Source organism: Cognatundibacterium crateris (assembly GCF_010078235.1).
Taxonomy (GTDB): domain Bacteria; phylum Pseudomonadota; class Gammaproteobacteria; order Burkholderiales; family Burkholderiaceae_D; genus Undibacterium; species Undibacterium crateris.
In genome coordinates this window covers 178797-275189 of sequence record NZ_JAABOS010000007.1, presented here as the reverse complement: position 1 = coordinate 275189, position 96393 = coordinate 178797, and the positions used below count along the sequence as shown (strand labels likewise).

The following is a 96393-nucleotide window of genomic DNA, read 5'->3' as shown; positions in this document are numbered from 1 at the left end:
AGACGCCGGTTCGATCCCGACCCCCGCCTCCAGTACAAAGAAAGCGCTGTTAAGCGCTTTTTTTTCAGAGCAAGCAGTTTCGGCTGCATGTTGTAGTGATGGGCCCGAGTGGTGAAATAGGTAGACACATCGGACTTAAAATCCGCCGCTTTCCTTAATCGGGGCGTGCCGGTTCGATTCCGGCCTCGGGCACCATATCGACATCTCAGTAAGTGCAAAAACCCGCAAATTCTTTGGAGTTTGCGGGTTTTTTGTTTTTTAAATCGGAAAAATTCTGCTTAAAAAATCTCTGTTCGGCTTGCTGCAAAAATGTAACTGGCTACCCGTCTTGTCTTGAGTTGCCTCTTATTACCTCTCCTTTTTTGTCGTTTACTTCTCTTAAAATATCACCAGCGATGTGAGGAAGTATTTTCGATATCTCTAAGAATTTACCTATCCGTACCTGAATTTGGTCTGCCAGTTTTTTAAGGAATTTTTTTTCAAGTTCAGTCAATAGTGGATCCTCTAACAGCATGGGTAGCGCATTGTTCACTTTGCTCGCGACATTTTTTATTGTCCGTGCAACCAGGCTGGGGCTGAGCTTCACCTGAATGACAAAATCGGCCCACTGATAAGCGTGCATAGCCTCTTCCGTGAATTCGTCGCCAATTGCCATTGCAAATTCGTGATTGATTGTCGGGTAGGCCAGCACGCTTAATTGATCGTAGGCTGGCGCCATTTTCAAGCCGTCACGGGACACGTAAAACGACATGTTTTTTCCGTGTGCATCGGAGTTGCCGATCAGATGCTGGAACATCAGCCAGCGCAATTGGCGCAAGCTCATATCGGCCTTATTCGTCGCCAAATCGGTGATTGAAAATAAGTCTTTGACAGAAACACCATCCCGGATATGGCGCACATGTTCACCTGAGCCGAAATTACGTTCGTACTTTTGTTCCGGTGATTTATTGAGTGCCTGGCAGGCGTCAATAATATGCAGCCGCCGTGTGTTGCCATTGAATACTTGGCGATCGAATCGTGTGACCACTAAAATCGGTTCCGGCACTCGCAAAATATCCACCTCGGCCGACTCAATCCCTGCCATTGCCGCCAGCCGCATGCAGAAATATTCATTGGCGACCTGACATTCATTTAAGCCACCCGTCTGAGGCTTTAAAATATGGGTGGAAGCGTTCCTGCCGTCTGTTAGCCACAAGCGTCCATCATGGGTCTTATGCACAGCGAGTTTGCTTTGATATCCGGCGATAGACATGCGCACCTTGCCATCCCATACGGAAAATGGGATGTTGGGCATCGCCCGAATACGCTCAGAAAGCTCTTCATTGCTGATTTCACGCATATCACGATGACTGGTGATTGCTTCGGGGTTCAGGCCTGGGGCAAGCAGCATCAGCGCGCCGGCACTCTCTTGTCCCAGCGCATGGAGGAGTCCGAAAATATTGGATTTCGATAGCCCATTTGCCAGCACAGCTTCATCCAGGCTTTTCCCTTCTGGAAGTAAATTTGAAAAGAAGAAGCGTACTTTTGCAGAGTGAATTTCGGCAGAGTCCTCGCTGCCAGCAAGCGGAAGGCTGGGTGAAATGGGATATCCCTTGGGCGAGCTGGCCCAAGCTGGCTCATATCTCAAGCTGAACTGACCTATGTCATTGACTTCAAGCGTAGCGACCTGAGTTTGCTCTATCCAGATGATCAGTTCATTAGTTTTTTTCAGCATCATCAGCCCCAGCTTCGTCATCCCTGATATCGAGATCCTCACCGCGTGGCTTGACGATTAGATCCAAGCCTAGGCAATTGATGACAGCAAACACTTTGTCTATACCAACCGAGCGATTGCCATTTTCCAGATCTGATAACAATTGCACCGACACATTGCAGAGTGCGGCCGCGTCATCTATTCGAATACCGGCCGCAACGCGGCGTGCACGTATCCACTGGCCTAACTCCCGCGCTGAGGCGATTTTAGGTGTAGGGAAATGGGTAATTTTAGAGAATTTGCCGGCCATGATTACTCAAATAAGAGAAGCGAAAGAATTTACAGGGCAGCTGCATATTTATTTCTCTTTTATGAGAAATAATGAGTGTCTTTAGATGTTTTTACACATCGTTTCTTATATTTAATGAATATAGGGAGTGAGAGCTGGTAATGCAATCATTATTTCTCAAATTTGATTGGCAATGGGTCTGAGTAGGGGATATTGAGATGAGCAGGCTGGCAAATGTGCAGACAGTATGGGGCGGTTCGTTTTGATTTTCCTCTGGATGCACTCTCTTTATCTGCAAGCAGATTTACCATTAGAGTAATTTTTTCTCTCATTGTGGCCTGATCAAGACTTGGGCCATCTGCCAAACCTCACACCTGGACATCGATCAAACGTCATATTGAAAGTCGGTAATGTGTGCTGGTTTGTTCTGAAAAACGATTTACATATCGGTTATTTTTCGTGAAACATAGAGCCAGCTTAGGTTTGTGGGGAGTTGTGTTCTGCAAAAATAGTAGCCTTAAAGTCCGCCGCTTTCCGTAAAAGGGGCATGCCAGTTCGATTCCGGCCTCGAGCACAATTCGACAACCCAGTCAGTGCAAATCCCCGCAAATTCTTTGGAGTTTGCGGGTTTTTTGTTGTCTGTTTCAAATGCTGGGTGCGATCGCTGACAGATTATGGCGCGCTTCGTTTGCCGAAAGATTGCTACCGGACGCCTAATCGAGAAGCTGCTATGCAGTAGGCGTAAGTGGCGGATTCTGAGGCCAACATCAAATCACACGAGATCGATGACTTTAAATTCCTCTCGTATAGGTTTATGGAGATGTGCGTCTACATAGATAGCTATCTGTCTCCTTTCGGCTCTTGGACCGGCGACTTCGCACAAGCGTGCCTAAACATTATGACTGTTTCAAATCTGGCTAGGCTTGGTGCTCTCATCAAACTGCTATTCGAAGATGTAAAGATAGAATCAGAACCAAATGCACTAATGCTGTTAACAATATAGATAGTACATTGAGTGAAATCGTATAGTAGGTTTTATAAATAACCCATTTCAATTAGAATCCAGATAACACCACTTAAAAAACTGCCAATTAAATTTCGAGAGTCAGCATGAGCATAATTCTTGCAAATCGTGTGAAAAATCACGTAGTCAATTCGGTAAAGGAGCACTTATATCTAGATGATGCTAAAGGCGACGAGTCTAAGTGTATGTCACGCGGGCTAGTGGCAATTGCTCTCGCAGGCTTGTCTGGTGAGAAGTATCCCGGGCTCTCGAAATATGTTACTGATGGATCCAAGGACAACGGAATTGATGGTGTCTTTTATGATCCGTCACGGAATAAGCTTTACATTGTTCAGGCCAAGTGGTCTACCAAGGGGACTGGGACGATTGATACGGGTGATCTGAGGAAATTTATTGCAGGGGTATACGACTTATTAAATGAAGAATGGACGAAATTTAATAAGCGCTTTAAAGCTATAGCCTCAGAAATTTCTTCTGGGATCAAACGTGATCCAGAGATTGTGCTTGTTGTTGCCTTTAATAGTGATAATGAAATAAGTGAGGAATGTCAGGAAATAATTGATAAATTTCTCTCTGAAAATAACTCCGATTCACAGGATATTGTTACCTTCTTCAAATTTGATTTGAAAAAAATAATCAGAACGATAAAGACTGCGCAGTCAGGCTCGACATCTGATGTAGAGGTAAATCTATTGCAATGGGGTGAGCAGAGCGATCCATATTATTCTGTTTATGGGAAGGTTTCGTGCGCAGATATTGCAGAGTGGTACTCGCAGCACGGAGACTTGCTTTTTACCGAGAACATTAGAAACACACTCTCGGATAGTGATATCAATTCGCAGATTGAGGCTACTCTTTTGCGATACCCAAAAGATTTTTGGTATTTGAATAATGGAATCACAGCCATTGCCGATGGCATTAAGCGGAAACCTACTGGACTTGGCGATCAAAAGGAGAGTTCGAACTGGAAAGTCTCGAACATAAAAATTGTAAACGGTGCTCAGACGACAGGATCAATTTACGCCGCCAATTTGAAGAGGCCTGACATCACAAAGCAGGGGTATGTACAAGTAAAAATTGTATCGCTTGAAAATTCTCCACTAGATTTATCTAGCAAAATTACGACTGCGACAAATACTCAAAACCGCGTTGAAGCAAAAGACTTTCTTGCACTTGAAGAGCTGCAAAATGGGCTTGCAGAGTCATTCCGTAAGATGAATATTCAGTATTGCTACAGACGCGGTGAAAAAGTTCGAGATGAATCCATTGGCTTAGATGTACAAGAGTTGGCGCTGACATTGGCTCTTTCGGGCGATTCGATTGCCAATGTTGTCCTTGCAAAGAGGAACGCAGGGTCGCTTACAGATCGAAACGGGCATTATCACAAATTGTTTGCGGCGGGTATTGAGGCACAAACTATTTGGCCCATGGTGCAGAAATTGAGAAAAACTACAAAAGCGCTAAACGAGTTCGCGAACTCTCAAACCGCACGCGAGGCCCAGTTGGCTATTCACGGCAACAGGTTTATTGAACACATCGCTCTCACGACATATAGGAAAACACCTACGATTGATATTATTCGTGTAATTCATGAACAACTGCTAAAAATAGTGAATGAACGTTTTCCAGAATCATATTTGGCAGTTTTGTTTAAGAATGCGAAGAAGTGTGGGGAGCTAAAGGAGCAGCTCTCTGCTACTCAAAAAAAGTAGATAGCTCTGCATTGCAACTAGTTAAGGAATGATACTGCTTTCAAAGTACTACGACTGATCTAATCGAAAATTGAATGCTGGTTGAGCGCACCTGCATCAGTAATGGCATTTCGAGCGGTTTAAATTTTAAGTCATTGATTTGTATTGGTAAATTCACTGATCTTCATTCCGGCCTCGGGCACCATATCGACATCTAAGTAAGTGCAAAAACCCGCAAATTCTTTGGAGTTTGCGGGTTTTTTGTTGTCTGTTTCAAATGCCGGATACGAATGCTGTCAGATTGTGGTGTGCATAGTTTGTCGCCATAATGCTGGCGCTGACTGCGCTTGCCTTTGGGCTGGCTTTTTCCCTGTTCAATAAGAATCACTGGTGTCTGTTATGCATACTGAAAACGCGGCAATTTTACAGATCGATGGCTTGCATATCGCGCATGGGCGGCTGGTCTTGCGTGGCTGGTCGGGTGCCATTGGTGCCGGTGTGACGCTGGTGTGTGATGAGGAAGGGGAGTGCAAGACCGATTTTCTGCGTTTGCTGGCGGGCGAGTTGCAAGCTGCTGCAGGCAGCCTGTGTCTGTCGGGTGTGGTGCGGCAGGTGGATATGCAGGCTTATGGGCGGCAGGTATATTGGATTGCGCCAGTGACTGCGGATTATGATGAGCTCACGGTGGAGGCCTTTTTTGCTTTGCAGGCCAGTCGCTATGCGGGCTTTGATCCGGCGGCGCTGGCGCAGCTGATTGCCGGGCTGGCGCTGGAGCCGCATTTGTTCAAGCAGATACGGATGTTATCGGCCGGTACCCGACGCAAGGTGTGGATTGCGGCGGCGTTTGCGAGTGGGGCGGCGCTGACTTTGCTGGATGATCCGCTGGCGGCGCTGGATAAAAGTTCGGCGACGTTTGTGTTGTCCCAGATGGCTGCCTTGGCGCAGGCTGGTCAACGCGCCCTGGTGGTGGGTGATTATCAGGCACCGGCGAATGTGCCGCTGGTGGCGAGGATAGACCTGGCTTCCTGACTGTCATCTTGCCGCAACGGCACGCTGTTGTTGGCTGAACAGCGCGCGGTGGCCTGCATGGAGATGTGTTAGCCTGAGGCTGTTCCCGTTGTTTGCCACGACCTTTCACTGCTAAGCGCTACAGACAGGAGACTGCTATGCCCATCGTTACCATCACCACGCGTCAGCCCAAAACCACCGCCTTCAAAGATGCCGTATTACAGGCGGTACATGCCGCACTGGTGGCCAGTGGGGTGCCGCAAACCGATGTATTTCAGCGTGTGCTGGAATTGGCCGCTGAGGATTTTCGCTTTGATACCCATTATCCCGATCTGACTGAAGCGCGCACAGATGACTTTGTGCTCATTGAAATTGTGTGGTCGGCCGGGCGCAGTGTGAAGGTCAAGAAAGCCTTGCTGGCGACGCTGATGGAGGGCATCCGCGCTGCAGGTATGTCGCCTGAGCAGGTGATGGTCTGCTTCAAAGAAACCACCTGGGAAAACTGGTCATTTGCTGGCGGGCGTATGCTGCACGTCTGAGTTCGTTTTCTTCTTCCCTCCGTGCTTGCTGATTCCCTTGCATCTGGCAATCTGCAATCACTAAGCAGTCAATTTCCAATCACCCAGTATCTATGCGGCCTGCAGCCTGTTTTCGGGCTGCAGGCCGCGTATTTATTGGACTTCCTTTTTTATCCTTTCTTCTCATCCTTCGTTTTCATGCTGATTTGCATTGCTTTTGCCCGTATGGGGGGGCATAGGGCGTCAGCGCCAGTGCTGATTTTCTCTGTTATCTGGGAATAAGCGGGTTTTTCCTCGTTTGTTCCAAGCATGCAATGTGGTTTGACTCGCCAATAATGCTAACTGTAGACGTGTGATGGTGAAGTCGTGTTTGCCATGCGGAAATAACAGGAGTCGGCAATGTCCGAAGAAAGCGATCTCGAAAGAACCGAACCGGCCTCGCCCAAGCGTCTGGAAGACGCGCGCAAAGAGGGTGATGTTCCGCGTTCGCGCGAGTTATCGACTTGTACGGTGTTGCTGGCAGCGGGTGGTGCTTTGTGGGCGATGGGTGGCTCACTGGTGAATCAGCTCAATCACAGCCTGATTACTGGCCTTAGCCTGGAGCGCGAAGTCGCTTTTGATTTCAATTTGCTGGTGCAAAAAATCTCTGTCAGTCTGACCGATGTGTTGCTGGCTTTCGCACCGGTCGCCGTGTTGTTGCTGATCGTGGCACTGGCCTCACCTTTATTGATCGGTGGCTGGCTGTTCAGTGCCAAGGCGTTGGAACCTAATTTTGACCGCATGAATCCGATTTCCGGACTCGGCAATATGGTGTCTTCGCGTGCCGGTGTCGAGTTGCTCAAGGCAGTCTTGAAAACCATCCTGGTCGGCTGCGTATCCTGGGTGGTGGTGATGGGGCAGAAAGAGGCGATGTTCAGTCTCGCCACAGAATCGGTACAGGCAGGTTCTGCGCACGTGGGCCATATGCTGGGCGTGTGTTTTATGGCGATTGTGGCTTCGCTGGTGGTGATCGCGGCGATTGATGCGCCTTACCAGATGTGGGCCTATGCCGAGAAGCTGAAGATGACGCATCAGGAAGTGATCCAGGAATCGAAAGAAGCCAATGGTAATCCGCAGATCAAGGCAAAAATGCGTCAGCAACAGCGTGAGATGGCACGCCGCCGCATGATGTCAGAAATCCCGACTGCTGATGTGGTAGTGACTAACCCGACCCACTTTGCGGTCGCGCTGAGATACACAGAAGGCGGCATGCGTGCGCCGCAGGTGGTGGCCAAAGGTGCGGATGCTGTGGCTGCCAAAATACGTGAAATCGCGGCAGAAAATAAAGTGCCGCTGCTGGAAGCGCCACCGCTGGCCCGTGCGCTGTACAAGCACACTGAGCTGGGCGATGAAATTCCTGAGGCTTTGTACGGTGCGGTGGCAGAAGTGCTGGCCTATGTATTCCAGTTGCGGGTGTATCGCGAACGTGGTGGTAAGTATCCCGATGAGCCACGCAATCTGAATGTACCAAAAGAGCTGGACCCTTTGAATTTGTTAGGAGAGAACCATGAATAGCCTGAGACTGCCGATGTGGATGGCCGGCATGAATGCTAAGGCTTTGGCGGCACCGCTGTTAATCATCCTGATGCTGGCGATGATGATTTTGCCTTTGCCGGCCTTCATACTGGATATGTTTTTCAGCTTCAATATCGCGATTGCGGTGATCGTATTGCTGACCAGTCTGTACACGGTCAAGCCGCTGGATTTCATGGTGTTCCCTACGGTGCTGCTGGTCAGCACAATGTTGCGTTTATCGCTGAACGTGGCATCCACCCGTATCGTGCTGACTGAAGGTCATACTGGTCCGGATGCAGCGGGTAAGGTGATTGAGGCTTTCGGCCATTTTCTGATTGGTGGTAACTACACCGTCGGTATCGTGGTGTTCGTGATTCTGACCATTATTAACTTTACCGTGGTGACCAAAGGTGCGGGCCGAATCGCGGAAGTCGGTGCGCGTTTTGCATTGGATGCGATGCCTGGTAAGCAAATGGCGATTGATGCGGATTTAAATGCGGGTCTGATCCCGGAGCAGGAAGCACGTCGCCGCCGTACCGAAGTCGCACAGGAAGCAGAATTCTATGGCGCGATGGACGGTGCCTCCAAATACGTACGTGGTGATGCAGTGGCCGGTATCGTGGTCACCGTAGTCAATATCGTCGGTGGTTTGATCGTGGGCATGGTGCAGCATGATATGGACTTTGGTGCCGCCCTGAAAAACTATACCTTGCTGGCGATTGGTGACGGTCTGGTGGCACAGATTCCTTCGCTGATTATTTCTATTGCAGCCGGTGTGGTGGTATCGCGCGTCGCCAGTGAAGAAGATATCAGTACCCAGTTAGTCGGTCAGTTATTTGCCAAGCCACAGGTGATGTTCATTACTGCGGGCATCGTCGGCGGCATGGGCGTGATTCCCGGCATGCCACATATGGCGTTTGTGTTCCTGGCCTCGGTGCTGGGTGGTGCCGGTTATCTGATCCAGAAACGCATTGATGAGCAAAGCAGCCCGGCTGCAGCCAATGCCGCGCAAGCCGCTGCCGCAACCGCCGCCGCTGCTGCCGCACCGGAAATGGAAGAAGCCACCTGGCAGGATATTTTGCCGGTCGATACCCTGGGTCTGGAAGTGGGCTATCGCCTGATCCCTTTGGTCGACAAATCTCAGGGTGGTGAATTGCTGCGCCGGATTAAAGGCATACGTAAAAAATTCGCACAGGAAGTTGGCTTCCTGTCGCCAGCTGTGCATATTCGCGACAATCTGGAGCTCAAACCTTCGGCGTACAAAATCGCACTCAAAGGCGTAGAGGTGGGTACTGGCGAAGCCATGAATGGTCAGTATCTGGCGATTAATCCCGGCATGGTCAGCGGTCCTTTGCCTGGTGCAGAAACTACTGACCCGGCCTTTGGTCTGCCCGCTGTCTGGATCGATGGCAGCATGCGTGAGCAGGCGCAGATCATGGGTTACACCGTGGTCGATGCAGGCACTGTGATTGCGACCCATCTGAATCACATCATCACCACGCATGCAGCGGAATTGCTGGGGCGTCAGGAAGTGCAATCCCTGCTTGATCATCTGGCGAAAGAAATGCCTAAGATGGTGGAAGACCTGGTGCCAAAAATGCTGCCTTTATCAGTACTGCAAAAAGTATTGCAGAACCTGTTGCAGGAAGGCGTACATATCCGCGACATGCGCACCATCATCGAAACTTTGTCTGAGCAGGCGATGCATAGCCAGGACGCGAATGAATTGACGGCGCAGGTCAGGATTGCACTGGGTCGTGCGATCGTGCAGCAGATTTTCCCGGGCACGAATGAACTGACCGTGATGGCACTCGACAGCCGCTTAGAACGTTTGCTGATGCAAGCCATGAATACCGGTGGCGGCGATGGCACAGCGCTGGAGCCAGGTCTGGCTGACACGCTGGCGGCACAGGCCGATCAGGCTGTGAAGCAGCAGGAGCAAATGGGGCAAACCCCGGTCTTGCTGGTGCCTGCGCCGCTGCGCCAACTGTTATCGCGCTTCCTGCGCCGCGCACTGCCACAACTCAAAGTGCTGTCGCATGCTGAATTACCTGAAACTAAAACAATTAGAGTTACCAGCCTGATCGGAGGGCAATCATGAACGTGAGAAAATTTACTGCCAATACCTCGCGTGAGGCCTTGCGTATGTTGCGTGATGCACTCGGTGCGGATGCCGTCATCCTGTCCAATAAAACCGTCAACGGCAAAGTCGAGATCATGGCGATGGCGGAAGAGTCGGTGCCGGAATATGCTCCCGTTGAAAAGCCACGCAGCATGGCACCCGAAGTCGCACGCCTGACGCCAGCTTTTCCGGCAGAGTCTGCCCGCAGCTTCAGCCCGCGCAGTTTCGCGCCTGAACCGGAAGCCGAGGCAGTGCGTCCGCTGATTACCCGTCCATCCGTCGCCAGTCCGGTCAGCTCTGCCAATGCAGTGGCATCCAGTGAACTGCACGATGTGATGAGTGAAATCCGTTCTATGCGCAGTATGCTGGAATCGCAGCTGGCTGAATTATCCTGGTCAGCGACGCAGCAAAAGCAACCGCATAAAGCCGAAGTGCTGCGCGAAATGCTGGCCACTGGCCTGAGCGCCAGTCTGTCGCGCTACCTGATCTCGAAATTGCCTGAGGGTGATTCAGTACAAAACGGCGTGGAATGGGTCAAGTCAGTATTGGCGCGTAATCTGATGACCATCGACAATGAAAGCGAAATCCTGGAAAAAGGCGGCGTCTACGCGCTGGTGGGGCCAACCGGTGTCGGCAAAACCACCACCACTGCCAAGCTGGCAGCGCGTTGTGTGATGCGTCACGGTCCTTCCCAGCTGGCGCTGATTACCACCGATGGCTATCGTATCGGCGGCTACGAACAGTTAAGAATTTACGGGAAAATCCTGGGTGTGATGGTACATGCGGTGAAAGATGAGAGTGATTTACGTATTGCCTTGTCGGAACTCAAGAATAAACATACAGTATTGATAGATACTGTCGGTGTCAGCCAGCGCGATAAGATGGTGACGGAGCAGGTCGCCATGCTGTCTGGTTCAGGCTCACAAGTGAAGCGCCTGCTGTGTCTGAATGCGACTTCCACCGGCGAGACCCTGAGCGAAGTGGTGCGCGCTTATCAGGGTGGCGGACTGGCGGGCTGTATCCTGACTAAACTGGATGAAGCGGCAACCATAGGCGGTGCGCTGGATATCGCGATCCGTCAGCGTCTGGCGCTGTATTATGTAGCGAGCGGCCAGCGTGTACCGGAAGATTTACATGTGGCGAATAAGCAGTACCTGATCGACCGTGCATTTAAGCTCAAGCGTGAAACCGCCGCTTTCCGCTATCTGGATGAAGAACTGCCGCTGATCATGGCAGGTGCCGTACAGGGACGCAGCGCAGCAGGAATGGCGAAGGAGGTGTCCCTTGGCTAAATTTGATCAGGCAGAAGGTCTGCGCCGCATGCTGGCAGGACCTAAACCCAGGGTGCTGACGTTTTTATCCGTGCTGAGCGAAGATGAAAAAAGCGGAACACTGGCAAATCTGGGTGTGTCGCTGGCACGACAGGGCAATCAGGTGCTGATGCTGGATGCGCGTTCCACGCCTCAAAGTGTGGGGGCATGGCTGAATGCGCGATTTGACCGCAGCTTATTGGATGTAGCGAAACAACAGCGTACAATGCAGGAAGCAATAAAAGTTGTCGCAGCAGGATTATCCGTGACCCAGTTGTCACGTCATGCCGCACTGACCCGTGAGCTGCCGCCCGAACATTTACGCCAGTTATCGCGTGTGTTTGATATGGTCGTCAATGATGTCGATCTGGTGGTGGTGGATGCAGCGATCGATGCGACGGATAATTTTCCGCTTGCCTCGCTCGATGACAGTGAACTGGTGATACAGGTATCGTCGGATCCCGCGGCAATCAAGGCTGCCTATGGTCTGATTAAGCGTTTGAGTGCCCGCCTGGGCAGGCGCTCATTCAATGTTCTGGTGTCAGGGGTAAGCGAACAGGAGGCAACGTTGATCTACTCGAATATGGCGCAGGCTGCGAGCCGTTATCTGGCCGTACCGCTGCAATTTGTAGGTTATGTTCCTCAGGATGAATATGTAATTAAGGCCGCACACTTGGGACAATCAGTGATTGATGCCTTTCCGAAAGCACGCGCAGCACTGGCGTTCTCCCGTCTGGCAGAGCGTCTGGCTTCGACCGCGCGCTCCAGCCTGGCGCTGGAAGGTCAATCTGAGCTGAGTGTGGGCCTCGGAATGTGATAACTATGTACACCGCTAGCGGAAAATCAGACAAAAGCTATCTGCTCAAGGAGCACGTGCCTCTGGTCAAGCGACTCGCTTACCAGTTAAAGGCACGCCTGCCGCCCAGCGTGGAAGTGGATGATCTGGTGCAGGCCGGCATGATAGGCTTGCTGGATGCGGTCAACCGCTACGAAGATACCCATGGCGCACAATTCGAAACCTATGCCGTGCAACGCATACGCGGTGCCATGCTGGACGAATTGCGCAATACCGACTGGCTGCCGCGTGGGGTACGCCAGAATATGCGCAAAATCGAGAGCGCTATGAGCTCCCTGCAGCAAAAGCTGGGGCGGCCACCGACCGAAACCGAAGTCGCGAAATCGCTCAAACTCAGTCTGTCTGAATATCAGGATGTGCTGGGTGACAGCGGTGGTCATCAACTGGTGTATTACGAAGATTTTCACGACTCTGAAACCAAGGAACACTTCCTCGATCATTATTGTTCGGACAGTTCCGGTGATCCTTTGCAGGACTTGCTGAATGATGACTTCCGCGATGCGGTGATCGGCGCAATTGACAGTCTGCCCGAACGTGAAAAGCTGCTCATGGGTTTGTACTACGAGCAGGAACTGAATCTGAAAGAAATTGGCGCGGTCATGGGGGTATCAGAATCCCGTGTCTCGCAATTACATAGTCAGGCAGTCGCACGTCTGCGTGCTTATCTGAGGGAGAAGGCGTGGACTGGGCTAGCGTAGCAGGAATTATCCTGGTAATGGTCGGGATAGGAGCTGGCCAGCTGATGGAAGGTGGGAAGTTATCTTCGCTGCTGCAGCCGTCCGCTTTTGTCATTGTCTTTATCGGCACTCTGGGTGCGGTGCTGTTGCAAAGCCGCATGGCGACCTTCAGGCGCGGCTTGCGCATGTTGCGCTGGGTGATCAGTGAACCACCGGATACCAGTCGTAAAAATATTCAGGACGCCTTGAACTGGAGTCTGATCGCGCGTCGCGAGGGCTTTCTGAGCCTGGAGCGCTATATGAGTAAGTCGGATGATCCCTTCATCAATAAGGGCTTGCGACTGGTGATCGATGGCGTCGATCCGGTGCGTCTGAAAGAAATTCTGGATGTCGATATTTCCCTGTACGAGATGGAGCAGCGCCAGGCAGCGCGCATCTGGGATTCGGCTGGTGGCTATTCACCGACCATAGGCATCCTGGGCGCGGTGCTGGGCCTGATTCATGTGATGGAAAATCTGTCCGATCCGGCGCGCCTGGGCGGCGGTATTGCGGTCGCCTTCGTCGCGACGATTTATGGTGTCGGACTGGCCAATCTGTTTTTCCTGCCAGTCGGGCATAAATTAAAAGAGATCATTGCGCGTGAAGTCACACGACGCGAAATGCTGGCCGATATCTTCTTCAGCATCGCAACCGGCGACAGCCCGCGCGTGATCGAAGAGCGGGTTGCCAATCATTGATGATGTCCCATCATGGCACGTAGACGATATCAGGAAGAGCCGGAAAATCATGAGCGTTGGCTGGTGTCGTATGCTGACTTCATTACCTTGCTGTTCGCCTTTTTTGTGGTGATGTATGCGATCTCCTCAGTCAATGAAGGTAAGTATCGCGTGCTGTCTAACTCGCTGACCGGTGCTTTCAGTAATTCCTCCAATAGTAATGCGGTGCAGCCTGTGGTGGTTCCGCCAGTGGTCAGGCTGGATACGCTGCCGGTGATGAAAAACCGTTCGCATGAAGCTTTACGTAAAGAGCGGGAAAAAATGACCGGTGTCGCGACTAACATCATGGCTGTGCTGGAACCGCTGGTGCGCGAAGGCAAGGTCAAGGTGTCGCAGACCAGCCGCGGCGTCACCATAGAAATTAATGCCAGCCTGTTATTCCCTCCGGGCGAGGCAAAGCTGAATACCGATTCGATACAGGCCCTGATTGCAATTGCATCGGTGCTTAAACTGGATAATCATGCGATACAAGTTGAAGGGCATACCGATAATCTGCCTATCCGAAATCCTGTATTTCCGTCCAACTGGGAATTGTCAGCGGTACGCGCCAGTACAGTGGCGCGTTTGCTCACCGAAAACGGGGTCGATGAGTTGCGTGTCACTGCCGTCGGACAAGGGGCCAAATTGCCGGTCGACCTGAACGACACACCTGAGGGCAGGGCGCGTAACCGCCGCGTGACCGTCACGGTCTTGTCGGTTTTGCCTGAACCTGTGATCGAGGTGCCGGTACCTTGATGGGGGTTTGTCGATCTGCCTGTTTGTATGCAGATGAACTTAATGCAAAAAAGCACGCTTAGCGTGCTTTTTTTATGATGATATCAGCTCAGCTCAGCGTATCGGCGTTTGCAGGCCGGGTTCAACGTACGATGACGCCTTTCACTGGCATGGCTTGTATGCTGGATTGTCCGTTCGGACCATATAAGGCAGCAGTAGCGCTTCCTTGTTGGAACACACCCAGCGCCGCCTGATTTTGCGATAGCTTTCTACTGATGAGTAAGCCATTCGTATGATTAAACTCTTTGGCTTTTTCAGAGATACTCAGTAATTCCTGCCAGGCCAGACGTGCTTCTGCGGGACTGGCATTCAGGTGCTGTTCCATGCCATCCAGCGTTTGCTCATAGCCTGCATTGCTGAGGCAGCTTAAGCGCAGGCGCTCCAGCTCATTGATTTTACGTACCAATTCGGTTTTGCTGGCAACAACCTCGTTCAGCGTATGCAAATTGTCGTCGACAAGCGCGTCCTGTTCAGATTTCAGTAATGTCGCCAGCGCCGTCATGGCGAGGGTCTCATCTTTGACACATTGCAGGATGCTGGAGTCTGTTGCGCTTGTCGTACTCATGTCTATCGTTTTCTGGAGTTAAGCAGATCCTTAACCGTCTCCAAAAGTCCATCAGCCACTTTTTCTGAGTTGACCTGAAAGCGTCCCTCAGAAATAGCCAATTTAATTTCTTCGACTTTCTTCGCTTCAAACACGGCATTGCTCGCTTGCGTACCCTGCATGGCTTGCAATTGTGTTGAGAGCGAAGAGATCTGCACGTTAATCGAAGGCGACGGCGTATTGTTGACTGCTTTATCCGGCGCTCTGTCTGTTCGTGCCTGCTGCGGACTCACTGGGAGCCCGGCAGTTTTATTTAGTGTGTCATTAATTTTCACAGCGATACCCTCGATAGTCGGACTGATCTACTTCTACAATCCGGTTATCGGCTATCTCTTTTTAAACTTTAATTCTGGAGAGAAAATTTATAAAAAATATAAAAATCTATCAAATTTCAATATTTAGTAGTTAATTTCAATGATTCCGCCAGCTCTGGCGATGCCACTCACGGTTTGTCCTGAATTAGTTCTTGCTTTCGCCGTTTGCCCATCGGCCGAATTGCTCAGCGACTGACCCTCAGTCGCGACCTGAAAACCCGGCCCCTGACTCACGATGCGTACGGTCTGGCCTTGCTGTACTACGGACGGACTTTTCAATATATCCATGCGCAACAGGCTGCCGGACGCCAGTGACATACTCAGCGATTTCCCTATCGCCTGTTCCGGCGACATGATAACTCCGGCTGGCAGGGAAGAGACTTCCCCTCTGACTTTACTTAAATCATCGAGGCTGAGTACCTGTCCAATTTGCAAAGATTTGGCCGCAACATAGTAATCGCTGGTGACCTGAACCTGGGCTTGCAGATAAATTTGCCAGGTTTTTGGCGCATTACAGCGTATGCCGACCGAGATTTTCCCCCAGGGCTTGCTGCCCGGTGGCAGAAACGCAGTCATATCCTGACAGGCCGCCAGATTCAGGCGGCTATCTGCTTCGTTTACATTGATTTTGACTTCACCCGGCTGGTTACTGGCCATTTGCTGTAAAAAATTCGCAGCGACTTTTTTGAGCTCGGCATGACTCTGACTGGCAGCTGGTTCAGCTCCCTGAACCTGAGCCTGAATCTGAGCATAAGCGGGCAGGCTAAACATAGCGCTGCAGCTGATTGCCAGCAGGATGGGGCGTAAAAAAAGCGTATCCATGATCTTGGGTGTGGGTTTGGATAACACGCATTGTAGGACGGGCCAGGATTTCCGAATTGATGAATAAGCGGGTTTTCCCCCTTTTGCTTTGGGGATTGGACTTGTGCTGCGCGTCCTATGATGGGAAGTATCAGAAACCGTCATTAGTAGCGTATATGCGCTGTCACAGGAGGATCCGGTGGTGAATAAGTTAGATGAGTTCATGCGCTTCCATGAAACAGCGCTTTCCCTGCGCGGTCAGCGCCAGCAATTGCTGGCCTCCAATATCGCCAATGCGGATACGCCGAATTACAAGGCGAAGGATATCGATTTTGCTTCAACGCTGACCAATGCACTGCATCTGAATGCGAATCAGAAGGCGCCGGTGGTTGAGCGTACCGATGCACGTCATCTGGGTCTGAAAAATAGTCTGGGTGAGGCGCCGACGCTGTATCGCGGCAACGGGCAGGGCAATATCGATGGAAATACGGTGGATATGGATGCTGAACGTAATGCATTCACCGATAACGCGGTGCGCTACGAGGCCAGTATCACCATGATCAATATGCAGATCCGCAATATGCTTGCGGCGATACAGGGGCAATAATCATGTCGCTATTTAATGTGTTTAACGTGGCTGGTTCTGCGATGAGCGCGCAGTCACAGCGTCTGAATGTGGTGTCGAGTAACCTCGCCAATGCCGATAGTGTGACCAGCTCCAATGGTCAGCCTTACAAAGCCAAGCAGGTGGTGTTCAGTGCCGTTCCTGTGGAGGGCACACCGGCCACTGCGGTGCGTGTGAAGGAGGTGGTGGAAGATGCGACCGCACCCAAGCTGCACTACGATCCTAAGCATCCTATGGCAGATGAAAAGGGCTATGTCGCGATGCCGAATGTGAATGTGGTGGAGGAAATGGTGAATATGATTTCCGCGTCCAGATCCTATCAGACGAATGTGGAAACAATGAATGCAGCAAAGACGATGCTGTTAAAAACTTTGACCTTGGGTCAGTAAGACGGGGAGTGATCTGACATGGCTACGATCAATACGGGAAATACAGGAAATACAGTTGACCAGACTTTGCTGACTGCGATGAATGGTTCCAATAGCAAAACAAAAAACTCTACCCAGGATGCGCAGGATCGCTTTATGACGCTGCTGGTGACGCAGATGAAAAATCAGGATCCCTTGAATCCTATGGATAACGCGCAGGTGACCAGCCAGATGGCGCAGCTATCCACGGTGACAGGAATAGAAAAACTGAATGCTTCGATGGCGGCTATGAATTCCAATTATGTGGCCAGTCAGAGTCTGCAGGCCGCCAATATGATAGGTCATGGCGTAATTACGCCGGGTAGCAATATCGCATTACAGGATGGTAAATCTGTGTATGCCTTGGATATGCCACAGGCGGCAGACAAAGCCAGTCTGGTGATCAAAGATCAGTCCGGTGCTGTGGTGCGTACGATAGCACTCGGGGCATTGCCAGCAGGTTTAAATAATATGACCTGGGATGGCAAAAATGATGCCGGTACCACACTGCCTAACGGGAATTATCAGTATGAAGTTGCCGCCACCGCAGGAAATAAAAAGTTGGATGTGACGTCTTTGTGTTTTGGTGTGGTTAATAGTGTTACGGCTGGTGCGCAAGGGGTCAAGCTGACCGTTTCGGGTGTTGGTCAAGTTGGTATGAACGATGTAAGGCAGATTTATTAAGTCCGCTGGATAGTCCAGGTCACGGCTAAATTAAGGAGAGATATCATGGGTTTTCAGCAAGGCTTAAGTGGTTTGAATGCGGCGTCCAAGTCCCTGGACGTGATCGGTAATAATATTTCTAATGCCAATACGGTCGGTTTCAAACAGGCCCAGGTGCAGTTTGCCGACGTCTATGCGAACTCGCTGAGCGGTGCATCGGCCAATGCAGTTGGGATTGGCGTCAAGGTATCGACCATTGCCCAGCAATTCACGCAGGGGAATATCAGTTCCACTAATAATCCGCTGGATATAGCGATTAACGGTAACGGCTTCTTCCGGCTTAGTACCAATGGCGCGGTCACTTACTCCCGTAATGGTCAGTTTCAGTTAGATAAAAATGGCGATATCGTGAATGCACAAGGCGCGCATCTGACGGGTTATATCGCTGATTCGAATGGTGTTTTGTCGACGGGTTCTGCGGCTCCGATCAATATCAATACTGCTGATATTGCGCCAGCCCAGACTTCTAAAATCAGCGGTGTGATGAACCTGGATTCGCGTGAATATGTACCTGGTACGCAAAAGCCTGTCACTATTCCTCCTGTCATTACGCCAATTGCTTTCTCGCCGACTGATCCGACCTCGTACAATAAATCCACCTCGGTCACAGTGTTCGATAGTCTGGGTAACTCGCATGTAGTGCAAACCTATTATGTGCGTATCGATCCTGTTACAACACCGCCAGCGGTTGCCGGTTCGATTGAATGGAATGTGTTCTCGACCGTAGACGGGAACCGGTTTGATGCTGCAGGAGTGTTAACTCCGCCGGCAAATCCAGCTACACCGATAGGTAAGCTTGCCTTCGATAATATGGGTAAATTGATTGGCGCAAATCCTCCTCATGCACCAACCGATCCGCGCGCCTTGCATTTCAGGGTGCCGGTAGCATCAGGCGCTGTGACGCCGATTAATACCACGGCAGACATCCGTTTTGACTATACCAATTCCACTCAGTTCGGTTCTGACTTCAGTGTCAGCAGTATGAAACAAGACGGTTTCACTTCAGGCAAACTGTCCAAATTCAATACCTCCAAGGACGGTACCATCGTGGGCAGTTACACCAATGGTCAGACTAAAGTTCTGGGTCAGGTGGTATTAGCCAGTTTTACGAATTCAAATGGCTTGCAATCTCTGGGTGATAACCAATGGGCGGAGACGTCGGCATCCGGTCAGTCTTTGGTGGGGCCGCCTAACTCGGGTAACCTGGGTGCGCTGACTGCGTCGGCAACAGAGGATTCCAATACTGATCTTACCGGTGAGTTGGTGAGTATGATTACCGCCCAGCGTGTGTATCAGGCCAATGCGCAAACCATTAAAACGCAGGATCAGGTCTTGCAGACCATCGTCAATCTCCGTTAATGAATAGGGGATGATGAAATGCGTTCGACCAGTATGAACAGGAGCAGATCATGGACCGATTAGTCTATACCGCGATGACGGGAGCAAAGCATATTCTCGAACAGCAGGCGACCAATTCACATAATCTGGCGAACGCAACCACCAACGGCTTTCGTGCGCAGCTCGATTCCTTCCGTGCTGTGCCGGTACAAAACGCAGAAATTCCTACCCGTGCGTTTGTCGTGGATTCCACAGTCGGTGCAGACTTTACGACCGGTGCGATGCAAATCACCGGGCGTGAATTGGATGTGGCGGTACAGGGCAAGGGCTGGCTGGTGGTGGAGCGCCCGGATGGCAGCGAAGCTTACACTCGCGCTGGCAGTCTGAAGCTCAGTGAAAATGGCGTACTGCAAACTCAGAACGGCCAGAATGTGCTGGGCGATGGTGGTCCTATCACGATACCGCCGGATGTCTCGATTGCCATTGCCAAAGACGGTACGGTGTCTACGGTGCCAACTGGTAATCGGCCGAACGCAGTACAGGTAGTAGGGCGACTCAAACTGGTCAATCCTCCGGAAGATAATCTGGTGCGAGCCGATGATGGTTTATTTCGCACCAAAGATGGCACTGTGCCGGATGCTGATCCGGCGGTAGGTGTAGCTGGTGGCATGCTGGAAAACAGCAATGTCAACGTGGTGGAATCGATGGTCACCATGATTAATCTGGCGCGGCAGTTCGAAATGCAGATGAAGCTTTTGCAGAATGCGGAGAATAACGAGACAAAAGCCAGTCAGATCCTCAGTTTGAGTTGATGCATACCAGTGCACAATAGTCTCAAAAATTCCCAGCTTAATTGTGCCGTAACGGCGCGCAGGAGAAATGTATGATTCGGTCTTTATGGATTGCGAAAACAGGTCTGGATTCGCAGCAGACCCAGATGGATGTGATTACCAATAATCTGGCCAATGTCAGTACGACCGGTTTTAAACGTTCACGCGCCGTGTTTGAGGATTTGCTGTATCAGACCATACGTCAGCCCGGTGCACAAAGTTCGCAGCAGACGCAGTTACCTTCTGGCTTACAGCTGGGAACTGGTGTGCGTCCGGTCGCAACTGAGAAAATTTTCACACAGGGTAATCTCCAGCAAACCGGCAATAGCAAGGATCTGGCGATACAGGGAGCGGGCTTCTTTCAGGTATTGCTGCCCGATGGTGCGACGGCTTATACCAGAGATGGCTCGTTTCAGATGGATAATCAGGGGCAGTTGGTTACTTCCAGCGGTTTTGTGATACAGCCTGCGATCACGATACCCGCCAATGCACAGTCAATTACTGTCGGTCGCGATGGAACGGTCTCGGTCACGCAGCCGGGTTCCACTGCGCCGGTCCAGGTGGGCTCTATCCAGCTCGCTACATTCATCAATCCAACTGGCTTGCAGGCACTGGGCGAAAATCTGTATGTAGAGACCGCAGCCTCAGGTAATCCGGGTACCAATGCCCCCGGCACCAATGGTGCTGGTCTGTTACTGCAGAATTATGTTGAGACTTCTAACGTCAACGTCGCAGAAGAGTTGGTCAACATGATACAGACGCAGCGCGCTTACGAGATCAATAGTAAAGCCATCACGACATCGGATCAGATGTTGCAAAAACTGTCGCAGTTGTAAGCATTGAGGAGTTGATCATGAAATTCGCGAACCGGGTTTGTCTTCTGAGTGTAGTCTTGCTATCTGCCTGTGCCGGTGCGCCAGCGCCAATTGTGCATCAGCCTATGAGTCTGCCTTCACAGTCCGCCAAGCCTTTACGTGAAGCGAATGGTGCAATTTTTCAGAGTGCCAGCTATCGACCCTTGTATGAAGATGCCAAAGCCAGAATGGTAGGCGATACCCTGACTATCACGATTGCAGAGAAAACCTCTGCTGCCAAAGCAAGCGCGAATTCCAACAGTAAATCCTCCAGCCTGGCACTGGCAACGCCAAATTTGTTTGGCTTGAATGCGGCAACCACTTCGCGTGGTTCGGTCAACACGAATGGCAGTTCCAAATTCGATGAAAAAGGCGCAGAAACCGCCAGCAACAGTTTTACCGGCACGATAGCAGTCACCGTGATCGATGTACTGCCGAATGGGAATTTGCTGGTCAGTGGCGAGAAGCAACTGGCCTTCGATAAGGGTGCGGAGTTTGTGCGTTTTTCTGGCGTTGTGAATCCCACCACCATTGCGGCAGGCAATGTCGTGGCATCGACTCAGGTAGCCGATGCGCGCTTTGAGTACCGCTCGAATACACGCATAGACGCGACCGAAATGAATTCTATGTTGGGTCGTCTGTTCCTGAGTTTTCTCCCTATGTAAGGGAGTTGAAAGTTGGCTATGAAAACCGGATTTTCCTTCCTTCCGCGCTTGATTTCTTCCGCTCTGTGCGGCGCTTTATTGGTATCGCTGTGTGCGCTGACGAGCTTGCCGGTGCGCGCAGAGCGACTCAAGGACATGGCGGGCATCCAGGGTGTGCGTCAGAATCAATTGCTGGGCTATGGAATCGTGGTGGGTCTGGATGGCAGTGGTGATCAGACGACACAGACGCCGTTTACTGTGCAGAGTATCGTCAGCATGTTGCAGCAAATGGGCGTGGCCTTGCCGGTCGGCTCGACGTTACAGTTAAAGAACGTCGCTGCGGTGATGGTCACCACCAGCCTGCCACCATTTGCTCAGCCAGGGCAGGCGCTGGATATCACGGTGTCGTCGATGGGGAACGCAAAAAGTCTGCGCGGCGGCACTTTGCTGATGACGCCACTCAAAGGCGCAGATGGTCAGATTTATGCGATGGCACAAGGTAACGTGCTGGTCGGCGGCGTTGGTGCTTCTGCCAATGGCAGTAAGGCGCAGGTCAATCATTTGAGTGTAGGCCGTATCTCTGGTGGTGCGACTGTGGAACGCGCTGTACCTAGTCCGGTCGCGAACGGCAATACGGTGCAGCTGGAGTTGAATAATTCGGATTTTTCGACTGCCAGCCGGGTGGTGGATGCGATTAACCGTCGCTTTGGTGCCGATACTGCGGCAGCGCTGGATGGCAGGGTGATACAGGTTAAAGCACCCGCGAATCCTGATCAGCGCGTCGCGTTTCTGGGTAACCTCGAGAGCCTGGATGTGACGCCTGCACCGATGGTGGCAAAAGTCATACTCAATGCCCGTACCGGTTCTATCGTGATGAATCAGGCGGTTAGTCTCGAAACCTGCGCTGTTGCGCATGGTAATTTGTCAGTGGTGGTCAATACAGACAATGCCGTCAGTCAGCCGAATGCCTTGGCAGGTGGTCAGACGGTGGCGACGGGGAATTCAAATATCAGTATCACTAAGGATGCCGGCCAATTGATGATGTTGAAAGCCGGAGCCTCGCTGACCGATGTGGTAAAAGCGCTCAATTCTATCGGCGCCACACCTCAGGATTTGCTGGCGATTTTACAGGCGATGAAGGCTTCAGGTGCATTGCGTGCTGAACTGGAAATTATTTAAGGACCCGCCATGTTAGGACGTGCTGAAATTCCCGAAAACCGGCTGGCGTTTGATACCCGTAGCCTGGACAGTCTGAAGCAATCGGCAAAAGATAATTCTCCGGAGTCGGTGAAGGCGGCTGCCAAACAGTTCGAGGCTCTGTTCATGAACATGATGCTTAAGTCTATGCGTCAGGCAGGCGGGCAGGACGGGCCATTTGATAGCGAGCAGACGCGTACTTATACCTCTATGCTGGATCAGCAGTTATCGCAGTCGATGGCGAATAAGGGGATAGGCCTTGCGGATGCCTTAGTCAGGCAGCTCACCAATAATGCAGTGGCACAGGCGATACAGCCGGAAAATGCCAGTGCGCCACAGGCTTTTGCCTCCCAGGGCATTAATCGCTACCTGGATAATCTGAAATTCGAACAGCAACCGGTTCCAGATGTGAAGAGTGGTTTTTCAGGTCCTGCACATGTCCGTGAATTCCAACAAAAACTGACAGCACATGCCGAAGAAGCCAGTAAAGCAACCGGCATTCCGGCCAAGTTCATGCTGGGACAAGCCGCGCTGGAAAGTGGCTGGGGTAAGCGCGAAATCAAGACTGTGGATGGCAGTACCTCTCATAACATCTTTGGTGTTAAGGCAACCAGCAGCTGGAAGGGTAAAACTGTTGATGCCGTGACGACTGAGTATATCAACGGCGTGGCGCAGCGCCGTGTCGAGAAATTCAAAGCCTATGATACTTATGCGGATGCGTTTAAGGATTACGCTAAACTGCTGACGCAAAATCCACGCTATGAAAATGTGATCGCCAATGCGAAAGATGCAAGCGCTTTTGCACAGGGCCTGCAAAAAGCCGGTTATGCAACTGACCCGAACTATGCCAATAAGCTGACCCGTATCATTAAGCAAAATCTGTCAGTGTGATTTGGTCGTTAAATTTTAATAAAACACAATATTTTCACTTCATCGCCATCACAGGGATCTGGCGCATAGACTGGCTGTGGCAGATAAGCGACAGGCTATCACCAGGCCCTGATGCAATATATTTCCCTCATTAAAGTTTTTCAGAAATTCTCCGAAAACAAGGGTGATGACGTGTAAAGGCGTGGCACAACTCAATAGGTTGAATTATGGGAACGAATGTTCTGAACATAGGGCAAAGCGCTCTGGCAGCGGCCCAAATGGGGATTACTACCACCGGTCATAATATTGCCAACTCGTCAACTCCTGGATATAACCGCCAGGTTCTGGTGCAAACGGCGAACGCGCCCCAGAATCTGGGCGGGTCTTTTGTTGGGCAGGGCGTGTCGATCAGCCAGATTCAGCGCCAGTACAATCAGTTCATCGGTCAGCAGGTCAATTCGTCCCAAACTTCGCTGAACCAGGTGAATGCTTATTCCAAACAGATTCAGCAGATCAATAATCTGATTGCTGATCCTACTGCGGGTGTGACGCCAGCCTTACAAGATTTTTTCAAGTCGGTACAGAATTTATCCAGCAGCCCGAATGGCACAGCTGGCGCTGCTGCGCGTCAGGCAGTGATTTCAAATGGTCAGGCGCTTGCCAATCGCTTCACCAGTTTGCAGGGCCGCATGGATCAGATTCGTACTGACGTCAATGGCGAAATCGCCGGCGCAGTGAGTGCAATCAATGCTTATTCCACCCAATTAGCAGCATTGAACGATACGATAGCGAAATCGCAAAGTACAACGGGCTCGCCGCCGAATGATTTGCTGGATCAGCGTGACTTATTGGTCACCGAATTATCCAAGCTGACCAAAGTGACAGTGGTACCGCAAGATAATAAATACAATGTGTTTATCGGTAACGGTCAACCGATTGTACTTGGCGGTACAGTCAATCAGTTGCAGGTCAGTGTGTCGCCTACTGATCCTAACCGGTCTGAAGTGGCATATACATCGAACGGTAATGTGACACTTATTCCTGAAAACGGTTTGCCCGGCGGTAAATTGGGTGGCTTGTTTGATTTTCGTGCCAACACCCTGGACCCGGCACAAAGTGCAATCGGTCGGGTAGCGGTCAGTATCGCGTCTACCTTTAATCAGCAACATGCCTTAGGCCAGGATTTGAATGGTCAAATGGGCGGTAATTTCTTCAACATCGCTCAACCTGTGAATATACCGGGCGCAGGCAACACTACCCAGGCGCTGGTAACCTCGAAAATTGTGGATGCGTCTGCACTGAGTACCAGTGATTACCGTCTGCAAATCACCGCTCCGGGTACCTATAAAGTGACCAGGCTCAGTGATGGTCAGGTGACGAATTCGACTTCACAGCCTGTCGTGGTGGATGGCGTCAGTATGGAGTTCCCGCAGCCACCAGCTGCGCAGCCAGCGGCTGGCGACGAATTTCTGATTAAGCCTACTTCCAATGCGGCAAACAGTCTGACAGTAGCCATCAGTGATCCGAATAAGCTGGCGGTTGCGTCCCCGGTCAACAGTAGCGCTCCCACCACAAATACCGGCTCTGGAAAAATTTCTTCCGGTAATTTTGATTCGCTGGCGGCGTCAGCGTCCACTTCGGCTACAGCGACGATTGGTCTGGTCAAAACGAATGATTCGTTTAAAGCGAGTACGCTGACGCCTCCTGTGACTTTAACCTATTCAGGCGGCTCCTTGACGGGCTTTCCCGCCGGGCAGATCGTTTCAGTCACCAACGCCGGGGTCACAACAAATTACCCACCGCCTGCAACTGTGCCTTATACCAGCGGTGCGCAGATCAGCGTAGCAGGAATGAGTTTTTCCATTAAAAATGGTGCAGCAGCACCCAGCAATGGTGATCAGTTCAGCCTGGCCGCTTCAACTCCGGTTGCATCGACTAAATTGACGTTTAATTCCGCTACCAACACCTTGAGTGGATTTCCCGCGACAGCGAATGTGACCGTCACGAACGGGAGCTCGGTCACGACCTATCCGGCTGGCAGTAATATTCCTTTTACCGCTGGTTCAACAATCAGCTTTGGTGGTTCCAGTTTCACAGTGACAGGTAGCCCCGCAAATGGTGATGTGTTCAATATCGCACCGAACACAAATGGCACCGGCGACAATCGCAATGCACTTGCCTTAGCGACTATACAGACTAAGAATGTCTTGGCAGGAAATACCACGACAATACAAGGTGCATATGCGCAATTCGTTAGTCTGGTCGGCAATAAAACAGCCGAATTACAAGTAACCAGCGCCTCTGAAACTAAAATGTTGTCGCAGGCAGTGGCTGCCCAGCAAAGTGAATCCGGCGTCAATTTGGATGAGGAAGCTGCTAATTTGTTGCGTTATCAACAGGCTTATCAGGCTGCAGGCAAGTTAATGCAGATAGCGAGCCAATTATTTGATGCCTTGCTGACGCTGGGTAGATAGAGGTAATCATGCGTATCAGTACCAACACCATCTATGAAACTGGCAGTAGCCGTATTGGTGACCTTCAGTCCAATATGAACAAACTCCAGCAGCAGATTTCTTCAGGCAGAAAAGTGCTGACGCCAGCTGATGATCCTATCGGTTCTGCGCGTGCACTGGTCATCACTCAGGCTGATGCGATTAATGATCAATTCGCAGTCAATCGCCAGAATGCAAAAAATTTACTCAGCGTAACTGATGGCGTGTTAGGGACGGTCACTGATAATTTGCATAGTATCAAGACCTTGATTGTTCAGGCCGGCAATGGTGTGCTGAGTGATGCGGACCGTACTTACGTCGCACAGCAATTGCAAAGTAATCTGGATCAGATGATCAGCTCTGCGAATGCGACCGATGGAACAGGGAATTACCTGTTTTCAGGATTTTCTACTACCACGGCGCCATTTACCAAGTCCATCACTGGTGCCAGTTATGTCGGTGACCAGGGACAGCGTTATTTGCAAGCAGATTCGGCACGCCAGTTACCTTTGAGCGCGCCAGGCATGGAGGTGTTTGGCAATATCCGTACCTCGAATTCACAATTCAATATTTTGCCGAATCCTTCTAACGTAGGAAAAACTGGCGCCAGCGCAGCAGTTGATCCTTTAACTGCTGCAAATATTACAGGTCATAATTACGAAGTCAGGTTTGATAATACTGCGGCCAATTTTTCCGTCTTTGATAAGACCACCGGTGGCACCATTGTTCCTCCTACACCGTATACCAATCCAGTGAATGTGACTTTTGATGGCATCAATCTGACACTGCAAAATAGTCCGACTGCGCCTGCCCCAGGAGATAAAATCCTGATTCAGCCTGGCAATCAGGATATTTTTGAAACTGTGACGGATGTGATTAATGCGCTCAAAACACCGGCAACTAACTCCGCAGCACGTAGTGAACTGACACAAGCCTTGACGCAGGCAAATAATAACGTCGACAAGTCACTCAGCAATGTGTTGACCGCGCGGGCGCAGGTGGGTAGTAGTCTGAAAGAGATAGATGGTCTTGACAATGAGGGTGATGCTAAAGGAGTGTCATTTAAACAGTCCTTGTCCGAGATTCAGGATATCGACTATGTGAAAGCCATCTCGGAATTCAGTCAGAACCAAATGGTGCTGCAGGCAGCACAACAGTCATTTGTAAAGGCTTCATCTCTGTCATTATTCAGTTACCTTAGCTGACAGCATCTGACATTAAAAGCAAAAAAGCAAAAAAGCAAAAAAGCAGACTTAGTCTGCTTTTTTGCTTATGTTCTGCTGTTACTGCCAATCTGCTGGGAAGTTAAGCCAAATCTGCTGAGCCAGATTCTGAGATGGCTCACTTTCCCATCTTGGGAAAAAACTTTATCCAGACTGGAAATTGTCACAGCTTACTGAGCTGTTACCGCCATATCCAACATTACGTTATCAATATTTACATTCGTATACATCATTGGATGATGGAAACCGGCTTTCTGGGTTGTCACAACAATCTGATCTGCATTTGCAATCACATTCGCAAAAGTTCTTCCACGGGGGAGTATCGGCTTGTATTGTTTATCTTCTGCACCATAGCCTACCCAGCCTTTAGGTAAAGTTTTGGACCGAGTGTCATTGATAAATATGCGCATGGTTTTCCATGTTGGTACATCTTCCTCCTGTAAGGTGCCTAACTCTGCTTGTACTGACACATAGGGATAAGGAGCAGGTGGATTTTTATAATCCCGGAACTCGAGTATTAAGGGCAAAACATCTTTGACCGGCGGTAAAAAGCTCAATTGCTTGGTCAGTACGTCTACAGAAAAAATTAACTGCCGATTGGATTTCAATACCTTTAGCCATTTATCTGAATTAGTAGTGAAAAATAAGTTAAATGATTTTCCTTGCACGTAATAGTTCAAACTGGAGGCAGGATTTCCTTCATTTTTGACCCAACTCACAAATTCTGTCTGATTCCAGTCATCAAATCCGTTCGGGAAGGTGGTAGACACACATTCAAAAGTGGCAGGCACGGGAAAGGTTGCAGCAATTGCGGAGAAGAAGGTGGCCGACGCACATTCAAAAGCAGTGGGCATGGGAAAGGCTGCAGTAGTTGCGGTGGTATTGCTCGTAACGCCAGATTCCGCTGACACTGCAGATGGGGCTGACATCGCATTGGGTGAGCTAATCCAGCCACATCCGCTCAATGCAAACACAGACAACAAACTTAAGCAGTACATTTTTCGGAATTTCATTGTAAGACTCCTTATCAACTCAACGAGCAGAAAAAACATTCCGGATCACTTGTGGCAATCCGTTTTTCGGGTACGGCACGCCGATTCTGGCAGAAAGAGTTTTAAAAAATGTAGAAAATAATTAAATGATTGTCGAGTTTATTTAAGCATTTTCCATACGGGAACGAACGGATCGAAGTTCAAGCTGCATACGTAAGGGCTAAAGCAGCAGATATTTTTTTCGATGCATGTTGTTAGGGATGAAGTTCCATTTTGGTTGTGAGCACGACTGTAATCTGATCCTGAGTGGATCAGAAAACAAGCAGATTTGCTGCGACGATCTTCGTCTGCTTTGGCGCAGACTGAATTTTTTTTCGTCGCCCTCAATAAGCGCTTCATTCATATGGAGATCACGCAACATCATGCTCTTACAAGGATCATGTTTCGCCAGCTGGGTTGGAATACCCGATTGCTGACTTCGTGTAATGCGATGTCATCTCTATATTCGTTAGCCAAAATCAATGGTGAATTCAGGTCGTTTCAGGGAATAGTCGACGAATTTTGTGGGCAAATATTTCTTAAATGTAATTGTAAAATGACAATCATTAACACATAGTCTGGAACTTTTATCAGATCATCTTTCCATTCCGACGCACGTACATTTTCGTATGGCTTTGTCGTTATGAATGCCTCCTTGCCGTGCTATCTAATTCCGGAGATACCCGATGATCGCCTCTTTCAGAAAAAAAACTACTCTCAGGAAAACTCCTGTTCTGTCTGACCCAGTATACGCAATCATGAAGACGCGATTCCGGATTACGGTCAGTACTGCAGGCGTTATATTTTTCATCGCTGCTTGTAGTGGCGGTAGCAAAAGTACCGATGCGCCGGTAGATAAAATGACCGAACGTTTTGCTGCAGTTGGCACGTATCAAGTTGTAAATGCCGCAGCGACCAGCAATTGGGTCACGATTCCACAACAGCCTGATCCCTTGACAGGCGTAACACCAGCCGCAAACGCTGACACGCAAGGCATGTTTTCTCCTGTCTTACCGATGGCGATTAATGCAATTCATCTGGCTCAGCTACCAAACGGCAAATATCTTGGGTGGGGAGCGCGTGGTGATTCTTTGTCCGCCCAGACTTTCGATTTATGGGACCCCTCAGTTGGAACAGATTTGAACGCACATACAGTGTGGGATGACACAGTTAACCCGGACAGTTTTTGCGGCACAGGCTCCTTAATGCCAGATGGTCGCTTGTTACAAGGTGAAGGTGCGTTTGGTGCAACCGCTAAAGCGACCATCATTTTTGACCCTGCGAGTAATAAGCGCGTCAAGCAAACTTCGTCCTATGCGTTCCAGCGTTGGTATTCGACCATGCTCGCCTTGCCTGACGGCCGGCAATTGTCTGTCGGTGGTATGGTGCCGAATACAGAAGGACAATATGGCGATCCGGCGGGTGCGATCAATGCTGGCTTGTCATCCATGACGCCGGAAATTTATGAGCCCAATCCTGCCGTTCCTGGTACGGGCACCTGGCGTAGTCTGCTGGGGGCAAACAGTCGCCTTGCGTTTGGACCGGATTTTTTGCGTAGCGCTTATCCACGGGCATGGGTAGCACCTAACGGTTTGGTATTTGGCGTGTCCTCTGAACAAATGTGGTACCTCGATCCCAATGCGAATAAAGGGCAGGGTGGAATTACTTCTGCAGGCCCATTCAAAACCGCTGCTGATAACACGACGACGCCGAATGTCGGTACGCCAGGTACCGCGGTGATGTATGCGCCGGGAAAAATTTTAAAGGTCGGCGGAAATGGCTATTTTGTGTTGGACGGATATAACGCCAGCAATAAGGCAACGATCATTGATATCAGCAATGGCGCTCCAGTGTTAACTGAGTTACCTCCTATGCGTTATGCGCGCCGCATGCTGAATGCGACGGTTTTACCGGATGGGAAGGTTTTTGTGCATGGTGGAACAGGGCAAGGAATTAATCTGGGTACCGCAGTCTACAATCCGGAAATTTGGAATCCCGATGATAAGTCCTGGAAGGTAATGGCTCCCTCAGTCAGAGCGAGGCTTTATCACAATACCGCTGCCTTATTGACGAATGGTACTGTGATGACGGCAGGCAGCGGCACACCTGGCCCGGTGTTTAATAATAATTCAGAAATTTTTTATCCAACTTATCTGTTCACCAAGGTCAACGGCGTAGTACAGTGGGCTGCACGTCCAGTCATGAGCGGGATTACTGGTCTTTCCTATGCGAACGGTGCGCAAGTGCAGGTCAGTATGGCTGCTGCGGCTCCGATTAAGCAAATGGCTTTGCTTGGAATGGGCGTGGCAACACATGGTTTCCATCAAGGCCAACGTTATGTACCTCTCACTTTTACTCAAGACGGTAGCATATTAACTGCGACTGTTCCTGATGCGAATAATGCGCCTCCAGGCTATTATCAGCTTTATACAGTTGATGCGAATGGTGTGCCTTCCAAAGCAGTTATTGTCAGTATTGGCGCTAACGTCAAGGCGCCGCCTACACCGGTTACACCCTATTTGCCAAAGCTGACGGCGACTATTTCTGCACCGATTATTCAGGCTGGCGGATCTGTCAGCTACACGGCAACCATTAACGATGCCAGTGCTCAGGTGAGCTGGGATTTTGGGGATGGTAGCGCGCCTAGCTTGATGGGTCCCAACACCCCTGTCACGCATGTTTATGCGGCACCGGGAGTGTATCTGGTGACGCTGACGATGAAGGGCGTGGCTGGTATTGAAGTCAGAACCACATTTATTCAGACCGTATCCTCCGTCGCTACCGCCAGTGCACCTGTGTCGAGTATGGCAACGATAATTGAGCCTCAGGCGAACAAGGCTTACCGGGTCTGGACAGTCAATCCGGATAACAACTCTGTCACTGTAATAGACCCGATCACTAATAAACTGATTAAAGAAATTCCGGTAGGCGCAAATCCAAGGGCTTTGGCCCGAAGTGCCGATGGCCGCATCTATGTGACAAACAAAGACGCAGCTACGATCAGTGTGATCAATCCTGCGACCTTGGTCGTCAGCAGCAGCTTGTCGTTGCCGTTTGCTTCGCAACCGCATGGAATTGTGTTCTCGCCGGATGGGGCTGCGTTCTATGTGGCACTGGAGGCAACCGGACAAGTTCTTAAATACAATGCTACAAGCCAGGCTGTAGTCGCGAATCAATTCATCGGTAACAGTCCACGCCATATCGCCATAACAGGAGACAGTAAACAGTTATTAGTTTCGCGTTTCGTCACACCAGCATTGCCAGGTGAAGGAACTCTTCAGGTTGATGTCACTAAAACAGGTGGTGAGGTAGTTGTTCTTGATACTTCTGCCATGTCTGTGATGAAAACAATAGAGCTGTTGCGCAGCGATACGTCCAATGCAGATGGAGATGGACGTGGCGTACCGAATTATCTGGGCGCAGCAGCAATTAGTCCTGATGGCAAAACAGCCTGGTTACCTTCAAAGAAAGATAATCTTGAGCGCGGCGGTTTGCGTGATGGTAAAGCACTGGATTTTGCATCTACGGTCAGAGCCACATCATCAAAAATTGATCTGGGGCTGTTACAGGAAAACCTTGCAGCGCGGGTTGATCACGCATTCAGCGGTCTTGCGACAGCTGATGTTTATCATCCAAGTGGCGCCTATCTGTTTGCCGCATTAGAAAGTAGTCGTGAAGTTGTTGTGGTCAATGCCTATACCGGGCTGGAATTGCAGCGCATCGTCGTAGGATTGGCGCCGCAGTCGTTGGCACTTTCACCCGATGGCAATAAACTGTTCGTACAAAACTATATGGACCGGACGATCAGCGTGATTGATCTCACACCATTAACGAAGAACGGTGTTTTCGGCATCACTGTTACTGCAACTGTGAAAACTATCCTTACTGAAGCCTTGTCTGCACAGGTATTGTTGGGCAAGCAGCTTTTCCATGACGCGAAAGACCAGCGTCTGGCAAAAGGGGCTTACATGAGTTGTGCAACCTGCCATAGCGAGGGTGGAAGCGATGGACGTACCTGGGACTTCAGCTCACTGGGTGAAGGTCTGCGGAAAACCATAGCCCTGAACGGCAGAGCTGGTAACGGTAATGGTCGTATGCACTGGTCGGGTAATTTTGATGAGGTGCAAGACTTCGAGGGGCAGATACGCAGTTTCGCTGGCGGCAAAGGTTTGTTGAGCGATGCGCAATTCAATACGGGTACCCGCAGTCAGCCTTTGGGAGACTCCAAAGCTGGTCTCAGTCCTGACCTGGATGCGCTGGCGGCCTATTTACAGTCTCTGGGGAAATTTGCTCCTAGCCCATGGCGTGGTGCGGACGGCAAGCTCACCGCCGATGGTGTGGCTGGCCGTAATCTGTTCCGTCAATCGTGTGCGTCTTGTCACTCTGGTGGTAATTTCACAGACAGTGCTTCCGGGGTGCTGCATGATGTTGGCACACTTAACGCTGCGGCAGGAAAGCGTCTGAATGGACCTTTGACTGGCATTGATACGCCTGTCTTGCGCGATGCCTGGCAAAATGCGCCTTATCTGCACGATGGTTCTGCGCCGACGATTGAGGCCGCGATTCTCGCACACACTAAAAATGTAAAATTTAATCCTTCGGATGTCCCTTTGCTGGCAGCCTATGTTCGTCAGATTGGCGGCACAGAAGCCACCAATGGTTTGCTCGGAAATTACTACTCAACGGGCGACGCCAACTATTTGACTGGCCCTGTACGTTTCAGTCGTATCGAAGCGGTTAATTTTGATTGGGGACGTACCGACCTGAACCCATCTACTGCTGTTGCTCCTGCTCCCGGTGTGCCGCATGACTACTTTAGTGTGCGTTGGACCGGTAGCATTATCGCGCCTGTCTCCGGTACCTTTACTTTACGCACATGGTCAGATGATGGAATTCGCGTGTACTTTGGTAATACTAAGGCTTTGATCATTAACAATTGGGGATATCACTGGCCGCAGAATAACGATGTCAGCATTACCATGGTGGCGGGACAAAGTTATCCGATCACGATAGAGTATTTCAATGGGCAGCTTGGTTCTATGGCGAAGCTGTTTTGGAAAACGCCAGAAGACACCAGCTTTGTTCCTGTTCCTGTTACTCAACTCTGGAGTGATCCGGCAGGTCTGGGAGTGCTGCCTGCACCATTGACAGATACAACTAATCCTGTAATTGGCACGGGCATAGGATTGACCGGATCCTACTTTGCGAATACTCAGGCATTCGCCGGTACGCCGATGATGGTTCGTAATGATGCGCTGAACTTCAGTTGGGGTACGCTGTATCCTAGCCTGAGTGTTGGTGTGAACAACTACTCGGTACGCTGGAATGGCTATCTGCAGGCAAGCACGACAGGGCGCTATCGTTTCTCTACCGTAGCAGCCGATGGCACACGTGTCACTTTGGCCAATCAGGTCATACTGGAGAATTGGAGTAACCGCGCTTTGACGACCGATACTTCCGCCGGTGTCTATCTGACGAAAGGAGAGCTCTATCCTGTCATGGTGGAGTCGTACAACGCGGGTAATGCGAGTGCCATGATCCTGAAATGGCAGACACCTGAAAATTCAGCCTTCACCACGGTTCCGCTGAGCCAGCTTTATCCGGAAAACTACACACCGGGTGTCAGCAATCTGTCTGGCGCTGGCTTACGTGCTGACTATTTTCCGAATATGACGCTGACTGGAAACCCTAGTGTGACGCGTATTGAGAATGTAGACCGTGAGTTTCCAAATGGTGGTGTGGGTGGTATGCCTGCATATACTTTCTCGGTGCGTTACAGCGGCAAATTCCGCCCTGAAGTATCTGGGAACTACCTGCTGGGTACTTATTCTGATGACGGCGTCCGTTTGTGGGTGAATGGAAATCAGGTTATCAATAACTGGACGTATCACGGCACCACCTTCAACCAGACGGCGACACCTATCAGTTTTACTGCAGGTACGGTGTATGACATTAAACTGGAGTATTACAACGCAGCGGGTTATGGACGGGTCAGTTTGTTGTGGCAATTGCAAAAGCCGGGAACGGCGACGCCATGGGTGATGCTGCCAACAAACAATCTGTTTGCGGACGCGAACCTGAACACCACCGTTCCCGGAGCGCTGAACACGGGTGTGATAGGTGTGACTGTTCCAGCTGCATCGCAGAACTCTTTGCCAACAGCGGTCTGGAGTCTCAGTCTGCCAGTCACTACGGTGAAAGCAGGGACGCCGTTGAAGGTGAATTACACCATTCCAAACAATCAGGTCAATATGACGAACTGGATGGGTGTCTTTTCCGCTAATGCGAACTACCCTGTCACAGGCACTGCTAACTGGCAATATGTTACGAATGGTACGGGGCAGCTCACAATCAATACAACTGGTTTAGCGCCCGGTAGTTATGCGGTCGGCTTATTCACGGCGGATAGTTATAACCGCCCGGTACAACAAATTTTCGTTGTTCAGTAATTTAAATGTGAGGAATTCGGGCAGATACTGAGCATTCAGCATCTGCCTTTTTTCTGGAGTCTGATGCTATGTTTAGTTTTTTAAATGACCGGGCAAATACGCCTGCTTGGTCACGCCCGGTAAGGATAGGCTTGACGGTATTGGCAGTGGTGATACTTGGCGTGATATTTAAATTGGTCACACTCTCGTCTGGGATAGGCAGCATGTTATTCGGAGTTGACAGGGAAGTGCGTGCATCGGCCGCTGCCAGCATCGACATGGCTTTGCAGCCTCCGGCAGTCGATGATCCCACTCTGCACGCAATGGAACCTTTTGTATTGACTGACCGGGAAGGTAAGGAGTTTAAGCCGGAAAGCCTGCGTGGCGAGACGGTCTTGCTACATTTTATGTACACAGCGTGTTCTTCAGTATGTCCTGCTGATACGATAGACCTGCTTCAGATGCAAAAGGAAATTCCTTCGGCTTATCGAAAAAAATTGCGGATAGTGTCCATTACCGTGAACCCAGAATTTGATCAGGTACCTCAAATGCAAGCCTATGCTAAGGCGATGCAGGCAGATAAACCTGGATGGGTCTGGCTTACAGGTGGGGAAGATGTGGTCAATAAGGTGTTGACACGTTTTCGTGCTTTTGATCCCAGCCTGAAGTCCCCTAAACCCGCAGATCACGTTGATCAGTTGGTGTTGATGGACGTCTATGGGCGGGTATTTCAACGTTACCATGCAGCGAATATAAGGACTGGCCGTATATTGCAGGAGATGATGGCGCTGGATGATTTGGCTCGGCCCTTGTTGCAGAAGAACTTGGGCAAATGAAATGCAACCTGGGAAATCACACCTGACTGCAGTGCATACACGCAGGTATTTCTCATGCAGTACCGGCCAGGCTTTTCAGGTGCAGACGCAAGATCTTGCTTCAGGCTAAAACTGGGTATGCTGTCCTGTACTCAGTTCTAGCCAGCGTCATCGCCGTGATAGCCGCGTTCTCGGTGATCAGACTTTTTCCATGTCTTCAGAGTCGAGTGCAATCACATGGGATTGCGGGTTACCGCGCTCATCGTGCCATTCCCGCATCACGCAGGGATAGCCATCTTCATCCAAAGCAACGACTTTGAAAAAATTTCCTATCATGGAAGAAATCAAAATCTGTTCCTCTTCCGGGAAACTCGCGATGAAGTCCGGGCTGAGTTGTATCACTTTCACGATGTCACCCAAGCCTACCGCCTGATTACGGCAATCCACCACACTGTGTTGTGTCATTTTATATTCCTGTTTTTGTAAACTGCCGCTATTGTAAAGGCTGCGTCAAGTGGCGACATAAGCTAATGAAAAGAAAATGGCTGACGAATCAAGGGATTCGCCAGCCACGTTCATAGGACCGGATTAGTCTTAGCCAGCGGTTTAGCTGCGGGCGCTATTCTTTTCTCTGGCAACCCAATACAGTATCCCGGCAATGACCAGATAAGGCAGCAGGGATAAGGCATCGGCATTCGGGCCATTGAAGAAAGGGTTATGGGCAGTCGCCCAGTCACCGATGGTTTTATCGAAGTCAGTCAGAATGCCGGCGGTAAAGGCGATCACGATACCTGCCAAAGCCCCACCTGCAATATAGCCGGATGACAGCAAGACGCCGGAACTGCGGTCACCAGCAGCCTGCATTTCTTCTTCATTCAGATCTTTATACTGATCCAGTTTGCTGTTACGTCTGTCCACCAGCCAGCGTATCATGCCGCCTATGAATAAGGGCGCAGAAGACGACAGCGGTAAATACACACCAACTGCAAATGCGAGCGATGGAATGCCAGCCATTTCCAACACCAGGGCGATCATGACGCCGAACAGTACTAACGTCCATGGCAATTGCTGATCCAGTATGCCTTTAATGATGTAGGACATCAGCACGGCTTTCGGTGCATCGTATTTCTTCACTTCCGAACCGTCAGGGCGTTTGTTGTAGGTGCCGTTGATACCCGGATCAACCAGATACATGACCTGGCCTTCGTTGTTGACCAGATATTTGCCAGCTGGACCGCCCACGGCATCATTTTTGTGCCAGACCTTGTAAGTCGCCTTATCCTGCTCCGCCTGTGGACCTTGCAACTGTGCGGTTTCGGTGAGTTTGCCTGCATCGGTTTTCAATGCAGGTGCTACCTGGGCTGCCGGCACGTACACCGTACCCGCGTCATTGAGCTTGAGTAAAATCGGTCCCAGTATCAGCGCGGATGAAAAGGCACCGGCCAGAATGGCGTATTGCTGCAGCTTAGGTGTGGAGCCGACCAGGTAGCCGGTCTTTAAATCCTGAGAGGTGGTGCCTGCATTGCTGGATGCGATACAGACGATAGCGCCAACCGATAACGCGGTCACATAATACTGACCACCGGTCCAGCCCATGACCAGAAAGATCAGGCAGGTAAATAACAGGGTAGCGACCGTCATACCGGAAATCGGGTTCGATGAAGAACCGATTTCACCGGTGAGGCGTGATGAAACCGTCGCAAACAAAAAGCCAAACACCAGTATCAGTATCGCGCCCAGGAAATTCATGTGCAAAGGCGTGGCGAAAGTGATGATTGCGATAATCGCTAAGGCCCCGATGATGACCCATTTTAAAGGTATATCCTGATCGGTACGCAAGACACTGGCAGCATTTGCAGAGCCACTGCGCATGCCAGCCAGGCCAGCAGACAAACTGCGCCAGATGGTTGGCATCGCACGTGCCAGACTGACCAGACCACCCGCAGCCACAGCGCCGGCGCCTATGTACAGAATGTAGGCGCTGCGTACATCATGCGCACTCATTTCACTGATCAGCTTGGTGCCCGGTGTCAGCGGCACGCTGAGCGCATCGCCAAAGAATTTAATCATCGGTATCAGCAACAGATAAGACATCACGCCGCCCGCTGCCATGACTGAAGCGATACGTGGGCCGATGATGTAACCTACACCCAGCAATTCCGGTGAGACTTCAGCACCGACAGAGCCGCCTTTGAGTGGTGCGCCGAAAACCGTTTCCGGCGTGTCCTTCCAGCCTTTGAACGCGACGTTGGCAATCTTGTAGAACAGACCTAAACCAAAACCACCAAAGATGATCGCAGCACGGCGATTAGCATCTGCCTGCGCATTTGGATTACTGCCTTCGCCAGCGGCTTCACGTGAAGTATCTGTGGCTGCCGCTTTCAATACTTCGGCACAGGCTGTGCCTTCCGGGTATTTCAGTTCGCCGTGTTTTTCCACGATCATGGTGCGGCGCATTGGGATCATCAGCAGAATGCCGAGCAGGCCGCCCAGGCAGCCCACCAGCATCACACGCGAGATTTCCAGATCAAAGCCCAGGATCAGAATCGCGGGCATGGTGACACCGAGTCCGAATGCCAGTGATTCACCAGCCGAGCCTGCGGTCTGCGTGATACTGTTTTCCAGTATGGTTGAATCTTTTCCGCCGAGTTTATTCGTCAGACGGAACAGTGTGATGGCGATGACTGCGACCGGTATGGAGGCACTGACGGTCAGACCCACTTTCAGCACCAGATATAAAGAAGATGCACCGAAAATCATACCCAGGATGACGCCCATGATCAGGGCGCGGGGTGTCATTTCAGGCAAATTCGCACTGGCCGGAATATAGGGCCTGAACGCAGAAGCTGAGGTTTCTTTTGGCATGTTATTACCTTTTATTATGTGGAAAACCGGGCCTTGATCTTGATGCCACAGGCCCGCCTGATTTTCTGCATCCTGTCTCTGGTGATGACAAAAAATGATGTGCGCATTATCACCGTTTTTTTACCGCCTCAGCAATGAAGATTTACTATCAAAACAATTTTGTTTGAAGTCATCGTTGTGATATCCCACATCTGCAGGTTTTACTGCCTTAATTGCTTTTTCTCTCTGTACCTGTAGCCGTATCCGAACTGCCAGCGTGTGGCGTCAGTGTTGGCAAATGCGTGATGCCGCGTATCAGTGGATGGCGCCATGCAATCAATGCTACCCCGAGAGCTACAAAGCCTGCGAATCCCAGTGCCACGCGCAATCCCAGATGCTCGCCCAGCCAGCCACCGATCAGGGCGCCAGGTCCGGCCGGTATCAGTATCAGCCAGCGCATGGTGCTGGTCATGCGGCCCAGCATGGGTTCTGGTGTTACTGCCTGACGCAGGGCCAGGAAGTTAATAAAGATCAGCACGCCGCCAACCGCAAATGCCATCAGCATCAGTCCGAAAGCGAGGATACCTATCCATCCGGCCGGGGCCAGGGCCAGTCCACCCCAGCCTAGTCCGCACACGGCAACACCTAGCACCATGCAAGGACCCGGCCCCAGTTTGCGGCTGATCCGGTGCCCGTAGATACTCGCGGCGATGCTGCCAACGCCTATCGTCATATAACTGAGTCCCACCGCCTGTTCGGATAAGCCGAGCAGGCGGGTAGCAAACAGAATCTGTACGACCAAGGCAGCGTTATAGCAGAGTTGCCACATGCCGACCGTGCAGGCCAACCCGACCAGCAAGGGCTTGTTCATCACGAACCGCACACCCTCTTTTAAATCACGCCAGAAATGGCTGTCGTTTTTTTCAGGACGATGTTCTTCTATGTGTATGCCGCGCAGTATCAGGGCTGAGGTCAATAACAGGATGGCGTCAGCCATCAGTGCCAGTGGGGCACTCAATAACTTAATCAATACCCCGGCTGCAGCAGGACCAGAAACTTCCGCGCCAGACGTGGCCAGCGCATTTTTTGCGTGGGCTTCGACCAGGCGCTCGCGCGGCACAATTTGGGTCAGTACGATTTGCGCAGCCGTGCCTGCGGTGGTGTTAATGGCACCTATCATAAAACCCACCACATACAACCAGGTCATATTGATCACATCAAAATACCAGGCAACGGGGACACTGATCACCGCCAGTGCGATCATGGTTTCACCAGCGATATACACCGGTAATTTCCGGACGCGGTCCAGCCAGACGCCGGCTGGCAGCGACAGCAGTACAAAGGGCAGGGTCTCCATAAATGTCAGGATACCCATTTGGCTTGCAGTGGCGTTGAGCATCACGGCTGCGGTCAGCGGTAAGGCCAGGATCGTAATTTGTGCGCCAAATGAGCTGATCAGGATAGAGGTCCAGAGGCGACGATAAATCCTGTCGCGTAGCAGGTCGTTATTGGGCAGGCCACATAGTTTAAAAAAATAATTCATCATGATTTGCAGTGACATGATCCGCAGATCACATCATTCAGTTGGGACTTTTGCGCTACTGATTCAAGCATCGCACTGTGTGAAACAGCGGCTGTGAGAGTGTAGCGGTCACTGCCATCTTCAGTGTAGATGTACAGAAGATGGCGAAGAGTAAAGCCCGGTGTTAAGGCGAATATAGTGGTAAAAATTCTGTACCGCGTGATCGGTGCAGATGGAGCAGATGCGCGCTGTAATCAGCGTTAACACGGCGGTAAAGATAATCCGCGTTTACAATACTGGCTGACTGGCGGATGGGAGTAAACTTAACTTTGCAGCTTACACCACCTGTAACATGACTTAGCTGTCGTCATGCTGCAAATTCACATCATGCCGGAGCGTATTTTGCGGGAGGCGAGTCGCTGATCAAATACGTTCAGCGATGTATGAGTCGCAAATTCGCCAGAAGTTCCACAGACCGGAAAAAAGTAAATTTATGTTCGCACAAGCTATTGTCATGATTGACTTCGAAACCTCAGGGATGAGCCCGCTACAGGGCGGGCGTGTCACCGAGGTGGCCGCCTTACGTATTGAGGGCGGGGCGATTACAGATCGCTATGTCTCCCTGATCAATTGTGGTGTGCGCATACCCGGCTTTATTACCGAGCTGACCGGGATTACGCAGCGCATGGTCGACCGTGCGCCACCTGTATCAGAGGTCATGCCAGCTTTGCTCGATTTCATCGGCAATGATAGTCTGGCAGCGCATAACGCCAGTTTCGATGAGCAGTTTCTGAAAGTGGAAAGTGACCGGCTGGGTATGCGTCCGGCACATGATGGTCTGATTTGCTCGGTCAAACTGGCGCGCCGCGTGTTTCCTGGTTTGCCCAGCTATTCACTGGGTAAGCTGGCGAAGTCCCTTGATATCCGGTTTCAAGGTGCTGCGCACAGGGCGGAGGCGGATGCCGAAGTTTCTGCACAACTGATGCTGAGAATCGCCAGTGAATTATGTGAACGCCACCAGGTCGACGCGATAGACCCGCAACTTTGTATCCGGCTCAATCAGCTGACTGCCGCCAAAGTGCCCGGATTTTTAAAACAATATTTTGAAACACAAAGGAATGCCCATGTCTGAGCCACAACGCTATCGCCATTTTAAAGGCGGTATCTATGAAATCCTCTGTGAAGCGACACAGGAAGCAGATCTGGTGCCGGTCATTGTCTACCGCTCCGCCAATGGCAGTATCTGGACACGGCCGAAATCAGTATTTTTCGAGATGGTCGAGGTTGACGGCAAGCTGGTACAGCGTTTTACGCCGATCACATCGGATGCCGCCTGATATAGCTGGTCCGCAAAGTAATTCGGGTAAAGGGAAAAAGAATGGATAGCATGGATTTGGATGTATTAAAAACCTGTGCACGCTGGCAGCAGCAGGGGCTGTCCTGCCTGCTGGTGACCGTGGTCACGACCTGGGGTTCCAGTCCACGCCCGGTCGGTTCCATGCTGGTTCTGAATGCGCATGGCCAGGTAGCGGGTTCGGTATCCGGCGGCTGCATAGAAGACGATTTGATTGCGCGGGTACAGCAGCAGGGCATTACACAGCTTGTTCCTGAATTGGTCACTTATGGTGTCAGTGCTGAAGAGGCACACCGCTTTGGTTTACCCTGTGGCGGCACCATACAACTGGCGCTGGAACCAATAGCGCCGCATAGTCAAATCGCTGAATTACTGAGTGCACTGGCTGCTGGTCAACTGACCAGGCGCAGCCTCAATCTGCAAACGGGTGCCGTGCATTTGAGTGCAGCGGAACCGACTGCGCAACTGACTTTGTATGACGACATGCTGGACACTATTCATGGTCCACGCTGGCGCTTACTGATCATCGGTGCCGGGCCTTTGTCGCGTTTCCTGGCCAGTATTGCGACCGGGCTGGATTACCAGGTCACTGTCTGCGATCCGCGTGAAGAATACCGCAGCGACTGGAATTTACCCGAAGTCCCGGTGCTGCATGCCATGCCTGACGATCTGGTTATGGAGATGCAGCTGGATGCACGCAGCGCAGTGCTGGCCTTGAGTCATGACCCTAAACTCGATGATCTGGCGCTGATGGAGGCCCTGAAGTCGCCGGCGTTTTATGTGGGTGCTATCGGTTCACGCATCAACAACCAGCGTCGACGTGAACGTTTGAAAGAATTTGATTTGAGTGAGCAGCAACTGGCGCGTTTGCATGGGCCAGTCGGACTCTACATAGGCAGTAAAACGCCACCTGAAATTGCGATTTCCATTCTGGCGCAGATGACCGCGGTAAAGAACGGCGTGGAGCTGCCGGAGCAGAGTAGCGTTGCGCTTGCCAAGGAAAACGCACAAATCAGCATGTCGGGAGCCGCATGTGCGTTGAAAACCGCATGAAATAAGACTATTCGGCGTTTACACCAGATGCGAAACAGAAATGTAGACGTATTTTCGCGTAAAATCGCAGCTAGACTATTAATTGAGCAGGGGAAGCACATGAGTATTAAATCAGATAAGTGGATACGTCGTATGGCTGAGGAACACGGCATGATAGAGCCGTTTGAGCCGGGTCAGGTGCGTGAGCGTGATGGGCAGCGTATCGTCAGCTATGGCACATCCTCCTATGGTTACGATATCCGTTGTGCTGATGAATTTAAAATTTTCACCAACATCAACAGCACTATCGTTGACCCTAAAAACTTCGATGAAAAATCTTTTGTCGATTTCAAAGGTGATGTCTGTATCATCCCGCCGAATTCGTTTGCGCTGGCCCGTACTATGGAGTACTTCCGTATTCCACGCAGTGTATTGACGATATGCCTGGGTAAATCAACTTATGCACGTTGCGGCATTATCGTCAATGTCACGCCGTTTGAGCCGGAATGGGAAGGTTATGTGACGCTGGAGTTTTCCAATACCACACCTTTACCAGCGAAGATCTATGCTGGCGAAGGCTGTGCTCAGGTCTTGTTCTTTGAAAGCGATGAAGTGTGCGAAACCTCCTATAAAGATCGCGGCGGCAAATATCAGGGCCAGCATGGCGTGACTTTGCCTAAGACCTGAGTTTCATTCAGCGTTCAAAAAAAATCCCGGCTTGTACAGGCCGGGATTTTTTTTACTGCCAATGTTTGTGTCGTTTCAGGGTCAATCCATTTCAGCCAGCGTCTGATGGACAAAAGCAGACAGTATCAGCCGCGCTTGCGGATTCAGATCTACAAATTCGAAGCCGTGGCGGAACTCTACACCATTCTCGGTCGGCGCTACTGAGCGCAGGATGACATTGAGTGACAGATATTCATCACTACCTGCAGCATTGACACGAAACTTCACTGTGCCGGTATCGCCTTTACGTCCCAACTGGCGTTTGATAATGCCGGATGTGCCGCCCATACTCAGATCGCCCAGGGTCGCCGCAGCAGTTTGCTCAGGATTGCCTATCGTTACCGAGGCAATAATTTTAACAATGGCACGTGCTGCTTGCCGTATCGTGGTGGAGCGAACTTCTCTTGGATATGCCAGATGCAGATAAGGGAAGGGCGAGTACACATATTTGATCAGCGAACTGGTGAAGGCATAGGCCTTTTTGCCCGGAAAAGCACGTACGATAAAGCCCTGACCTTCGCGTATCAGGGCTGCTCTGCCATCCAGCATGGGTGCGGTCAGCATCAGTGATTTGTTTTTGGCATAGCCTATTAGCCTGACCGTGTAGCGCGTGCCGACATTGTCCTGAGTTTGCAGGAAAAAAACCTCGCCTACATGCCAACGCACACTGTCGAGTTCTATCACGCTTTCTTTGTTCAGCTCTTCTTGTTTAGGCTGACTTGCGGCAGGAGTTGCAAGTGCTGGCTCAGCAGCAGTGGCAGGCAAAGTGCTTGCTGCCGCGCTCACGGCGGCCGTAGCGGGTGTAAGCGGATCGCTCAATTTGGCTGGAATGCTATCCCACAGAAAGTCTGCGCTGCAGTAGCCTACTTCAAGTAAGTGATCAAGCTGCTGCTGGCTGTCTATGTGTAAGCCTGCTTCAGACAACATGTCACCATCCTGATTGTAAACAGGCCAGGCCAGGGTCTGACCCACAGTAATTTCCGCATGTTTCAGCGACATCAGGCCTTGTACATCACCCATGTAATGGTTCCACTCGATTAGTTAAGCAAAAACTTTCAAAGAAAACGACGCAGTAGACTCGCAGATAATTGTGCAATGATAATTTATTTAACTTGAAGGTGCACTGAAAACACATCGAAAATGCAAAAAGCACCTGTAGTCCTCGCCAGACTACAGGTGCTTTTGCAACAGGCCCTAACTGCAGCCGTGTTTATTTACTGATCGCTGCGTCCGATTTCACGCAATCGACGTAATAGCCACGTTTACCATCGACTTCAGCTTTCACCAAACCGTGGCAATCGGTTTCGAAGCCAGGGAATTTTTCATTGAAATCACGTACAAAGCGCAGATAGTCAACAATCGTACGGTTGAAGCGTTCGCCAGGAATCAGCAGCGGAATACCCGGTGGGTAAGGCGTGAGCAGGATGGCTGTAACACGGCCTTCCAGCTCATCGATCGACACGCGCTCAATTTCACGGTGGGCCATCATGGCAAATGCGTCCGATGGCTTCATCGCTGGCTGCATGTCGGACAGGTACATTTCTGTGGTCAGGCGTGCCACGTCATGGGCTTTGTAAGCTTCATGTATGCCCTGGCACAGATCCTTCAGGCCTATGCCTTCATAGCGTGGATTTGCTGCTGCAAATTCCGGCAGTATGCGCCACATAGGCTGGTTCTTGTCGTAATCGTCCTTGAATTGCTGTAAGGCGGTCAGCAAGGTATTCCAACGGCCTTTGGTAATGCCGATGGTGAACATGATGAAGAAGGAATACAGACCGCATTTTTCAACGATAACGCCGTGTTCAGCCAGGTATTTAGTCACGATGGACGCCGGGATACCGGTTTCACCGAATTTACCTTCCAGAGACAGGCCAGGCGTAACGATAGTGGCCTTGATCGGGTCGAGCATATTGAAGCCACTCGCCAGCTTGCCGAAACCATGCCAGTTGTCTTCAGCGCGGATAATCCAGTCTTCGCGTGAGCCTATGCCGTCGTCGGCAAATTCTTCCGGTCCCCAGACTTGGAACCACCAGTCTTTACCCCATTCCTGGTCAACCTTGCGCATTGCGCGGCGGAAGTCCAGTGCTTCCAGGATGGATTCCTCGACCAGTGCGGTACCGCCTGGTGCTTCCATCATCGCAGCCGCGATATCGCAGGAGGCGATAATCGAATACTGCGGAGAGGTCGAGGTATGCATCAGGTAAGCTTCATTGAAGCTGTCTTTATCCAGTTTGCGCGATTCCGATTCACGCACCAAAATCTGCGAAGCCTGAGAAATACCGGCCAACAGTTTATGGGTGGATTGGGTAGAGAAAATCATCGACTCTTTAGCGCGCGGACGATCTTTGCCTATCGCGTGCATGTCTTTGTAAAAGTCATGGAAAGTCGCGTGCGGGAGCCAGGCTTCATCGAAATGCAGCGTGTCAATTTCGCCATCCAGCAAGTCCTTCAACACTTCAACGTTGTACAGGACGCCGTCGTAGGTCGATTGGGTAATGGTCAGGATGCGTGGTTTTTTGTTCTTGGCTTCACGTGCAAACGGATTGGCCTCGATTTTCTTTTGTATGCTCTCCATGCTGAATTCTTCCAGCGGGATAGGACCGATGATACCCAGGTGATTACGGGTAGGCATCAGGAAAACCGGGATCGCACCACACATGATGATGGAGTGCAGAATCGATTTGTGGCAGTTACGGTCAACCACGACGATATCGCCAGGCGCAACGGTAGAGTGCCATACCATCTTATTCGAGGTAGAGGTGCCGTTGGTGACGAAGTAGCAGTGATCTGCATTGAAAATACGTGCCGCATTGCGTTCAGATGCCGCAACCGGGCCGGTATGATCGAGCAGCTGACCGAGTTCTTCCACCGCGTTACAAACGTCAGCGCGCAGCATGTTCTCACCAAAAAACTGGTGGAACATCTGACCGATAGGCGACTTCAGGAAAGCTACGCCACCGGAGTGACCAGGGCAGTGCCAGGAGTAAGAGCCGTCATTGGCATAATGCACCAGCGCGCGGAAAAACGGCGGCGCCAGGCTGTCCAGATAAGACTTGGCTTCACGGATGATATGGCGCGCCACGAATTCCGGCGTATCTTCAAACATGTGAATGAAGCCATGCAGTTCGCGCAGAATATCGTTAGGGATATGACGTGAGGTACGGGTTTCACCGTACAGGTAAATCGGGATGTCCGCGTTTTTGTAGCGTATCTCTTCGACGAAGGCACGCAGAGACTTCAGCGCGTGATCGGTTTCTTCATCTGTGCCATCGCCGAATTCTTCATCATCAATCGAGAGGATGAACGCCGAGGCACGCGATTGCTGTTGTGCGAATTGAGATAAGTCACCATAGCTGGTAACGCCCAGGACTTCCATGCCTTCAGACTCGATCGCATCTGCTAAAGCGCGGATGCCGAGACCGGAGGTGTTTTCAGAACGGAAATCTTCGTCGATGATGACGATGGGGAAGCGGAATTTCATGGAGGTCTCCAAAAAAGCTTGTTACAAGGGAGACGCCTGGGCAAGTTTGGTAACCGCTTGCGCGCCGAAAAATTCAAAGAAGCGAATTCTCTCAGATATGAGGCCGCTCATGTAAAAAATAGTTGCATTTTCTGCGCTCTGTACCAATTTCATGAGTCTGTCATGAAATCCAGAGATGCTCTGTGCACTGGGTAGCTTAATTTTGGTGGCGGTAATGAAAAATGGGTATGCTCAGATACCCATTTTTGAACTTGCCTGTAGCCTGAGTGACGATCAGAAACGATAGCTCGCCGCAGAAAATACCGAGACCGCATTCTTGTCGATGACAAATGGGCTCTTAGCCGCATCGCCAGACAAACGGCTGTAGGAGGTGCCGGTAGTCAGTGACCAGTTAGTATCGATAGTCCAGTGCCAGCTGGCACCAAGTTTGATATCGGATACGCCGGCATTCGGTGTGAAAGTTGCGTAACCGCTGGCCTGCGACTGTTGTGGCGTCACGCCATAGTAGGACTGCATATAGCTGTTATTGGCCCAGTTGGCGCGCAATGAGGCACTGAGTCTGTGCTGAGGGTTGATCGCAGTCGAAATGCGGCCGCCTACGCTGACTTGTACGCCATTGTGGTCCACGCCTGAGCCATAACGCACAGAAGATAGCAGGGTGTATTGCTGGCTCAGTGAGAAATTAAAAAACGCACCAGGCTCAATGGCGGTATTCACGTCGCCGAGACCGCGCAGCTTGGATGAGCGCGACTCATCACGCGCCGCTTCCAGCGACATGCGCAAGCCATACTGCATTGCTGCATTCTTGGAAAAGTTATAGCCCAGACCATTCACAGAGCTGAAAAAAGCGCCACTTTTCCACTGCACATCAAACATAGGATAAAGCGCATAACGACGCTCATCCGAACCATGGTATTTAGGTACTGACAGAGCGACTGCCCCCAGCGAGTAGTTGATATCTTTAGGCAGATAGAACTCGGGGATGGTTTGCACAAACTCAGATGTTTGCGCTTGTGCTGCGGGGAGTACAGCCGCCAGTAGCAATGCGCATAGTAATTTTTTCATTATATTCTCTTTAAATATGCATCCAGGCTAAGGCCGCCAATACCACACCAATGCCGGCCGCGCCATAAGAAGTGAATTGCAGCCACTTTTTCCTGGTCAGCAAAGTAATCGCTGCCAGTGAGATTGCGATCTGTACCGCCGTCATCGCCTGTGCCCAGCGGTGGTGCTGGTGCAGCGCATTTTCAGACGCTTCTTCCCACTTATGGGATTCCGCTTCCAATTCCTCGGCTTTCTTTTTAATCTCTTCTTTTTCCGCTTTGTAGCGGGCTACATCTGCTTTGTACTTCTCAGTATCGGTGCCAGGGATCACAAGTGCAAGCTCGGCGAGGTTTTGTTTGTTGCTTTTTGACTGATAAAAATTCCATTGATTGGAGGCCTCAGTCTTTTTGATAGCAGCGTTGTTTTTAAACATAGCTGCATCATTCTGAGTGGCGCCGCCTTCATAGCCAAACAGGGCGCCTACCGTTGCCATAATGGCAGTCATCACTGCGATACGGCTGGCAAAATCGTCGCTGCCATGCTGGGCGACGTGTTCAATTTCGTGGTCATGTGGACCATGTACATGAAAACCGTGTCCGGACATATTGCTTCCTTTTTTTATATGGACTTGTACATCTTTGATACCAGGCTGCATCTGATCAGTGGCGCCTTCGTCAGGGGTAGCTGCGACTGATCATATTGCCGGTCTCATCATGCATCAAGCCTGATTTTTTTCGTAAGTAACAAAAGCATAACGCAATTGCTGGGTTTCTGAGTAATGGTTTTCACGCGCAGTTTCTTTCCATGTTTGTTTGTCTATGGCGGGAAAGAAAGCGTCGCACTGAAAACTGGATTGTATTTCTGTAACGATCAGTTTGTCAGCCAGCCCGAGCTCCAGCACTTGCTGATAAATCTGCGAGCCGCCTATCACGAAAGCCTGCGCCGCACCTATGGCATCTCTTGCATTCTGCAGCGATGTAAACACTTCCACCCCGGCATGCTGCCATTCCGGATTGCCGGAGATGACCATATTACGCCGGTTGGGCAGCGGTCGGCCTATCGATTCAAAGGTTTTACGGCCCATGATAATCGGGTGACCACTGGTGGTTTTTTTGAAATGCGCCAGATCTTCAGGCAAATGCCAGGGCAGGGTGTTATTGATACCTATACCCGATTGCTGATCGGTTGCGACGATAACAGTCAAAGATGACATGAGAATGAATCCTTAGAAGCTTTAAACAGCGACAGGCGCTTTGATCGCCGGATGGAATTGATAATCCCTGAATTCGAAGTCATCAAACTGATAATCAAACAGTGATTCAGCTTGTCGTTGTATGACGAGCTGCGGCAAGGGCAGGGTATCACGGGATAACTGCAGCTCAACCTGCTCCATGTGGTTGGAATATAAGTGGCAATCGCCACCGGTCCAGATAAAGTCACCCACGCCCAGGCCACATTGCTGCGCCACCATATGGGTCAGTAATGCATAGGACGCGATATTGAACGGTACGCCCAGGAAGATGTCGGCACTGCGCTGATACAACTGGCACGACAATTTGCCATCGGCGACATAAAACTGGAACAGTGCATGGCATGGCGGCAGCTTCATTTGCGGGATATCGGCCACATTCCAGGCCGAGACGATCAGGCGGCGTGAATCAGGATTATTTTTAATCTGATCCAGCAGTTGCTGTATCTGGTCGATATGCTGACCATCCGGTGTCGGCCAGCTGCGCCATTGCGAGCCGTATACCGGACCCAGATCGCCATTTTCGTCGGCCCATTCATCCCAGATCGATACGCCATTTTCTTTGAGATAGCGAATATTGGTAGAGCCTTGCAGGAACCAGATCAGTTCATGCACGATGGATTTCAGGTGTAGCTTTTTGGTGGTAACGAGCGGAAAACCCTGATTCAGGTCGAACCGCATCTGATAGCCAAACACCGAAACAGTACCGGTACCGGTCCGGTCTGTCTTTGTGGTTCCATGGTCACGCACATGACGCATGAAGTCGAGGTATTGGCGCATAGTCAGTCAAAATGTGAGAAAAAATCGAGGCGCTAGTATACACCCGAAATCGCCCCGCATTTCTGGCTGTCCTTGCTCAATCTGGGTTAAGCAGCGGATCTTTACTTTCTTTGTCGCCAGGTGCTATCAGTGGCAGGCGGATTTCAAATTGTGTACCTTGGTCCGGAATGCTGGACACATTGATATTACCACCCAATACGTTGGTAATCATATTGAAGGTGATACTCAGGCCCAGACCGCTGCCACCCTGTCCGAACTTGGTCGTGAAGAAGGGTTCGAAAATACGGTTAACGATGTCAGGTGGGATACCTTTTCCGTTGTCGCTGAAAATCAGCATCACATAATCGCCCATTCTTTCTGCACTGCAGCGCATTTGTCCTGAGCTTTTGCCCTCCAGCCCATGAATCACAGAATTGTTGACCAGGTTGGTAAATACCTGACCCAAAGGACCAGGATAGCTGTCCATTTCTATATCGGCAGGTATGTCCAGCTCCAGTGTGAATGGTGTCTTGCGCAGGCTGGAGTGCAGCAGTGCACTGAGTTCCTGCAGCATCACCAGCAGTCCGAAGCGGCGCCTTTGCGCGCTGGACTGATCGACCGCAACCTGTTTGAAATCGCCCACCAGATGCGCAGACTGTTGTAATCCACGCAGCAGTAACTTGGTTGAATCCAGTGCTGTTTCAGCGTAACGCGTTAAGTCTGAGCGGCGTATCTGGCCTTCCTCCACCATTTTCAGCAGGCGGCGGGTTTCTTCTTCCAGGGTGCTGGCAACCAGCAGGCAGTTACCTAAAGGCGTGTTGAGTTCATGCGCCACACCAGCCACCATAGAGCCCAGTGCGGCCATCCGTTCTACCCTTGCCAGCTCAGCCTGTGCATTGTTCACGTTATGAAGGGCAGCTTCCAAATTCTGGTTCACGCTTTCCAGTTCCTGGGTGCGTTGCCGCACCTTGGATTCCAGGGTGCCTGAGTATTCCAGCAACTGCTGATTTTTGATTTCCAGTTCACCAAACGAGTGTTGTAAGGCCTGACGTGTTGCCTCCAGACTGTTGGCCAGATGGCCCAGCTCATCTTCTCGGTTCAGTGCAATCGGTTCATTCAACTCGCCATTTGCCAGGCGGTCTGATTTTTCCATCAGGATTTTGACTGGTTTGACCAGACGCCATTGCAATACCATCAAAATAAAGATAATCGCCAATATCAGTGACAGTGCAGCCGTCGTCATATAGCGGCGAAAATCTGAACGCAGGCTTTCCTGTAGCAGATCCTCCGCCAGCGTCAGCCGGACTTCGCCGATCACCTGACCACCATGCGTGATTTCGCGTGTTTTGCTGGTGAAGGGGCCTTTTTGAGTGTGACGGCGGGTATCGTTCTTGATGAATTCTTTGCGGTCAGGCAGCGTAATGACTTCTATGCTGGCAACCCGTGGATCGGAGTACACCACCTCACTGGAAATATTGGCAATTTCCGGAGTGATTTGCCACAATGGTTCGGACAGAATAACGGACAGGATGCCGACCAGGCGTTCATGGTCGTCTTTGTTTTTACTGCGTACAGCTTCCTCTATCGTATTGAGTTGATACGGAACCAGAACTGCAGCAGGTACAGTCAGTCCGAATATCACCGCAAGGATGATGGCCAGTCTGAGGGAAATGCGACTGCGTAGGGCGGCAAGCAATTGTTGAAACCTCATTGTTCTTCCTGTGAGCATTACTTTATTCGAATTTGTTGCTATTGTTGCAACTCGCGCCAATCAGCAATGCCTGTAATCAAAGCAATTTCAGTTCCCTAACCTTACATTGGCAGCCCGATCATACTAAAAGCTTTTTTTCATTAGGGCAAGTTTAGTTATTGCCAGCAACTAAAAACAATGCGCCGCTCCCGGATTTGTCGCGAAAATGTAAAACAGCTCAGCAACGATATTCGTATGCTGAGCTGTTTTTATTGAATTTCTGGGTGATACCGTCAATCAATGGTGTTCGCGCGCATGATTGATCGTGTATTTGGGGATTTCTATCGTAATGTCTTGCTTGCCGAGTTTGACCTGACAAGACAGGCGTGAAGTCGATTCCAGACCCCAGGCGGCATCGAGCAAGTCTTCTTCATCATCAGTCGAGGCATTCAATGACTGAAATCCTTCACGTATCACCACATGGCAAGTGGTGCAGGCACAGGACATTTCACAGGCGTGTTCGATTTCTACATCGCTTTCTACCAGTGCTTCGCACAGTGACTTGCCTTCCGGTGCGTCAATCACGGTCCCTTCCGGGCAGAGTTCAGGGTGGGGCAGAACGATAATTTGTGGCATGGTATTTCCGATTAGGTGAGTTTAAGCGATGTCGTCCAGTTTTTTTCCGGCCAGAGCTGAGCGTACACTCTGATCCATACGACGGGCTGCGAATTCTTCAGTGCCTTCTGCCAGCGCGCTGATGGCTGCGTGTAAGCCCTGATGGTCGCTGCCAGCCATCATCAATCTGACTTGCTGCATTAATTGTTGAATAGCTTCTGATTCTGCCGCAGACAACAACTGACTGTCGGCGTCAAAAGCAGATTGTGTCGCCAGCAGTATACGCTCGGCTTCAACCTGCTCCTCGCGCAAAGCACGTTGCTGCATATCTGCTTCTGCCGTGCTAAACGAATCCTGCAACATGCGTGTGATGTCATCGTCGGCTAAACCGTAAGAAGGTTTGACCGTGATACTGGCTTCAACGCCTGAGCGCAATTCGCGTGCAGAGACGGATAGCAAACCATCAGCATCGACCTGATAAGTAATCCGTATTCTGGCAGCACCCGCCGCCATCGCCGGAATGCCACGTAATTCAAAGCGCGCCAGTGAGCGGCAATCGCTGACCAGTTCGCGTTCACCCTGTACCACATGGATAGCCATCGCGGTCTGACCATCTTTGAAGGTGGTGAATTCCTGGGCGCGTGCGCAAGGGATGGTGGAATTGCGCGGTATGACTTTTTCAGCCAGCCCACCCATGGTTTCTACGCCCAATGACAATGGAATTACGTCCAATAACAGCCAGTCATCACCGGGAGCGCGGTTGCCCGCCAGCAGATTGGCCTGAATCGCGGCGCCCAGCGCGACCACTTTGTCAGGGTCGATATTTGCGAGTGGCGTGGTCTGGAAAAATTCACCGACGGCTTTGCGTACATGTGGCATGCGGGTCGCGCCGCCCACCAATACCACGCCGTCGATATCATCCGCGGATAAGTCCGCATCACGTAAGGCTTTGCGGCAAGGCGTGATGGTTTTGAGCACCAGGTTCTGCGTCATTTCAGCAAACTGGCTGGCGCTCAGTTGCAGATGCACGGATTCGCCGGAATTGAGTTTTGCGTCGATAAATGTACTGGGTTTGCTGGATAAAATTTCCTTGGCTTCACGCGCCTTCATCATTAGCATGCTGGTGTCTTCGTCCGACAGTGGTGCTAATTTGGCTTCCTGTAAGATCCAGCAAAACAAACGGTGGTCAAAGTCGTCGCCACCGAGTGCAGAATCGCCGCCGGTAGACAATACTTCAAATACGCCCTTGCTCATTTTGAGTATGGAAATATCAAAGGTACCGCCACCCAGATCGTACACGGCGTAAGTGCCTTCCGATGCATTATCCAGTCCGTAGGCGATAGCAGCTGCAGTCGGTTCGTTCAGCAGGCGCAATACGTTCAGGCCTGCCAGTTTGGCGGCGTCTTTAGTCGCCTGGCGTTGCGCATCATCGAAATACGCAGGAACGGTAATCACTGCGCCGACCAGATCATCGCCGAGCGCATCTTCCGCCTGCTGGCGCAGCGTGGCCAGTATCTGGGCTGAGACTTCAACCGGACTTTTGATGCCAGCGATGGTTTTTAACTGCACCATGCCAGGTTCATCGTGGAAGTCATAAGGCAGATTTTCGGCGTAGGCGATATCTTTCAGGCCGCGACCCATGAAGCGTTTTACCGAGGCGATGGTATTTTTCGGATCATTACTCTGTTCGGCCTGTGCCTTGAAGCCGATGTGGGCATGGCCGTTCGGCAGATAGCGCACCACAGATGGCAGCAAAGGCCGGCCTTCTTCATCGTTGAGCACTTCAGGAATACTGTTGCGTACGGTGGCAACCAGAGAGTTAGTCGTGCCCAGATCGATGCCTACCGCCAGCCGGTGCTGGTGAGGTGCGGTGGACATGCCCGGTTCAGAAATTTGCAGTAATGCCATGGTGTCTAAGGATGGAGGCCATCAACAAAGTGGCGCGCTGTGGCGCCGGTTATTCGGTAGCCGGCTGCGTCAGTCATCCAGCGCGGCGATATCAGCCAGAAATTTTTCCAGGAACATGCAGGTGCGTATCAGTCCGGCCGCCTCGCGGTACTGCCCGTTATCCAGCGCCAGACCTGCCTGAGTCAGTTGCTGTCTGAGCGTATTGCGCAACTCAGCTTCCAGTTGCAGCAGCGCGGCGCTATTCTGCTCGTGGCGCGCATCATCAAATGCTTCGCGCCATTCCATCTGTTGCATCAGGAAGGCAGCTGGCATGCTGGTATTCGATTCGGTTTCCAGATCGACGCCGTGCAATTCGCACAGATAGCTGGCGCGCTTCAAGGGCTTTTTCAGGGTCTGGTAGGCTTCATTGGCACGGGTCGCCCATTGCATGGCAACCCGTTTTTCTGCTTCGCTGGCCTGCACGAATTTATCCGGATGAACCTTGCTCTGGACTTCGCGATAGGCCGCATCGAGCTGTGCCATATCCAGCGAAAAACGCGGTGCCAACTGAAACAGCTCAAAATGATTTTGCATAGGACTCAGTCTGGCCGGGCTCAGATACGGAAGCTTTCGCCGCAACCGCATTCATCTTTCACGTTAGGATTGTAGAATTTAAAGCCTTCGTTCAGGCCTTCGCGCGCAAAGTCGAGTTCGGTACCGTCAATATAAGGCAGACTTTTTGCGTCGACAAAGACCTTCACGCCATGGGACTCAAAGACCTGATCTTCACCACTCATTTCATCCACGTATTCAAGCTTATAGGCCATGCCGGAACAGCCGGTCGTGCGTACGCCAAAGCGCAGGCCTAAGCCTTTGCCACGGCGTTCCATATAACGAATGACATGCTTTGCTGCTTTTTCAGTGAGTGTGATAGCCATGGTGATTTCCGTCTTTACTGCTTCTTATCCTGAGGTGTAACTGATGCCGCGGCGGTGGCAAACCTGAACCCAGGTTTGCCCGCCTAACTTATTCGGCGCTGTGCTTGTTCTTGTAATCCAGGACCGCAGCTTTGATTGCGTCTTCAGCCAGGATGGAGCAATGGATTTTCACTGGTGGTAAGGCCAGTTCTTCAGCGATCGCTGTATTTTTAATTTCCAGTGCCTGATCCAGCGTTTTACCCTTGACCCACTCTGTTACCAGAGAAGAAGAGGCAATCGCAGAGCCGCAGCCATAGGTTTTGAACTTGGCATCTTCGATCACGCCGTTAGCGCCAACCTTGATCTGCAATTTCATCACGTCGCCACAGGCAGGCGCACCAACCATGCCGGTGCCTACACTGTCGTCACCTTTTTCAAAAGCGCCGACGTTACGTGGATTTTCGTAGTGATCTAAAACTTTATCTGAGTAAGCCATGATGCTATTCCTTTATTCCTGACGTTAGACCTGACGGGCGTACCCGTCAGTAGCTGGGTTGAGCATTAATGCGCGGCCCATTGTATGGTTGAGATGTCGATGCCATCTTTGTACATATCCCACAAAGGCGACAATTCACGCAATTTTTCTACTTTGGTTTTCAGCAGATTAATCGCGAAGTCGATGTCTTCTTCAGTAGTGAAACGGCCTATCGTGAAACGGATAGAGCTGTGCGCCAGTTCATCGCTGCGGCCCAGTGCGCGCAGTACATAAGACGGTTCCAGACTGGCCGAAGTACATGCAGAACCGGACGATACCGCGATATCCTTGATCGCCATGATCAGCGATTCGCCTTCAACGTAATTGAAGCTGACGTTCAGATTGTGCGGTACGCGGTGATCCATATCACCATTCACATAAGTCTCTTCAATCTGTTGCAAGCCTTTTGCGAGGCGGTCACGCATAGTGCGGATGTGAGCCAGCTCACTTTGCATTTCTTCTTTAGCGATGCGGAAAGCTTCGCCCATGCCTACGCATTGATGCGGCGCTAATGTGCCGGAACGGAAGCCGCGTTCATGGCCACCACCATGCATTTGCGCTTCCAGGCGCACGCGTGGTTTGCGGCGGATATACAAAGCGCCTATGCCTTTTGGGCCATATGATTTGTGGGCGGAGAAGGACACCAGGTCGACTTTGACTTTTTCCAGGTCGATTTCGACTTTGCCGGTTGCCTGCGCTGCGTCAGAATGGAATACGATGCCTTTTTCGCGGCAGAGTTCACCGATTTCTGCGATAGGCTGAATCACGCCGATTTCATTGTTGACCCACATGACCGAGATCAGGATGGTGTCAGGACGGATTGCGGCTTTCAACTGTTCTATCGTGATCAGGCCGTTATCCTGCGGTTGCAGATAAGTCGCTTCAAAACCCTGACGTTCCAGTTCTCGTACCGTATCGAGTACTGCTTTGTGTTCGGTTTTAACGGTAATGATGTGCTTGCCCTTGGCTTTGTAGAAGTGCGCTGCACCCTTGATCGCCAGGTTATTACTTTCGGTTGCACCCGACGTCCAGATGATTTCACGCGGGTCAGCATTAACCAGCGCAGCAACATTGCCACGTGCTTCTTCCACTGCCGCTTCCGCATCCCAGCCATACATATGGCTGCGTGAAGCCGGATTACCAAACTGCGCACGCAGGAAAGGAATCATCTTATCGGCGACGCGCGGATCAACCGGCGTGGTCGCCGAGTAGTCCATGTAAATAGGGAAGTGCGGTGACTTCAGCGTGTCCAGCAGACTTTGTTCCAGAGGGGCGTTCATTCAAGACTCCAAATATCAGGGTGCAGTATGGCTGACATGCTGGCTGTGCATGACAACGACTTGGTTTTCCGAGGTTTTTTGTTTTTGCTGATTCACCAGATCCTGCAAGGAGACCGAATCGAGGTAATCAACCATTTTTGCATTCAGCGTTGCCCATAAATCATGGGTCATACAATGCAGGCCATTGGCATGATCGCTGCCGTGGCAGTTGCCTTTGCCGCCACACTGGGTGGCATCCAGCGGCTCATCAACGGCGATGATGATATCGGCGACGGTCACATGCTGGGCTTTCCGGGCAAGATTATAGCCGCCACCGGGGCCGCGCACAGACTCGACAATTTCATGGCGGCGTAACTTGCCAAACAATTGCTCGAGATAGGATAAGGAGATGTCTTGCCGCTGACTGATGGCAGCAAGCGTCACCGGTCCTTTGTCCTGGCGCAGGGCCAGATCTATCATGGCGGTGACGGCAAATCGTCCTTTGGTGGTGAGGCGCATAATGTGGCTCCGGGTGTGCCCTAAGGCATGTCGTGCTAATAACCTGAGTTGTTGAGCAATTTGATCAAGTATAACAAACTTGAGTGATTCTGTCAGGAATGCCCTCAAAACCCGAAGTGCCCCGGCGCGGATGTGGAGTGACCTCTGCAAGAGGTCTTGGTCTGCGCTTTATGTCCAGTCCGTATCCAGAAATAACTGTTCGACTTTGGTTCTGGCCCAGGGCGTTTTACGCAAAAATTTCAGACTGGAGCTGACGCTGGGCTCAGATTGGAAGCAGCGTATGGGCACATGTTGAGCCAGACCGGGCCAGCCATAGCGCGCCTGTAGCCGGATCAGCAACTGTTCAAGTGTGATGCCATCGAGGCTGTTATTGGGCATAAATTTCCCTGATTTTTTCGGAGTCGCATGATACCGCTGGGAAGGTGTGCGTGCAATGAGGCTTTGTGCGGCCTATGCACAATCTCTTGGCCCAAAAAAGAAAAAGCCCCCTGGGGGGCTAGGGGGCTGAACTTGTGTAGTATGTTTTTATTAGTATTTTGTTGCTCAAATATCGAAGCTGATGCCCTGAGCCAGTGGCAGCGCATGGCTGTAATTGAAGGTATTTGTCGTGCGGCGCATATAGGCTTTCCAGGCGTCGGAACCGGATTCACGGCCACCGCCAGTATCTTTTTCACCGCCGAATGCGCCACCAATTTCAGCACCGGAAGGGCCGATGTTGACGTTGGCAATGCCGCAATCGCTGCCTGTGGCTGACACAAAGCGTTCCGCTTCACGCATATCGGTAGTGAAGATAGATGAAGATAAGCCTTGCGGTACTTCGTTATTCCAGTCTATCGCCTGATCGAGGTCGCTGTAGCGCACGATATACATGATGGGCGCGAAGGTTTCATGATGCATGGTTGTGGTCTGGGTCGGCATTTCAACCAGTGCCGGACGCACATAATAGGCCGCTTCACAGCCTGCAACAGTCACACGGTCGCCACCGAATACCTGACCTTGTTCCGATTTGGCGACTGCCAGGCTGCTTTGCATCGCATCGTAAGAGCTGGCATCGACCAGCGGGCCGACCAGGGTGGATTTTTCCAGCGGATTGCCGACTGGCAGACCGGCGTAGATTTTTTTCAGACGTGGTACCAGCGTGTCATAAACGCTGTCGTGTACGAACAGGCGGCGCAGGGTGGTGCAGCGCTGACCGGCTGTGCCAACTGCAGAGAAGGTGATGGCGCGTACGGCCATTTCCAGGTCTGCACTCGGTGCCACGATCATCGCGTTATTGCCGCCCAGCTCAAGGATGGTACGGGTCAGGCGGCGTGCGCAAACTTCCGCTACTTGTTTGCCCATGCGGGTGCTGCCAGTGGCGCTGACCAGTGCAATGCGTTTATCCTCGACCATTTGCGCACCGCTGTCGCGGCCGCCTATGATGAGTTCAGCCAGACCGTCCGGTGCATCGCTGCCAAAGCGCGCTACTGCTTTCATGAATAAGGCGTGGGTCGCAATCGCGGTCAACGGGGTTTTTTCAGACGGTTTCCAGACTACGCTGTCGCCGCAGACAAAGGCCAGCGCTGCATTCCAGGCCCATACTGCGACCGGGAAGTTGAACGCGGAAATGACGCCAACCACGCCGACCGGATGCCATTGTTCCATCATGCGGTGACCAGGACGTTCAGACGCAATCGTCAGGCCGTATAACTGGCGTGACAGACCGACTGCGAAATCGCAGATGTCGATCATTTCCTGTACTTCGCCTAAGCCTTCTTGCAGGATTTTGCCCGCTTCCATGGTGACTAACTGACCGAGTGCGGCTTTGTGGGTGCGCAGTTCCTCGCCAAACAGGCGTACCAGTTCGCCACGGCGTGGTGCCGGGATGCTGCGCCATTGCAAGTAGGCCGCATGCGCTTTAGCGATACGTGCCTGCACTTCGCTGGCGGAATCTGCACGCAGGCTGGCCAGAGCTTTGCCATCAATCGGCGAAATACTGTGGATGGCCTCGCCTTGATAGTCGGCAAGTTGAACGCCGAGTTCACTGAGCAGTGCTTGAATAGTTGGACTTGTCATAATGTGCTCTTGATAGGTTAATCGGCAGGATGAATGTGATGCTGTCCTCATCCTGCCCAGCAGATAGAAACGGCGTCAGTGTGACACAAGCGAGATGCCTGTGTCAGCCTGACGCAGGATCAGGTCGCACTTAAATTGTGTTCAGATTACGCTTAGATTGCATAGTAGCGGCCGAAGCGGTTCGCCAGGAAGTCAGACAACAGAGTTTGTTCCTGACGCACCAGTCCGTGTTGTGGCAGCTTTCCTGTTACCACCAGATCCACCATGGCGCAAATGCCGGATGCAGTTGTCAGCTGGATAGCGGACAGTAACTGGCCATTCACTTCCTGAGCATAGATTTTCTTGGCATAGGATTCCTGTTCCAGACGACCGTCGCGCATGCCAACCACGCTGACGAAGACCAGCACCACGTCTTGCTTGGTCATAGGAATTGCAGTTTCCATGACTTCTTTCAGGATAGGACGGCGTTCCAGTTTACCCAGTTGCAGATCACGGATCAGCATTTTGACGATGTCGCGGTGACCAGGGTAACGTACGGTTTTGTAGTTCAGATTTTGTACCTTGCCTTGCAGGCTTTCGCACAGTGTGCCGAGACCACCTGAGGTATTGAATGCTTCGTAGTCGATACCGTCCAGCGAGAAGTGTTCAATTTCTTCCAGTGCCGCAGTTTCGCGCAATTCGCCATCCACAATCGCCTCGCAAGGATTGCAGTATTCATTGATCAGACCATCAGTACTCCAGGTCAGATTGTATTTCAGCGCATTATTCGGGAAGGTCGGTAAAGCACCGACCCGCATGCTGACATCGCGCAGGGTCTCAAAGCGTTTTGCTACATCATTGGCAACGATAGAGATAAAGCCCGGCGCCAGTCCACATTGCGGCACGAAGGCGCAATCGGCATTGTCTGCCAGTTGCTTGACGATGCGTGTGCTTTCCACGTCTTCGGTCAGATCAAAGTAATGCGAGTTTGCCGCTTTGGCCGCACCGGCGATGATAGGTGTCAGGAAGTACGGGCAGGCGGACATGGTGACTTTGTGGCCGCGGATTAATTCTGTGACGGCCGCTTTGTCGCTCAGATCGGCTTGCACGATGCGGGTGTTAGGAAAGCCTGCCTGTTCTACGTATTTGAGGCGCTCAGCATCGCGGTCTGCCACGGTGATTTCATAGTCGCCGGTATGGGACAGCAGATTTAAGATCGCGTCACCGATTTTGCCAGCGCCCAGCAGGATGAGTTTGGTTGTCATGATTTTGTCTCCGGTTTGTTGTTTATAGGTTTACGCAGAGAGTCTAAGCCTGAGTTTTGTCAGATAATAGAGGGAAATTTATCGTCAGACTGCATGAGTCTGATACATTTTGACTAAAATTTATAACAAAATGACGATATGAGACCCGAACTCGATGAAGTAGACAATAAAGTACTGGCTTTGTTAATGGATAACGCCAGGTTGCCGGTCACCAGTATCGCGAAGCAGGTAGGGATTGCGCGTACAACGGTGATCGCCCGAATAGCGGCACTCGAAAAGCGCGGCATTATTGCCGGTTATGGGGTGCGTCTCAGTCATAAGCTGGTGCAGCCTGCTGTACGCGCCTACGTGGGTTTGTCGGTGGATGCGAAGTTTGCCAGTGCTTTGATTAAATACCTGCAGCAGTTGCCTGAGGCTGAGACTTTGTGTGCGGTCAGCGGAACGATAGACTATATGCTGACGCTGCGTTGCGATTCTACGGATACCCTGGATCGCTTACTGGATCAGATCGGAGCGATGGATGGGGTGCGTCAGACTGCGACCTCAATTATTTTGAGTAAGCGCATAGACCGTGGAGCGATCTGAGGCGGGAAGTTTGACTGAGTTAATCAGCGCGTCAGCAGGTTGCTGCGCGCCGGATCTGGCTTGAAAGCGGTGCTCAGATACCTGTGCTGGAGCCTGGTTTGCTGTTGAGCTGGGCTTTTTTGTCAAAGCCGTTGGTCTTCTTGGCGGCAGTTGCTGCACTGGACTCAGAAAAGTGGGTGCTGGACTGTTGCAGAATTTGCAAATGCACAGATGCGCGATCCAGGCCACTGCGATCCAGTGGGGTCTGAGCCTGCACACTGGCACTGGCGCTGGCAGAACTTGATTCTTGCGCGCTTTCGTTCAGGTTTTTTTCTTGCTGATTCTGTTGTATCGCGATAGAGGAGGTCATCGCTGACGCATTAGATCCGATTGCTGCACCAGACACAAATGTTGCTGAAAGCAAACAAAAGAGTAGAGGTTTTTTTAACATGATTGCCTGCTGATAGAGTAAGGTGAGACAAACTGCTCATTCAATTCCGGAACCGCTGCTGAATCTTTTTAGCGATGCAAAAGGTAATTGTCTGACACTAAGGCGATCGCGGTCAAGCCAAATAAAACTAAATCAGGCAAGAATTGCGGGTTTTTTTCTGAGTTTTACTGTGTTCTGTGCTTTGGGCTGAGTTTGGATATCGCTTGCTGCTTTCTCTGCCAGTGTCATCGCCTTGGCAGAAATCACGACGGTTTGCATCTGGGGATGGAATTGTTCCATGTCGTAAGCAATTTTTTGTTCAACTGTCATTTTTTGTGCTGAAATGATGACACTGGGCACTGCAGCTACATGTGGTTTGGGGGAAAGAAACGCCAGCGTTACCATTGTGGCAGCGCTCAGACTGGCCAGCGTCAGCAGACTAAAGGATTGCAACTTGGATAGCTTCTGGTTAGACATGATAGGTTTTCCTGTTGTTGGGGCGATGTCAGCACTGTAGATAAAATGCACAGATTGCACGATTGAAATGCGATGAATTGCAGAAAGTCAGGCATGAACTTCAGAAAACTTGAAATGAATGGCAAATACTTTGCCCAAATAATGCGGATACCATGAATCAAACGGTTTTTCTCTCTATGCTGCACAGGTCGGCCATTCAAAACCGGTGTTTGCAATTGCTGATGCTCGTCGTTATGCCGATGGCTGTGATGGCGGGGCCGGCTTGGGCGCAGCTGGCTGCCTGGGGTAGCTATCCAAAATTACCAGTGCTGAATGACGGCCCCGTTGCAGATCCGCTGGCCATATTAGAGCAAGGTAATGACCCTCAGGTACAGCTCTGGATGCGTCGTCAAAACGCCTTAAACCAGCAATTCCTGCAACGCTACAGCCGATTGGCAGAATGGCAGAAAACGGTACAAAAAACTGGACCTGCGCCAGAGCCAGAATCCGCAGCGCTCAGCAGCGCGGCAGGCCTGATCTGGACTGAGCGCGGGGCGGACCGACGTGCGCGGGTGCTGCAGAAAAATCCGGAGACCGGTGCCGAGCGGGTGCTCTATGTCTCAGCGCCGGAGGCAGGTATCAGACAGTTAATACTGGCACCAGACCGCAGCGCGATTGCGCTTCAGGTCAGTCAGTCTGAGCAGGAGCTTGCCGTGGTGATCCAGCTCGAAGATTTGAAGCCAGAGCCGGAACTCCGTATCGCGCCTGGCAGTGGGCTGAGTTGGCGTGCTGACAGCCGGGTACTTTACTATCAACCGGCATTGGGGCCGATGACAGAGTTATGGCAGCATCAGCTTGGGCAGCCAGTGCAGCTTGATAAGGCTGTGCTGCGCAATGCTAAAGGCGTGCAACTGCGCGCGCATGAACGCCTGCAGCTCTTGATTGCTGAACAGACTGATGCGGTGCTGCTGGTCAGCCGGAATGTGCAGCAACAGATCACGCAGCTTGCTGTTGCGCGACGGTCTGAATTCGATAAAAACTCAGCCCGCTGGCAAGTGTTAGCTGGCCTGCCTGAACAATGGAAAGATCTGGCGCTGCAGGGTAAGGACTTGCTGCTGATTGCGGATAGCAAGTCAGTGACAAAAGTCGCAAAGCAGTCGGAAGGGTTTAAGCAGAATGCAATATACAGACTGCCTCTGAATGCGCCGCAATTCAGCAACGCAAAGCTGGAATTTCAGGATGATAAGCTGGACTTGCAGCGACTGGCTGTGCGTAATGGTACCGTGTTTGTGCTGGCCTATCGCGATGGTGCGCATCAATTGCTGCAGATTGTAAGTAAAACCAAAGCAGAGCAAGTGCCGTTACCATTTGCCGGACGCGTGCGTCACTTGAGCCTGGCAAGCGAGGGTAAGGGGATTTTGCTCGATATAGAGGCTGCGGATCGCCAGCATGCCTGGTATCTGGCATCAGACGGGACGGAGTTTTCTCCATTGTTAAGAGAACGCTCAGACGGCGCGGCGGCGCTACAGCAGCGTGCTGCTATCCATACTTTGCCAGGACAGGCGGGTGCGATCACATTGTTGTATCCGCGTGGTGCCGAAGTCGATGGTAAACGCCCGGTATTACTGATGCTGGCGCCGGAATTGGCGCGTCCAGAAAGTTTTACTGGCGGATTTCAAGCCTGGCTGGAGCAGGATGCGATAGTCGCCACGTTGGTATTGCCAGCCTCGGGTAAAGAGCGCGCCGCCGACAGCCTGATCGCGGCAGCGGAGTATCTGGTCGGCGCATCGATTTCTGCTGAAGGTAAAATTTTCCTATTCGATACCGGAAGGGGTGATGCAGCGCTGATGCAGGCCGCCCTGCAAAGGCCAGCTTTGTTTGGTGGCGTGGCCTTACGCAATCTGCGGATGGATGCGGTAGCAACAGTGAAAGCTAAGAGCAAGCAGGCAGAAACGGCTGTCGCCAGCGATCTCGATCGTTTGCCATTTCAATCGCGTCTGCAGCAAGGGCTGCCGCATCCGCCGGTATTGCTGTTAGCGGATAAGGCAAAGTCAGAGCAGGGCTTTGTGATGACAGCCAAGCTGGCTGCAGCTTTGCAGCTATTGTCAGGTAGCCCGCAGGCACCGGTATTGATTAGCTTATCGGCTGACAAAACCATAGATGATGCCGAATGGAAGGCCAATGCCTGGGCATTTTTTCTGTGGAAGGCGGGGCTGCCGCGTTTTGCGCTGGCGCCCCGTTAGTATCTGCCTGAGCCAGGTATAAACGTATCAGCAGGCAGCGTAGTTCACGCTGACGACGTGGATAGCCAGGCCGCCGAGTGAAGTTTCTTTGTACTTGGCCTGCATGTCGGCGCCAGTCTGGCGCATGGTTTCGATTGCATCATCCAGTGTGACTTTATGCGTACCATCGCTGCGCAGGGACAGGGACGCAGCGGTGATGGCCTTCACTGCGCCCATACCATTGCGTTCTATGCAGGGTATCTGGACCAGGCCACCGATAGGATCGCAAGTCATGCCCAGATGGTGTTCAATGCCGATTTCTGCCGCAGCTTCTATCTGTTCATTGGTACCGCCCAGTGCTGCTGTCAGACCAGCTGCAGCCATAGCGCAGGCTACCCCGACTTCACCCTGGCAACCGATCTCAGCGCCGGAAATCGAAGCATTCTTTTTGCACAGCATGCCAATTGCGGAGGCAGCCAGCAGGAAGCTGCGTACGCCTTGTTGCGGGTTACTCGGTTTGCAGTCTTCGGCGTAGTAGCGCAATACAGCCGGAATAATGCCGGCTGCGCCATTGGTTGGTGCTGTTACGACGCGGCCACCAGCGGCATTTTCTTCATTCACAGCCATCGCATATAAACTCACACGGTGCATGCCGTCATGCGGCAATACATCGGTCGTTTCATTCGCGGTACGCCACAATTTGGCGGCACGGCGCTGCACTTGTAAGCCGCCCGGCAGTTCGCCGCTCAGTTGCAGGCCGCGCGCGATACAGGCTTTCATCACCGACCAGATTTTGTCGAGACCATCATCCAGTTCCTGTTCGGAGCAGTGCACCAGTTCGTTGGCGCGCAACATGGCAGTCACGCTCAGACCGGTACGTTTGCCATGTGCCAGCAGTTCAGCCATGGTGGCAAAAGGATAGGGGACTGCTTTATCGGTAGCGGTTTCAGCTGAAGCGGGTTGTGACAGTTCTTCAGCTGAATAGATAAAGCCGCCACCGGTAGAGTAAAAAGTTTTTTCTTCTGTGCTGCCATCCTGGCGGGTCAGGATGAATTTCATGCCATTTGGATGGCCGGGCAAGACTTCCTGTTTAAACCACAGGATATCTTTGTCGGCATCAAATGCAACCGGGTATTCGCCAAGCAAATGCATTTGCTGGCTGCTGCGCAATTGTGCCAGCTTGTCGGCCACGCTTTCCGGTGCCAAATCTTGTGGTGTTTCACCCATCAGGCCCAGTAACACAGCGGTATCAGTCGCATGGCCGCTGCCGGTCAGGGCCAGCGAACCATACAGGGCTGCCTGTACTTTGCTGACTTGTTGCAGATTGCCAGCTTCCAGCAAAAAGCGTCTGGCTGCCAGCATGGGGCCGACGGTATGGGAACTGGATGGACCCACGCCTATTTTAAATAAATCGAATACACGCATGTCCATCGTATGACCTCTTTGTCTCTTATTTGGTGTGCGCAAAATGACTCAGGCTAAGTAGTCTGGTCGCAAAGAGGCATGATGCGCTCATTGCGATGTTGGTGCCTGAATCTTTTTGCGCTAATTTTGAAATTAAATTATGCAGCTAACTCCTTGCCATCGACACGAATATTTTTCAGCATGTCGGTGACCAGATCCTGCAAGCCTACCTGCGCCTGCCAGCCCCAGTCTGTGCGGGCTTGTGCATCGTCCAGGCTTTGCGGCCAGGAAGCTGCGATCGCCTGGCGGCTGTCGGGAGCGTAGTGTATGTCAAATGCCGGCAAATTTTGTTTGATTGCAGCTGCCAATTCGCGCGGATTAAAACTTAAACCGGCGACATTATACGAGGAACGCACAGAAAGTTTGGCGGCATCTGCATCCATCAGCGAAATCGTGGCGCGGATTGCGTCCGGCATGTAGATCATCGGTAAGGTGGTTTCCGCTTCCAGGAAGCAGCTGTAGGCTTCACCGCGCAAAGCGGAATGGAAAATCGCGATTGCATAGTCGGTGGTGCCGCCGCCTGGTGGCGACTTGAAGCTGATGATGCCAGGGTAGCGTATGCTGCGTACATCGACGCCATATTTTTCGAAATAGTATTCGCACAGGCGTTCACCGGCCAGTTTGCTGATACCGTAAATCGTGCTTGGGTCCATCACCGTATATTGCGGCGTATTGACTGGTGGCGTATTCGGGCCGAACGCGGCGATAGAAGAAGGCCAGAACACTTTCAACGGTTTGCCAGCTTCGCCGCGAATACGCGCGATTTCCAGGATGTTGAGCAAGCCATCCATATTCAGTTCCCAGGCCTTCAGCGGCGCTTTTTCGCCAGTTGCGGACAGCAGCGCTGCCAGCTGATACACCTGCGTGACCTGATATTGCTCGATGACTTCGGTAATGCGTGCCGCATTCAGTACATCAATGATTTCATAGATGGCCGCGCCATACAGGCTGGCTGGGCTGATATCCGCTGCAATCACATTGTTTGCACCATGCTGTGCTGCCAGAGCTTCCACCAGTTCGCTGCCGATCTGACCGTTAGCACCAATTACAAGAATTTTTTCCATGTTTGTTTCCAGATTAAGAATAGATAGCTAAATCGACGTAAAACTAAGGCGCAGCCAGTGTGCTGCAAATTTACATGCTGGCCTCAGTTTTCGTCAGTGCTGAATTACGGTATCAGTCCGAGTTCGCGACCCGCCTGAGCGAAAGCGGCGAGTGCGGTGTCGAGTTGTTCTATGCTGTGTGCAGCAGACAGTTGCACCCTGACCCGGGCTTGTCCCATTGGCACCACAGGGTAGAAGAAGCCGGTCACGAATACGCCTAATTCATACAGACGGGCGGCGAATTTCTGCGCTACCGGCGCATCGAACAACATGACCGGAACCACCGGATGCGTACCTGGCTTAATCGTGAAGCCGAGTTTGACGATTTCGCGACGGAAGTGTTCAGTATTGGCATGCAGGCGATCACGCAGTTCGGTGGAGACAGACAATCTTTGCAGCACCGATAAAGAAGCACCGGCGATTGACGGTGCCAGTGTGTTGGAGAACAGGTAAGGACGGGATTTCTGACGCAGGGTATCGATCACTTCTTTACGTCCAGCGGTGAAGCCGCCCATCGCGCCACCCAGTGCCTTGCCCAGGGTGCCAGTAATAATGTCGATGCGTCCGAGCACATTGTGATGCTCGTGCGTGCCGCGGCCAGTCTTGCCCATGAAGCCGGAAGCGTGGCATTCATCAATCATCACCAGTGCATCGTATTTGTCTGCCAGTTCGCAGATTTTATCGAGCTGGGCGATGGTGCCGTCCATAGAGAAAACACCATCCGTTACGATGATACGGTGACGTTTATCGGCAGCGGCTTGCAATTGTTTTTCCAGATCGGCCATGTCATTGTGTGCATAACGATAGCGTGCGGCTTTACATAAGCGGATGCCGTCGATGATGGATGCGTGGTTCAGTGCATCGGAAATGATGGCATCGTTTTCATCGAACAAAGGTTCAAACACACCGCCATTAGCGTCGAAGGCGGCTGCATACAGGATGCAGTCTTCCGTGCCCAGAAATTCGGCAATCGCTTTTTCCAGTTGTTTGTGGACGGTTTGTGTGCCGCAGATAAAGCGTACCGATGACAGACCATAGCCGAATTGCTCGGTCGCGGCGATCGATGCCTGCACCATGGATTCATCGCCGGACAGACCCAGATAGTTGTTCGCGCACAGATTGATCAGTTGGCGACCATCGTCGCAGGTCACGACCGCGCCCTGACGCGAAGCAATCACGCGCTCTGGTTTAAACAGGCCTTGTTCACGTAAGCCATTCAGGTTGCCTGCCAGTTTATCGATAAAGGCGAGTCTGGAAGTATTCTGGGTCATGCTAGTCTCCGTCTGATCTGGTGCTGGCCAGAGTGGGGTAATCGTAGTTGGATGTGCCTGATAAAGTCTTGCAGCAGTCGCTGGTTTTCAGCATATTTGTCACGCTCTTTTAGTGTTTCCCGGTAGGCAGCTGTTACACTGCTAAACCAGGAAACTGAACAAACTCGCAAATATGCTAACAAATACAGTCAGGCACGCCGCGTTAAATAAATCTTAAAAAATCCAATATTTAGAACTAAAGTTCAATATATCGAATATTAATCATACTTTTTTAGTGGTGCAATAGGCTTTATGAAAAAAGTTTTGTCGAATACGCCGCCGGAAGTCGGTGCGACTTTGCAGAAAATGCGTCTGGAGCGTGGTCTTACTTTAGAAGATTTATCCAGAACTGCCGGAGTTTCTAAGTCTATGCTGTCGCAGATAGAGCGCGAAAAAGCCAATCCAACCATCGCAGTTGCATGGCGCCTCGCCAATGCGCTGGGGGTGACGATGGCAGAATTGCTCTCTTCTGAATTGCCTGCTGCAGAGAGCATACGTTTGCTGGAAGCCCATGAAACGCCAACTTTGCCGGGTGAGCATGCGGGATATGTGTTACGCATCCTGGGACCGATGGAGCTGGCTGGCAAATACGAATGGTATGAACTCACACTCGCAGCGGGTGGTGCCTTGGTGTCAAATTCACATGACCCAGGCGCATCCGAGCATCTGACGGTCTTGAGCGGTCAGATTGAAGTCGAAGTCGAAGGTCATAAAAAGAAAGTCAAAATTGGTGCCACTGCGCGCTACGATGCGGATAAAAATCACGCAATCCGGAATACCGGTAAGACCGAAGCCAAAGCTTTGCTGGTGGTCATACATCGCTGATCAGCGCAGTCAGCTGCGGTAGCAGGCCTTGGTGATGCTGTCGGCACAGGAAATACAGAATTTGCAGGGGAAAGCATGAGTAAAAAAGTGATTCAGGTCTACAACCGGCCTGCCGGTGGCTGGGGTGCATTGAAAAGCGTTGCGCAGCAATTGTTGAATCAGGGCATACCGGGTAAGGGCGCCCGGACTTTGCTGTCGGCGAATCAGCCGGACGGCTTCGATTGCCCGGGTTGTGCCTGGCCGGATTCTGACCATACCTCGACTTTTGAATTCTGTGAGAACGGTGCCAAGGCGGTTGCGGCTGAATCGACTGCCAGACGCGCTACCCCAGCTTTATTCGCCTCGCATACGCTGGCGGATTTGAGCCGTCACAGCGATCACTGGCTGGAAGATCAGGGCAGGCTGACCCAGCCTGTACGTTACGATGCAGTGACTGATCGCTATGTTGCGGTATCCTGGGATGAAGCCTTTGCCTTGATCGCTCAGCATTTGCGCGCCTTAGCACGGCCTGATGATGCGATTTTCTATACCTCAGGCCGCACCAGCAATGAGGCAGCGTTTCTGTATCAGTTGTTTGTACGCGAATTCGGCACCAATAATTTTCCGGATTGCTCGAATATGTGCCACGAGCCATCCGGTCTTGCCATGCGCGAAGCCATAGGGATAGGCAAGGGCACGGTGCTGCTGTCAGATTTTCAGCAGGCCGATGCGATTTTCATTTTCGGACAAAATCCCGGCACTAATCATCCGCGCATGCTGGGCGAATTGCGGGCCGCGTCCAAGCGTGGCGCGGCTATCGTGTCCTTCAATCCTTTGCGTGAGCGAGGGCTGGAGAAATTCCAGGACCCGCAGGATGCGCTGGAGATGTTATCCGGTGATGGCAGCACCATTTCCTCTGATTACCTGCAATTGAAGATAGGCGGCGATCTGGCTGCGGTCAAAGGCATTATCAAATATGTGCTGGAAGCGGATGCGCTGGCGCAGCAGCAAGGCCAGACGCGGCTGATTGATGTGGGTTTCATTGCGCAGCACACGGCAAATTTTGAGGCATTTGCTGACGAAGTCGGGCAAGAGTCCTGGGATACCATCGTGCGTGAATCCGGCCTGGAACGCAGCCAGATTGAGCGCACGGCACAAACCTATTTGCATGCGCGTAGCGTGATTGCCTGCTGGGGCATGGGCATCACCCAGCATAAACATTCGGTCGCAACGATACAGATGATCGTGAACCTGTTGTTATTGCGTGGCCATCTGGGGCGTCCCGGTGCCGGTGCCTGTCCGGTGCGTGGGCACAGCAATGTGCAGGGCGACCGCACCATGGGCATCAATGAAAAACCGGCAGCTGCTTTCCTCGATCGATTGCAGCAAGTGTTTGGTTTTGAGGTGCCGCGTGAGCACGGCTATGACACGGTGGGCGCGATAGAAGCCATGCTGGCGTCACCGGATAAAGTATTTTTCGCAATGGGCGGTAATTTTGCGACTGCGACGCCGGATACTGAACTCACGCATCGTGCCTTACGCAATTGTGCACTCACGGTGCATGTGGCGACCAAATTAAACCGCAGCCATCTGGTCTGTGGCCGTGATGCGCTGATCCTGCCTTGTCTGGGCCGCACTGAAATTGATATGCAGGCCAATGGCCCGCAGGCGGTCACGGTGGAAGATTCGATGAGCATGGTGCATCTGTCTTCCGGCATGAATGTCCCGGCCTCGCCTGATTTATTGTCTGAGCCGGCGATTGTGGCACGCATGGCAGTGGCGACCTTGCAGGACAGAACCCGCATAGACTGGATGGCGCTGGTTGCAGATTACGACCGTATCCGCGACAAAATCGCTGAAGTGTTTGACGACTTTGCCGGTTTCAATACCCGGGTAAGGGTACCGGGCGGTTTCCATTTGCGTAACAGCGCGCGCGAACTGGAATGGCGCACGGCAACTGGTAAGGCCAACTTCTTTGCGCATGCGGTACCGACCGATCTGCCTATCCATCAGGCCAGAAGCGCGCAACAGCAAACTGTGTTCAATCTGGCGACCATACGTTCGCATGATCAGTACAACACCACCATCTATGGCATGAATGATCGCTATCGGGGTGTGTTCGGTGAGCGCCGCGTGCTGTTTATCCACGCTGAAGATATCCGTGCCCTGGGCTTCCGTGCAGGGGATTGGGTAGACATCACCAGTATTTCAGAAGATAAAGCCGAACGTAGCGTCAAACGCTTTATGCTGGTTGAATACAATATTCCACGCGGCTGTCTGGCGGCTTACTTCCCTGAGACTAATGGCCTGGTCGCCTTGTCCAGTGTGGCCGACCGGGCGCGTACGCCGACCTCCAAATCGATACCGGTCACACTGGCCGCGCATCAGGCCTGATCCATATGACGATGGAGACAACCGCTCCCGAAGCAGAGCAGGCCGATCTGACTATGCTGGCGCAGATAGAAGCGCTGATGCTGGCCTTGCGGCAGGAGGCGCAGCCGGTATCGGCGCAAAAGCTGTGCAAACGCTTAAATGTCCGTATGAGTACCTTGCTGCGCTGCCTCGCCTATCTGGGGGAGCAGGATATTGCGGGACAAGCAGGATTAGGCTGGGTACACAGTGGGCAGCAGGGCGAGCGTCTGCTGCTCAGCCTGACGGCGACCGGTCTGGCGGCATGCGCATCATGGTGAGGTCGCGATGAGCCAGGATCAGCCAGTCACAGAAGACGTGGACAGTCTGCCGCTGAGTCTGGCGGTGACCGTGCAGCGTGTACGTTATGGCGAACCCGGTATGCAGGCGGTTACCGACCAGGTGGCGCAGGAAGTGCCGGTGGCGCTGGTCTATAACGGCATATCGCATGCCGTGATGATGGCCAGTCCGGCCGATCTCGAGGATTTCGCACGTGGCTTCAGTTTGTCCGAGGGCGTGGTCAGCCAGGTGCAGCAGATTTACGATATCCGCATACTGCAGCAGCATCAGCCTGCAGGTCTGGTGCTGGAGATGCAGATCGCCGCTGAATGTTTTGATCAGCTCAAACGACAGAAACGCCAGCTGGCCGGACGTACCGGTTGCGGTCTGTGTGGCATCGCCAGCCTGGATGCCTTGCCGCAGTCCTGTGCGCAGGTCAGCGCCGGATCACCTATCCCGCTGGCCGCGATCCAGGCCGCGCTCCGGCAAATGCCGGCGCTGCAGCTACAAAATGCAGTCACCGGTGCGCTGCATGCGGCAGCCTATGCCAGTCTGGATGGGCAAATTTCAGTGTTGCGGGAAGATGTAGGTCGTCACAATGCACTCGATAAGCTGACTGGTGCATTGGCGCAGCAGTGGCGGCATGCACAGCGGCCAGATGGCTTTTTGCTATTAAGCAGCCGCGCCAGTTATGAGCTGGTGCAAAAAGCGGCAGTCGCGAATATCCGCCTCATGGTCTGTCTGTCAGCCCCGACCGCGCTGGCCTTGCAAATGGCACAGGACGCCGGTATCTGCCTGATAGGATTTGCGCGGCAAAGCGGACTGGTGATCTACACCCATCCGGACGCTGTTCTGCTGCCTGATGCCTGATCATGATGGCGCTGGCAATGAGCGCCAGACCTGAATATATGCAATAAAGATATATCCTTAGATGCATCTGAATATAAGAAAGAAAATCTGAGTTTTTGCCAAATTTGTGCAGGTTATTTGGTAGTAAGGGCGATATAATGGGGTGAAAATTTACCTCATCGACTCTACTATCCTTGCTCAAAGTATGCATTACGCCTCAACTCGCGGACATGCCGCGTCGCAAAGTTTTTCCGAAATCCTGTTAGGTGGGCTGGCCCCGGACGGTGGCCTGTATCTGCCTGCCAGCTATCCTCAAGTCACAGCAGCAGAGCTGAATGCCTGGCGCAAACTGTCATATGCCGAGCTTGCATTTGAAGTCTTGCGTAAATTTGCTACCGATATTCCGGAAGCAGATTTGCGTGCCATGACAGCCAAAACCTATACCGCTGAGGTCTATCGCAATGCGCGTGAGGGTGAAGATGCGACCCAGATTACGCCTTTGCGCGTGTTGCAGGAAGATGGCTCGGGCCGTAAGCTGATTTTACAAGCCTTATCGAATGGCCCTACGCTGGCGTTCAAAGATATGGCGATGCAATTGCTCGGCAATCTGTTTGAATATGCACTCGCAAAAAATCAGGCTGAACTCAATATTTTCGGTGCAACCTCCGGCGATACCGGCAGTGCGGCTGAATATGCGATGCGGGGCAAACGTGGCATCCGCGTATTCATGCTGTCACCACACCAAAAAATGAGCGCCTTCCAGACCGCGCAGATGTTCAGTCTGCAGGACCCGAATATTTTCAATATCGCGGTAGAAGGCGTATTCGATGATTGTCAGGACTTGGTCAAGGCGGTGTCGAATGATCTTGCCTTCAAACAGCAGCAGCGCATCGGTACCGTGAATTCGATTAACTGGGCCAGGGTAGTGGCACAGGTGGTGTACTACTTCCGTGGCTATCTGAGCGCGACTACCGGCAATGAACAACAGGTTTCCTTCACTGTGCCATCCGGTAATTTTGGAAATATCTGCGCTGGTCATATCGCCAGAATGATGGGCTTGCCTATCGCTCAGCTGGTGGTGGCGACCAATGAAAATGATGTGCTGGATGAGTTTTTCCGTACCGGCATTTACCGCGTGCGTGCTTCCGCCGAGACCTGGCATACCACCAGCCCGTCTATGGATATTTCCAAGGCCTCTAACTTTGAGCGTTTCATTTACGATTTGCTCGATGGCGATGCGGCGCGCGTCAAACACTTGTTTGCGCAGGTCGAAAGTAAAGGCGGTTTTGATTTGTCCGGTGCGCCCGGCAGTGATGGCGATGAGTTTAGTAAAGTCACACAGTTTGGTTTTGTCTCTGGTAAATCGGTACATGCAGATCGTATTCAGACCATACGCCAGGTCAGGGAGCAATACGGCCTGACGGTCGATACCCATACTGCCGACGGCATTAAGGTCGCACGCGAGCACTGGCAGCCCGGCGTGCCTATGATCGTGCTGGAAACTGCCTTGCCAGCCAAATTCAATGAAACCATACGCGAAGCACTGGGTGAAGATGCACAGCGTCCTGCCGGATTTGAACAGATCGAAGCACTGCCGCAGCGCTTTATTGTGATGCAGCCGCGAGTCGAAGCAATGAAAGCCTATATCGCCGAACATACCGGCTTGTAAGCGACTAAGCATAAAAAGAAAACGGCGCTGTCTCTGATCCAGAGGCAGCGCCGTTTTCTTGTGGTCAGCAAGGTTCAGGCGGCTGGCGAACGCGCATTCCAGGCAGCGAGCAGGCGGGCGCCAAACACATTGATCAACAAGCCACCCATCACCGTCAGCGCGCCGATGATTTGCAGCTGACTCAGTGCCTCACCCAATAACAGCCAGGCGGCACTCAAGCCTATCACCGGTACCATCAGCGTCATCGGTGCCACCATATGGGTAGGCAGGCTGGATAGCAAGCGTCCCCACAGCGTGTAACCAATCAGCGTTGCCGCTACCGCCAGATAAACGATAGTCAGCGCAGAAGACAGCGACATATGCGTCAGGCTGTGAACGATGGTATCGCGGCCTTCGAACATGAATGACAGCGCAAAGAAGGGCAGGATGGGAATCAGTGCGCTCCAGGAAACCAGACTCAGCACCGCAGTCGGGCCGATTTTTTTATTAATCACATTGCCGCTGGCCCAGGAAAAAGCTGCGCATATCGTTAAGGCGAAACCGGCCAGTGTCACCTGCTGCGCGCTGCCCTGCAAGCTGGCGCTGCCCAGGATAAATAAACCCAGTGCCGCCACCAGCATGCCACACAGATTACTCAAATGCAGTTTGTCGCCAAACACCAGGGCCGATAAAGCCACTGTAAAAAATGCCTGCGATTGCAATACCAGTGATGCCAGTCCAGCCGGCATGCCGACTGCCATAGCAGAAAACAAAAAGGCAAATTGTCCCAGGCTGATGGTCAGTGCATAGGCCAGTAACAGGCGAAGCGGAACCTTGGGGCGAGGCAGAAACAGTATCGCAGGGAAGGCCACCAGCATGAAGCGCAGCGCGCCCATCAGAAAAGGCGGTATGCCTTTCAGGCCGATTTTAATCACAACAAAATTCATGCCCCATAAGACCACCACGACCAGCGCGGTCAGCAAATGTTGGGGACGCAGTGCAGTAGCTGACATGAGGTGCCTTGTTATCAGGAAGATCAGTCAGTGTAAGCGATTCTGCGCGCATGACAGGTGAAAAAAATACAGCCTTGCGCACGCGACAGGCATGGGCAAGGCTGAATGTAGCTAACGCAGCCAATCTGATTCAGGAAATCAGCCAGCCAGATGTTTGACCGGTACTTGCTCCACGTGCACATTGCCATAGCTGAAGCCGCCAGTACCTACCCATTCACCATTGATCGCCAGATGGGCTTCGAATGGAATTTCCAGGGGCATAGGGCCATCCGGATGGATCAGGCCATGCAGGCTGACCACCTGGGTCACATTGCCATAACCTGTTGCAAAAATTTTGCCTGTGACATTACCGCTGTAATTACCGTTTTCAGTCGCCTGCGTCACATGGACATGACCCGACACATGATGCTGGCCCGGTACCACGACCAGTGCATAGGTGACCAGCGGAGCGCCGACTAACTGGGTGTTGCCTATCGTGCCTTTAACCAGGTATGCGCCGATGATAGGGGATGTTGCTGTAGTCATCATAACCTCATAATCGTAATGGAATTTCCTACTCGTCAGGCTTTTCGGAATATCGCCCCGGGGTGTTGTTAAGGTTCCCGGCTACCGCACATCATCCAACTGCGCGGCAGCCGGACACTTGGTACTGATTGCAAATGCTGTGCCAGTACGAAATCAGTATTTCGCCCGCTGCTGTAAGGGTGAATGTGACTGGTTATGTGCCCGAATTGGGTGGGGGATTACATGTTATGGTGTTGTGTTGACATGGAAGTTTTTGGCATTGATGAAGTGCGTTTTCACATGGTTAGTACAAATGTGGGGCGATTTCGCCGAGAGAAATTGTTTCAGTTTTGCATGTGTGGGTAATTGAAGTAATTGTAAATAAATGTTACATTTAAAGTTCAATATTACAATTATTTAGTTTGGGGAATTAGATGAAAAAATATGCATGCGTTACAGCTTTGGTGGCTTCAATTTGTTTAATGGGGTGCGCGAGTGTCGGTAATGAAAGTTTGAGAAAAGAATCAGAATCCACAGCAAGGCAAAAGATTGTTGAGGGCAAAACAACGAAAGATGAAGTGCGTCGTATGTTTGGTTCGCCGTTGAAAACTTCCTTTACTGACGGCGGCCTTGAAATTTGGAATTATGAATTCAGTAACGTTTCGGCAGATGCAATTAGTTTTGTTCCAATCGTTAATTTGTTTGGCGCATCTGCGAGTGGTAAGAAAAAAGAATTAGTTGTCTTATTTGATCAGGCAAACGTAGTTAAACGTTTTTCAATGAGTGAATCAGATGTGACACAAAAAACAGGTTTATTTAATAATTAATTCGTATCATATTTGTACGCACTTAACTTAAGTGACGTTCGCAAAACTGTCTGGCAGAGCTTATGGAAGCTTGCTATGTGGCTTAGGCCGAGAAGGCATAATGCTATGCCAAGCAGTTTTGTGTAAGTTCTATGTTTATGGTTGCATATATTTAACTAAATAAAACTTCTTAAAATGAACAATCCGAGGTTTTCGGGTTTTCAATGGAAGAACAGGGTTCTCTTTCCAGTTAAATCGACATTAATGTGCCATTCTTATTTCTTTGATTGAAAAAATCACTTCGTTGCTTAAATTGAACTTATCTTAATGTGTAAGCTTTTTATTTTAAGCCTGTTATTTATCTGCGCCATGCCTGCCTCGGCTGAGTCTTCCTGTGCGGTCCGCGCGGCGCAATTGCTGGCGCAGGGGAAAGCGACAGAGCTGGCTACCTGGTTCAACACAGCATCCCCGAACAGTGCGGCGGCATTAAGTAAGCTCGCGACCGAGTTGGGCGCGCTGGAGGGTATCGCAGCGGCAACCAGGCCGCGATCCGGTAACAGTGTCCGGCTGTCTGTGCAGGCAGATGGCTTGCCTGCTTCGTATGCGCATAGCGCCAGTTGGGCAGATGCGGTATCGCAGAAGCTGGGCGCAGTGCAGATTCAGACTTCGGTCGCCTCAGCGCAAAGCTGTCAGTTGCTGGCGTTGTATATCCACGCTTCACCGCGTTAGGCGATTATGCGTAGCCATCTGCAATTGCGCACCGGCCAGCCGCACATCCTTTTGCGCGATTTGCAGCGCAGTGATGCCGCTGCCTGGTACGCCTGTTTACAGCAACCGCAAACCATAGAGCACACCAGCTGGAATTTACGTGATCTGCAGGATTTGTTGCCGCAGTTCGACCTCTTCGCATCCTCAGAGGCGGGATCACAGATACGCCTCGCAATCATCGATGAACGCGATGGAAGACTGCTGGGGACGATAGGTTTTCATACCATATCGGTCCCAAATCGCAGTGCCGAATTGTCCTACGATCTGGCCCCGGCTTACTGGGGACAGGGTATCGTAGCCAGTGCGGCGCGCGCCTTGCTGACGTGGGCCTACAGTGAAATGGGCTGGGTACGCATACAGGCCACAGTCTTGCCATCGAATTTAGCCTCGATACGGGTGTTGGAAAAGCTGGGTTTCGAGCGCGAGGGCTTATTGCGCTCTTTCCGGCAGGTGCGCGGTGTGGCTGGCGATTTCCTGGTGTATTCACGGCTGGCGCAGGATGCCTGATTACAGCGTCTGTAGCGATTAGCGCTGTATTCCCTTGTACTTGCCATAAAGTTCTCTGTCTGGCCGCAGACCATCCATTACACTGCTGGCATTTACTCCAACCTGTTCAAATCTATGCGTGACTATGCCTACCGTTTATTGAATGTATTTGCCGAAGCGACTTTTGGCGGCAATCCCCTTTGTGTGTTCGAAGATGGGCGCGGCTTGACTGATACCGAGATGCAGGCGTTAGCGCGGCAGTTTAATTTGTCTGAAACCGTGTTTTTGCTGCCGTCTGATCAGGCGGATAGGCATATGCGTATTTTTACGCCGGGTACGGAGATGGCGTTTGCCGGTCATCCCAGTGTCGGCTCTGCAGCCGTTGTCAGCGAACTGCTGCAGACCGGTAGTCAGCTCAGTTTGTCGTGCCGCGCCGGGATAGTTCCTTTGCAGCGCAATGACGCAGTCTGGTCTTTTGTAGCGCCTAAGGTGGCGCAGATTACGCCTTGCCCGGCCAGTGCGGCAGAACTGGCGCCGGTATTGGGCTTGCGGGCCGAGGATATCGTGGCTGAGCCCTTATGGGTCAATACTGGCTCGGATCAGTTGCTGATAGCCGTGAACAGTGCGGCTGCTTTGCAGCAGGCGGGACTCCGCGCTGAGTTGCTGGCACGCTGGCCGCGCAGTAGTCTCGGACGCCGCACCGTCTTTGTTTTTTATATAGAACAGAACAGCGACCATAGCGTGCAAGGGCAGGCTGTAATTCAGGCGCGCTATTTTTTCGAGCGTGCTGATGGCGGCGTCGGCGAAGATCCGGCGACTGGCTCGGCCTGCGCCAACCTGGGTGCCTGGCTCAGGCATCAGAATATGCTGTCGCAACAACAATACTGTGTAGAGCAAGGTGTACAGATGGGACGCCCCAGCGTCTTGTATCTGGATATTTCCGGGCAGGAAAAGATACGGGTCGGTGGCAAAGTCATAGAAATCGGCCGTGGCCGCATTCAAATTTGAGGAAAATCCAGTCTAAAGCGCAGAAAGCGCAGGAAGAGTAAGGCGAAATCCTTTAAAATAGCGGGATTCTTTTCAATTGCAGCTTGTGCAGGCTGCGCTGTCATTCTGGTCATACAGTATCAGCAGCCGTGCCGCATCAGGACTATCTCCCTATGAGTATCTCTACTACCCAGGAAATCGTTGCAGAATTACGTGCAGGTCGCATGGTGATCCTGGTCGACGAAGAAGACCGTGAAAACGAAGGCGACCTGGTGATGGCCGCCGAATTCGTGACACCGGAAGCCATTAATTTTATGGCCAAGTTTGGCCGCGGCCTGATTTGCCTGACGCTGACGGAAGAACGTTGCGAACAGCTGAATCTGGCGATGATGACCAGTCGTAACGGCACTGCCTACGGCACTAATTTCACCGTCTCGATAGAGGCGGCGGAAGGCGTGACCACCGGTATTTCAGCTGCTGACCGCGCGCGTACTGTACGTGTGGCGGTGGATAAGAAAACCACGGCGCATGACATCGTGCAGCCTGGCCATGTTTTCCCGCTCAAGGCTCAAAAGGGTGGCGTACTGATGCGTGCCGGTCATACTGAGGCAGGTTGCGATCTGGCGGAGCTGGCCGGACTGACACCGGCTTCGGTGATTTGCGAAATCATGAAAGACGACGGCACCATGGCGCGTCTGCCTGATCTGATCGCGTTCGCGCAGGAACATCAGCTCAAAATCGGCACTATCGCTGATCTGATTCACTATCGCAGCCAGACCGAAAGTATTGTTGACCGGGTTGCAGAGCGCGCTATGCATACTGCGCATGGCAGCTTCAGAACCATCGTTTATCGTGATAAACCCAGCGGCTCTGCCCATCTGGCGCTGATTCACGGCGAACTCGCAGCAGATAAAGAAGCCCTGGTACGTGTGCATCAGCCAGTATCAATACTGGATTTGCTGGAAAGTCAGGCGACTACGCATTCATGGAATATCGCGGCGGCGATGCAGGCCATCAAATCCTCTGAATCCGGCGTGATCGTGTTGCTCAATTGCGAAGAAAGCGCGGAACAGTTGTTTGATCAGTTCACCGCGCTCAATACGCCAGAGACCCGCCCGGTCAGCCGCGCTGCCAGAATGGATTTGCGTAACTATGGCATAGGTGCGCAAATCCTGAAGGATGTCGGCGTTGGTAAAATGAAGTTACTGGCAAATCCACGTAAAATGCCGTCGATGACAGGCTTTAACCTGGAAGTCACTGGCTATCTGGATAAGCCTGCGGTTTAAGTCATGCCGTGTTTCACACCGCAATCCAGTTTCACTGGCAGCAAATAAGCAATACGAATAAGCAATACGAATAAGCAATACATTCGCAGTACTGAACCCCATGTAACTACGGGGTGCAAATCGATAAGTTTTAAGCGCGTCAGCGCAAAAGGAAGATCATGACAGTTGGACACTACGAATCAAATCTGGATGGCGCAGGCGTACGCGTTGGTATCGTTCAGGCCCGCTTTAACGACAATGTGGGTGCCGGTTTGCTCAATGCCTGTCTGGCTGAATTGAAAAACCTGGGCGTGATGGACGAAGACATCCTGCACGTGACCGTGCCGGGTGCATTGGAAGTGCCACTGGCATTGAAGAAAATGGCGCAAACCAATCAGTTTGATGCCTTGATTGCGCTGGGCGCGGTGATTCGTGGCGAAACCTATCACTTTGAACTGGTTTCGAATGAATCCGGTGCCGGCATTACCCGCGTCGGTCTGGATGCGGGCATTCCGATTGCGAATGCAATTCTGACCACTGAAAATGACGAGCAAGCCGAAGTCCGTATGCAAGAAAAAGGTGCGGACGCAGCGCGGGTTGCTGTTGAAATGGCGAATCTGACCCTGGCTCTGGATGAACTCGCTGAAGCCACAGAAGATCTGGACTACGACGACGAATAATCGTCCTGCTGTGGCGGCCTGCAGGCCGATTGCACAAAGAGCGCAGCCGGTTGAATTGTAAGGGGCAGGCTTTTTGTCCGCCTTTGCGCATGCAGCACTGTCCGGCAGTAATGAACGTAAAAGTAAGAGTAAGAGAAAATAATGACCACAAAAACCATACACGCGAATCCAAGTAAGAATCGCTCCCCGCGCCACCGTGCGCGTGAATTCGCTTTGCAAGGCCTGTACCAATGGCTGCTGAACAATGAAGATTCCGGCGTAATCGACGCCCATATCCGTCAGGCTCATGGCTTTGATAAAGCGGATCGGGAGCACTTCGATATCCTGCTGCACGGTGCGATCAATCAATCCATCCAGTTGCGCGAAGCGTTTGCCGATCTGATCGATCGTCCGCTGGTTGAGTTATCCCCGATTGAGCACGCTGTGCTGCTGATCGGCGCATATGAATTGAAAAATCATATCGAAATCCCCTATCGCGTTGTGATTAATGAAGCCGTAGAGCTGACCAAATCCTTTGGTGGTCTCGATGGCCATAAATACGTCAATGGCGTGTTGGACAAGCTGGCTGCCAAGCTGCGTCCTGCCGAGATCGCTGCAGGTAAATAATTTGCCTGCCGAATTGATATCGGTCACAGTATGATCTGTCCGCCTGACTTCTGACTGAAGCAGGCGGATTTTTTTTGTAGCGACGGGACGCGCAGCCTGAGCTTACATCGCCTTTGCCCCCCATCTTTTTCTGACGCAGAATTTCAGGATAAAACACTATGCAACATCATCTCGCATCCCGGCTCGACCATATCTCGTCTTTCCATGTGATGGAACTCATGAAAATGGCGGCTGAGCTGGAAGCGGAAGGGCGGCACCTGATACATATGGGTATCGGTGAGCCTGACTTTACCGCGCCACCGGATGTGATTGCTGCCGCCACCGCTGCGATGGCTGAGGGTAAATTGCAATATACCTCTTCGTTGGGTTTGCCCGCCTTGCGCAGCGCTATTTCGCGCCATTACCGCGATGAATTTGGGCTGGACGTGCCGGCGCAGCGGATTATTGTCACAGCCGGTGCATCTGCTGCCTTACTGCTGGCCTGTGCGGCGCTGGTGGAGGCGGGTAAAGAAGTGCTGATGCCTGACCCCAGTTATCCTTGTAACCGCCATTTTGTTGCGGCCTTCGAGGGACAGGCCAGGCTGATCCCATCCGGCCCGGCTGAGCGTTTTCAATTGTCGGCACAAATGGTGCGTGCGCATTGGGGGGCGCAGACTGCCGGGGTATTGCTGGCTTCGCCATCGAATCCTACCGGCACCTCGATTCCGCAATCGGAGCTGCGCGAGATCATAGACATCGTTAAACAACGCGGTGGCTACACCATCGTCGACGAGATTTACCAGGGACTGAGTTACGAAGGTGCGCCGTTTTCTGCCTTGTCGCTGGATAAGGATGTGGTGGTGATCAACAGCTTCAGTAAGTATTTCAATATGACAGGCTGGCGCCTGGGTTGGCTGGTGGTGCCGGAGAGTATCGTGCCCGCTGTCGAAAAACTAGCGCAAAACCTGTTTATCTGTGCGTCGGCCGTGGCACAACATGCGGCGCTGGCCTGTTTTACGCCGGACAGCCTGGCAATCTATGCGGCGCGTAAAGAAGAATTCCGGCGTCGCCGTGATTATCTGGTGCCAGCCTTGCGCGAATTAGGCTTGGATGTACCGGTGACGCCGGATGGCGCCTTTTATGTGTACGCTGATTGTTCGCGCTTCAGTGATGATGCCGATGCCTTCACTAAACAAGTACTGCGTGAAGCCGGGGTGGTGATTGTACCGGGTAAGGATTTTGGTCCTGCGACTGCGCACCGTTATGTACGTTTGTCTTACGCCAATTCGCTGGAAAACCTGCAAGAGGCGGTGCGTCGTCTCAAGGCTTTTCTACACCCTGAAAAAAGCTAAGCCTAAAAAATAAGCCGCCTGTGCGATGAGCAGCAGGCGGCTTATTCGTGTAAGGATGTCTTGTTGCGTTGCGCTTACAGCGCGGCTACCTGATCCTTGGCTTCGGTTTTTGCCTTAGCTTCGTTTTGATCATTACGGATCACAGGTACGGTTTCTGTGTTGCGAATCACAGGAACGGCTGCCGGAGCAGGGTTGCTGAATACGGTAGGAACATTTTTACCGGCCGACACGTCTTTCAGACGCTTGTATTCGGTCAGCACGCGTGAGCCATAGCCGGAATCGCTATCCATGGCACCAGCGCCCACATACATTTTCAAGCCAGCTTCGACCGAGCCACCGCGTGATACATAGTCTTTCAGGATCAGTGCGCCGACTTTGATGTTGGCAACCGGATTGAGTGCAGCTTTGACGCCACCCATTTCCTGAAATTTTTCATGATGCACTTTGGACATGACCTGCATCAGGCCCTGAGCACCGACCGGGCTTTCAGCAAAAGGATTCAGGCCGGATTCTATCGCCATTACTGACAGTATCAGCAGCGGGTCGATTTTAATTTCTTTCGCAGTCAGATAGGCCGCAGAGACCAGCATATTGGTTGCATCGGTCGCGATGCGGTAGCGTTTGGACAGCCAGTTAGTTACCCATTGTTGCTGGCGTTGGTTACCCAGCATTTTGGCATCTTCTTCGGAAAAAACCGCATTGTGTGCAGCAACTTCCGGTTTTGCCTGACCCGGGGCTTGCATCAGCATCGCCAGGCTTGGGGGTGGTACTTCCGCTTCGGCCACTTCTTCTTCGGCGGTCGCGAATGGAGACAGATCTTTAAATTTATCTGCTAACTCCGGTTTGAAAAACATGGTTGCCAGCGCGAGCATCGCGATGACACCGGAAATCGTCAGGATTTGACGTACTGCGTGCATCAATGCCGGAGCAGATGCGAATGCTGGGACCGACTGCGCAGGGCGCTGGTCATCCGCAGCTGAACTACCAGAAACAGCTAAGTTAATACGTTGAAGCATTTTTACCTCCTGAAATTACGCGTCGCAGGTAGTGACTTCATACTCTGCAATTCAAACAGCCGCGTATCAGAAACATCGTCATCGTCGCAAGGCGCGAGCGGATGACGCCGGAGTTGTTGATCCATGTGGTCTGTCTGACCTGCTACCGGAGCATCCGGTGATCAACAACTTTTTTCGGGTGAAGGCAGACGCCTTTCGAAAACAATCCTTACAATGTTATGTGGGGCCCGATCCCCGTGAATGATGTTACCGTTAGTGGCGAAACTTTCTTCGCATGGAAAGTGCCGGAAGCCAGAAGCTCTTCATCAAGTTGGGCGAATTGTAGGGGCGGTTTTATATCGAGTCAATACTATCAAAATTGATTTCTATAACTTATAGGTATAAAGAAAACTGCTGCAAAGCAGCAAAAAACAATAAAATCAAGCACTTAGCGGATTTAGCTTGACCAGCGTATTCAGATAGAGAAAAAAGCGAAAAATGATGAAATATTCGGATTTGAGAGATTTTATTTCTCAGTTGCAACAATTGGATGAACTAAAAGTGGTGGATGTCCAGGTTTCCCCGCATCTGGAGATGACAGAAATCTGTGACCGCACCCTGCGCGCCGAAGGTCCGGCGCTGTTATTTCGCCATCCGACCGGACACAGCATCCCGGTATTAGGTAATTTATTCGGGACGCCTAAGCGCGTGGCGCTGGGCATGGGAGCCAGTGACCTGAGTGAATTACGCCAGATTGGTCATGTGTTATCGGCACTTAAAGAGCCAGAGCCTCCGAAAGGTTTTAAAGACTTGCTGGGCATGGGCTCGCTGGTGAAAGCAGTGTGGGATATGGCACCGAAAGAAGTACGCGGCGCGAAATGTCAGGAAATCGTGTGGGAAGGGCAAGACGTGGATTTGGCGCGCTTACCGATACAGCATTGCTGGCCGGGCGATATTGCGCCACTGATTACCTGGGGGCTGGTGATTACCAAGGGCCCCAATAAAAAGCGCCAGAATCTGGGCATTTACCGTCAGCAGGTACTGGGCCCGAATAAGGTCATCATGCGCTGGCTTGCGCATCGTGGCGGTGCGCTGGATTTCCGTGAGCATGCCATCATCAACAAAGGCCAGCCTTATCCTATCGCAGTGGCGCTGGGTGCCGATCCGGCGACGATTTTGGGTGCAGTCACGCCGGTGCCGGACAGCCTGTCGGAATACCAGTTTGCCGGTTTGCTGCGCGGCAGCCGCACTGAACTGGTCAAGGCTATCGGCAGTGAATTACGGGTGCCGGCATCGGCAGAAATTGTGCTGGAAGGCCACATCTATCCGGATGAAAACCATCCTTCCGGCTATGAGCATGCATTGGAAGGGCCGTATGGCGACCATACCGGCTATTACAATGAGCAGGACTGGTTCCCGGTATTTACCATCGATCGCATTACCATGCGGCGCGATCCGATTTACCATTCCACCTATACCGGCAAACCACCGGATGAGCCGGCGGTATTGGGTGTGGCGCTGAATGAAGTGTTCATTCCTTTGCTGCAAAAGCAGTTCACGGAAATCACCGATTTCTATCTGCCGCCTGAGGGCTGCAGCTACCGCATGGCCGTTGTGCAGATGAAGAAAGCCTACCCCGGTCACGCCAAACGCGTGATGTTTGGCGTTTGGAGTTTTCTGCGGCAGTTCATGTATACCAAGTTCATTGTGGTGGTGGATGAAGACGTGAATGTACGTGACTGGAAAGAAGTGATCTGGGCCATCACCACCCGCGTTGATCCGGTGCGGGACACCACGCTGGTCGATAACACGCCTATCGATTATCTGGATTTCGCCTCGCCAGTCAGTGGTCTGGGCGGAAAAATGGGGATAGATGCGACCAATAAATGGCCAGGCGAAACCGATCGTGAATGGGGTACTACCATCACCATGTCGCCCGAAGTGAAAGCCCGGGTCGATCAGATCTGGCAACAACTGGGACTGTGAAATCCGGCGCAGGCGATGAGTAAGCTTTTGTCATTGAGTGAAATGGATGACTGAGTAAACATGCGCCTGCTGGCCGCATTTTGGCTGGAGAAGCGCATCAGGCTTAGGTCTTGGTATTTTCCCTGTGTATCCTGTGCTGTTGTCAGCTGCGCAGGCCACCCATGAAGACGACATAGACCGGACATGCTGCCAGTCGAAAAAAAAGCCGCAAGCATCAACAGCTTGCTGTGTGATGCTTGCGGCTTTATGCTGCCAAAAACTAAACGGCGTACTGCTTATTTAGCGCCATTCTGAAACTCTATCTGTATCAGGTTGTCGTCCGGTTTGCGATCGATGTACTTATTGTCAGGATCTATCCCGGCTTTGGCCGGTTTGCCGCTGACGATTAACTTGTACTCGCCGGATTTTTGCCGTATCAGATGGCGTTCGCGTAATAAGGGCTTGCCATCTTTATCGTCGACGCCTATGTCCATGCTGTCGTTCAGCGCAACTTCTTTTTCTGCACCGAACTCATCCGCCTTCAGTTTGTTATTGCTGACTTTGAGCGTGATTTCATACTGGTCTGCGCCGATTGCTTTGGCGGTGGCGGACAGTGCGCGGCTTTCATACAGGATGATGGATTCAAACGCATCGGTGATCATCTCTTGTTTGTCGGCCGGTGCCACGCGGCGCAAGGCGTCCACCAGCACACGGCTGGTCGGATACGGTGCGCCACGGTTGGCATATTGCGCAACTACCTCACGCAAAGCGCGGTTGACCTGCTCCTCACCCAGCTGATCCTGCATCAGATACATGATCAGACTGCCTTTGTTGTAGTGGATGTACTGCTGGTTTTCATTGAATGCCAGTGGTTGCTCCTTTTTCCTTTCCTGACCACGTCCACGCAAATACGCATCCAGTTCATACTTCAGGAACTTACGCATTTTCGCTTCACCATAGGTCTGCTTCATCACCATCAGCGCCGAATATTGCGCCAGCGTTTCCACCAGCGTGGTGGCACCCTGGGTATTGGCTGAAATCACCTGATGCGCCCACCATTGATGGGCAACCTCATGCGCGGTCACGTAAAACGGATAATCAATGTCCTTAGGATTGTTATCGTCGACTTTAGCGATGAAGCCTATCGATTCCGAAAACGGTATGGTATTCGGGAAGGCTTGTGCAAAGCCTGCATAGCGCGGGAACTCAATAATCCTGACCAGCTTGTGCTGATAAGGGCTGAAGTTCTTACTGTAATACGCGAGCGATTGCTGTACGCCTTTAACCATGCGTTCCAGATTGTACTCATGACCCGGCTGGTAATCGATTTCAATGGCGACATCGTTCCACTGTGCCTGTTTGACGGCATAGCGGCCAGACTGGAAAGAGTAGAAGTTCAGGATGGGCTGATCCACGCTGTAATGGAAATAGCGGCGTCCGTCTTTTTCCCAGCTCTTATCCAGCTTGCCGGGCGCAATCGCCATTTGATCGTTACTGGTGGATACGGTCGCATCAAAGCGTATCCAGTCCGCATCGCTGCTGATGTAACTATTAGCCAGACCACGTGGGTCATCCCGCTGCAGCATACGTTCTTTTTCTTTCAGGCCGTGTTTGCGTCTGAGTTTATCTTCGCTGAGCTCGACATTGCTTTGATAGCCTATGTGTGGCATCAGCGAGCTGTTAAAGAAAGTGCCGTTAGCAATCACCGTATCGCGCTTGCTCATCCCCAGGAAGCTGTGTGCATCATAGTTCAGACGGAAACGCAGGCGGACAGAGGCGCCGGGTGCCAGTGCTGGCTGCAGGCGGAAACTGTACATGCCGTTATCTGTATCGCGGATGCCGACAGTGTTCGGTGAGTCCAGGCTTAATTGCCGGATATCGGCCTCGTCATTCTGCATGATATAGATTTCGCTGATCGCTTCTGCCGTGCGGTTCACCAGCTGATATTCGCCTTCTATGGCAGTGCTGCGACGATCAGGGAAAATATCGACGGCCAGTTTGACATCGCTGATACGTGGCTGTGCTTTGCCTTCCAGTGCCTTGTATTTCTTTTCGTAGTTGGCTTGTGCCACTTCATTGTCATAGCTGGTTTTATAGCTATTGACGATATTGTAGAAATAAAACAGCACGCCACCGCACAACAGGAACAGCAAGGCACCGATACTGCCCAGCCCCAGCGTGCTGCCGCTTAACTGCGCGCGCGCTGTATGCAGGCGGCCACGCCAGTCGCTGCCGGTACCGCGTACCCAGAAGCACAGGCTGGCTGCAATCAGCATCAGTGCGGCACCGCCCCAATAAGCCTGGGTCCAGCGGATTGCGGGAATAAAGTGACCATAGCCATTCAGTGCCGAATAAGTCACGCCGGGCGTATTGCCATAGATGACCATAGGATGCTCAACTCCGAGCGCTGGCAGGGCGATACCTGCGATGTAAACCAGTATCATCAAAAAATAAGCGACATACTTATTGTTGACGATGACCTGCAAAGACATGGCTAATACCGCGAGCAGCATATAGTCTGGCCATTGCAACAGGAATAGCTGGTACAGATACTGGCCCAGTTCGAATTGGGTGTAGCCATGAAACAGCTGCACCAGTATGCCGCACACCATCAGTACTGCGAGCAATATGCCTTGCAGCAGGATCAGGGCGCTGAGTTTGGATAAGAAGGGCAGTGCATTCGGTACCGGTAAGGCGTCCATCAGCTGTGCGATACGCGCTTCGCGTTCGCGCCACACCAGTTCACCCGCGTAGAAGGTGGTAATGATCAGCATGAATAAGGCAAAACTGCCGCTCATCACCTGTAACACCGCATAGGTCACCGGATAGGTCGCCGTGCCATACATCTTAGTGATGGCCGTGGAGGTCGCAAACATAAACAGCACGCCACACAAGGCTATCGTAATAAAGTAGACGTTCTTTACGGTTTCGCGCAAATTCAGCCAGGTCTGGGCACGGAATAAATGCCACAAATGCGCCTTGCCAAAATCCGGCTGTACGCTTGGAACCCGCAGACTGGCTGGCGCCGCTGTTAGCGCTTCTTTTTTCTGCTTACCCGTTACGCTGGCTGCGCTGAATTGAAAACGCCAGAAGCACAGTGCCAGCGTAATCAGTCCTATGCTGCCCCACAGCAGGCGATTGGCCAGATAAATCCCGGCCAAAGGAATCAGGCGGGTATTTTTATCGTCCACGCTCCAGTATTCGGTCAGACGTGAAATCGCGCGCGAACCAAAGGGATCTATCATGGCGGCCAGATTGCGGTTGTCCATATCGCTCAGTAAGGCACCGGCGATCAGGTAACCGATCAGTAATACCACACTCGCAACATAGACCGGCAGCATGCGGCGGAATATCGCACCCAGAAAAAAGAAAATCGCGCCGAAAGTGATGAGATTCGGAATGATAGAAAAAAAGTAGGGCAGGATATAGGCCAGCGCAAAACCCGGGCCGACCCGGACTGGCTCTATGCCTGGCAGATACAAGCCCAGCCAGGCGCCTAAGGCGATGCTGGAAAATACAAACAGCAGCGTAATCAGCGCTGCCAGATAGCGGCCTGCGAGGTAAGAAAAACGATGCAGGGGCAGGGTATAAAAGAAGTGCCAGATATTGTGTTCGGTATCCTGCTGTATCGCGCGCCCCATCATGGCAGCGACGATCACTGTACCCAGATAACCGAGGAAGGTGATAGTTTGCGAAACAGAGCTGGGCGCATTGATATAGGTTTTGCCACCAAAGCTGATGGTGGCACCGGAAAATGCACCACCGGCAGCGGCTACCCATAGCATGGCCAGCGCAAAAAACATCAGGAAGTAAATATAGGTCGATATGCTGCGGAATTTTTGCCGCAGTTCAAACTGTAAGATCGTGAACATGGGCTATCCTCAGGCGTTTGCAGCACTTGCTGTCGTTGTGGCAGCGGATGTGCCGAGTAAGCCAGCCATGGCGGCAAAGTAGACATCTTCCAGATTTGCATGCGCTGGTGAAAAGCCTTCAGCTGGCTGGTCTTCTGCGTACACGTGTATCAAGGTGCGGCCCGAAATCAGGCGGCTGGAAATAACGCGGAATTCTTGCTGATAACGCGCGAGCTCAGATTTATCGATGAAGCGCTTCCAGACCTGATCAGCGATTTGTTCTATCAGTGGCAAAGGCTGGCCTTGCAAGACCACCTGACCCTGGCGTATCACCGCCATGTGATTGCACAGGTCAGCCACGTCTTCCACAATATGGGTGGACAGGATCACGATTTTGTCGCTGCCTATATCGGATAACAGATTATGAAAGCGAACGCGCTCTTCCGGATCCAGTCCGGCGGTCGGTTCATCCACGATGATCAGCTTAGGATCGCCTATCAGCGCCTGCGCGATGCCGAAGCGCTGCCGCATACCACCGGAAAAACCGCCTACATGCTTGTTTTTGACATTGTATAAATTGGTTTGATGCAGCAGGGCTTCCACCACTTCTTTTCTTTGTTTGCGCTGGCTGATACCTTTCAGACTGGCAAAGTGATCCAATAAATCGTAGGCACTGACCTTAGGGTAAAGACCAAAATCCTGCGGTAAATAACCCAGTACGCGACGCACACTGTCCTTGTTATCGCTGATATTGATACCGTCCAGCGTGGCGCTGCCGCTGTCGGCATCCTGCAGCGTGGACAGCGTGCGCATTAAGGTGGATTTGCCAGCGCCATTTGGTCCGAGCAAACCGAACATGCCGGCCGGTATGGTGAGCGAAATATCATTGAGTGCCTTGACGCCGTTATCATAAGTTTTACTCAGATGCTGTATGCGTAGTTCCATGTGTCTTCCTGTTGATTGTTATGAATGCAGGGGCCGAGCTGAAGTGCTGTGCCGTCTGATTCCCTGAATGCGCTGTGATCAGACTGGCGGATTCCGGAATGCTCAGAATGTAGCTGCTTCGCTATAGCGAAAGTGACTTTGGGATGAAACCCGGATACAGCAGGTTGAATCGATGAAAAAGCAGGCTGAAAAAGTATCCGGACTGAGTTGTTCAGAAAACTCCCCCTTAAGCTGGCGCTTTGCGCTATAATGCGCGCTGGCGGGCCCCTGCGCATTGCGGCATGGTCAACCTGGTCAGGTCGGGAACGAAGCAGCCACAATCATTTCCCGCAAGTGCCGCAGATCAGGCTCGCCAACCTTGCTTCTCTCTCTTATCCCGTTTTAGCTCCCCCCTAAAAAAATCTGCCTTTTCTGTGCTTTCATAGCAGGGCGTATGGCATTCCCCGTTTTTGTCATCCACTGTTACGACAAAGTTTGATCCAGATCGAGCTTGCTGCAGATGCACATGCATACTGCTTGCGATTTAGTTGCTTTAAGGTAATCTAATGCTGCAAAGAGGCTAAAGCAGGATTAACCAGAGGAGACAAAATGAAGATGTTACGCAGAAGTGTATTGATGCTGGGTTTGAGTCTGATAACAATTGGTTCCGTGCAGGCGCAGGAGCGTGGTAGCTCCGACGAGGCGATCGCGATGGTCAAAAAAGGCATCGCCTATATTAAAGAAGTGGGTAAAGAGAAGGCATTTGCTGAATTTGCCAATCCGGCCAATAAAACTTTTCATGACCGTGACCTGTATCTGTTTGTCTACGATCAGAATGGCATCAATCTGAGTCATGGTGTGAATCCCAAAATGCAGGGTAAAAATCTGCTGGAAATGCGCGCTGGCGACAAATTCATTATCAAGGACATGATAGAGCTCACAAATACCAAGGGTAAGGGCTGGGTCGATTATCAATGGCCGAATCCGGTCAGTAAGGCATTGGAAGCGAAATCCAGCTATGTAGAAAAGGTCGACAATTATTTTGTTGGCTGTGGCGTGTATAAATAAGCTGAAAAATAAGCTGTCCGCACGGCCGCACTCTTGCAAAAAAGCACATGCAGGCATGTGCTTTTTTGCTTTTCTATCCGGTATGATTGGGTGTGCGTGCAGCTGAGACATACGTATGCTGCCGCTATCTTACTTCAACCCTTCTTCGGACTCAGGTGATACGTGGGACGTCCCAAAACCGTACAGAGCTCTGGTGCCAAGCGCGCCTACCCGGTTACGCAACGCTTTCTGATCTGGCTTAGCCGTCCTTTACTGCTGGCGGGATTGATGTTGTCCATCCCTGCCTTTTATTTATTGCTGGCGGGCGATAATGAACTGACCCGTACCATAGGCCATAGTCTGTATGCCATGGTGGCTGTGCTGATTGCGGTGGATACCTGGGTGCAGTGGCGCAAAAACCGTTTTCAGGAAAGGCGCAGTGGCAAGCTGATCCTGGATGTGAGTATTGTCTTCGGCTGTATTTTGAGCAGTCTGCCTTCTGCGACAGAGTGGAGTCTGGTCGAATGGTTGTTGCGGCTGGCGCTGTGCGCTGCGATCATGATGCGTATTGCCACACTGGTGCTGCGTCATATGAAGCCCAGTCATCTGGTGCAGGTCATCGTGCTGGCCTTGTTGTTGCTGGCCACGGCAGGTGCCGGTTTTTACTGGCTGGAGCCGAATGTGCATAGCTATGCGAATGGCGTCTGGCTGGCCTTCACGACAATCGCCACCGTGGGCTATGGCGATATTGTGCCGTCGACGCCGGCATCAAAGATTTTTGCTGTGTTTATTGTGCTGCTCGGATATGCGATGTTTTCTATCGTGACCGCTAATATCGCAGCGCTGTTTGTGGAAGAGGATGAGGAGCAGCTGGAGCAGGAATTGCATGCGGACATACGTTCATTGAGCCGCGAAGTGCATGCGCTGCGACTGGAGCTGCGTGAGCGCGATGCCTTGCTGGACCGCATAGAAAAACAGCTGGCGCAGGTTACCATCGCGCGGGTTCCTGAATAGATGGCTGGAAGTGCAGCACTCTCTGGCAGTTGCTATCCGACCGGCATTGACGAAAAAAAACGACCGCTAGCGCTGGAAATGTCGGAAAATCCTGCTTTTGCTGAGTGAGTCTGATGTATGTTGGCCGGTGGCAGGGCTGAACAGCTTTCTTTGCTCGCTGTATTGTTGACCAAATAGGGTAAAATCGCAGGATGTCTTATCAAGTTCTCGCCCGAAAATATCGTCCCAAAAGCTTTGAAACGCTGGTGGGGCAAGAGCACGTTGTCCGTGCCCTGACGCATGCACTGGAGCAGCAGCGTCTGCATCACGCCTATTTGTTCACCGGTACCCGCGGAGTCGGTAAAACGACCTTGTCGCGCATACTGGCCAAATCCTTCAACTGTGAAAAAGGCATTACCGCGCAGCCCTGCGGCGTGTGCGAAGCCTGTACCGCGATTGATGCCGGACGCTTTGTCGACTATATCGAGATGGATGCGGCCTCCAATCGTGGTGTCGATGAAATGGCCTCGCTGCTGGAGCAGGCGATTTACGCACCGTCTAATGCGCGCTTCAAAGTCTATATGATAGATGAGGTGCACATGCTGACCAATCATGCGTTCAATGCCATGCTGAAAACGCTGGAAGAACCGCCTGAGCATGTGAAGTTCATTCTGGCCACGACCGACCCGCAAAAAATCCCGGTCACGGTTTTGTCGCGCTGCCTGCAATTCAATCTCAAGCAGATGCCGCCGGGTCATATCGTAGGTCATCTGGAAAATATTCTGGGACAGGAGCAGATCGCTTTTGAAGCACCGGCGCTGCGCTTGCTGGCGCAGGGTGCGCATGGCTCCATGCGCGATGCCTTGTCCTTAACCGATCAGGCGATTGCCTATGCGGCCGGTAAGGTCAGTCTGGAAGCGGTGCAGGGCATGCTGGGCGCACTGGATCAATCCTATTTGATTCGCCTGCTGGATGCCTTAGCAATCAGTGATGGTAAAGCCTTGCTCGACGTGGCGGATGAAATGGCGGCGCGCAGCCTGTCGTATAAATCAGCTTTACAGGATCTGGGCAGTTTGCTGCATCAGATCGCGGTGGCGCAAATGGTGCCATCGGCGGTGCCGGATGATCTTCCGGAACGTGAACATATCCTGCGGCTGGCGCAGCAATTCTCAAAAGAGCAGGTGCAGTTGTTTTATCAGATTGCGGTGCATGGGAAAAATGAGCTGGCGCTGGCACCCGATGAATATGCGGGTTTCAGCATGACGCTGTTGCGTATGCTGGCTTTCCATCCTATCGATGGCAGTGGTCTGGTTCCCGCTTCGTCACCAACACCGGCAGCACCATCGGCACCATCGGGCTCCGGTCCTGCCGCGGGCGCACGCTCAGCTTCACCGGCGCAGGCTGCATTGCGTGCGGCACAGCCTGGCAGCGGCGGATCTGCAGTGGCAAATCTGGTGGCACCCTCTGCCGCGAGAACGGCAGTCCCGGTGCAGGCACCTGCTGCGCCCGGCGCGAATTCAGCATCATCCATAGCGCCGTCCTCAGCTCCGTCTTCAGCGCCGTCTTCCGTCTCTACAACTGCAGCAGCGCCCGCGGCAGCAAGCGCACCGGCTGCTAAGCCTATGAGCCCGGCGATGGCCGCATTGGCCGCAGCGCGTGCTGCCAGTGGTAAAGCCGGTGCAGCTAAAACAGCCAGTCCGCAGCCGGTGGTCGCTGTACCGCAGGCAGCTGCAGTAACTCCGGTTCAGCCTGCTGCAATGTCAGCCCCGGCTGCCGCTGCGCCAGTCTCAGCACCGTTGCCTGCTAAACCGGCTGCACCCGTTGCAGCTGTAGCGCCCGTACCTGGTGTGCCAAGTGTGCCAAATGTACCGCTGACTGCGCAGCAGATAGAAGCCAGTGCACAGCCTGTCGGTCTCGATGATATGCCGCCGCCCTGGGATGATGATCCCATGTTTGCGGCCGCTCAGCCAGCTGTCCGGCCGACACGTTCTGCACCGGCAGTCAGCGTGCAGCCTGTGCCGCAGGCTCAGGCCGAAAGTGCACCGGAAGAAGTGCCTCTGGTTCAGCCCACTGTGCTTGAGCCCCTGGCTGGGGATCGTGTATTATGGCGCGCGCCGGTCGCAGCGCTGTCCTGGGATGGTCACTGGCCGGATCTGGCAGCCAGTTTGCCGGTACGCGGCGTGGCACAACAATTGGCGCAGCAGAGTGAGCTGATCAATTGTCGTGAGGACGGCAACGCCTTCGTATTTCAGTTGCGGGTGCCGGTTGCGACTTTGCTCTCGGCTGGCAGCCTCGATAAACTCAGTGCCGCTTTGTCTGAACGTTTCGGCAAAACGGTAAGGGTAGAACATCAGATCGGTGCGGTGGAACTCACTGCCAATGCGCAGGCGATTGCCCAGCGCGAAGTGCGTCAGCAGCAGGCGGAGCAGGCAATACAGAATGACGGCTTTGTACAAAGCCTGATGCGCGAATTCGGCGCCAGCATTGTGACGGGTTCCGTACGTCCGGTTTGAGCGTCTTCGCTGAAGAATAAAGTAGCGCACCTCCGTCAGTGTGTTTCGGTTTAGCGCTGATGCAGACTGACCGGTGCGCGCAGATTAACCAAGTATTCCAGTAATTGAAAAGCAGGAGAATCCATTATGATGAAAAACCAACTCGCAGGTCTGATGAAGCAAGCGCAGGCGATGCAGGACAATATGAAAAAAGCCCAGGATCAGCTCGCGCTGATCGAAGTGGAAGGGCAGGCTGGTGCAGGCTTGGTGAAAGTCGTCATGACTTGCAAAAATGATGTAAAGCGCGTCAGCATCGATCCTTCATTGCTGGCCGATGATAAAGATATGCTGGAAGATCTGGTCGCAGCGGCGTTCAATGATGCCGTTCGCAAAGCAGAAGCCACCAGCCAGGAAAAAATGGCAGGACTGACGGCTGGCATGCCTTTGCCACCGGGTTTCAAAATGCCATTCTGAACGTGAAGAAAAACGGCAGTTTAGAAGCTTTATCTGAGGCTCTGCGTCGCTTACCCGGCGTCGGGCCAAAATCGGCGCAACGCATGGCCTATCATTTGCTGCAGCACGACCGTGCGGCCGCCTCTGAACTGGGGCATGCCTTGCTGAATGCGGTTGACCGCATCCAGCATTGCGCCTCCTGTAATACCTTCACGGAAACCGAGATCTGTGAAACCTGCCTTGATCCATCCCGTGACGCCAGTCAGTTATGTGTGGTGGAGACGCCTACCGATCAGATGATGATAGAGCAGACCCTGATGTTTAAGGGCTTGTACTTTGTACTCATGGGACGTTTGTCGCCGCTCGATGGCATAGGCCCTAAAGATATTTATTTCGATAAGCTGATGCACAGAGCCGCCAATGGCCTGGTGCAGGAAGTAGTGCTGGCGACCAATTTCACCAATGAGGGTGAAGCCACCGCACACTACATCAGCGAGACGCTCAAAGCACGTGGCGTGAAAGTCAGCCGTCTGGCACGTGGTGTTCCGGTTGGTGGTGAACTCGAATATGTCGATCCCGGCACAATAGCGCGTGCCATGCTGGACCGGCGCACTACCTGAGTCGCGGAATGCAGCCGCTGAGCCCGGATCAGATGCTTGAGTTGTCAGCCTGTTGGGATGGGCTGATGCAGCAATTGCAGGCAGATCCCGTGCAGGCGCAACGCTGCCACGACTGGCTGTATCAACAGTATGCGCAGTCTGAGCGTCACTATCATCAGTTTTCCCATATTCTGGCATTGTTGCGCTACGCCCGCCAATACAGCGACCATCTGGTCAACCCGCTGGTGGTGGATGCTGCGATCTGGTTTCATGATGTAATTTACGACACCCGGGCTAAGGACAATGAGGCGCAGAGCGCGGTGCAGGCAGCTTACTGGCTGAATCAATTCGGCACAGATGCCGCCATCACGGATGCGGTGGTGGCATGTATAGCAGCGACGGCCGGGCATCGTGTACCAGAAACTGATCTGGCCGTGCCTGATCTGCCCTTATTCCTGGACTTTGATCTGGCGATACTGGGGCAGAGCGCTGAGGTTTATCAGGCCTACACGCAAGCGATACAGGCCGAATATCACTGGGTGCCGGGCATCTTGTATCGCGCCGGGCGCAAGAAGCTGCTTAGCCAATTTCTGGAGCGCCCCCAGCTGTATTTTACGGATACTTTTTTCGACTTATATGAGCACAGCGCGCGGCGCAATATCGCGCATGAAATCGCTCAGCTCACACTTTTTTCCTGGCCATGAAACAGACTCAACCCCCGCCTCAGACGCAGACTCAGCAAGCGGCGCATGATGCCACCGCCACAGCACGTGGCCCACTGGCCGGTATCCGCGTATTGGAACTGGGGACGCTGATTGCGGGCCCGTTTTGCGCGCGTATGCTGGCCGAATTCGGGGCCGAAGTGATCAA

86 protein-coding genes, 1 tRNA gene and 1 other RNA gene (1 of these 88 cut by a window edge) are annotated in these 96393 nt (G+C 52.0%); 52 read left to right on the top strand and 36 right to left on the bottom strand.

The genetic code is table 11. The features are described 5' to 3' along the window. Positions 1–102: 102 nt before the first annotated feature. A tRNA-Leu gene (locus EYB48_RS14500) sits at positions 103–195 on the top strand. A 124-nt stretch (positions 196–319) separates the two neighbouring features. On the opposite strand, the gene EYB48_RS14495 is transcribed toward EYB48_RS14500, so the two are convergent. Next, the gene (locus EYB48_RS14495) at positions 320–1717 is read right to left on the bottom strand and encodes a HipA domain-containing protein (protein WP_162021073.1); all 1398 of its coding nucleotides are present in this window, start codon (positions 1715–1717) and stop codon (positions 320–322) included. Then, a complete protein-coding gene (locus tag EYB48_RS14490) occupies positions 1698–2003 on the bottom strand; it encodes a helix-turn-helix domain-containing protein (protein WP_162021072.1) in 306 nt (101 codons plus the stop codon). Before EYB48_RS14490 ends, EYB48_RS14495 begins: the two co-directional genes overlap by 20 nt. Before the next feature lie 1113 nt (positions 2004–3116). Here EYB48_RS14490 and EYB48_RS14485 point away from each other — a divergent pair. The 10 genes from EYB48_RS14485 to motD all read left to right on the top strand — a co-directional run bounded on the left by EYB48_RS14485 (position 3117) and on the right by motD (position 14253). Further along, the gene (locus EYB48_RS14485) at positions 3117–4718 is read left to right on the top strand and encodes an AIPR family protein (RefSeq protein WP_162021071.1); all 1602 of its coding nucleotides are present in this window, start codon (positions 3117–3119) and stop codon (positions 4716–4718) included. Positions 4719–5096: 378 nt separating this feature from the next. Next, a complete protein-coding gene (locus tag EYB48_RS14480; protein ID WP_162021070.1) occupies positions 5097–5726 on the top strand; it encodes an ABC transporter ATP-binding protein in 630 nt (209 codons plus the stop codon). Positions 5727–5863: 137 nt separating this feature from the next. Next, on the top strand, positions 5864–6244 hold the full coding sequence (locus EYB48_RS14475) for a tautomerase family protein (protein ID WP_162021069.1): 381 nt from the start codon (positions 5864–5866) through the stop codon (positions 6242–6244). A 378-nt stretch (positions 6245–6622) separates the two neighbouring features. Continuing rightward, positions 6623–7777, top strand: coding sequence for a flagellar biosynthesis protein FlhB (gene flhB / locus EYB48_RS14470; RefSeq protein WP_162021068.1), 1155 nt, complete (start codon positions 6623–6625; stop codon positions 7775–7777). Beyond that, positions 7770–9878, top strand: coding sequence for a flagellar biosynthesis protein FlhA (gene flhA / locus EYB48_RS14465; RefSeq protein WP_162021067.1), 2109 nt, complete (start codon positions 7770–7772; stop codon positions 9876–9878). The genes flhB and flhA overlap by 8 nt, the downstream gene beginning before the upstream one ends. Beyond that, on the top strand, positions 9875–11191 hold the full coding sequence (gene flhF, locus EYB48_RS14460; RefSeq protein ID WP_162021066.1) for a flagellar biosynthesis protein FlhF: 1317 nt from the start codon (positions 9875–9877) through the stop codon (positions 11189–11191). Before flhA ends, flhF begins: the two co-directional genes overlap by 4 nt. Beyond that, entirely contained in the window at positions 11184–12026 is an 843-nt protein-coding gene (locus EYB48_RS14455; RefSeq protein WP_235935147.1) for a MinD/ParA family ATP-binding protein, read from the top strand. The genes flhF and EYB48_RS14455 overlap by 8 nt, the downstream gene beginning before the upstream one ends. A gap of 5 nt (positions 12027–12031) precedes the next feature. Then, entirely contained in the window at positions 12032–12763 is a 732-nt protein-coding gene (locus EYB48_RS14450; protein ID WP_162021065.1) for an RNA polymerase sigma factor FliA, read from the top strand. Next, the gene (locus EYB48_RS14445; protein WP_162021064.1) at positions 12745–13479 is read left to right on the top strand and encodes a flagellar motor protein; all 735 of its coding nucleotides are present in this window, start codon (positions 12745–12747) and stop codon (positions 13477–13479) included. Before EYB48_RS14450 ends, EYB48_RS14445 begins: the two co-directional genes overlap by 19 nt. 12 nt (positions 13480–13491) lie before the next feature. Beyond that, the gene (gene motD / locus EYB48_RS14440; protein WP_162021063.1) at positions 13492–14253 is read left to right on the top strand and encodes a flagellar motor protein MotD; all 762 of its coding nucleotides are present in this window, start codon (positions 13492–13494) and stop codon (positions 14251–14253) included. Between the two features lie 121 nt (positions 14254–14374). On the opposite strand, the gene EYB48_RS14435 is transcribed toward motD, so the two are convergent. The 3 genes from EYB48_RS14435 to flgA all read right to left on the bottom strand — a co-directional run bounded on the left by EYB48_RS14435 (position 14375) and on the right by flgA (position 15981). Then, positions 14375–14857, bottom strand: a complete 483-nt coding sequence (locus tag EYB48_RS14435; RefSeq protein ID WP_162021062.1) for a flagella synthesis protein FlgN — start codon at positions 14855–14857, stop codon at positions 14375–14377. A 2-nt stretch (positions 14858–14859) separates the two neighbouring features. Then, complete coding sequence (gene flgM, locus EYB48_RS14430; RefSeq protein ID WP_162021061.1) at positions 14860–15171, bottom strand: flagellar biosynthesis anti-sigma factor FlgM; 312 nt, start codon at positions 15169–15171, stop codon at positions 14860–14862. 123 nt (positions 15172–15294) lie between these two features. Further along, the gene (flgA, locus tag EYB48_RS14425; protein WP_162021060.1) at positions 15295–15981 is read right to left on the bottom strand and encodes a flagellar basal body P-ring formation chaperone FlgA; all 687 of its coding nucleotides are present in this window, start codon (positions 15979–15981) and stop codon (positions 15295–15297) included. Positions 15982–16210: 229 nt separating this feature from the next. Here flgA and flgB point away from each other — a divergent pair, with 229 nt between their 5' ends. From flgB to flgL, 11 genes are all read left to right on the top strand, one after another. Then, entirely contained in the window at positions 16211–16618 is a 408-nt protein-coding gene (gene flgB, locus EYB48_RS14420) for a flagellar basal body rod protein FlgB (RefSeq protein WP_162021059.1), read from the top strand. A 2-nt stretch (positions 16619–16620) separates the two neighbouring features. Continuing rightward, entirely contained in the window at positions 16621–17025 is a 405-nt protein-coding gene (flgC, locus tag EYB48_RS14415; protein ID WP_162021058.1) for a flagellar basal body rod protein FlgC, read from the top strand. 18 nt (positions 17026–17043) lie between these two features. Next, complete coding sequence (locus EYB48_RS14410; protein ID WP_162021057.1) at positions 17044–17727, top strand: flagellar hook assembly protein FlgD; 684 nt, start codon at positions 17044–17046, stop codon at positions 17725–17727. A gap of 45 nt (positions 17728–17772) precedes the next feature. Then, positions 17773–19125 (top strand): flagellar hook protein FlgE, encoded by a 1353-nt coding sequence (gene flgE, locus EYB48_RS14405; RefSeq protein ID WP_162021056.1) that lies wholly within the window; start codon positions 17773–17775, stop codon positions 19123–19125. Between the two features lie 50 nt (positions 19126–19175). Then, positions 19176–19916 (top strand): flagellar basal-body rod protein FlgF, encoded by a 741-nt coding sequence (flgF, locus tag EYB48_RS14400; RefSeq protein ID WP_162021055.1) that lies wholly within the window; start codon positions 19176–19178, stop codon positions 19914–19916. Between the two features lie 71 nt (positions 19917–19987). Then, positions 19988–20770, top strand: a complete 783-nt coding sequence (gene flgG, locus EYB48_RS14395; RefSeq protein ID WP_162021054.1) for a flagellar basal-body rod protein FlgG — start codon at positions 19988–19990, stop codon at positions 20768–20770. A 17-nt stretch (positions 20771–20787) separates the two neighbouring features. Next, positions 20788–21453 carry a flagellar basal body L-ring protein FlgH gene (locus EYB48_RS14390; protein ID WP_162021053.1) on the top strand — a complete coding sequence of 222 codons (666 nt, stop codon included), beginning with the start codon at positions 20788–20790 and terminating at the stop codon, positions 21451–21453. Between the two features lie 18 nt (positions 21454–21471). Continuing rightward, on the top strand, positions 21472–22611 hold the full coding sequence (locus EYB48_RS14385; RefSeq protein WP_162021052.1) for a flagellar basal body P-ring protein FlgI: 1140 nt from the start codon (positions 21472–21474) through the stop codon (positions 22609–22611). A gap of 9 nt (positions 22612–22620) precedes the next feature. Continuing rightward, the gene (flgJ, locus tag EYB48_RS14380; protein WP_162021051.1) at positions 22621–23520 is read left to right on the top strand and encodes a flagellar assembly peptidoglycan hydrolase FlgJ; all 900 of its coding nucleotides are present in this window, start codon (positions 22621–22623) and stop codon (positions 23518–23520) included. A gap of 206 nt (positions 23521–23726) precedes the next feature. Further along, positions 23727–25973 (top strand): flagellar hook-associated protein FlgK, encoded by a 2247-nt coding sequence (gene flgK, locus EYB48_RS14375; protein ID WP_162021050.1) that lies wholly within the window; start codon positions 23727–23729, stop codon positions 25971–25973. A gap of 8 nt (positions 25974–25981) precedes the next feature. After that, positions 25982–27196, top strand: coding sequence for a flagellar hook-associated protein FlgL (flgL, locus tag EYB48_RS14370; RefSeq protein ID WP_162021049.1), 1215 nt, complete (start codon positions 25982–25984; stop codon positions 27194–27196). A 188-nt stretch (positions 27197–27384) separates the two neighbouring features. Here the strand turns inward: flgL and EYB48_RS14365 are convergent, their stop codons facing one another. After that, entirely contained in the window at positions 27385–28227 is an 843-nt protein-coding gene (locus EYB48_RS14365; protein WP_162021048.1) for a hypothetical protein, read from the bottom strand. Positions 28228–29003: 776 nt separating this feature from the next. Between EYB48_RS14365 and EYB48_RS14360 the strand changes: the two genes are divergently transcribed. Continuing rightward, positions 29004–34694, top strand: coding sequence for a PA14 domain-containing protein (locus tag EYB48_RS14360; RefSeq protein ID WP_162021047.1), 5691 nt, complete (start codon positions 29004–29006; stop codon positions 34692–34694). A 68-nt stretch (positions 34695–34762) separates the two neighbouring features. Then, positions 34763–35509: an SCO family protein gene (locus EYB48_RS14355; protein WP_162021046.1), complete on the top strand. Its 747-nt coding sequence runs from the start codon at positions 34763–34765 to the stop codon at positions 35507–35509. Positions 35510–35686: 177 nt separating this feature from the next. Here EYB48_RS14355 and EYB48_RS14350 read toward each other — a convergent pair whose 3' ends face one another. The 3 genes from EYB48_RS14350 to EYB48_RS14340 form a co-directional block, all read right to left on the bottom strand. Next, positions 35687–35953: a hypothetical protein gene (locus EYB48_RS14350; protein WP_162021045.1), complete on the bottom strand. Its 267-nt coding sequence runs from the start codon at positions 35951–35953 to the stop codon at positions 35687–35689. Positions 35954–36094: 141 nt separating this feature from the next. After that, positions 36095–38353 carry an OPT family oligopeptide transporter gene (locus EYB48_RS14345; protein ID WP_162021044.1) on the bottom strand — a complete coding sequence of 753 codons (2259 nt, stop codon included), beginning with the start codon at positions 38351–38353 and terminating at the stop codon, positions 36095–36097. Positions 38354–38561: 208 nt separating this feature from the next. After that, positions 38562–39878 carry an MFS transporter gene (locus tag EYB48_RS14340; protein WP_162021043.1) on the bottom strand — a complete coding sequence of 439 codons (1317 nt, stop codon included), beginning with the start codon at positions 39876–39878 and terminating at the stop codon, positions 38562–38564. A 490-nt stretch (positions 39879–40368) separates the two neighbouring features. On the opposite strand from EYB48_RS14340, the gene EYB48_RS14335 reads away from it, so the two are divergent. From EYB48_RS14335 to dcd, 4 genes are all read left to right on the top strand, one after another. Beyond that, positions 40369–40986, top strand: a complete 618-nt coding sequence (locus tag EYB48_RS14335; protein ID WP_235935145.1) for a 3'-5' exonuclease — start codon at positions 40369–40371, stop codon at positions 40984–40986. Beyond that, complete coding sequence (locus EYB48_RS14330; protein ID WP_162021041.1) at positions 40979–41191, top strand: DUF1653 domain-containing protein; 213 nt, start codon at positions 40979–40981, stop codon at positions 41189–41191. Before EYB48_RS14335 ends, EYB48_RS14330 begins: the two co-directional genes overlap by 8 nt. 41 nt (positions 41192–41232) lie before the next feature. Continuing rightward, positions 41233–42261 (top strand): XdhC family protein, encoded by a 1029-nt coding sequence (locus tag EYB48_RS14325; RefSeq protein WP_162021040.1) that lies wholly within the window; start codon positions 41233–41235, stop codon positions 42259–42261. Positions 42262–42360: 99 nt separating this feature from the next. Then, a complete protein-coding gene (gene dcd, locus EYB48_RS14320) occupies positions 42361–42927 on the top strand; it encodes a dCTP deaminase (RefSeq protein ID WP_162021039.1) in 567 nt (188 codons plus the stop codon). Positions 42928–43008: 81 nt separating this feature from the next. On the opposite strand, the gene EYB48_RS14315 is transcribed toward dcd, so the two are convergent. The 17 genes from EYB48_RS14315 to EYB48_RS14235 all read right to left on the bottom strand — a co-directional run bounded on the left by EYB48_RS14315 (position 43009) and on the right by EYB48_RS14235 (position 60220). Next, positions 43009–43986 (bottom strand): flagellar brake protein, encoded by a 978-nt coding sequence (locus EYB48_RS14315; protein ID WP_162021038.1) that lies wholly within the window; start codon positions 43984–43986, stop codon positions 43009–43011. Positions 43987–44176: 190 nt separating this feature from the next. Continuing rightward, positions 44177–46447: an arginine/lysine/ornithine decarboxylase gene (locus EYB48_RS14310; protein ID WP_162021037.1), complete on the bottom strand. Its 2271-nt coding sequence runs from the start codon at positions 46445–46447 to the stop codon at positions 44177–44179. A gap of 273 nt (positions 46448–46720) precedes the next feature. Continuing rightward, on the bottom strand, positions 46721–47512 hold the full coding sequence (locus EYB48_RS14305) for a MipA/OmpV family protein (protein WP_162021036.1): 792 nt from the start codon (positions 47510–47512) through the stop codon (positions 46721–46723). 10 nt (positions 47513–47522) lie between these two features. Then, complete coding sequence (locus EYB48_RS14300; protein WP_162021035.1) at positions 47523–48095, bottom strand: DUF4337 domain-containing protein; 573 nt, start codon at positions 48093–48095, stop codon at positions 47523–47525. Between the two features lie 114 nt (positions 48096–48209). Further along, a complete protein-coding gene (locus EYB48_RS14295; RefSeq protein ID WP_162021034.1) occupies positions 48210–48704 on the bottom strand; it encodes a dihydrofolate reductase in 495 nt (164 codons plus the stop codon). 21 nt (positions 48705–48725) lie between these two features. Continuing rightward, a complete protein-coding gene (locus tag EYB48_RS14290) occupies positions 48726–49520 on the bottom strand; it encodes a thymidylate synthase (RefSeq protein ID WP_162021033.1) in 795 nt (264 codons plus the stop codon). A 76-nt stretch (positions 49521–49596) separates the two neighbouring features. After that, positions 49597–51210 (bottom strand): sensor histidine kinase, encoded by a 1614-nt coding sequence (locus EYB48_RS14285; RefSeq protein WP_162021032.1) that lies wholly within the window; start codon positions 51208–51210, stop codon positions 49597–49599. A gap of 276 nt (positions 51211–51486) precedes the next feature. Then, positions 51487–51825 (bottom strand): ISC system 2Fe-2S type ferredoxin, encoded by a 339-nt coding sequence (gene fdx / locus EYB48_RS14280; RefSeq protein ID WP_162021031.1) that lies wholly within the window; start codon positions 51823–51825, stop codon positions 51487–51489. A gap of 21 nt (positions 51826–51846) precedes the next feature. Then, positions 51847–53712 carry a Fe-S protein assembly chaperone HscA gene (hscA, locus tag EYB48_RS14275; RefSeq protein WP_162021030.1) on the bottom strand — a complete coding sequence of 622 codons (1866 nt, stop codon included), beginning with the start codon at positions 53710–53712 and terminating at the stop codon, positions 51847–51849. Positions 53713–53781: 69 nt separating this feature from the next. Next, positions 53782–54285 (bottom strand): Fe-S protein assembly co-chaperone HscB, encoded by a 504-nt coding sequence (hscB, locus tag EYB48_RS14270; protein WP_162021029.1) that lies wholly within the window; start codon positions 54283–54285, stop codon positions 53782–53784. Between the two features lie 20 nt (positions 54286–54305). Next, on the bottom strand, positions 54306–54629 hold the full coding sequence (iscA, locus tag EYB48_RS14265) for an iron-sulfur cluster assembly protein IscA (protein ID WP_162021028.1): 324 nt from the start codon (positions 54627–54629) through the stop codon (positions 54306–54308). An 88-nt stretch (positions 54630–54717) separates the two neighbouring features. Further along, positions 54718–55104, bottom strand: a complete 387-nt coding sequence (gene iscU / locus EYB48_RS14260; protein ID WP_162021027.1) for a Fe-S cluster assembly scaffold IscU — start codon at positions 55102–55104, stop codon at positions 54718–54720. Between the two features lie 65 nt (positions 55105–55169). Next, complete coding sequence (locus tag EYB48_RS14255; protein WP_162021026.1) at positions 55170–56423, bottom strand: IscS subfamily cysteine desulfurase; 1254 nt, start codon at positions 56421–56423, stop codon at positions 55170–55172. 15 nt (positions 56424–56438) lie between these two features. Further along, the gene (gene iscR, locus EYB48_RS14250) at positions 56439–56921 is read right to left on the bottom strand and encodes a Fe-S cluster assembly transcriptional regulator IscR (protein ID WP_162021025.1); all 483 of its coding nucleotides are present in this window, start codon (positions 56919–56921) and stop codon (positions 56439–56441) included. A gap of 168 nt (positions 56922–57089) precedes the next feature. Continuing rightward, complete coding sequence (locus EYB48_RS14245; protein WP_162021024.1) at positions 57090–57299, bottom strand: VF530 family protein; 210 nt, start codon at positions 57297–57299, stop codon at positions 57090–57092. Positions 57300–57464: 165 nt separating this feature from the next. Continuing rightward, on the bottom strand, positions 57465–58976 hold the full coding sequence (gene amaB, locus EYB48_RS14240; RefSeq protein WP_162021023.1) for an L-piperidine-6-carboxylate dehydrogenase: 1512 nt from the start codon (positions 58974–58976) through the stop codon (positions 57465–57467). A gap of 152 nt (positions 58977–59128) precedes the next feature. Further along, positions 59129–60220, bottom strand: coding sequence for a saccharopine dehydrogenase family protein (locus EYB48_RS14235; RefSeq protein WP_162021022.1), 1092 nt, complete (start codon positions 60218–60220; stop codon positions 59129–59131). A 138-nt stretch (positions 60221–60358) separates the two neighbouring features. Between EYB48_RS14235 and EYB48_RS14230 the strand changes: the two genes are divergently transcribed. After that, positions 60359–60805 (top strand): Lrp/AsnC family transcriptional regulator, encoded by a 447-nt coding sequence (locus EYB48_RS14230; protein ID WP_162021021.1) that lies wholly within the window; start codon positions 60359–60361, stop codon positions 60803–60805. A 73-nt stretch (positions 60806–60878) separates the two neighbouring features. On the opposite strand, the gene EYB48_RS14225 is transcribed toward EYB48_RS14230, so the two are convergent. Beyond that, a complete protein-coding gene (locus tag EYB48_RS14225; RefSeq protein ID WP_162021020.1) occupies positions 60879–61154 on the bottom strand; it encodes a hypothetical protein in 276 nt (91 codons plus the stop codon). A 213-nt stretch (positions 61155–61367) separates the two neighbouring features. Then, positions 61368–61691, bottom strand: a complete 324-nt coding sequence (locus tag EYB48_RS14220; protein WP_162021019.1) for a hypothetical protein — start codon at positions 61689–61691, stop codon at positions 61368–61370. Positions 61692–61912: 221 nt separating this feature from the next. On the opposite strand from EYB48_RS14220, the gene EYB48_RS14215 reads away from it, so the two are divergent. Next, the gene (locus EYB48_RS14215; RefSeq protein ID WP_162021018.1) at positions 61913–63913 is read left to right on the top strand and encodes a prolyl oligopeptidase family protein; all 2001 of its coding nucleotides are present in this window, start codon (positions 61913–61915) and stop codon (positions 63911–63913) included. Positions 63914–63940: 27 nt separating this feature from the next. Here the strand turns inward: EYB48_RS14215 and EYB48_RS14210 are convergent, their stop codons facing one another. The 3 genes from EYB48_RS14210 to kbl all read right to left on the bottom strand — a co-directional run bounded on the left by EYB48_RS14210 (position 63941) and on the right by kbl (position 67730). Beyond that, positions 63941–65323: an L-serine ammonia-lyase gene (locus tag EYB48_RS14210; RefSeq protein ID WP_162021017.1), complete on the bottom strand. Its 1383-nt coding sequence runs from the start codon at positions 65321–65323 to the stop codon at positions 63941–63943. Between the two features lie 131 nt (positions 65324–65454). Further along, positions 65455–66420, bottom strand: coding sequence for an NAD-dependent epimerase/dehydratase family protein (locus EYB48_RS14205; RefSeq protein ID WP_162021016.1), 966 nt, complete (start codon positions 66418–66420; stop codon positions 65455–65457). Positions 66421–66524: 104 nt separating this feature from the next. Beyond that, the gene (kbl, locus tag EYB48_RS14200; protein ID WP_162021015.1) at positions 66525–67730 is read right to left on the bottom strand and encodes a glycine C-acetyltransferase; all 1206 of its coding nucleotides are present in this window, start codon (positions 67728–67730) and stop codon (positions 66525–66527) included. Between the two features lie 291 nt (positions 67731–68021). On the opposite strand from kbl, the gene EYB48_RS14195 reads away from it, so the two are divergent. The 5 genes from EYB48_RS14195 (at position 68022) to thrC (ending at position 73779) form a co-directional block, all read left to right on the top strand. Continuing rightward, the gene (locus tag EYB48_RS14195; RefSeq protein ID WP_162021014.1) at positions 68022–68594 is read left to right on the top strand and encodes a helix-turn-helix domain-containing protein; all 573 of its coding nucleotides are present in this window, start codon (positions 68022–68024) and stop codon (positions 68592–68594) included. A 75-nt stretch (positions 68595–68669) separates the two neighbouring features. Then, entirely contained in the window at positions 68670–70967 is a 2298-nt protein-coding gene (locus EYB48_RS14190) for an FdhF/YdeP family oxidoreductase (RefSeq protein WP_162021013.1), read from the top strand. Between the two features lie 5 nt (positions 70968–70972). Continuing rightward, positions 70973–71263, top strand: a complete 291-nt coding sequence (locus EYB48_RS14185; protein WP_202927791.1) for a hypothetical protein — start codon at positions 70973–70975, stop codon at positions 71261–71263. Positions 71264–71270: 7 nt separating this feature from the next. Beyond that, positions 71271–72131 (top strand): formate dehydrogenase accessory sulfurtransferase FdhD, encoded by an 861-nt coding sequence (gene fdhD, locus EYB48_RS14180; RefSeq protein WP_162021012.1) that lies wholly within the window; start codon positions 71271–71273, stop codon positions 72129–72131. A gap of 184 nt (positions 72132–72315) precedes the next feature. Continuing rightward, the gene (gene thrC, locus EYB48_RS14175) at positions 72316–73779 is read left to right on the top strand and encodes a threonine synthase (RefSeq protein ID WP_162021011.1); all 1464 of its coding nucleotides are present in this window, start codon (positions 72316–72318) and stop codon (positions 73777–73779) included. Between the two features lie 74 nt (positions 73780–73853). On the opposite strand, the gene EYB48_RS14170 is transcribed toward thrC, so the two are convergent. Together EYB48_RS14170 and EYB48_RS14165 are read right to left on the bottom strand one after the other, a co-directional pair. After that, entirely contained in the window at positions 73854–74756 is a 903-nt protein-coding gene (locus tag EYB48_RS14170; RefSeq protein ID WP_162021092.1) for an EamA family transporter, read from the bottom strand. Between the two features lie 153 nt (positions 74757–74909). After that, positions 74910–75299: a DUF1842 domain-containing protein gene (locus EYB48_RS14165; protein ID WP_235935143.1), complete on the bottom strand. Its 390-nt coding sequence runs from the start codon at positions 75297–75299 to the stop codon at positions 74910–74912. Positions 75300–75709: 410 nt separating this feature from the next. On the opposite strand from EYB48_RS14165, the gene EYB48_RS14160 reads away from it, so the two are divergent. The 8 genes from EYB48_RS14160 to EYB48_RS14125 all read left to right on the top strand — a co-directional run bounded on the left by EYB48_RS14160 (position 75710) and on the right by EYB48_RS14125 (position 82204). Next, on the top strand, positions 75710–76102 hold the full coding sequence (locus EYB48_RS14160) for a hypothetical protein (protein WP_162021010.1): 393 nt from the start codon (positions 75710–75712) through the stop codon (positions 76100–76102). A gap of 306 nt (positions 76103–76408) precedes the next feature. After that, complete coding sequence (locus tag EYB48_RS14155) at positions 76409–76810, top strand: hypothetical protein (protein WP_162021009.1); 402 nt, start codon at positions 76409–76411, stop codon at positions 76808–76810. Positions 76811–76816: 6 nt separating this feature from the next. Then, positions 76817–77356, top strand: a complete 540-nt coding sequence (locus EYB48_RS14150; RefSeq protein ID WP_162021008.1) for a GNAT family N-acetyltransferase — start codon at positions 76817–76819, stop codon at positions 77354–77356. 114 nt (positions 77357–77470) lie between these two features. Then, on the top strand, positions 77471–78343 hold the full coding sequence (locus tag EYB48_RS14145) for a PhzF family phenazine biosynthesis protein (protein WP_162021007.1): 873 nt from the start codon (positions 77471–77473) through the stop codon (positions 78341–78343). Positions 78344–78495: 152 nt separating this feature from the next. Further along, positions 78496–79608: a bifunctional 3,4-dihydroxy-2-butanone-4-phosphate synthase/GTP cyclohydrolase II gene (gene ribBA, locus EYB48_RS14140; protein ID WP_162021006.1), complete on the top strand. Its 1113-nt coding sequence runs from the start codon at positions 78496–78498 to the stop codon at positions 79606–79608. A gap of 158 nt (positions 79609–79766) precedes the next feature. Then, entirely contained in the window at positions 79767–80267 is a 501-nt protein-coding gene (ribH, locus tag EYB48_RS14135) for a 6,7-dimethyl-8-ribityllumazine synthase (protein WP_162021005.1), read from the top strand. Positions 80268–80408: 141 nt separating this feature from the next. Beyond that, on the top strand, positions 80409–80873 hold the full coding sequence (gene nusB, locus EYB48_RS14130) for a transcription antitermination factor NusB (RefSeq protein ID WP_162021004.1): 465 nt from the start codon (positions 80409–80411) through the stop codon (positions 80871–80873). Between the two features lie 158 nt (positions 80874–81031). Next, a complete protein-coding gene (locus tag EYB48_RS14125) occupies positions 81032–82204 on the top strand; it encodes a pyridoxal phosphate-dependent aminotransferase (protein ID WP_162021003.1) in 1173 nt (390 codons plus the stop codon). Between the two features lie 74 nt (positions 82205–82278). Here EYB48_RS14125 and EYB48_RS14120 read toward each other — a convergent pair whose 3' ends face one another. Beyond that, positions 82279–83220, bottom strand: coding sequence for a transglycosylase SLT domain-containing protein (locus EYB48_RS14120; protein ID WP_162021002.1), 942 nt, complete (start codon positions 83218–83220; stop codon positions 82279–82281). 480 nt (positions 83221–83700) lie between these two features. On the opposite strand from EYB48_RS14120, the gene ubiD reads away from it, so the two are divergent. Continuing rightward, positions 83701–85185 (top strand): 4-hydroxy-3-polyprenylbenzoate decarboxylase, encoded by a 1485-nt coding sequence (ubiD, locus tag EYB48_RS14115; protein ID WP_162021090.1) that lies wholly within the window; start codon positions 83701–83703, stop codon positions 85183–85185. Positions 85186–85460: 275 nt separating this feature from the next. Here ubiD and EYB48_RS14110 read toward each other — a convergent pair whose 3' ends face one another. Continuing rightward, positions 85461–89036, bottom strand: a complete 3576-nt coding sequence (locus EYB48_RS14110; protein WP_162021001.1) for an ABC transporter permease/M1 family aminopeptidase — start codon at positions 89034–89036, stop codon at positions 85461–85463. Between the two features lie 9 nt (positions 89037–89045). Further along, positions 89046–89960 (bottom strand): ABC transporter ATP-binding protein, encoded by a 915-nt coding sequence (locus EYB48_RS14105; RefSeq protein WP_162021000.1) that lies wholly within the window; start codon positions 89958–89960, stop codon positions 89046–89048. A gap of 258 nt (positions 89961–90218) precedes the next feature. Between EYB48_RS14105 and ffs the strand changes: the two genes are divergently transcribed. From ffs to EYB48_RS14065, 8 genes are all read left to right on the top strand, one after another. After that, an RNA gene (gene ffs, locus EYB48_RS14100) (signal recognition particle sRNA small type) lies at positions 90219–90317 on the top strand. A gap of 231 nt (positions 90318–90548) precedes the next feature. Beyond that, on the top strand, positions 90549–91007 hold the full coding sequence (locus EYB48_RS14095; protein ID WP_162020999.1) for a cache domain-containing protein: 459 nt from the start codon (positions 90549–90551) through the stop codon (positions 91005–91007). Positions 91008–91169: 162 nt separating this feature from the next. Continuing rightward, the gene (locus tag EYB48_RS19445) at positions 91170–92000 is read left to right on the top strand and encodes a potassium channel family protein (RefSeq protein ID WP_328823418.1); all 831 of its coding nucleotides are present in this window, start codon (positions 91170–91172) and stop codon (positions 91998–92000) included. Positions 92001–92191: 191 nt separating this feature from the next. Continuing rightward, on the top strand, positions 92192–94492 hold the full coding sequence (locus EYB48_RS14085; RefSeq protein WP_162020998.1) for a DNA polymerase III subunit gamma/tau: 2301 nt from the start codon (positions 92192–92194) through the stop codon (positions 94490–94492). A gap of 126 nt (positions 94493–94618) precedes the next feature. Next, a complete protein-coding gene (locus EYB48_RS14080) occupies positions 94619–94945 on the top strand; it encodes a YbaB/EbfC family nucleoid-associated protein (RefSeq protein ID WP_162020997.1) in 327 nt (108 codons plus the stop codon). Between the two features lie 2 nt (positions 94946–94947). Beyond that, complete coding sequence (gene recR / locus EYB48_RS14075; RefSeq protein ID WP_162020996.1) at positions 94948–95544, top strand: recombination mediator RecR; 597 nt, start codon at positions 94948–94950, stop codon at positions 95542–95544. 8 nt (positions 95545–95552) lie between these two features. Continuing rightward, entirely contained in the window at positions 95553–96227 is a 675-nt protein-coding gene (locus EYB48_RS14070) for an HD domain-containing protein (RefSeq protein ID WP_162020995.1), read from the top strand. Then, positions 96224–96393 carry the start of a CaiB/BaiF CoA transferase family protein gene (locus tag EYB48_RS14065; protein WP_162020994.1) on the top strand. It continues 1126 nt past the right edge of the window, so the window shows 170 of its 1296 coding nt (coding positions 1–170); the start codon lies at positions 96224–96226; its stop codon lies beyond the right edge, outside the window. The genes EYB48_RS14070 and EYB48_RS14065 overlap by 4 nt, the downstream gene beginning before the upstream one ends.

Bases quoted from the DNA above. Each gene is read 5' to 3' on its own strand.
- EYB48_RS14210 (WP_162021017.1), bottom strand. From the start codon at position 65,323: ATGGACATGCGTGTATTCGATTTATTTAAAATAGGCGTGGGTCCATCC.
- EYB48_RS14330 (WP_162021041.1), top strand. From the start codon at position 40,979: ATGTCTGAGCCACAACGCTATCGCCATTTTAAAGGCGGTATCTATGAA.
- thrC (WP_162021011.1), top strand. From the start codon at position 72,316: ATGCATTACGCCTCAACTCGCGGACATGCCGCGTCGCAAAGTTTTTCC.
- EYB48_RS14295 (WP_162021034.1), bottom strand. From the start codon at position 48,704: ATGTCATCTTTGACTGTTATCGTCGCAACCGATCAGCAATCGGGTATA.
- EYB48_RS14480 (WP_162021070.1), top strand. From the start codon at position 5,097: ATGCATACTGAAAACGCGGCAATTTTACAGATCGATGGCTTGCATATC.
- EYB48_RS14495 (WP_162021073.1), bottom strand. From the start codon at position 1,717: ATGATGCTGAAAAAAACTAATGAACTGATCATCTGGATAGAGCAAACT.
- EYB48_RS14475 (WP_162021069.1), top strand. From the start codon at position 5,864: ATGCCCATCGTTACCATCACCACGCGTCAGCCCAAAACCACCGCCTTC.
- EYB48_RS14155 (WP_162021009.1), top strand. From the start codon at position 76,409: ATGTGTAAGCTTTTTATTTTAAGCCTGTTATTTATCTGCGCCATGCCT.
- EYB48_RS14245 (WP_162021024.1), bottom strand. From the start codon at position 57,299: ATGCCCAATAACAGCCTCGATGGCATCACACTTGAACAGTTGCTGATC.
- EYB48_RS14390 (WP_162021053.1), top strand. From the start codon at position 20,788: ATGAAATTCGCGAACCGGGTTTGTCTTCTGAGTGTAGTCTTGCTATCT.
- ubiD (WP_162021090.1), top strand. From the start codon at position 83,701: ATGAAATATTCGGATTTGAGAGATTTTATTTCTCAGTTGCAACAATTG.
- EYB48_RS14095 (WP_162020999.1), top strand. From the start codon at position 90,549: ATGAAGATGTTACGCAGAAGTGTATTGATGCTGGGTTTGAGTCTGATA.
- EYB48_RS14335 (WP_235935145.1), top strand. From the start codon at position 40,369: ATGATTGACTTCGAAACCTCAGGGATGAGCCCGCTACAGGGCGGGCGT.
- EYB48_RS14220 (WP_162021019.1), bottom strand. From the start codon at position 61,691: ATGTCTAACCAGAAGCTATCCAAGTTGCAATCCTTTAGTCTGCTGACG.
- iscU (WP_162021027.1), bottom strand. From the start codon at position 55,104: ATGGCTTACTCAGATAAAGTTTTAGATCACTACGAAAATCCACGTAAC.
- EYB48_RS14070 (WP_162020995.1), top strand. From the start codon at position 95,553: ATGCAGCCGCTGAGCCCGGATCAGATGCTTGAGTTGTCAGCCTGTTGG.
- hscA (WP_162021030.1), bottom strand. From the start codon at position 53,712: ATGGCATTACTGCAAATTTCTGAACCGGGCATGTCCACCGCACCTCAC.
- motD (WP_162021063.1), top strand. From the start codon at position 13,492: ATGGCACGTAGACGATATCAGGAAGAGCCGGAAAATCATGAGCGTTGG.
- flhB (WP_162021068.1), top strand. From the start codon at position 6,623: ATGTCCGAAGAAAGCGATCTCGAAAGAACCGAACCGGCCTCGCCCAAG.
- EYB48_RS14450 (WP_162021065.1), top strand. From the start codon at position 12,032: ATGTACACCGCTAGCGGAAAATCAGACAAAAGCTATCTGCTCAAGGAG.
- EYB48_RS14105 (WP_162021000.1), bottom strand. From the start codon at position 89,960: ATGGAACTACGCATACAGCATCTGAGTAAAACTTATGATAACGGCGTC.
- EYB48_RS14310 (WP_162021037.1), bottom strand. From the start codon at position 46,447: ATGAAATTCCGCTTCCCCATCGTCATCATCGACGAAGATTTCCGTTCT.
- EYB48_RS14185 (WP_202927791.1), top strand. From the start codon at position 70,973: ATGACGATGGAGACAACCGCTCCCGAAGCAGAGCAGGCCGATCTGACT.
- EYB48_RS14195 (WP_162021014.1), top strand. From the start codon at position 68,022: ATGAAAAAAGTTTTGTCGAATACGCCGCCGGAAGTCGGTGCGACTTTG.
- EYB48_RS14315 (WP_162021038.1), bottom strand. From the start codon at position 43,986: ATGGGTGATGTACAAGGCCTGATGTCGCTGAAACATGCGGAAATTACT.
- EYB48_RS14145 (WP_162021007.1), top strand. From the start codon at position 77,471: ATGCGTGACTATGCCTACCGTTTATTGAATGTATTTGCCGAAGCGACT.
- fdx (WP_162021031.1), bottom strand. From the start codon at position 51,825: ATGCCACAAATTATCGTTCTGCCCCACCCTGAACTCTGCCCGGAAGGG.
- EYB48_RS14160 (WP_162021010.1), top strand. From the start codon at position 75,710: ATGAAAAAATATGCATGCGTTACAGCTTTGGTGGCTTCAATTTGTTTA.
- EYB48_RS14235 (WP_162021022.1), bottom strand. From the start codon at position 60,220: ATGACAACCAAACTCATCCTGCTGGGCGCTGGCAAAATCGGTGACGCG.
- nusB (WP_162021004.1), top strand. From the start codon at position 80,409: ATGACCACAAAAACCATACACGCGAATCCAAGTAAGAATCGCTCCCCG.
- ribH (WP_162021005.1), top strand. From the start codon at position 79,767: ATGACAGTTGGACACTACGAATCAAATCTGGATGGCGCAGGCGTACGC.
- iscR (WP_162021025.1), bottom strand. From the start codon at position 56,921: ATGCGCCTCACCACCAAAGGACGATTTGCCGTCACCGCCATGATAGAT.
- EYB48_RS14080 (WP_162020997.1), top strand. From the start codon at position 94,619: ATGATGAAAAACCAACTCGCAGGTCTGATGAAGCAAGCGCAGGCGATG.
- EYB48_RS14150 (WP_162021008.1), top strand. From the start codon at position 76,817: ATGCGTAGCCATCTGCAATTGCGCACCGGCCAGCCGCACATCCTTTTG.
- flgF (WP_162021055.1), top strand. From the start codon at position 19,176: ATGGACCGATTAGTCTATACCGCGATGACGGGAGCAAAGCATATTCTC.
- EYB48_RS14325 (WP_162021040.1), top strand. From the start codon at position 41,233: ATGGATAGCATGGATTTGGATGTATTAAAAACCTGTGCACGCTGGCAG.
- EYB48_RS14230 (WP_162021021.1), top strand. From the start codon at position 60,359: ATGAGACCCGAACTCGATGAAGTAGACAATAAAGTACTGGCTTTGTTA.
- EYB48_RS14365 (WP_162021048.1), bottom strand. From the start codon at position 28,227: ATGAAATTCCGAAAAATGTACTGCTTAAGTTTGTTGTCTGTGTTTGCA.
- EYB48_RS14340 (WP_162021043.1), bottom strand. From the start codon at position 39,878: ATGATGAATTATTTTTTTAAACTATGTGGCCTGCCCAATAACGACCTG.
- EYB48_RS14120 (WP_162021002.1), bottom strand. From the start codon at position 83,220: ATGCTTCAACGTATTAACTTAGCTGTTTCTGGTAGTTCAGCTGCGGAT.
- amaB (WP_162021023.1), bottom strand. From the start codon at position 58,976: ATGACAAGTCCAACTATTCAAGCACTGCTCAGTGAACTCGGCGTTCAA.
- flgL (WP_162021049.1), top strand. From the start codon at position 25,982: ATGCGTATCAGTACCAACACCATCTATGAAACTGGCAGTAGCCGTATT.
- flgJ (WP_162021051.1), top strand. From the start codon at position 22,621: ATGTTAGGACGTGCTGAAATTCCCGAAAACCGGCTGGCGTTTGATACC.
- hscB (WP_162021029.1), bottom strand. From the start codon at position 54,285: ATGCAAAATCATTTTGAGCTGTTTCAGTTGGCACCGCGTTTTTCGCTG.
- flgK (WP_162021050.1), top strand. From the start codon at position 23,727: ATGGGAACGAATGTTCTGAACATAGGGCAAAGCGCTCTGGCAGCGGCC.
- EYB48_RS14110 (WP_162021001.1), bottom strand. From the start codon at position 89,036: ATGTTCACGATCTTACAGTTTGAACTGCGGCAAAAATTCCGCAGCATA.
- dcd (WP_162021039.1), top strand. From the start codon at position 42,361: ATGAGTATTAAATCAGATAAGTGGATACGTCGTATGGCTGAGGAACAC.
- EYB48_RS14205 (WP_162021016.1), bottom strand. From the start codon at position 66,420: ATGGAAAAAATTCTTGTAATTGGTGCTAACGGTCAGATCGGCAGCGAA.
- EYB48_RS14350 (WP_162021045.1), bottom strand. From the start codon at position 35,953: ATGACACAACACAGTGTGGTGGATTGCCGTAATCAGGCGGTAGGCTTG.
- flgE (WP_162021056.1), top strand. From the start codon at position 17,773: ATGGGTTTTCAGCAAGGCTTAAGTGGTTTGAATGCGGCGTCCAAGTCC.
- flhF (WP_162021066.1), top strand. From the start codon at position 9,875: ATGAACGTGAGAAAATTTACTGCCAATACCTCGCGTGAGGCCTTGCGT.
- flgA (WP_162021060.1), bottom strand. From the start codon at position 15,981: ATGTTTAGCCTGCCCGCTTATGCTCAGATTCAGGCTCAGGTTCAGGGA.
- EYB48_RS14085 (WP_162020998.1), top strand. From the start codon at position 92,192: ATGTCTTATCAAGTTCTCGCCCGAAAATATCGTCCCAAAAGCTTTGAA.
- flgG (WP_162021054.1), top strand. From the start codon at position 19,988: ATGATTCGGTCTTTATGGATTGCGAAAACAGGTCTGGATTCGCAGCAG.
- EYB48_RS14385 (WP_162021052.1), top strand. From the start codon at position 21,472: ATGAAAACCGGATTTTCCTTCCTTCCGCGCTTGATTTCTTCCGCTCTG.
- EYB48_RS14360 (WP_162021047.1), top strand. From the start codon at position 29,004: ATGAAGACGCGATTCCGGATTACGGTCAGTACTGCAGGCGTTATATTT.
- EYB48_RS14300 (WP_162021035.1), bottom strand. From the start codon at position 48,095: ATGTCCGGACACGGTTTTCATGTACATGGTCCACATGACCACGAAATT.
- EYB48_RS14410 (WP_162021057.1), top strand. From the start codon at position 17,044: ATGGCTACGATCAATACGGGAAATACAGGAAATACAGTTGACCAGACT.
- EYB48_RS14345 (WP_162021044.1), bottom strand. From the start codon at position 38,353: ATGCCAAAAGAAACCTCAGCTTCTGCGTTCAGGCCCTATATTCCGGCC.
- EYB48_RS14225 (WP_162021020.1), bottom strand. From the start codon at position 61,154: ATGACCTCCTCTATCGCGATACAACAGAATCAGCAAGAAAAAAACCTG.
- ribBA (WP_162021006.1), top strand. From the start codon at position 78,496: ATGAGTATCTCTACTACCCAGGAAATCGTTGCAGAATTACGTGCAGGT.
- flhA (WP_162021067.1), top strand. From the start codon at position 7,770: ATGAATAGCCTGAGACTGCCGATGTGGATGGCCGGCATGAATGCTAAG.
- EYB48_RS14355 (WP_162021046.1), top strand. From the start codon at position 34,763: ATGTTTAGTTTTTTAAATGACCGGGCAAATACGCCTGCTTGGTCACGC.
- EYB48_RS14290 (WP_162021033.1), bottom strand. From the start codon at position 49,520: ATGCGCCAATACCTCGACTTCATGCGTCATGTGCGTGACCATGGAACC.
- EYB48_RS14490 (WP_162021072.1), bottom strand. From the start codon at position 2,003: ATGGCCGGCAAATTCTCTAAAATTACCCATTTCCCTACACCTAAAATC.
- kbl (WP_162021015.1), bottom strand. From the start codon at position 67,730: ATGACCCAGAATACTTCCAGACTCGCCTTTATCGATAAACTGGCAGGC.
- EYB48_RS14190 (WP_162021013.1), top strand. From the start codon at position 68,670: ATGAGTAAAAAAGTGATTCAGGTCTACAACCGGCCTGCCGGTGGCTGG.
- EYB48_RS14285 (WP_162021032.1), bottom strand. From the start codon at position 51,210: ATGAGGTTTCAACAATTGCTTGCCGCCCTACGCAGTCGCATTTCCCTC.
- flgC (WP_162021058.1), top strand. From the start codon at position 16,621: ATGTCGCTATTTAATGTGTTTAACGTGGCTGGTTCTGCGATGAGCGCG.
- fdhD (WP_162021012.1), top strand. From the start codon at position 71,271: ATGAGCCAGGATCAGCCAGTCACAGAAGACGTGGACAGTCTGCCGCTG.
- iscA (WP_162021028.1), bottom strand. From the start codon at position 54,629: ATGGCTATCACACTCACTGAAAAAGCAGCAAAGCATGTCATTCGTTAT.
- EYB48_RS14305 (WP_162021036.1), bottom strand. From the start codon at position 47,512: ATGAAAAAATTACTATGCGCATTGCTACTGGCGGCTGTACTCCCCGCA.
- EYB48_RS14435 (WP_162021062.1), bottom strand. From the start codon at position 14,857: ATGAGTACGACAAGCGCAACAGACTCCAGCATCCTGCAATGTGTCAAA.
- EYB48_RS14125 (WP_162021003.1), top strand. From the start codon at position 81,032: ATGCAACATCATCTCGCATCCCGGCTCGACCATATCTCGTCTTTCCAT.
- EYB48_RS14215 (WP_162021018.1), top strand. From the start codon at position 61,913: ATGCTCGTCGTTATGCCGATGGCTGTGATGGCGGGGCCGGCTTGGGCG.
- EYB48_RS14165 (WP_235935143.1), bottom strand. From the start codon at position 75,299: ATGATGACTACAGCAACATCCCCTATCATCGGCGCATACCTGGTTAAA.
- EYB48_RS14255 (WP_162021026.1), bottom strand. From the start codon at position 56,423: ATGAACGCCCCTCTGGAACAAAGTCTGCTGGACACGCTGAAGTCACCG.